The organism is Streptacidiphilus sp. PAMC 29251, from assembly GCF_054208735.2.
The window spans coordinates 9,786,073-9,896,433 of the sequence record NZ_CM135725.2; the positions used below are offsets into that span (position 1 = coordinate 9,786,073).

107 protein-coding genes and 6 pseudogenes (1 of these 113 only partly in view) are annotated in these 110,361 nt (G+C 70.9%); 62 read left to right on the forward strand and 51 right to left on the reverse strand.

What is annotated here, in order from left to right:
• Window positions 1–233: 233 nt before the first annotated feature.
• Window positions 234–1,469: an ISL3 family transposase gene (locus tag ACXKR8_RS46835; protein WP_458274984.1), complete on the forward strand. Its 1,236-nt coding sequence runs from the start codon at window positions 234–236 to the stop codon at window positions 1,467–1,469.
• Window positions 1,470–1,472: 3 nt separating this feature from the next.
• Here ACXKR8_RS46835 and ACXKR8_RS46840 read toward each other — a convergent pair.
• Both ACXKR8_RS46840 and ACXKR8_RS46845 read right to left on the reverse strand, forming a co-directional pair.
• Window positions 1,473–1,691, reverse strand: a pseudogene (locus ACXKR8_RS46840) (aspartate-alanine antiporter-like transporter); the annotation flags it as partial.
• A gap of 236 nt (window positions 1,692–1,927) precedes the next feature.
• Window positions 1,928–2,101, reverse strand: a complete 174-nt coding sequence (locus ACXKR8_RS46845; protein ID WP_462100770.1) for a hypothetical protein — start codon at window positions 2,099–2,101, stop codon at window positions 1,928–1,930.
• On the opposite strand from ACXKR8_RS46845, the pseudogene ACXKR8_RS46850 reads away from it, so the two are divergent.
• The 5 genes and pseudogenes from ACXKR8_RS46850 to ACXKR8_RS46870 all read left to right on the forward strand — a co-directional run.
• A pseudogene (locus ACXKR8_RS46850) lies at window positions 2,091–2,684 on the forward strand (threonine/serine exporter family protein); the annotation flags it as partial. The gene ACXKR8_RS46845 and the pseudogene ACXKR8_RS46850 sit on opposite strands and share 11 nt — an antisense overlap.
• Before the next feature lie 224 nt (window positions 2,685–2,908).
• Complete coding sequence (locus ACXKR8_RS46855) at window positions 2,909–3,244, forward strand: threonine/serine exporter family protein (protein WP_462100771.1); 336 nt, start codon at window positions 2,909–2,911, stop codon at window positions 3,242–3,244.
• A gap of 131 nt (window positions 3,245–3,375) precedes the next feature.
• Window positions 3,376–4,587 (forward strand): FAD-dependent oxidoreductase, encoded by a 1,212-nt coding sequence (locus ACXKR8_RS46860; RefSeq protein ID WP_458270646.1) that lies wholly within the window; start codon window positions 3,376–3,378, stop codon window positions 4,585–4,587.
• 52 nt (window positions 4,588–4,639) lie between these two features.
• Complete coding sequence (locus ACXKR8_RS46865; RefSeq protein ID WP_458270647.1) at window positions 4,640–5,095, forward strand: VOC family protein; 456 nt, start codon at window positions 4,640–4,642, stop codon at window positions 5,093–5,095.
• Between the two features lie 252 nt (window positions 5,096–5,347).
• Window positions 5,348–5,686: a cupin domain-containing protein gene (locus ACXKR8_RS46870; RefSeq protein ID WP_458270648.1), complete on the forward strand. Its 339-nt coding sequence runs from the start codon at window positions 5,348–5,350 to the stop codon at window positions 5,684–5,686.
• 16 nt (window positions 5,687–5,702) lie between these two features.
• On the opposite strand, the gene ACXKR8_RS46875 is transcribed toward ACXKR8_RS46870, so the two are convergent.
• Complete coding sequence (locus ACXKR8_RS46875) at window positions 5,703–6,392, reverse strand: TetR family transcriptional regulator (protein WP_458270649.1); 690 nt, start codon at window positions 6,390–6,392, stop codon at window positions 5,703–5,705.
• Window positions 6,393–6,523: 131 nt separating this feature from the next.
• Between ACXKR8_RS46875 and ACXKR8_RS46880 the strand changes: the two genes are divergently transcribed.
• Window positions 6,524–7,396: a patatin-like phospholipase family protein gene (locus tag ACXKR8_RS46880; protein ID WP_458270650.1), complete on the forward strand. Its 873-nt coding sequence runs from the start codon at window positions 6,524–6,526 to the stop codon at window positions 7,394–7,396.
• Between the two features lie 31 nt (window positions 7,397–7,427).
• On the forward strand, window positions 7,428–7,874 hold the full coding sequence (locus ACXKR8_RS46885; RefSeq protein WP_458270651.1) for an ester cyclase: 447 nt from the start codon (window positions 7,428–7,430) through the stop codon (window positions 7,872–7,874).
• On the opposite strand, the gene ACXKR8_RS46890 is transcribed toward ACXKR8_RS46885, so the two are convergent.
• Window positions 7,871–9,124 (reverse strand): MFS transporter, encoded by a 1,254-nt coding sequence (locus ACXKR8_RS46890; RefSeq protein WP_458270652.1) that lies wholly within the window; start codon window positions 9,122–9,124, stop codon window positions 7,871–7,873. The two genes, ACXKR8_RS46885 and ACXKR8_RS46890, sit on opposite strands and share 4 nt — an antisense overlap.
• 74 nt (window positions 9,125–9,198) lie before the next feature.
• Here ACXKR8_RS46890 and ACXKR8_RS46895 point away from each other — a divergent pair, with 74 nt between their 5' ends.
• The 7 genes from ACXKR8_RS46895 (at window position 9,199) to ACXKR8_RS46925 (ending at window position 13,769) form a co-directional block, all read left to right on the forward strand.
• Window positions 9,199–9,777 carry a CGNR zinc finger domain-containing protein gene (locus ACXKR8_RS46895; RefSeq protein ID WP_458270653.1) on the forward strand — a complete coding sequence of 193 codons (579 nt, stop codon included), beginning with the start codon at window positions 9,199–9,201 and terminating at the stop codon, window positions 9,775–9,777.
• A 126-nt stretch (window positions 9,778–9,903) separates the two neighbouring features.
• The gene (locus ACXKR8_RS46900) at window positions 9,904–10,344 is read left to right on the forward strand and encodes a GNAT family N-acetyltransferase (RefSeq protein WP_462100145.1); all 441 of its coding nucleotides are present in this window, start codon (window positions 9,904–9,906) and stop codon (window positions 10,342–10,344) included.
• A gap of 164 nt (window positions 10,345–10,508) precedes the next feature.
• Complete coding sequence (locus ACXKR8_RS46905; protein ID WP_458270655.1) at window positions 10,509–11,222, forward strand: hypothetical protein; 714 nt, start codon at window positions 10,509–10,511, stop codon at window positions 11,220–11,222.
• 154 nt (window positions 11,223–11,376) lie between these two features.
• Window positions 11,377–11,826 carry a hypothetical protein gene (locus tag ACXKR8_RS46910; protein ID WP_462100146.1) on the forward strand — a complete coding sequence of 150 codons (450 nt, stop codon included), beginning with the start codon at window positions 11,377–11,379 and terminating at the stop codon, window positions 11,824–11,826.
• Window positions 11,826–13,037: a copper resistance CopC family protein gene (locus ACXKR8_RS46915; protein ID WP_462100147.1), complete on the forward strand. Its 1,212-nt coding sequence runs from the start codon at window positions 11,826–11,828 to the stop codon at window positions 13,035–13,037. Before ACXKR8_RS46910 ends, ACXKR8_RS46915 begins: the two co-directional genes overlap by 1 nt.
• On the forward strand, window positions 12,923–13,309 hold the full coding sequence (locus ACXKR8_RS46920) for a CopD family protein (protein WP_462100734.1): 387 nt from the start codon (window positions 12,923–12,925) through the stop codon (window positions 13,307–13,309). The genes ACXKR8_RS46915 and ACXKR8_RS46920 overlap by 115 nt, the downstream gene beginning before the upstream one ends.
• Before the next feature lie 64 nt (window positions 13,310–13,373).
• Window positions 13,374–13,769, forward strand: a complete 396-nt coding sequence (locus ACXKR8_RS46925; protein ID WP_458270658.1) for a DUF3224 domain-containing protein — start codon at window positions 13,374–13,376, stop codon at window positions 13,767–13,769.
• Between the two features lie 513 nt (window positions 13,770–14,282).
• Here ACXKR8_RS46925 and ACXKR8_RS46930 read toward each other — a convergent pair.
• Complete coding sequence (locus ACXKR8_RS46930) at window positions 14,283–14,585, reverse strand: putative quinol monooxygenase (protein WP_458270659.1); 303 nt, start codon at window positions 14,583–14,585, stop codon at window positions 14,283–14,285.
• Between the two features lie 159 nt (window positions 14,586–14,744).
• Here ACXKR8_RS46930 and ACXKR8_RS46935 point away from each other — a divergent pair, with 159 nt between their 5' ends.
• The 5 genes from ACXKR8_RS46935 (at window position 14,745) to ACXKR8_RS46955 (ending at window position 17,325) form a co-directional block, all read left to right on the forward strand.
• On the forward strand, window positions 14,745–14,975 hold the full coding sequence (locus tag ACXKR8_RS46935; RefSeq protein ID WP_458270660.1) for a hypothetical protein: 231 nt from the start codon (window positions 14,745–14,747) through the stop codon (window positions 14,973–14,975).
• Complete coding sequence (locus tag ACXKR8_RS46940) at window positions 14,975–15,232, forward strand: hypothetical protein (protein ID WP_458270661.1); 258 nt, start codon at window positions 14,975–14,977, stop codon at window positions 15,230–15,232. The genes ACXKR8_RS46935 and ACXKR8_RS46940 overlap by 1 nt, the downstream gene beginning before the upstream one ends.
• 194 nt (window positions 15,233–15,426) lie before the next feature.
• Window positions 15,427–16,134, forward strand: a complete 708-nt coding sequence (locus ACXKR8_RS46945) for a peptidylprolyl isomerase (RefSeq protein WP_462100148.1) — start codon at window positions 15,427–15,429, stop codon at window positions 16,132–16,134.
• A 160-nt stretch (window positions 16,135–16,294) separates the two neighbouring features.
• Complete coding sequence (locus tag ACXKR8_RS46950) at window positions 16,295–16,987, forward strand: HAD family hydrolase (protein ID WP_458270663.1); 693 nt, start codon at window positions 16,295–16,297, stop codon at window positions 16,985–16,987.
• 161 nt (window positions 16,988–17,148) lie between these two features.
• Window positions 17,149–17,325, forward strand: a complete 177-nt coding sequence (locus ACXKR8_RS46955; protein WP_458270664.1) for a transposase — start codon at window positions 17,149–17,151, stop codon at window positions 17,323–17,325.
• Between the two features lie 198 nt (window positions 17,326–17,523).
• Here ACXKR8_RS46955 and ACXKR8_RS46960 read toward each other — a convergent pair whose 3' ends face one another.
• On the reverse strand, window positions 17,524–18,159 hold the full coding sequence (locus tag ACXKR8_RS46960) for a hypothetical protein (protein ID WP_462100149.1): 636 nt from the start codon (window positions 18,157–18,159) through the stop codon (window positions 17,524–17,526).
• Window positions 18,160–18,683: 524 nt separating this feature from the next.
• Between ACXKR8_RS46960 and ACXKR8_RS46965 the strand changes: the two genes are divergently transcribed.
• From ACXKR8_RS46965 to ACXKR8_RS46975, 3 genes are all read left to right on the forward strand, one after another.
• Window positions 18,684–19,355, forward strand: coding sequence for a TetR/AcrR family transcriptional regulator (locus tag ACXKR8_RS46965; RefSeq protein WP_458270666.1), 672 nt, complete (start codon window positions 18,684–18,686; stop codon window positions 19,353–19,355).
• Between the two features lie 124 nt (window positions 19,356–19,479).
• Window positions 19,480–19,953, forward strand: a complete 474-nt coding sequence (locus tag ACXKR8_RS46970; RefSeq protein ID WP_458270667.1) for an NUDIX domain-containing protein — start codon at window positions 19,480–19,482, stop codon at window positions 19,951–19,953.
• A 138-nt stretch (window positions 19,954–20,091) separates the two neighbouring features.
• A complete protein-coding gene (locus ACXKR8_RS46975; RefSeq protein WP_458270668.1) occupies window positions 20,092–20,361 on the forward strand; it encodes a hypothetical protein in 270 nt (89 codons plus the stop codon).
• Between the two features lie 61 nt (window positions 20,362–20,422).
• On the opposite strand, the gene ACXKR8_RS46980 is transcribed toward ACXKR8_RS46975, so the two are convergent.
• Window positions 20,423–21,724, reverse strand: coding sequence for an ROK family transcriptional regulator (locus ACXKR8_RS46980; RefSeq protein WP_458270669.1), 1,302 nt, complete (start codon window positions 21,722–21,724; stop codon window positions 20,423–20,425).
• Between the two features lie 167 nt (window positions 21,725–21,891).
• On the opposite strand from ACXKR8_RS46980, the gene ACXKR8_RS46985 reads away from it, so the two are divergent.
• The 4 genes from ACXKR8_RS46985 (at window position 21,892) to ACXKR8_RS47000 (ending at window position 26,229) form a co-directional block, all read left to right on the forward strand.
• A complete protein-coding gene (locus tag ACXKR8_RS46985; RefSeq protein WP_458270670.1) occupies window positions 21,892–23,235 on the forward strand; it encodes an ABC transporter substrate-binding protein in 1,344 nt (447 codons plus the stop codon).
• Between the two features lie 104 nt (window positions 23,236–23,339).
• Window positions 23,340–24,356, forward strand: a complete 1,017-nt coding sequence (locus tag ACXKR8_RS46990) for a carbohydrate ABC transporter permease (RefSeq protein WP_458270671.1) — start codon at window positions 23,340–23,342, stop codon at window positions 24,354–24,356.
• The gene (locus tag ACXKR8_RS46995; RefSeq protein ID WP_458270672.1) at window positions 24,349–25,251 is read left to right on the forward strand and encodes a carbohydrate ABC transporter permease; all 903 of its coding nucleotides are present in this window, start codon (window positions 24,349–24,351) and stop codon (window positions 25,249–25,251) included. The genes ACXKR8_RS46990 and ACXKR8_RS46995 overlap by 8 nt, the downstream gene beginning before the upstream one ends.
• A 66-nt stretch (window positions 25,252–25,317) precedes the next feature.
• Window positions 25,318–26,229, forward strand: coding sequence for an aminoglycoside phosphotransferase family protein (locus ACXKR8_RS47000; protein ID WP_458275259.1), 912 nt, complete (start codon window positions 25,318–25,320; stop codon window positions 26,227–26,229).
• 361 nt (window positions 26,230–26,590) lie between these two features.
• On the opposite strand, the gene ACXKR8_RS47005 is transcribed toward ACXKR8_RS47000, so the two are convergent.
• Window positions 26,591–26,770 carry a hypothetical protein gene (locus tag ACXKR8_RS47005; RefSeq protein WP_458270673.1) on the reverse strand — a complete coding sequence of 60 codons (180 nt, stop codon included), beginning with the start codon at window positions 26,768–26,770 and terminating at the stop codon, window positions 26,591–26,593.
• 58 nt (window positions 26,771–26,828) lie between these two features.
• Here ACXKR8_RS47005 and ACXKR8_RS47010 point away from each other — a divergent pair, with 58 nt between their 5' ends.
• Complete coding sequence (locus ACXKR8_RS47010) at window positions 26,829–27,146, forward strand: hypothetical protein (protein WP_458270674.1); 318 nt, start codon at window positions 26,829–26,831, stop codon at window positions 27,144–27,146.
• Here the strand turns inward: ACXKR8_RS47010 and ACXKR8_RS47015 are convergent, their stop codons facing one another.
• Window positions 27,147–27,590 (reverse strand): MarR family winged helix-turn-helix transcriptional regulator, encoded by a 444-nt coding sequence (locus tag ACXKR8_RS47015; protein WP_458275260.1) that lies wholly within the window; start codon window positions 27,588–27,590, stop codon window positions 27,147–27,149.
• On the opposite strand from ACXKR8_RS47015, the gene ACXKR8_RS47020 reads away from it, so the two are divergent.
• On the forward strand, window positions 27,495–27,770 hold the full coding sequence (locus tag ACXKR8_RS47020) for a cupin domain-containing protein (RefSeq protein ID WP_458275296.1): 276 nt from the start codon (window positions 27,495–27,497) through the stop codon (window positions 27,768–27,770). The genes ACXKR8_RS47015 and ACXKR8_RS47020 overlap by 96 nt on opposite strands.
• Before the next feature lie 42 nt (window positions 27,771–27,812).
• Here ACXKR8_RS47020 and ACXKR8_RS47025 read toward each other — a convergent pair whose 3' ends face one another.
• Window positions 27,813–28,865 carry an aldo/keto reductase gene (locus ACXKR8_RS47025; protein WP_458270675.1) on the reverse strand — a complete coding sequence of 351 codons (1,053 nt, stop codon included), beginning with the start codon at window positions 28,863–28,865 and terminating at the stop codon, window positions 27,813–27,815.
• Window positions 28,866–28,987: 122 nt separating this feature from the next.
• Here ACXKR8_RS47025 and ACXKR8_RS47030 point away from each other — a divergent pair, with 122 nt between their 5' ends.
• Window positions 28,988–29,545 carry a TetR/AcrR family transcriptional regulator gene (locus ACXKR8_RS47030; protein WP_458270676.1) on the forward strand — a complete coding sequence of 186 codons (558 nt, stop codon included), beginning with the start codon at window positions 28,988–28,990 and terminating at the stop codon, window positions 29,543–29,545.
• A gap of 86 nt (window positions 29,546–29,631) precedes the next feature.
• Here the strand turns inward: ACXKR8_RS47030 and ACXKR8_RS47035 are convergent, their stop codons facing one another.
• Window positions 29,632–30,189 carry a GNAT family N-acetyltransferase gene (locus tag ACXKR8_RS47035; RefSeq protein WP_462100150.1) on the reverse strand — a complete coding sequence of 186 codons (558 nt, stop codon included), beginning with the start codon at window positions 30,187–30,189 and terminating at the stop codon, window positions 29,632–29,634.
• Between the two features lie 69 nt (window positions 30,190–30,258).
• Here ACXKR8_RS47035 and ACXKR8_RS47040 point away from each other — a divergent pair, with 69 nt between their 5' ends.
• Window positions 30,259–31,284, forward strand: a complete 1,026-nt coding sequence (locus ACXKR8_RS47040; RefSeq protein WP_458270678.1) for a GNAT family N-acetyltransferase — start codon at window positions 30,259–30,261, stop codon at window positions 31,282–31,284.
• Window positions 31,285–31,302: 18 nt separating this feature from the next.
• Here the strand turns inward: ACXKR8_RS47040 and ACXKR8_RS47045 are convergent, their stop codons facing one another.
• From ACXKR8_RS47045 to ACXKR8_RS47070, 6 genes are all read right to left on the reverse strand, one after another.
• On the reverse strand, window positions 31,303–33,210 hold the full coding sequence (locus tag ACXKR8_RS47045; RefSeq protein WP_458270679.1) for a potassium transporter Kup: 1,908 nt from the start codon (window positions 33,208–33,210) through the stop codon (window positions 31,303–31,305).
• Between the two features lie 108 nt (window positions 33,211–33,318).
• Window positions 33,319–35,439, reverse strand: a complete 2,121-nt coding sequence (locus ACXKR8_RS47050; RefSeq protein ID WP_458270680.1) for a S53 family peptidase — start codon at window positions 35,437–35,439, stop codon at window positions 33,319–33,321.
• A gap of 8 nt (window positions 35,440–35,447) precedes the next feature.
• Window positions 35,448–39,272, reverse strand: a complete 3,825-nt coding sequence (locus tag ACXKR8_RS47055; RefSeq protein WP_458270681.1) for a S8 family serine peptidase — start codon at window positions 39,270–39,272, stop codon at window positions 35,448–35,450.
• A gap of 155 nt (window positions 39,273–39,427) precedes the next feature.
• Window positions 39,428–40,465 (reverse strand): winged helix-turn-helix transcriptional regulator, encoded by a 1,038-nt coding sequence (locus ACXKR8_RS47060; protein ID WP_458270682.1) that lies wholly within the window; start codon window positions 40,463–40,465, stop codon window positions 39,428–39,430.
• A 106-nt stretch (window positions 40,466–40,571) separates the two neighbouring features.
• Window positions 40,572–41,009 (reverse strand): RICIN domain-containing protein, encoded by a 438-nt coding sequence (locus ACXKR8_RS47065; protein ID WP_462100151.1) that lies wholly within the window; start codon window positions 41,007–41,009, stop codon window positions 40,572–40,574.
• Window positions 41,006–42,331, reverse strand: a complete 1,326-nt coding sequence (locus ACXKR8_RS47070; protein WP_462100152.1) for a glycoside hydrolase family 27 protein — start codon at window positions 42,329–42,331, stop codon at window positions 41,006–41,008. Before ACXKR8_RS47070 ends, ACXKR8_RS47065 begins: the two co-directional genes overlap by 4 nt.
• 370 nt (window positions 42,332–42,701) lie before the next feature.
• On the opposite strand from ACXKR8_RS47070, the gene ACXKR8_RS47075 reads away from it, so the two are divergent.
• The 7 genes from ACXKR8_RS47075 to ACXKR8_RS47105 all read left to right on the forward strand — a co-directional run bounded on the left by ACXKR8_RS47075 (window position 42,702) and on the right by ACXKR8_RS47105 (window position 49,771).
• Window positions 42,702–44,555 carry a peptide ABC transporter substrate-binding protein gene (locus ACXKR8_RS47075; protein ID WP_458270684.1) on the forward strand — a complete coding sequence of 618 codons (1,854 nt, stop codon included), beginning with the start codon at window positions 42,702–42,704 and terminating at the stop codon, window positions 44,553–44,555.
• Between the two features lie 10 nt (window positions 44,556–44,565).
• Window positions 44,566–45,666: an ABC transporter permease gene (locus ACXKR8_RS47080; protein ID WP_462100153.1), complete on the forward strand. Its 1,101-nt coding sequence runs from the start codon at window positions 44,566–44,568 to the stop codon at window positions 45,664–45,666.
• On the forward strand, window positions 45,567–46,433 hold the full coding sequence (locus tag ACXKR8_RS47085) for an ABC transporter permease (protein ID WP_462100154.1): 867 nt from the start codon (window positions 45,567–45,569) through the stop codon (window positions 46,431–46,433). The genes ACXKR8_RS47080 and ACXKR8_RS47085 overlap by 100 nt, the downstream gene beginning before the upstream one ends.
• A 48-nt stretch (window positions 46,434–46,481) precedes the next feature.
• Window positions 46,482–47,825: an ABC transporter ATP-binding protein gene (locus ACXKR8_RS47090; RefSeq protein ID WP_462100155.1), complete on the forward strand. Its 1,344-nt coding sequence runs from the start codon at window positions 46,482–46,484 to the stop codon at window positions 47,823–47,825.
• The gene (locus ACXKR8_RS47095) at window positions 47,822–48,562 is read left to right on the forward strand and encodes an oligopeptide/dipeptide ABC transporter ATP-binding protein (RefSeq protein ID WP_462100156.1); all 741 of its coding nucleotides are present in this window, start codon (window positions 47,822–47,824) and stop codon (window positions 48,560–48,562) included. Before ACXKR8_RS47090 ends, ACXKR8_RS47095 begins: the two co-directional genes overlap by 4 nt.
• Window positions 48,563–48,905: 343 nt before the next feature.
• Window positions 48,906–49,610 (forward strand): SAM-dependent methyltransferase, encoded by a 705-nt coding sequence (locus ACXKR8_RS47100; protein ID WP_462100157.1) that lies wholly within the window; start codon window positions 48,906–48,908, stop codon window positions 49,608–49,610.
• 20 nt (window positions 49,611–49,630) lie between these two features.
• Window positions 49,631–49,771 (forward strand): SAM-dependent methyltransferase, encoded by a 141-nt coding sequence (locus ACXKR8_RS47105; protein WP_462100735.1) that lies wholly within the window; start codon window positions 49,631–49,633, stop codon window positions 49,769–49,771.
• Here ACXKR8_RS47105 and ACXKR8_RS47110 read toward each other — a convergent pair.
• The 5 genes and pseudogenes from ACXKR8_RS47110 to ACXKR8_RS47130 all read right to left on the reverse strand — a co-directional run bounded on the left by ACXKR8_RS47110 (window position 49,744) and on the right by ACXKR8_RS47130 (window position 55,200).
• Window positions 49,744–51,966, reverse strand: a complete 2,223-nt coding sequence (locus tag ACXKR8_RS47110) for a SpoIIE family protein phosphatase (protein WP_462100736.1) — start codon at window positions 51,964–51,966, stop codon at window positions 49,744–49,746. The genes ACXKR8_RS47105 and ACXKR8_RS47110 overlap by 28 nt on opposite strands.
• A pseudogene (locus ACXKR8_RS47115) lies at window positions 51,946–52,173 on the reverse strand (PAS domain-containing protein); the annotation flags it as partial. The pseudogene ACXKR8_RS47115 and the gene ACXKR8_RS47110, both read right to left, overlap by 21 nt.
• Window positions 52,174–53,180: 1,007 nt before the next feature.
• Entirely contained in the window at window positions 53,181–53,687 is a 507-nt protein-coding gene (locus ACXKR8_RS47120) for a GyrI-like domain-containing protein (protein WP_458270690.1), read from the reverse strand.
• Window positions 53,688–53,734: 47 nt separating this feature from the next.
• A complete protein-coding gene (locus tag ACXKR8_RS47125; protein WP_458270691.1) occupies window positions 53,735–54,712 on the reverse strand; it encodes a metallophosphoesterase family protein in 978 nt (325 codons plus the stop codon).
• On the reverse strand, window positions 54,709–55,200 hold the full coding sequence (locus ACXKR8_RS47130; RefSeq protein ID WP_462100158.1) for a cupredoxin domain-containing protein: 492 nt from the start codon (window positions 55,198–55,200) through the stop codon (window positions 54,709–54,711). The genes ACXKR8_RS47125 and ACXKR8_RS47130 overlap by 4 nt, the downstream gene beginning before the upstream one ends.
• 268 nt (window positions 55,201–55,468) lie before the next feature.
• On the opposite strand from ACXKR8_RS47130, the gene ACXKR8_RS47135 reads away from it, so the two are divergent.
• Genes ACXKR8_RS47135 through ACXKR8_RS47145 form a run of 3 tightly spaced genes read left to right on the forward strand, consistent with a single transcriptional unit; the run spans window position 55,469 to window position 57,712 of the window.
• Window positions 55,469–56,050, forward strand: a complete 582-nt coding sequence (locus tag ACXKR8_RS47135) for an RNA polymerase sigma factor (RefSeq protein ID WP_458270693.1) — start codon at window positions 55,469–55,471, stop codon at window positions 56,048–56,050.
• Window positions 56,047–56,772: a Rieske (2Fe-2S) protein gene (locus tag ACXKR8_RS47140; protein WP_458270694.1), complete on the forward strand. Its 726-nt coding sequence runs from the start codon at window positions 56,047–56,049 to the stop codon at window positions 56,770–56,772. The genes ACXKR8_RS47135 and ACXKR8_RS47140 overlap by 4 nt, the downstream gene beginning before the upstream one ends.
• A gap of 13 nt (window positions 56,773–56,785) precedes the next feature.
• A complete protein-coding gene (locus ACXKR8_RS47145) occupies window positions 56,786–57,712 on the forward strand; it encodes an oxygenase MpaB family protein (RefSeq protein WP_458270695.1) in 927 nt (308 codons plus the stop codon).
• Window positions 57,713–57,717: 5 nt separating this feature from the next.
• Here the strand turns inward: ACXKR8_RS47145 and ACXKR8_RS47150 are convergent, their stop codons facing one another.
• The gene (locus tag ACXKR8_RS47150) at window positions 57,718–58,539 is read right to left on the reverse strand and encodes a MerR family transcriptional regulator (RefSeq protein WP_458270696.1); all 822 of its coding nucleotides are present in this window, start codon (window positions 58,537–58,539) and stop codon (window positions 57,718–57,720) included.
• 131 nt (window positions 58,540–58,670) lie between these two features.
• Here ACXKR8_RS47150 and ACXKR8_RS47155 point away from each other — a divergent pair, with 131 nt between their 5' ends.
• Window positions 58,671–58,952, forward strand: a complete 282-nt coding sequence (locus ACXKR8_RS47155; RefSeq protein ID WP_462100159.1) for a nuclear transport factor 2 family protein — start codon at window positions 58,671–58,673, stop codon at window positions 58,950–58,952.
• A gap of 176 nt (window positions 58,953–59,128) precedes the next feature.
• Here the strand turns inward: ACXKR8_RS47155 and ACXKR8_RS47160 are convergent, their stop codons facing one another.
• The gene (locus ACXKR8_RS47160; protein WP_458270698.1) at window positions 59,129–60,505 is read right to left on the reverse strand and encodes a Cys-Gln thioester bond-forming surface protein; all 1,377 of its coding nucleotides are present in this window, start codon (window positions 60,503–60,505) and stop codon (window positions 59,129–59,131) included.
• 220 nt (window positions 60,506–60,725) lie between these two features.
• Here ACXKR8_RS47160 and ACXKR8_RS47165 point away from each other — a divergent pair, with 220 nt between their 5' ends.
• From ACXKR8_RS47165 to ACXKR8_RS47190, 6 genes and pseudogenes are all read left to right on the forward strand, one after another.
• Entirely contained in the window at window positions 60,726–61,151 is a 426-nt protein-coding gene (locus ACXKR8_RS47165; RefSeq protein WP_458270699.1) for a hypothetical protein, read from the forward strand.
• 212 nt (window positions 61,152–61,363) lie between these two features.
• A complete protein-coding gene (locus ACXKR8_RS47170) occupies window positions 61,364–61,789 on the forward strand; it encodes an NUDIX domain-containing protein (RefSeq protein WP_462100160.1) in 426 nt (141 codons plus the stop codon).
• Window positions 61,790–61,824: 35 nt separating this feature from the next.
• Window positions 61,825–62,673 carry an inositol monophosphatase family protein gene (locus ACXKR8_RS47175; protein ID WP_458270701.1) on the forward strand — a complete coding sequence of 283 codons (849 nt, stop codon included), beginning with the start codon at window positions 61,825–61,827 and terminating at the stop codon, window positions 62,671–62,673.
• Window positions 62,674–63,224: 551 nt separating this feature from the next.
• On the forward strand, window positions 63,225–63,965 hold the full coding sequence (locus ACXKR8_RS47180) for a GPR1/FUN34/YaaH family transporter (RefSeq protein WP_458270702.1): 741 nt from the start codon (window positions 63,225–63,227) through the stop codon (window positions 63,963–63,965).
• 208 nt (window positions 63,966–64,173) lie between these two features.
• Window positions 64,174–64,392: pseudogene (locus tag ACXKR8_RS47185) on the forward strand (CocE/NonD family hydrolase); the annotation flags it as partial.
• 80 nt (window positions 64,393–64,472) lie between these two features.
• Window positions 64,473–65,774 (forward strand): CocE/NonD family hydrolase C-terminal non-catalytic domain-containing protein, encoded by a 1,302-nt coding sequence (locus tag ACXKR8_RS47190; RefSeq protein WP_462100737.1) that lies wholly within the window; start codon window positions 64,473–64,475, stop codon window positions 65,772–65,774.
• A 23-nt stretch (window positions 65,775–65,797) separates the two neighbouring features.
• Here ACXKR8_RS47190 and ACXKR8_RS47195 read toward each other — a convergent pair whose 3' ends face one another.
• Entirely contained in the window at window positions 65,798–66,616 is an 819-nt protein-coding gene (locus tag ACXKR8_RS47195) for a glycine betaine ABC transporter substrate-binding protein (RefSeq protein WP_458270704.1), read from the reverse strand.
• Between the two features lie 105 nt (window positions 66,617–66,721).
• On the opposite strand from ACXKR8_RS47195, the gene ACXKR8_RS47200 reads away from it, so the two are divergent.
• Window positions 66,722–67,654 carry a LysR family transcriptional regulator gene (locus tag ACXKR8_RS47200; RefSeq protein WP_458270705.1) on the forward strand — a complete coding sequence of 311 codons (933 nt, stop codon included), beginning with the start codon at window positions 66,722–66,724 and terminating at the stop codon, window positions 67,652–67,654.
• A gap of 20 nt (window positions 67,655–67,674) precedes the next feature.
• On the opposite strand, the gene ACXKR8_RS47205 is transcribed toward ACXKR8_RS47200, so the two are convergent.
• The 3 genes from ACXKR8_RS47205 to paaI form a co-directional block, all read right to left on the reverse strand.
• Window positions 67,675–68,037, reverse strand: a complete 363-nt coding sequence (locus ACXKR8_RS47205; RefSeq protein WP_458270706.1) for a VOC family protein — start codon at window positions 68,035–68,037, stop codon at window positions 67,675–67,677.
• An 80-nt stretch (window positions 68,038–68,117) separates the two neighbouring features.
• Window positions 68,118–69,515, reverse strand: a complete 1,398-nt coding sequence (gene paaK / locus ACXKR8_RS47210; RefSeq protein WP_458270707.1) for a phenylacetate--CoA ligase PaaK — start codon at window positions 69,513–69,515, stop codon at window positions 68,118–68,120.
• Complete coding sequence (paaI, locus tag ACXKR8_RS47215; RefSeq protein ID WP_458270708.1) at window positions 69,512–69,946, reverse strand: hydroxyphenylacetyl-CoA thioesterase PaaI; 435 nt, start codon at window positions 69,944–69,946, stop codon at window positions 69,512–69,514. Before paaI ends, paaK begins: the two co-directional genes overlap by 4 nt.
• Window positions 69,947–70,073: 127 nt before the next feature.
• Here paaI and ACXKR8_RS47220 point away from each other — a divergent pair, with 127 nt between their 5' ends.
• From ACXKR8_RS47220 to ACXKR8_RS47230, 3 genes are read left to right on the forward strand one after another with little or no spacing between them, the layout of a single operon-like run.
• Complete coding sequence (locus tag ACXKR8_RS47220; protein WP_458270709.1) at window positions 70,074–71,306, forward strand: thiolase family protein; 1,233 nt, start codon at window positions 70,074–70,076, stop codon at window positions 71,304–71,306.
• On the forward strand, window positions 71,303–72,076 hold the full coding sequence (locus ACXKR8_RS47225) for an enoyl-CoA hydratase/isomerase family protein (protein ID WP_458270710.1): 774 nt from the start codon (window positions 71,303–71,305) through the stop codon (window positions 72,074–72,076). The genes ACXKR8_RS47220 and ACXKR8_RS47225 overlap by 4 nt, the downstream gene beginning before the upstream one ends.
• On the forward strand, window positions 72,073–72,930 hold the full coding sequence (locus ACXKR8_RS47230; protein ID WP_458270711.1) for a 3-hydroxyacyl-CoA dehydrogenase family protein: 858 nt from the start codon (window positions 72,073–72,075) through the stop codon (window positions 72,928–72,930). Before ACXKR8_RS47225 ends, ACXKR8_RS47230 begins: the two co-directional genes overlap by 4 nt.
• 145 nt (window positions 72,931–73,075) lie before the next feature.
• Here the strand turns inward: ACXKR8_RS47230 and ACXKR8_RS47235 are convergent, their stop codons facing one another.
• The gene (locus ACXKR8_RS47235; RefSeq protein WP_458270712.1) at window positions 73,076–73,756 is read right to left on the reverse strand and encodes a hypothetical protein; all 681 of its coding nucleotides are present in this window, start codon (window positions 73,754–73,756) and stop codon (window positions 73,076–73,078) included.
• The gene (locus tag ACXKR8_RS47240) at window positions 73,753–77,124 is read right to left on the reverse strand and encodes a CHAT domain-containing protein (RefSeq protein WP_458270713.1); all 3,372 of its coding nucleotides are present in this window, start codon (window positions 77,122–77,124) and stop codon (window positions 73,753–73,755) included. The genes ACXKR8_RS47235 and ACXKR8_RS47240 overlap by 4 nt, the downstream gene beginning before the upstream one ends.
• 407 nt (window positions 77,125–77,531) lie before the next feature.
• Here ACXKR8_RS47240 and ACXKR8_RS47245 point away from each other — a divergent pair, with 407 nt between their 5' ends.
• A complete protein-coding gene (locus ACXKR8_RS47245) occupies window positions 77,532–78,065 on the forward strand; it encodes a MarR family winged helix-turn-helix transcriptional regulator (protein WP_458270714.1) in 534 nt (177 codons plus the stop codon).
• A 14-nt stretch (window positions 78,066–78,079) separates the two neighbouring features.
• Here the strand turns inward: ACXKR8_RS47245 and ACXKR8_RS47250 are convergent, their stop codons facing one another.
• From ACXKR8_RS47250 to ACXKR8_RS47265, 4 genes and pseudogenes are all read right to left on the reverse strand, one after another.
• Window positions 78,080–79,534: a condensation domain-containing protein gene (locus ACXKR8_RS47250; RefSeq protein ID WP_458270715.1), complete on the reverse strand. Its 1,455-nt coding sequence runs from the start codon at window positions 79,532–79,534 to the stop codon at window positions 78,080–78,082.
• Window positions 79,535–79,644: 110 nt separating this feature from the next.
• Window positions 79,645–81,177, reverse strand: coding sequence for an AMP-binding protein (locus tag ACXKR8_RS47255; RefSeq protein WP_458270716.1), 1,533 nt, complete (start codon window positions 81,175–81,177; stop codon window positions 79,645–79,647).
• A gap of 15 nt (window positions 81,178–81,192) precedes the next feature.
• A complete protein-coding gene (locus ACXKR8_RS47260) occupies window positions 81,193–81,978 on the reverse strand; it encodes a CocE/NonD family hydrolase (RefSeq protein WP_462100738.1) in 786 nt (261 codons plus the stop codon).
• Window positions 81,908–82,882: pseudogene (locus ACXKR8_RS47265) on the reverse strand (CocE/NonD family hydrolase); the annotation flags it as partial. The gene ACXKR8_RS47260 and the pseudogene ACXKR8_RS47265, both read right to left, overlap by 71 nt.
• A 111-nt stretch (window positions 82,883–82,993) precedes the next feature.
• Here ACXKR8_RS47265 and ACXKR8_RS47270 point away from each other — a divergent pair.
• A complete protein-coding gene (locus ACXKR8_RS47270; RefSeq protein ID WP_458270718.1) occupies window positions 82,994–83,692 on the forward strand; it encodes a TetR/AcrR family transcriptional regulator in 699 nt (232 codons plus the stop codon).
• On the opposite strand, the gene ACXKR8_RS47275 is transcribed toward ACXKR8_RS47270, so the two are convergent.
• The 5 genes and pseudogenes from ACXKR8_RS47275 to ACXKR8_RS47295 all read right to left on the reverse strand — a co-directional run bounded on the left by ACXKR8_RS47275 (window position 83,646) and on the right by ACXKR8_RS47295 (window position 90,942).
• Window positions 83,646–84,650 (reverse strand): alpha/beta fold hydrolase, encoded by a 1,005-nt coding sequence (locus ACXKR8_RS47275; protein ID WP_458270719.1) that lies wholly within the window; start codon window positions 84,648–84,650, stop codon window positions 83,646–83,648. The genes ACXKR8_RS47270 and ACXKR8_RS47275 overlap by 47 nt on opposite strands.
• 43 nt (window positions 84,651–84,693) lie before the next feature.
• Window positions 84,694–86,187, reverse strand: coding sequence for an MFS transporter (locus ACXKR8_RS47280; RefSeq protein WP_458270720.1), 1,494 nt, complete (start codon window positions 86,185–86,187; stop codon window positions 84,694–84,696).
• 80 nt (window positions 86,188–86,267) lie between these two features.
• Window positions 86,268–86,833 (reverse strand): annotated as a pseudogene (locus ACXKR8_RS47285) (alpha/beta hydrolase); the annotation flags it as partial.
• Between the two features lie 103 nt (window positions 86,834–86,936).
• Entirely contained in the window at window positions 86,937–89,699 is a 2,763-nt protein-coding gene (locus ACXKR8_RS47290) for a helix-turn-helix transcriptional regulator (RefSeq protein WP_458270721.1), read from the reverse strand.
• A gap of 37 nt (window positions 89,700–89,736) precedes the next feature.
• Window positions 89,737–90,942, reverse strand: coding sequence for an alpha/beta hydrolase fold domain-containing protein (locus ACXKR8_RS47295; protein WP_458270722.1), 1,206 nt, complete (start codon window positions 90,940–90,942; stop codon window positions 89,737–89,739).
• Window positions 90,943–91,119: 177 nt separating this feature from the next.
• Between ACXKR8_RS47295 and ACXKR8_RS47300 the strand changes: the two genes are divergently transcribed.
• Both ACXKR8_RS47300 and egtD read left to right on the forward strand, forming a co-directional pair.
• Window positions 91,120–91,809, forward strand: coding sequence for a TetR/AcrR family transcriptional regulator (locus ACXKR8_RS47300; protein ID WP_458270723.1), 690 nt, complete (start codon window positions 91,120–91,122; stop codon window positions 91,807–91,809).
• Entirely contained in the window at window positions 91,806–92,798 is a 993-nt protein-coding gene (gene egtD / locus ACXKR8_RS47305) for an L-histidine N(alpha)-methyltransferase (RefSeq protein WP_458270724.1), read from the forward strand. The genes ACXKR8_RS47300 and egtD overlap by 4 nt, the downstream gene beginning before the upstream one ends.
• On the opposite strand, the gene ACXKR8_RS47310 is transcribed toward egtD, so the two are convergent.
• From ACXKR8_RS47310 to ACXKR8_RS47325, 4 genes are all read right to left on the reverse strand, one after another.
• Entirely contained in the window at window positions 92,792–95,902 is a 3,111-nt protein-coding gene (locus tag ACXKR8_RS47310) for an nSTAND1 domain-containing NTPase (protein WP_462100161.1), read from the reverse strand. The two genes, egtD and ACXKR8_RS47310, sit on opposite strands and share 7 nt — an antisense overlap.
• Window positions 95,826–97,295, reverse strand: coding sequence for a caspase, EACC1-associated type (locus tag ACXKR8_RS47315; protein WP_462100162.1), 1,470 nt, complete (start codon window positions 97,293–97,295; stop codon window positions 95,826–95,828). Before ACXKR8_RS47315 ends, ACXKR8_RS47310 begins: the two co-directional genes overlap by 77 nt.
• Window positions 97,292–97,696, reverse strand: a complete 405-nt coding sequence (locus tag ACXKR8_RS47320; protein WP_458270726.1) for an effector-associated constant component EACC1 — start codon at window positions 97,694–97,696, stop codon at window positions 97,292–97,294. The genes ACXKR8_RS47315 and ACXKR8_RS47320 overlap by 4 nt, the downstream gene beginning before the upstream one ends.
• A gap of 90 nt (window positions 97,697–97,786) precedes the next feature.
• Window positions 97,787–99,241: an FAD-dependent monooxygenase gene (locus ACXKR8_RS47325; RefSeq protein ID WP_458270727.1), complete on the reverse strand. Its 1,455-nt coding sequence runs from the start codon at window positions 99,239–99,241 to the stop codon at window positions 97,787–97,789.
• A 111-nt stretch (window positions 99,242–99,352) separates the two neighbouring features.
• Here ACXKR8_RS47325 and ACXKR8_RS47330 point away from each other — a divergent pair, with 111 nt between their 5' ends.
• Window positions 99,353–99,955 (forward strand): TetR/AcrR family transcriptional regulator C-terminal domain-containing protein, encoded by a 603-nt coding sequence (locus ACXKR8_RS47330; protein WP_458270728.1) that lies wholly within the window; start codon window positions 99,353–99,355, stop codon window positions 99,953–99,955.
• A gap of 28 nt (window positions 99,956–99,983) precedes the next feature.
• On the opposite strand, the gene ACXKR8_RS47335 is transcribed toward ACXKR8_RS47330, so the two are convergent.
• Window positions 99,984–100,292, reverse strand: a complete 309-nt coding sequence (locus ACXKR8_RS47335; protein WP_458270729.1) for a hypothetical protein — start codon at window positions 100,290–100,292, stop codon at window positions 99,984–99,986.
• Window positions 100,293–100,517: 225 nt separating this feature from the next.
• Here ACXKR8_RS47335 and ACXKR8_RS47340 point away from each other — a divergent pair, with 225 nt between their 5' ends.
• The 3 genes from ACXKR8_RS47340 to ACXKR8_RS47350 all read left to right on the forward strand — a co-directional run bounded on the left by ACXKR8_RS47340 (window position 100,518) and on the right by ACXKR8_RS47350 (window position 105,294).
• On the forward strand, window positions 100,518–102,869 hold the full coding sequence (locus tag ACXKR8_RS47340) for a discoidin domain-containing protein (RefSeq protein WP_458270730.1): 2,352 nt from the start codon (window positions 100,518–100,520) through the stop codon (window positions 102,867–102,869).
• A 472-nt stretch (window positions 102,870–103,341) separates the two neighbouring features.
• Window positions 103,342–104,511: a cytochrome P450 gene (locus ACXKR8_RS47345; protein WP_458270731.1), complete on the forward strand. Its 1,170-nt coding sequence runs from the start codon at window positions 103,342–103,344 to the stop codon at window positions 104,509–104,511.
• 9 nt (window positions 104,512–104,520) lie between these two features.
• Window positions 104,521–105,294, forward strand: a complete 774-nt coding sequence (locus ACXKR8_RS47350) for an isocitrate lyase/PEP mutase family protein (RefSeq protein WP_458270732.1) — start codon at window positions 104,521–104,523, stop codon at window positions 105,292–105,294.
• Between the two features lie 65 nt (window positions 105,295–105,359).
• Here the strand turns inward: ACXKR8_RS47350 and ACXKR8_RS47355 are convergent, their stop codons facing one another.
• From ACXKR8_RS47355 to ACXKR8_RS47365, 3 genes are all read right to left on the reverse strand, one after another.
• Window positions 105,360–105,824, reverse strand: coding sequence for a MarR family transcriptional regulator (locus ACXKR8_RS47355; RefSeq protein ID WP_458270733.1), 465 nt, complete (start codon window positions 105,822–105,824; stop codon window positions 105,360–105,362).
• Window positions 105,821–106,525: an SDR family oxidoreductase gene (locus ACXKR8_RS47360; protein WP_458270734.1), complete on the reverse strand. Its 705-nt coding sequence runs from the start codon at window positions 106,523–106,525 to the stop codon at window positions 105,821–105,823. Before ACXKR8_RS47360 ends, ACXKR8_RS47355 begins: the two co-directional genes overlap by 4 nt.
• A gap of 176 nt (window positions 106,526–106,701) precedes the next feature.
• Window positions 106,702–106,827: a VOC family protein gene (locus ACXKR8_RS47365; protein ID WP_458270735.1), complete on the reverse strand. Its 126-nt coding sequence runs from the start codon at window positions 106,825–106,827 to the stop codon at window positions 106,702–106,704.
• A gap of 79 nt (window positions 106,828–106,906) precedes the next feature.
• Here ACXKR8_RS47365 and ACXKR8_RS47370 point away from each other — a divergent pair, with 79 nt between their 5' ends.
• Window positions 106,907–107,374, forward strand: coding sequence for a MarR family winged helix-turn-helix transcriptional regulator (locus ACXKR8_RS47370; RefSeq protein ID WP_458270736.1), 468 nt, complete (start codon window positions 106,907–106,909; stop codon window positions 107,372–107,374).
• 96 nt (window positions 107,375–107,470) lie between these two features.
• On the forward strand, window positions 107,471–108,007 hold the full coding sequence (locus tag ACXKR8_RS47375) for an NUDIX hydrolase family protein (protein WP_458270737.1): 537 nt from the start codon (window positions 107,471–107,473) through the stop codon (window positions 108,005–108,007).
• 61 nt (window positions 108,008–108,068) lie between these two features.
• On the opposite strand, the gene ACXKR8_RS47380 is transcribed toward ACXKR8_RS47375, so the two are convergent.
• The 4 genes in view from ACXKR8_RS47380 to ACXKR8_RS47395 are tightly spaced (at most 40 nt apart) and all read right to left on the reverse strand, a layout consistent with a single transcriptional unit that may run on beyond the window.
• Entirely contained in the window at window positions 108,069–108,905 is an 837-nt protein-coding gene (locus tag ACXKR8_RS47380) for a DUF427 domain-containing protein (RefSeq protein ID WP_458270738.1), read from the reverse strand.
• A 40-nt stretch (window positions 108,906–108,945) separates the two neighbouring features.
• On the reverse strand, window positions 108,946–109,962 hold the full coding sequence (locus ACXKR8_RS47385; protein WP_458270739.1) for a 2-oxoglutarate and iron-dependent oxygenase domain-containing protein: 1,017 nt from the start codon (window positions 109,960–109,962) through the stop codon (window positions 108,946–108,948).
• Between the two features lie 29 nt (window positions 109,963–109,991).
• Window positions 109,992–110,351: a hypothetical protein gene (locus ACXKR8_RS47390; RefSeq protein ID WP_462100163.1), complete on the reverse strand. Its 360-nt coding sequence runs from the start codon at window positions 110,349–110,351 to the stop codon at window positions 109,992–109,994.
• Window positions 110,279–110,361, reverse strand: partial view of a dipeptide ABC transporter ATP-binding protein gene (locus ACXKR8_RS47395; RefSeq protein ID WP_462100164.1) — the 3' end only. Its footprint extends 2,392 nt past the window's final position; only the last 83 of its 2,475 coding nucleotides appear in the window; its start codon lies off the right edge, out of view — the gene reads right to left on this strand; it ends in the stop codon at window positions 110,279–110,281. Before ACXKR8_RS47395 ends, ACXKR8_RS47390 begins: the two co-directional genes overlap by 73 nt.

A 110,361-nucleotide genomic window follows, 5' to 3' on the forward strand; every position in this document is an offset into this window, starting at 1 on the left:
TTGACTGTCACGTTGGGTGACGATGCCGGGTGTGGTGTGCCCCGGATGCAAGGAGCCCGCAGGGATTGGTGATCATGGTTCTTGTCTAGAGAAACCGATCACGAACACCTGCGGGCTCGAACATCAACGATACCTGTGCCGATACGGACGCGACACTGCTGCTGGGCCTGGAGGGGCTGGGGGTGATCAAGGTGGAGGAGGTCGGGCCGGCTCTCGTCGTGCACGTGGCGACGGTGGACGAGGGTGCGCGGGCATGCCCGGAGTGCGGAGTGCTCTCCACGACGAGGAAGGGCCCACGTCTCACCCGCCCCCGCCAACTTCCTTACGGTGGACGACGTGTGGATCTGCACTGGCACAAGTCCCGTTGGTTCTGCGCGGAACCGCTGTGCCCGCGCGGCTCGTTCACCGAGCAGGTCCGCGAGGTGCCAGCGGGGGCCCGGCTGACCCGCGCGCTGCGGCGCGAGGCCGGACGCGTGGTGGCCGACGACGGCCGCACGGTCGTACAGGCCGGCCGTGACCTGGGCATCTCCTGGCCCACTGCCCAAGCTGCCTTCGAACAGTACGCCGAGCTCGTCCTGCCTGATCAGCCGCCCGTGACCGAGGCCGTCGGCATCGACGAGACCCGCAGGGGCAAGCCGGTCTGGCGGGAGAACCCCGAAACGGGCACATGGGAACTGGTCGCCGACGCCTGGCATATCGGCTTCGTCGACGCGGTCGGCGGCCAGGGCCTGCTCGGGCAGGTCGAGGGCCGCAACGCCGCCTCCGTCGCCGCCTGGCTCACCCTCCAGCCCGAGACCTGGAAACAGCGGGTCAGGTACGTGGCCATCGACCTGTGCGCCACCTTCCGCGCCGCCGTGCGCACCGCCCTGCCCCACGCCCGAATCGTCGTGGACTGCTTCCACGTCGTCCAGCTCGCCCAGCGCCACCTGGCCGACCTGCGCCGCCGCCTCACCTGGAGGCACCACGGCCGCCGCGCCCGCAAGGGCGACCCCGTCTGGAGCGTCCGCAAGCTCCTGCGCCGCAACAAGGAAGACCTCACCACCACAGAACTGGCCACGCTTGCCGACGAGTTGACCGATATGGGTACCTACGGCAAGCAGATCCTCGACGGCTGGCGTGCCAAGGAGCTCCTGCGCGACCTGCTGCGGCTCACCGCCAAGCACGCCCACGTCCTTCCCGACCGCTCCGCGGTCTCCGCCGCCCGCTACCGCTTCCAGGCCTTCTGTGCCGACCGCCCCTACCTGGTCGAACTGGTCACCCTCGCCGAAACCGTCGACCAGTGGTGGCACGGCATCGAGAACTACATCAAAACCGGCATAACGAACGCCGCATCCGAAGGCAACAACCGCGTGATCAAGCTCGAAGCCCGCAAGGCCTACGGCTTCCGAAACCGCCGGAGCCAACGCCTGCGATCACACTGCGCAACCACCCGAAGGGCACGCGGAAAGCTGACGACCCATCAACTTTGATGACCCGGCAATGTAGCCGAGCGAGAAAATGAACAATGCGAACGCGATGTTCTTGACATCCGCGTTGACGCTGACGTGCTGTGCCCCGATGAGCATCGACACGATCAATGTGCCGCAGATGCCGCCCAGCTGGATCGGACCGACCCTGAGCTTTCCGACCAGGTAGCCCAGGGCCAGGCACGCGAATACGGCTAGTACCGCATTCTCACGCAGCAGACTCATCGTCGGGGCTCCTCTCAACCGCACAAGTGGTCATCCCCGAATGAGAGCGCACCTCGGCCGTATTGCCGCCCGCCCCATGCCGACAGGGTGATTTATTCGTTGATACGGAGTAATGCGCGGTCCCTGACGGCTACTCATGGGAGGTCATCGATCCCGAGCGGAGGAATCGATCCCGAGCGGAGGAGCAGCGCCGTGCCCCTGAGCGAGCCCGGCCGCAGCTGGCGCCGCGTCAAGCACTACGCGGGCCGGCACGCCAAGCCCTCCTTCAGCCCGGCGATCACCGTCCCCGGGGCGCAGGACACCAGCCGGGAGTGGATCAGGGAACTCGCCGCCCTGCTCAGCGCCATCGGCACAGAACTGCTCCGGGCCGGGCAGCGGACCTCGGACGTCGAGGCCGACCTGAGGGACATCGCCGCCCGCTACGGGATGCACGCCCGCAGCTTCGTCGTCCCGACCGGCCTGTTCGTCCAGGTGGACCACGCGGCGCGGGAGGGCGGCGGGGAGATCGACTTCGCACCGGTCGCTGGCGGCGATCTGCGGCTCGACCAGGTCCAGGCCCTGCACGACTTGGTGGCCCGGCTGCGCGGCGAGGCCGTCCCCTTCGACCAGGCCCGAGCGGCGCTGGCGAAGGTGCGGGCCATGCCGGAACGCTTCAGCCCGGCCGGCTCGGTGTTCGGCTACGCGCTGCTGACCGTGGGGCTCGGGGCGATGCTGCACGCCACGGCCGGGGCCATGCTCGGCTACCTGGTGCTGGGCACGGCGGTGGGCCTGCTGCGCCTGCTGACCGCGCGCTACTGGCCGGCCGCGGGGCCGATCCTGCCGGTGGCGGCCGCGGTCCTGGCCACGGCGCTGTCGCTGCGCTTCGCGGGCCCGCTGCTGCACGAGGCGCCGCAGAACCTGTTCATCCCGCCGCTGATCGCCTTCCTGCCGGGGTCGGCCCTGACCATGGGGGCGATCGAGCTGGCTGTCGGCGACGTGCTGTCGGGGGTGGCCAGGCTGGCCGGGGCGGTGAACGTGCTGATGCTGCTGGCCCTGGGCATCCTGGTCGCCACCGACGGCGTGAGCGCGTCGCCCGCGGGCCGGTCGGCGCCGGAACTGCTGGGGACTGGGCGGGGTGGTGCGGGGTCCTGCTCCTGGCGGGAGGATTCACGCTCAGCTACTCCGCCCCGTCCCGGACCCTGCTGTGGCTCACCGTCGCCCTGCTGGCGGAACGCGGAGTGCTGGCGGCCGGGGCGGCCCTGGGCGGAACGGCACTGGGCGCGTTCGCGGCCGGGATGCTGCTGCCACCGATCGCCTCCTGGATCCAGCGCCACCACAGCATCCCCGACCAGGTGGTTTTTCTGCCCTGCTTCTGGATGCTCGTCCCCGGGGCGACCGGATTGCGGGGAGTGTCGGAACTGCTCGCGGACCAGGGCACCGGAAGCCTGGCCACCCTGGTCACCACGCTGGTCACGGTCGTCGCCATCGCCCTGGGCATCGTGGTCGGCGCGGGACTGCAGCACCGCACCCGCCTGGAAGTCGCCACCGGCGACGAGACCGTGGACCACGGGTGAGTGCTTCTCGACCGTCGGACACCCCACGTCACTTGCTTGTCCACGGTTAACCCTCTTGCCCAGTAGGTGGTTGAGACACTGGGTCGGCACCCGGGTGGGCCGGTGCGGGGATCGATGGACGCGGAGGCGCGGTGCGGGTGGCTGTGGTGGGGGCCGGGCTCGGCGGGCTGTGTCTGGCGCAGGGCCTGCACCGGGCGGGTTTTGACGTCACCGTCTATGAGCGGGACGGGGCCCTGGCCGGTCGCCGGCAGGGCTATCGGCTGCACATGGACGCGCGGGCCGGGCTGGCCTTGGAGCGGTGCCTGCCGCCGGAGCTGTTCGCGTTGTTCCAGGACACCTGTTGCAGCCCCAGCACGCGCTTCACAGTCGTGAACGAGAAGCTTCGCGAACTGCACCGGGTGACCGGCGATCCCAGCGTCGATCCCTACGCCGCTGCGACGTTGGCCACGTCGGTCAACCGCCGGACGCTGCGCGAGGTGCTGGCCGCCGGGCTGGACGAGCGGATCGTCCACGGTTGCGAACTGACCCGCTATGAGGCGGACGACACCGGCGTGCGGCTGCATTTCGCCGATGGACGCGAGGCCGAGGCAGAACTGCTGGTCGGCGCGGACGGCGTCAACTCGGCAGTGCGTCGCCAGTATCTGCCGCAGGCCGCGGTGGTCGACACCGGCGCGGCGTCCATCTACGGCAAGACCCCGCTGACCGACGAGGTGCTGAAGCTGGTGCCGCCCGCGCTGCTGGAGGGGTTCGTGGCCGTGATCGGCGGCCGGATCGGGATGGCAACCGGCCTGGTCCGACTGCGGCAGCGACCTGAGCGGGCCTCAGCGGTGCTCTCACCGGTTCAGGACTACCTGATGTGGGCGGTGACCGGGCGGACAGGGGATTTCGGCAGGTCGCAAGCCGCGCTGGACGGGCTGGACGCGGCTGGGCTCCATGCCCTCGGTGCGAAGCTGATCAAGTCCTGGCACCCGGACCTGCGCGCGCTGTACGCGATGGCCGACGTCGATGAGACCTTCCTGATCCGGATCCGCACCTCGACGCCGGTGCCCGCCTGGGAACCCAGCCGGGTCACCGTTCTCGGCGACGCCATCCACGCGATGAGCCCGGCCCGCGGTTCCGGCGCGAACACCGCCCTCCAGGACGCCGGACAGCTCTGCCGGGCCCTGACCGAGGCCGGGCCGGGTACCCGCGGCCTCCTCGCCGCCATCGGCGACTACGAGGCGAGGATGCGCGCATACGGCTACGCCGCGGTCGAAGCCTCCAGGCAGGCCGAGGCCGAGACCGGCGCGCGCCACAACACCCTGATCTTCTGGCTCTACCGCCACCTCGTGCGCCGATCCTAGGGCCTGTTTCGAAAGTGGAGCTTCTGTCAGACCTGTCGGGGATCCTCTGAGCATGGAGATGACAATGCAGCTGACGATCGACTGCTCCGATCCGCAGAGAATGGTGGCCTTCTGGGCCGAGGCCCTGGGCTACGTGCCTGAGCCTCCGCCGGGCGGGCACGCCACCTGGCGCGCCTACTGGGCGGACATGGGGGTGCCCGAGGCAGAGTTGCCGCCCGGTGCCGGGGATACTCCGGAGTCGATCACCGATCCTGCGGGACGTGGACCGAGGGTGTGGTTCCAGCACGTTCCGGAGCCGAAGGTCGCCAAGAACCGGTGGCACTTCGACCTGAAGGTCGGTGGGGGCCGTGACGTCCCCCTGGTCGTCCGCACGCAGCGGGTCAAGGCTGCGGTGGAACGGCTGGTCGAAGCCGGTGCCACTGTGCTGCGGATCAAGGATGAGCCGGACATGGGGTTCTACGCTGCCGCCATGCAGGACCCCGAGGGCAACGAATTCGACGTCGCCTGAGAGGCGTTGCGACGGTGCAGGTCACAGCCACTCGTTGATGGCTGCGACCAGCACCGGCGCTTCGTAGCGGACGGCGGATGTGTACACCGTCTCCCACGGCCCGTACCGCTCGGGCAGATCTCCCCGAGCCAAGGGACAAGGGACAAGATCATCGCATGGCCTTGATCCACTTCTGAGACGGACCCTGGAGCGGCATAGGGGTGCTGGTGCCGCCGGCGTGCGGCGGGCCGGGTTGCTGTCTAGGGTTTCGGCATGGAGATCAATTCGCTGGGGCCGTTGGCGGACACCCTGTTGGCTGATGCGCGGGCCACGGGCTCGCACGCAGGGCGCAGCGCCCGGACGCTGTACGGCGGTCACGGCAGCGCCCTGGCCCAGACGATGATCGCCCTTTTGGCGGGCGGCACCCTGTCCGACCACGAGAATCCGGGGCACGCCACGGTGCTGGTGCTGCGCGGGCGGGTGCGGCTGACCGCCGGGGACGCCTTCGGCGAGGGCGAGCCGTACGACCTGCTTTCGGTGCCGGGGGCCGTGCACGGCCTGGAAGCGGTGGAGGACTCGGTCATCCTGCTGACCGTGGCCCGCCCGGTCTGAACCACAGGCCGCAGCCTCAACCGCGCAGGGTGGGCAGGCCTGCGGCGAGGGCGGCCAGGGCGCGGGGGAATCGGATGTTGAAGACGACGGTGCCGTGTTCCAGGTCCGGATCCTGCGCGTAGATCTCCCGCACCTTGGCTGACGGGTGGGCCACCACCCAGACCGCGCCCGCGAGCATGACCGCGGCGTCGAGGAGTTCGCGGCACTCTGCTGCGGTCAGGACGTCCTGGGCGCCCGCTGCCTGCTGGGCGAGTCGGTCGATGAGGGTGGCGGCGGTGCGTTTGAACGTCAGGGCCGCTTCGGCGCTGACCTTGTGCTCCAGGTTGATGAACGCCTGGCTGGCCAGCTCGCAGAACAGCGGCCGCTGCACCAGCGAGGACGCGATCACCCCGGCCAGGTCGTCGACCGGCCCGGCTGCCGCGAGTTCCGTGCCCAACGCGGAGGCCCACTCGTTCCATTGACGGGTAGTCAGTTCGAGGAAGATCTCTTCGCGGGAGCCGAAGTAGTTCAGGACGTTGGACTTGGCGAGCCCGACCGCCTCGCCGAGATCGGTCAACGTGATCGACCGGATGCCGCCGTCGCGGGCGAGTCGTTCGGCGGCGGTCAGGATCGCCTCGTGGCGGTGCGCCTTCGCCGCGGGGGTGCGGGCGCGCCGAAAGGTTGCCTGGGGGACCAGGCCGTTGTTCTCGTCCACAAGCTCGGCCATGCGGATGACATTACCCGTTTCGCCGCCTCCGCTCTAACAGAACTCAGTTCTGTTACTGTGATGAAGGCGGACCGATGCTGTCGGACGCGGACAAGGACGCGAACGCGGGTTCGGCGTGATGGGAGGACGCGGTGACGAAGGTAGGACTCATCCTCGGTGGTGGCGGAGAGGTCGGTATCGCCTGGGAACTGGGCGTCCTGGCCGGCCTGATCGAGCACGCCGGGTTCGATCCGGCGTCGAGCCGGGTGATCGTCGGGACGTCGGCGGGGTCGATGGTCGGCACCGCTGTCGCGCTGGGACACGACATCGTGGCCCTGGCCGAGGAGCAGCGCCGCGGCGAGTACGTTTCGCCGATCCCGGCCGTGCCCCAGCAGGCGGGCGGGGGCGGGACCGGCACGAGTGTGGTGCCGGAGGCGATCGCCCGGCTGCTGATGTCCGGCGAGGGCACGGTGACGCAGCGCAGTGCCGCCATCGGCGCGCTGGCCGTGGCGACCCCTGGTGTGATCGACGAGGCCACTTACCTCGCCGTGGCGGCCGGCCTGGTCGGCACCGACCGGTGGCCGGAGGCGGATCTGCGGATCACCAGTGTCGACTGCGCCTCGGGGCAGACCGTGCTGTGGAGCCGCGCCGACGGAATCGGCCTCGCCCGCGCGGTGGCGTCCTCGTGCGCGGTGCCGGGGTACTTTCCCACCGTCGAGTACCAGGGCCGCCGCTACTGCGACGCGCCGCGCGGCGAGTTCTGTGCGCAACTGGCCCAGGAGACCGGTCTGGACCGGATCCTGTTCATCGGGCCCACGATCCCGATCCTCGGCGGCCTGGACGAAAGCCGTGAGCTGGCGGCGCTCGCCGCCGACGGCCTGCCCGTGGTCCAGGTCACCGGCGGCGACGCGTTCGCCGAGGTCGGCGGTGAGCTGATGGACCCCACCGCGCGGGCCCGCGCCGCCGCCATCGGCCTCGACGACGGCCACGCTGCCGCCGCTGCTGTCACCGCCCTGCTCGCCTGATCCGCGCCGAAGGAAAGTCGAAGGAAATCCGATGAGCACCACCGACACCAATACCGCCGTCGTCGAGCGGTTCCTCGACGAGGTCGTCAACCAGGGCAACCTCGATCTCATCGACGAGCTGTGGGCGCCGGACATGCGCTGGAGCGGCGGCAGCCTCGGCGAGATCGACGGCATCGAGGCATACAAAGCCATGATGCGCGGCAGCGGTGCAGGTCGATTCATCGACCTGCACCTGGTCGTCAAGGACATCTACACCAAGGACGACCAGGTGGTCGTGCAGTTCACCAACAGCGGCCGCCGCACCGGCCGTCTGTTCGGCATCATCCCGTTCACCAGCAAGCACGCGACCTGGAACGGCGTCGGCGTCTACCGCGTCGTCAACGGGAGGATCAGCGACGGCTGGTTCGTCGAGGACGTCGCAGCCATGATGCGCCAGCTCGGCGCGGTTGCCGTCGTCAGCATGCTCACCTCGCGCTAGCCGGCCGGGACGGGTGCCGGCCGGGGAGGGGGCAAGTCGCGGACCGGCTCTGGTCGGCGGACGGTCGGCAGCCGGGCGATCAGGGCCTGGCCGGCGGCGAGGACCACGCAGACGGCCGCCATTGCCGACCACAGGGCGGTCGGTCCTGCGTGCTGCAGGACCTGGGTGCTGACGACCGGCGCGGCGACGCCGGCGAAGCCCCAGCTGAGGCCGTAGACGGCCAGGTAGCGGCCGGTGCCGCCGGGCGGGGCGAGGCCGGCGACGAGGGCGTAGGCCCGTCCCAGGATCAGGAGATCGCCCAGGCTCCAGACAACCGTGGCCGCCAGGGAGGCAGCGAGGGTGTGCGCCGCCGCGTAGCCGGCCAGGCCGAGCGCGAGCAGCAGGTGGCCGAGCGCGAGCGCCGCCGGCGCGGACAGCGCGGAGAGGCGCGGTACGCGGAGCAGGGGCTGCGCGGCGACGATGGTCACGGCGGAGACGGTGAAGAGCACGCCCGCGTCCGCCGGACGCATGCCGCGGCGGGCCAGGGACAGCGGCAGCGCCAGCATGACCTGCAGGTAGACCAGCGCGTATCCGGTGCCGGAGGCGAGCAGCACGAGCAGCGTGCGATCGCGCCACGGCCTGATGACGGCAGCACAGTGGTGGGACGTCCGCTGCCGGGCAGCCCGGTCACTGCGACCGGGACGGTCGCCTGGCAGCGCGACCCGGACGATGACCGCGCACGCCGAGCAGCTCAGCGCGTCGGCGACGAACAGCCAGCGCAGGTCCCACCGGCCCAGGCCGGCCGCGAGCAGACCGGCGCCCATGCCGCCGACGGCCAGGGCGGCGTTCAGCAGGCTGTAGGCACGCACCCGCTCGGCGGGTCCGACGGAGTCGGCGATCATCGCCTGGCTCGGTGGTTCGTACAGCTCGAAGACGAGTCCGAGCAGCACGGCCCAGGTCGCGACCTGCGCCAATGAGCCCGCCGCGGCAATCCCGAGCTGGGCGACGGCGCAGCCGGACAGGCCGAGGACGATGGTGCGACGCCGCCCCATCCGGTCCGCGAGCCGGCCGCCCGCCAGGCGCGACGGGATCGTCGCCAGCCCGAAACCGGCCGCGACCAGCCCGGCGGTCGCCACGCCGGCCCCGAAGTCGGTGCTGATGAGGACGGTGAGGAACGACAGGGAGAAGGCCCCGAGCCGGTTGATCGCCCGGGCGGCGAGCAGCAGCCATACGGTGCGCGGCAGGCGGCCACCGCGCTGCAGGAGTCGCATGGACGCCTCCTTGTCACTGGTGAATCGACTAATGTCAGTGACGAAAGCTAAGCCTGAAAGGGGTAACTGGTCAAGTGCTGTTCGACAGTCACATGGCGGTGCTGCTGGACGCGGCCGTCTCGCTGGTCAATGTGTTGACCGATGGTGAAGCCCGCGGAAAGCCGTTCACCGCACCGCGCGGCTCGGACCTCCCGGCAGCGGTCGATGCCGCGCTGCCCGCCCCGATCGTGGGCCCGCGCATCATCGACCTCCCGCAGGCCGCCCATCTCGCCCGAACGGCGATCGAGTTGCGCCGGGTCTTCGAAGCCGTGGGCGGCGCCCGCCTCGATGACGCGGCCGCGGCGTTGAATGTGCTGCTGCTGGCGAACGGCGCCCGCCCGCAACTGGACCGGGTCGAGGGCGAGCCCTGGCAGGTCCACTTCCATGGCACGGACGACTCCCTCGCGGTGGGCTGGAGCGCCGGTTGTGCGACCGGGCTGGCGATGGTGATCGGCGGCGGGTCGTCCGGCCGCCTCGGCGTCTGCCAGGCGACCCAGTGCGACCGGGTGTACGTCGACACCTCGCGCAACGCCGCCCGCCAGTTCTGCTCGACGGCGTGCCAGAACCGCGCCAAGACCGCCGCCTTCCGCGCCCGCCGAGCCGCGGCGTCGTAACCCCGCCTTCCAGAGACCGCGCGGGGCTTGATCGGTAGGGTTTCGCTATGCCTGAACTGATCGCACCCACCGCCCGTCTGCACGCCGCCTGGCTCGAGGCGCATGACGAATGGGGGCCCGGCTTCCATGAGGACGGATTCGGTCTGGGGCCGTCCGACGAGGTCGACTCACCGGAGGGGTTCGCTGCCTGGCTGGCGCTGCTGGCTGAGGATTCCGACCCGAAAGCGGTGGAGGCCGGCCTGGGTTGCAGCTACCGATGGATCGTCGAGGGCGACCGGGTGCACGGCGGGATCGTGCTGCGGCACGGGCTCAACGACTATGTGCGGCAGTTCGGCCACATCGGCTACGGCAATCCGCCCGTCCTCACGTCGGCGCGGACTGGCCGGCTGGGCGCTGGGCCGGATCCTCGACGAGGCGTGGACGCTCGGGCTGGACCGGGTGCTGATCGTCTGCGAAGCCGACAACCTCGGCTCGATGAAGACGATCGAGCACCGGGGCGGCGTCCTCGAGGGCGTCCAGAACACCGAGCACGGCCCGGTGCGGCGGTACTGGACAACCGCCCAGTGAGCGCCGGCCCCCGCCCAGGCGGCCACGAGCGAAAGGGTCTAGACCTAATGGACTAGACCTGAATGGTTCAACCCCTTGACGTGTTCGGTTCACGCTGCAAACGTGAGGCTGAGTCACTGATGCCGTCACGGCACCCCGTTCGCGATCGAAGGGATCGGTGCACCATGCAAGCAAAATTCACCAAGCGAGGGTTAGGCGCCAGCCTGGCCACCGTCCTCCTCCTGGCCGGCATCGCGGCCTTCGCCGACGGGAGCGCGGCAGTCGCCGACCCGGACACGACCACCGCGGTGAGCGCCGGGCCCGCCAGCTTCACCCAGGCGGTCCCCACCGGACAACCGTCGCAGTACACCCTCCCGCTGGAGCGCTGCGCCAATGGTGTCAACCACCCCGTCAGCGGTACCAACCCCATCCTCAGCGAGCCGCTGACCACGCAGTTCTCCAGCAATGTGGGACTGTCGGAGCATGTGACCTTCAGCGGAAACCAGTACTACGGCAACTGGCAGTTGGTCTTCACCAACACCTCCTCCCAGGTGCTCTCGACGGACTGCGCGGTGCTGGTCTTCCGTGCGCCGTCCGGCTCCGACAACCACGGCTACAGCAGCACCGCGCAGTACGGGCACCCCCAGCAGGACTACCTGGAGGTGCCGCGCGGCGACGGAACGTCCTTCTACATCGCCAGGCTGGACTTCCACGACGTGCCGCTGGCGCAGCGTCAGGTCGCGCCAGGACAGTCCTTCACCTACCTGCTCGGGGGTGTCCCCAGCTCCGCGATCACGCTCACCCAGATCCGTGACTCGCTGAAGTTCACCGCCGACCTCGACCTGAAGGCGAACCTGTCGCTGCTGCTCCACTACGGCACCAACCGGCTGACCAACTAGGTGAGTTGAAACCCCTCCGATCACACTCGGGGCGGGTGGGTGTCGACCGGACGCCCGTCCCGGGGCACCGGCCTCGTACAGCTGCGTCGATCAGGCTGATGCAGGAAGGGAGCGCACGTTGCGCCGCGAACCGTATCGGCGGACGGCTGTCGGGGTGACCGCTCTGCTGCTTGCCGCGACGGCAGCCGCCTGCTCGGCTCCGCCCCGACCCAGCGCCCCCGTCAAGCCGCCGCAGCCCCAGTCGCTGCAGGCCGACTCGGTCGCCTCCGAGGAGTTCGGGCTGCTGGCCGGCGCGGGGTGGGCCCAGGCTTGGGACCTGTGGAGCGACAGCGCCCACCAGGTCATCGCCCGGGCCGACTTCGTCCGGCTGAACACCGAGTGCCGGCCGGTGGTCGGCGTCCCCTATGTGATCGACAAGAGCACCACCCTCGACCAGGCCACGGTACGGGTCGACTGGCACCGCGCCGACTCCCATGGCAGCAACACCCTGGTCTACCGGGCCGGAAGGTGGCAGTTCGTCCCCGACGCCGGCTCGCTGGCGGACTACCGGCTCGGCGTGGACCGACTGGTCCAGCGGCAGCGGGCCGCGGGCTCATGCCACTGATGCCGGTGGGGGTGGCGATGGCGATGGCGGTGCCGCTGCGGCGTCTCGCCGTGGTCTGTGCCCTGGTGCTGGGCGCACTGCTCGCCCTGGCCGCCCCGGCCGCGGCCCATGCGGACCTGGTCTCCTCCTCGCCGTCGAACGGGGTCGTGGTCGCCGCCGAACCGCAGCAGGTGACCCTGGTCTTCTCCGAGCGGGTGACGCTGCGGCTGAGCTCCATCAAGGTGGTCGGTCCCAGCGGTCGCCGGGTCGACAGCGGGGCCCTGCGGACCGCGGGATCCGACGGCGAGACCCTCGCCGTCAACCTCTCGCCCGACCCGGCCCGGGGCACCTTCGTCCTCGACTGGCTGGCCACCGCGGCCGATGACGGGCATGCCACCTCCGGCTCGCTCACCTTCTCGGTGGGCGCGCCGAGTCGCACCGCGGTGGCCAGCGGATTCGGCGCCCCTGACCGGACCACCGACGCGATCCTCGACCTGGCGATCTGGCTGGGCCTGGCCGGGTTGGCGCTGCTGGTCGGTTTCACGGCGATCCGCCTGCACTGCCTGCCCACCGCCCCCGGTGCTCCCGGTGCTGCCGGTGCTCCCGGTGCTCCCGGTGCCGAGGCTGATGTGCCGTCAGTGGCCTTTCTGCGATGGCCGGCCACCCTGGGCTGGACCGCGCTGCTGGTCGGGACCCTGGTCCAGCTCTTCGTCTACGGGCCCTCCACCCAAAGGGAGTCGCCGGCGCACACCTTCGACAGGTCGCTGCTGGCCGCAACGCTCTCCACCCACGAGGGGCACACGCTGGTCGCCCGGATCGTCCTGCTGGCGCTGATCGCGGCGGTCGGCGAGGTGGTCCTCCGAGGGCGTGCCGCAGGCGCCACCGCTGCGGTGGTGCTGACGCTCGCCCTCGCTGCCACCTGGAGCGAGATCAGCCATGCGTCCAGCGGCAGCCTGGTACCGCTGGCGCTGGTGGTGACCACGCTGCATGTCACCGCGATGGCGGTGTGGGCCGGGGGACTGTTCACGATCGTCGTCCTGCTGACCCGGGGAGTGATGCCGACCTGGGGACCACCACCGCGCGCTTCTCCCGCCTCGCCCTGGGCTCGGTGGCGGTCCTGGCCGCCACCGGTCTCTACCAGGCCTTCCGCGAGGTGGGCAGCCTCGCCGCGCTCACCGGCAACGCCTACGGCAAGCTGCTGCTGGTCAAGACGGGGGTGTTCCTGCTGCTGATCGCCGTCGCCGCCGTAAGCCGCACCCGCCTGACCCGACCGGCGGCCGGCCCGTCCCGAGTGGGGGCCGGCCCATCCCGACCGGGGGCGGGCAGCACCGCGGCGCTTCGGCGCTCCGTCCTGCTCGAACTGGTGGGAGTCACGGTCCTGCTGATCGTCACAGTCCTCCTGATCAGCACCGCCCCGGCTCGCGACACACACGGACCCCAGACCACACCGCCCCGCGCCGCCACCGAGTTCGACCCCGCCGCGGGTCCGACGCTCATCGGGTGAGGAGTGTCAGTGCCGTGTGCAAGGCTGCTGACGGTTCAACCCATCAAGATTCGAGGGGTGCGGAATGAGCACGAAGGCGGGCGGAACGTTCGACGTCACATCATTCGAGCCGGAGGTGCTCGACGAGGGCCCGGGTGCCGCGCTGGGTCGGGTGCGGATCACCAAGACCTTCGAGGGCGGCTTGGTCGGCACCAGTACGGTGAGCATGCTGTCGGTGGCCGACATCGAGGGCAGTCCCGTTGCCTATGTCGCCGTGGAGCGATTCACGGGCGAACTCGACGGCCGCAAGGGCTCGTTCGTCCTCCAGCACAGCGCGCCTGGCAGTCATGGTGAGCGACTCGCGATCCGTGTGGTCCACGGAACGGGCTCCGATGACCTGGCGGGGATCACGGGTGCCTTCGAGATCATCCAGTCCGACGACGGCAGCCACTCCTACGTCTTGGAGTACACCCTCGGCTGACGGTGTCAGCCGCTCCGCGTCCCGACCGGGCAGCAGCGACGATGAAGCTCCCCAGTCCTGGCCCACACATCGCGGCTATAGGAGCAACCCAAACCCGAAGGGGGACCCGGTCCGGCTGAAAGGGCGCCACGTTCGCCGCGACCGTTGTCCCGCCGAAGAAGGCCCCGAACGTCAGGAGGCCCATCGGCGGCTCGTCGTCGCTGACCGTCAGCACGAGCAGGAGTTCGCGGCGGCCATGGGCGTCATTGGCCTGTGCCGGGAACGCGAACGTGTCATCGGGATCGACGCCCATCTCCCGGCTCGCACACAGTCCCCGCACCCGTTCGAGGAAAAGCAGCTCGTCCGGCTGAAAGTCATCATCGTCGTAGTCGCTCTCAAACCGCACAGCCGGACCTCGCCTCGCCCGCCGGTGCATCTCCGTGCGAACTTCTCGTAGTTGCCCTGGTGGCCGCTGCGCCCAGCGTTCAGGCGACACGAACCGGACATCAAGTGACGTACCGCCCTCTCGGAGTGTCAAGCCACGGGCTCGGCTCCGAAGAGGATCACGTCGGCCGGACCGGCCCGGAACGCCTTGTTGGCGGCGTCAGCCGCGACCATGTGCGCCGAGGCGTCGTGCGCGTCCAGCGCCTGCTTCGAGGCCCACTCCTCGAACAGTACGAAACGGTCCGGTTCGCGGTCGACGGCGTGCAGGTCATAGCGCAGGCAGCCGGGCTCGGCGCGGACCACCGGTGCCAGCGCGGCGAAAGCGGCGACCTGCTCGGCTCCTCGTCCGGGCTGCGTGGAGATGAGGACGACGGCACGCAGGGTGTTGGGCATGCGGCGAATCTAGCAAGCCCGGACCAAAGGGTTGCGTATTGATAGATCCCGATATATCGTTGAGCTGTCGGTTGAAAGAAGGGCCGACAATCCGTAGCAATGCACAGAGGAGTTCGATCATGAACAGCATGCGAATGAACATCGAGGAGAACGACAGCCGTGGCGGACGTGGTCGCTTTGACCGGGGTCCCGGTCTGCGGCATAGTTTCGGCCCCGAGCGCGGGTCCGGCCCTGAGCGCGGTTTCGGTCCGCAGCCTGGTTTCGGCCCCGAGCGCGGTGAGCGCGGCGAGGGATCGGGCGTCGGCCGAGGTGGCCGTGGTCGCCCCGGTGGGCGCCGCGGTCGCGGTGGTGGACGTGGAGCCGACGGCGCTGGTCGTGCCGCGTTCCTGATGTCGCTGGGGGAGCGGCCGACGCACGGTCGCGAGCTGCGCCAGGAGCCGGAGCACCGCGAGCGCCATGTGCGCCACCAGCGCCATGGGTGCCCCGTGCGCCCCGAGCACCAGACGCTGCGGGACGGCGAGGGCCAGATCGCCATCGCCGCCCGTCAGGTCGCCGCCATCGGCACCCCGGAGCAGAAGGACCAGGCCGCACAGGCCCTGACCGATGCCCGTCGAGCCCTGTACCAGCTGCTCGCCGACAGTGAGTAGGTCCGGCGGCCCCGGCCGACGAAGCGTCACATCCGCGAAGGAGCCCGGCATGCGCCGGGCTCCTTCGTGCGTCAATCCCTGCCACCTCATGACGGGGTGGCAGCTGGACGTCTAGCTCGTCATCGGCTGGGTAAGGCCACTGAGTACATGTCAATCGGTACATGACAATCAGTGGACGACCCGGAGGTTCTTCGATGATGCACAGGCAATGGTTGTCCCTCGCTGCCGCGGCCTCCCTGGTGCTGAGCCTGGCCGGCGCGGCGCAGGCGCACAGCTCCGGGCCCCGGGCGGCGGCGGGCTCGGGTCCGGTTGCCGCCGAGGCCGCACCCGCTCCGGTCGCGTCCGGCTGCGGCTTTGTCGCGGCCGTCCCGGCTGACCGCTTCAAGGGCATCCCGGTCTTCAACGCGCCCAAGGCCGCCCAGCCGTACACCGCGAAGCTGCACACGAGCCAGGGCGTGATCTCCTTTCAGGCGCTGACCGCCCAGGCGCCCTGCACCACCTATTCCTTCCGCTTCCTCGCCTCGCACGCCTACTACGACCGCACCCACTGCCACCGGCTCACCACCAAGGGCATCTACGTCCTCCAGTGCGGTGACCCCACCGGCACCGGCAGTGGCGGACCCGGCTACTCCTTCAACGACGAGAACCTGACCGGCGCCACCTACCCGGCCGGCACGGTGGCGATGGCCAACGCCGGCCCGAACACCAACGGCAGCCAGATCTTCTTCGTCTGGAAGGACACCAAGCTGCCGCCCCTCTACACCCCGTTCGGCCGGGTGACGGGCGGCCTCGACGTCCTGAAGAAGATCGCCGCCGCCGGCGAGGACGACCAGAACGGGTCCGGCGACGGCTTCCCGACGCTCCCGGTCGACATCAGCAAGGTGACCATCAGCCGGCACTGACGAGCGGAGCGATCCTCCGTCCGGCACGCTCCTGGTCCTCCCCCTTTCCCCCTTTTTCGCAGCCCACCCAGGGGGAGGACCGCGCCGGAAATTCCCGGCAGGGCCGTCGCCGCTCCGACTAGGATCTCGCCCGGCAGGCGAAAAGATCTTGGGAGTCTTGATGCGACGCAAGGGGCAGGTGCTCGTCTTCGACGCGGATGACACGCTGTGGGAGAACAATGTGCTGTTCGAGCGGGTCATCGACGACTATCTGAGCTGGCTGGCGCACCCCACGCTCGACCGGCCCCAGCTGCGTGCCGTGCTCGACGACATCCAGGCAGCCAATGCAGTCACCCACGGTTACGGCAGCGCGATGCTGCTGCGCTCCCTCGGCGACTGCTTCGAGAAGCTGCGCGGCGGGCCGGCGAGCCGTCAGGAGCTCGCCGAGATCCAGGAACTGGCCGCTGCCCTGGTCGACCACCGGGTGGAGCTGATCCCGGACGTCGCCGAGACGCTCGCGACCCTCGGGGCCCGGCACACGCTGCTGATGCTGACCAAGGGCGACCCGGACGAACAGCGGCGCAAGATCGACGCCTCGCAGCTGGCACCCCACTTCCAGGCCGTCGACATCGTCAAGGAGAAGGACACCGGGACGTACCGCCGGTTCCTGGCCGCGCACGGGCTCGTCCCGGCCACCAGCTGGATGATCGGCAACTCACCGAAGTCCGACATCCTGCCGGCCCGGCAGGCGGGTATGAACGCGGTCTTCATCCCCAATGACAACACCTGGGTGCTGGAGCACAGCGAGCTGGACCCGGCCGACAGCGGGGTGCTGCACCTGCGCGCCTTCCGCGAGCTCCTCGACCACTTCTGAGATGGTGGAGTGAAAGCCTCTGTCCTGGTTCTTCTTTGAGCCGGAATCAGCTGTAGCTGCTGGGTATATTGGTGGGGTTCATTCGGGTTCGGTGTCACGCGTTTCGGTGACACCGACCGGAATCGGCTGCGTGTCACGGGTCGTGGTGCTGGGATGGTGCGATGAGCGAGACCCGCGGCTACTACACCGACACCACGGACGCGCAGTGGGCGCTGATCGAACCCGTGATCACCGCGTGGAAGGCGGCGCATCCTTCCGTGAGGGGTCATCAGGGGCGCTACGGGATACGCCGGATTGTCGACGTGCTGTTCTACCAGAACCGTTCCGGCTGCCAGTGAACCCTGTTGCCCACGGATTTCCCAACACATCGAAGACATGCGCTCCAAACCCAAACGCCTGGTCAGCCACGGGCTGATCACCGAGACCGAGCCGGGCCTGTTCGCCCTGCACCACCCGTAGCCCCGCCCCGCGCCACCAACCGGCAACCCTGACCCCGCCTCAAAGATAAATCGGACAGAGGCTCAAAGCCCGCCCTGTCAGGAGTCCAGCAGCCCTGGGACGAAGATGTCCTGGCTGGACAGCAGGTGCTTCGAGAGTCCCTGCTCGTGGTGGTAGCGCAGGAAGGTGTCGACGGCCTTGCGGTTCGCCGCCAGGCCGTAGGGCCACCAGTCCTCTCCGAGCAGGTCGCGGTTCTCGGCGAAGAGTTCACTGAACCAGGGGGTCATGACCGCCATGTGCTGCTTCGCGGCGCCCAGGCGGTACTTCTGCGCCGTGACGTCCTTGGCCTGTGTGAAGGCCCGATAGATCGCCTGGACCAGGCCGGGGTGTCGTGCGAGTTCCTTGCGGATCGCGACCACGTGCATCATCGGGAAGATGCCGGTACGTCGGTAGTACGCGCGCTCCACCGTCTTGTAGTCGGGGAACAGGCGCGTGATCTTCGGGGATCCGTCCAAGAACGCCCGAGGGACGTCCACCGACAGGAGTGCGTCGATTTCGCCGGCTTCGAGCATGGCCCCGAGGGTCTGGCCGTCGTCCAGGTGGCGGATGTCCACGCCTGCGGGCACGGGCTGGGGGATCCAGTCGAAGGACGGGATCGAGTGGTCGGTACCGCCGATGACCCAGCGGCACTGGTCTGGACTGACGCCGTAGTCCTCGGCAAGGATGCCCTTCATCCACACGCCCGGGTCGTGGCCGAACAGCGCGAACTCTCCGATGGTGCGGCCGGCCAGGTCCTGCGGCTTCTCGATGTCGGCGGCGGTGTTGACGAAGAGCGCCGAGTGCCGGAAGTTTCGGTTGGGGAAGATCGGCAGCGCCAGGAACGGTGCGTCGTCCAGGTCGAACGTGCGGAGGAAGTACGTCAGTCCCAGTTTCCGCGACGTCGAAGTCGCCCTGCACCATGCGCCGGAAGGTGTCCGATATCAAAGGTGGGGTCTCGAAGGTCGCGTCCACCCCGTCGATGGCCACGGTCCCGTCGATCAGTGCCATGGTGTGCTCGTACGGGTAGGTGCCGACGGTCAGGTCGAGGTTGGGCATGCTTCCACTCCTTCGGTGCCTCGGTGGAAGAGATGTGAGCGCACGTGACCCGCACAACTTCCGTGAATGATGGTTCACTATTAAGCTAGTCATGGGCGGTCGGCAAGTCAACGCGAATCATCGTTCATTTTGCTGGCCTTGGCACTGTAGGGAGAGTGGAACGATGCCCCGGATCACCGAGGCCCGACGTGAGGCGAAGCGTGCCGAGATCGTGGCCGCCGCGCGCCGCTGCTTCTCGCGCGACGGCTTCCACCAGACCTCGATGCCGGACATCGCCCAGGAGGCCGGGGTCTCCGTCGGGGCCTCCTACCGCTACTTCGCCGGCAAGGAGGACATCATCCTGGAGATCGCCGGTGACGCCTTCCGATTGATCTTCGCGCCAGTAGAACGACTGGTCGACGGCACCGCGGACCCCACCGTCGCCGACCTCGTCGCCGCCTCGATCGCCCCCATCGCCAGCGAGGTGGCCATCGACGCAGCGGGACAGCCCGTGCCCGTCGACGAACTCCTGCGCTGTGCCGTCCAGGCCTGGGGGGAACTGCTTCGGAACGAAGGGCTGCGCCAACGGGCCGCCGAGGGCTTCGGGCAGGTCCGCCGACGCATGGCCGACGTGTTCCGCCACGGCCAGGCCGTCGGCACGGTCCCAGCCGATCTCGACCCCGAGCGGGGCACCCGAGTCGTGATGGCTCTCCTGCACGGCTTCGTCCTGCAACGCGTCGCGTTCGGGCTCGACGACACTGACGGATTCACCCGCGACGTGCGGGCAGTCCTGACCGACGCAGGCATCCTCCATCCCTCGCTCTGCACAACGAGTCAGACCACTCCGAGCCGCTGATCAGCAGACCTGACCCCGCCTCAAAGACGAAACGGACAGGGACTCACAACCCGCCCTCTGAGGATTCCGCACTTTCCGAGCACCCCGCACTTCCGAGTGTCCTGAGACCAGGAGGAAGCACCGCATGACCCGCACCCCACCGCGACGCCCGGCCGAGCGGGCCCTGACCGCACCCACCGTGTCCTGCGTCTTCGTCTGCCATGACGGCCAGGGCCGCATTCTGCTGGCCAGGCGCAGTGCCGGCGCCCGGGACGAGCCGGGGGCGTGGGACACCGGCGCCGGGGCGCTGGAGCACGGGGAGTCCTTCGAGGCGGCCGTACGACGCGAGGTCCGCGAGGAGTACGTCGCCGAGGCCGGCACCATCGCCACCTTGGGCGTGCGCAACGTGCTGCGCGGCGACCCGGTGTCGCACTGGGTGGCGGTGCTGTTCGCCGTCGAGGTGGATCCGGCTGCCGTCGCGATCGGCGAGCCCGGGAAGTTCGACGCCCTGGACTGGTTCCCCCTGGACGAGCTGCCCCAGCCGCAGCACTCGCAGCTCGGAGAGACCCTCGCGCTCTTCCGTGCCGCCGGCCGACTGACACCGGCGCCGGCCGACTGACACCGCCGTCGGGTGATTGACGCTGCCATCGGCTGACTGACACTCAGCGGTCCATCGGGGCAAGGCAGTTTGGATTCCTGGGGCGGGGCACGCGAGAGGGTGACGTTCCACTGTTCCCGCAGTCCCCGGAAGTAGGTGTTGGTCATTTCCAAGAACACTGCCCAGACCGGTACGAAGGCCGCTTCGGATGCAGCCAAGACGGTGAATGCCAAGAAGGCGACAAAGGCGACGAAGTCCGCTGCCGCGAGCGCGCTGTCGCAGGCGCCGGCCAGCAAGGGCCAGACCAGTGCGAAGGCCGCCACCGCTGCCGCAAAGACGCTGACCAGCAAGAAGGCCACCAAGGCGGAGAAGTCCGCCGCAGCCAGCGCTTTGGCCCAGACGCCGTCGAGCGGCAGCAAGAAGAAGTGACGCCCCCCGTCGGCGCAACGTGTGCCCCCACCGTCACGCACGGTGGGGGCACACGCGTCGGTCACCGCGTCTCGATGAACCGCCGATCGGCCCTGGCCGCGCTCGGCACGCTGCCGCCGGTGCCCAGGAAGCGGGCGACGGGGAGCGTCGCGGCGCCCCGGGCGACGGCGTCGGGGCCCAGTTCGCAGAGCTTGATGGTGGTCTGCGAGAACGGGTAGTGCAGCGCGTGGTCCCGGGCCACGGCACGGATCTGCGGCAGCAGCCGGGGCCCGAGCAGCAGGCCGCCGGAGCCGCCGATCAGCACCCGCTCCGGATTGAACAGGTTGATCAGATTGCCGATGCCCACGCCGATGTGCAGGGCCGTCGTCTCCAGGACCTCGGCCGCCGCGGGTGACTGCGCGTCGTCCAGGATCTGCAGCAGCATGGCCTCCTCGTCGGCGCCCTCGGTCAGCGCGGTCCCGCCGGCCTCCCGGTAGCGGGCGATGACGGACTCGGCGCTGGTGTAGGCCTCCAGGCAGCCCTTGGCGCCGCAGCGGCACTGCCGGCCGCCGATCTGCGCGGTGATGTGGCCCCATTCGCCGGCGCTGGTGGTGGACCCCCGGTAGGGCACCCCGTCCACCATCACCGACGCCCCGACGCCGGACCCGATCAGCAGGAAGACGCTGTCGGAGGAGTGCCGACCGGCGCCGAACCACATCTCGGCCTGGCCCATGGTGGTCACCCCGTTGTCGATGAACAGCGGCAGGTCGGTGACCTCGCGGAGCAGCGCCGACAGCGGCACCGCGTCCCAGCCGAAGGTCTGGCAGTGCACCACGGAGTCCGGTCGGCCCTGGACGATCCCGGGCACGCCGATGCCGACCCCGAGCAGCTCGCCCGCGGCGCCCGAGGCTGAGCCCAAGCCCAAGCCCGAGCCCGAGCCCGAGCCCGAGCCCAAGCCCGATTCGGAGTCCTCGGCGGCGACTGCGGCGAGCCCGGCGGCGATGCCCGCGACCACCGTCTCCGGTGTGTACTGCCCGGGGGAGAGCCGGATCTCGGCGCGGGCCAGCTCATTGAGGGCCAGGTCGAAGCGCTCGACCCGGACATGGGTCTCGCCGACGTCGACGCCGATCACCTGGAAGCGCGAGGCGTCGATCTCCAGCAGGATCCGCGGCCGTCCGCCCTCCGACTCCACCGCGCCGGCCTCGACCACGAGCCCGTCCTCGATCAGCTCGGCGACCACATTGCTCACCGAGGCACTGCTCAGGCCGGTCGCGCTGCTCAGTTCCTGGCGGCTGCAACGCCCGTGGAAGTAGAGGTGGCGCAGCAGCAGCGATCGGTTCGACCGCCGCAGGTCCCGTACGTTCCGGCCGCCCTGCTCTGCCATGGATCTCCTTCTCGACTGGTCGACTCATCGACTGATCTGCTCACCGGCGTCTGGTGCGGCGTCTGGTGCAACACCCCTTGACGGAGCACTCTTCCACAAGTTAAATCACACCTCGAACTAAGGCTCGAAAAAACTTAGGGCAATGTGCGCACCCTCGAAAGGTTGACATGGGAAAACCCTCGAACCACCGCAGGTACACGCTGGTCGGGCTCGTCGCCGCCACCGCGATGTCCGTCGCCGCCTGCGGCAGCGGAGGCAGTGGTACTGGCAGCAGCGGGGCCAGCGGCGGCAGCAGTCCGCAGACCATCACCTACTGGGCCAGTGACCAGGGCAGTTCCATCGACGACGACGTCAAGGTGCTGACCCCCGAGCTCGACGCCTTCACCAAGCAGACCGGCATCAAGGTGAAGCTGGAGGTCATCGGCTGGAAGGACCTGCAGAACCGGGTCCTCGCCGCCGCGGCCTCGGGTCAGGGCCCGGACGCCCTGAACATCGGCAACACCTGGTCGGCCTCGATCCAGGCCACCGGCGCCTTCCTGCCGATCACCGACGACGTGATGACGCAGCTCGGGGACACCGGACGGTTCCTGCCCGGCGCGCTCGCCGCGACCGGCGCCCCCGGCAAGCCCCCGGTCGCCGTGCCGCTCTACTCGCTGGCGTACGGGCTGTACTACAACAAGGCCCAGTTCGCCGCCGCCGGCATCACCACCCCGCCCGCCACCTGGGAGGACCTGGTCGCCGACGGCAAGAAGCTGACCCATGGCAGCCAGTGGGGCATCACCGTCGAGGGCGCCAGCACCCCGGAGAACGCGCACCACGCCTTTGTGCTCAGCCAGCAGCAGGGCGGCAGCTACTTCGACGCCTCGGGCAAGCCGACCTTCGACACCCCGCAGAACGTCGCGGCGGTCAAGCAGTATGTCGACTTCATCGCGGCCGACAAGATAGCCAACCCCAGCGACGCCGAGTACTCCAACGGCACCGAGGCGGTCCAGGCCTTCGCGAGCGGGAAGGCCGCCATGCTGATGTGGCAGGCGGCCGGCGCCTCCCTCGCCAAGTACGGGATGAACTCCTCCCAGTACGGCGTGGTCCCGATCCCCTTCCCGGCGAGCCCGCCGGCCGGCGGCAAGCACGTCAACTCCATCGTCGCCGGGATCAACATCGGGATCTTCGGCAAGACCAAGCACAAGGACGCGGCGATCCAGTTCGTCAAGTTCATGACCAGCAAGCCCACCCAGATCGCCCTCAACAAGGCCTATGGCTCGCTGCCGTCGGTCACCGACGCCTACACCGATCCCGCGTTCCAGAGTCCGGACGACAAGGTGCTCCAGAGCGTCCTGGCGACCTCCGCCGCCGCGATGCCGCCGATCCCGCAGGAGAGCCAGTTCGAGACCGCGATCGGCGGGGTGATGAAGAACCTCCTCGCCGACGCCGCGAGCGGCAAGGCCATCACCGACCAGCTCGTCGGCGACCAGCTCAAGCAGGCCGAGCAGACCATGCAGGCCGGCGGCTGACCCGGCGGCTCCTTGGACAACCGCCACCCGGGTCGTGCACGGCCCGGGTGGCCCGGCCCACCGCACACCCGCACCACGCCCCGCTCGGAAGGAACCGCCCACAGATGGCCACCGCCACCCGATCCGGCCGAAACCGGCTCAGCCGCAACAGACCAGGCCGGAACCGGCCCGCGGCGCCGCCGCCGTCCGCACCGGGGCGTCGCTCCTGGGCCCGGCTGCGCCGCGTCGGCCTGCCGTACCTGCTGCTGCTCCCGGCCGTCTGCTTCGAGCTCCTGGTCCATGTCATTCCGATGCTGGTCGGCATCTGGATCAGCTTCAAACGGCTCACCCAGTTCTTCATCGGCAACTGGGGCGCGGCGCCGAACGCGGGCCTCGCCAACTACCGCTTCGCGCTGAACTTCGACAACGCGGTGGGGAAGGCGCTGCTGCACTCCTTCGGCGTCACCTGCGCCTTCACCGTGCTGGTGGTCGCCCTGTCCTGGCTGATCGGCACCGGGGCGGCGGTGCTGCTCCAGGACCCGTTCCGGGGCCGCGGACTGCTGCGGACCTACTTCCTGGTCCCCTACGCCCTGCCCGCCTACGCCGCCGCGATCACCTGGGAGTTCATGTTCCAGCGGGACAACGGCCTGGTGAACCGGGTGCTGGTGAACGAACTCCACCTGACCTCGCACGCGCCGTTCTGGCTGATCGGCAACAACAGCTTCTCCGCCCTGGTCGTCACCGCCGTCTGGCGCACCTGGCCGTTCGCCTTCCTGGTGGTCACCGCGGGCCTGCAGAACATCCCGGCCGACCTCTACGAGGCGGCGGCCATCGACGGGGCCGGTATGTGGCAGCGGATCCGTCGGATCACCATGCCGTCGCTGCGGCCGGTGAACCAGGTGCTGGTGCTGGTGCTGTTCCTGTGGAACTTCAACGACTTCAGCACCCCGTACGTGCTGTTCGGCAATGTCGCTCCGCCGCAGGCGAACCTGCTGTCCCTGCAGATCTACGACACCTCGTTCCAGAACTGGAACTTCGGCTCCGGGTCGGCCATGTCGGTCCTGCTGCTGCTGTTCCTGCTCGTGGTGACCGCGGCATACCTGCTGGTCACCGGCCGCGGAAGGAAGACCACCGATGTCTGAGCCCACCCGTCCGTCCGGCACCGGGACCGGCCGGACCCGCGCACCGCGCTCGCCGATGGCGCCGCCGCGCTCGTTCCTGTGGACCCGGCGGATCGTGCTGACGCTGCTGGCGCTGTTCACCGCCGTGCCGCTCTACGTCATGGTCAGCAGCTCGCTCAAGCCGCTGCAGGACGTCCAGTCCGCGTTCCAGTGGATCCCCTCGCGGATCACGCTCAGCCCGTACGTCGACATGTGGAGCACGGTGCCGCTCGGGCACTACTTCCTCAACAGCCTGATCGTGTCCACCTGTTCGACCGCGGTGTCGGTGGTGATCGCGACCTTCGCCGCGTACGCGGTCAGCCGGTTCCGGTTCGCGGGGCGGCGGGTCTTCACCGTGACGGTGCTGTCCACGCAGATGTTCCCCGGGATCCTGTTCCTGCTGCCGCTGTTCCTGATCTACGTCAACATCGGCAACAGCACCGGCATCGAGCTGTCGGGGACCCGGCTGGGGCTGATCATCACCTTTCTGACCTTCACCCTGCCGTTCTCGATCTGGATGCTGGTCGGCTACTTCGACTCGATCCCCAGGGAGTTGGACGAGGCCGCCGAGGTCGACGGCAATGGCCCGATCGGCGCGCTGCTGCGGGTGGTGGTGCCGGCGGCGATGCCCGGCATCGTCACGGTGGCGGTGTACTCGTTCATGACGGCGTGGGGCGAGGTGCTGTTCGCCTCGGTGATGACCGACGACTCGACCAGGACCCTCGCGGTGGGGCTGCGCAACTACGCCTCGCAGAACGATGTGTACTGGAACCAGATCATGGCGGCCTCCCTGGTCGTCAGCGTTCCGGTGGTGCTGGGCTTCCTGCTGCTGCAGCGGTACCTCGTGGCCGGGCTGACAGCGGGGTCGGTGAAGTAGCAGTAGCCCGCGAGGACGAGCGGTATCGGGTTGCGGCTGGAGGCCGGCATGGGCGAGTCTGCCGGTATGCGTATGCACACCAACCAGTTGAACGTGTCGCTCGAAACGGTGCGCGCGTTGGTGGATGACCAGTTCCCAGAGTGGCGGGGCCTCCCCATCAGCACCATCGCCGCACAGGGGACGGTCAATGCCATCTTTCGCATCGGCGATCAGTGCGCCGCCCGGTTCCCGCTGGAGCCGCGCGACGTTGAATCGACGCGTCGTCTGCTGGAGGCCGAGGCGTCAGCAGCACGGGAGTTGGCGGACGGTACGGACGTCCGCACGCCCGAGCCGGTGGCGATCGGCGAACCAGGTGCGGGCTACCCCTTCCCATGGGCGGTGCAGACCTGGCTGCCCGGTGCGGTCGCCACCGAAGCAGATCCCGGTGAATCGGTGCAGTTCGCCCATGACTTGGCCGGCTTCATCCGCGATGTGCGGGCCATCGACACCCGTGGCCGGACCTTCCGTGGGAAGGGCCGGGGAGGCGACCTGACATCCCACGACGCGTGGATGGAGACCTGCTTCCAGCACAGCGAAGGGCTTTTGGAGGTTCCGCGGCTGCGCCGGATGTGGGCGCGCATGCGGAGCCTGCCGGCGGGGGCGTCAGCAGACACCATGACCCACGGCGACCTGATCCCCAGCAATGTCCTGGTGTCCAACGGGACCCTGGCCTTGGCCGGAATTCTTGACGTCGGCGGTCTGGCGCCGGCCGACCCCTCGCTGGATCTCGTGAGCGCATGGCACCTGCTGGAATCCGGACCTCGGCAGACGCTCCGCGAGGACCTCGGATGCGACGACCTCGCCTGGGAACGCGGAAAGGCCTGGGCGTTCGAACAGGCGATGGGGCTGGTCTGGTACTACGTCACAAGCAACCCGCCCATGAGCCGCACGGGCAGCCGCACCCTGCAGCGCCTTCTGGCAGACGAATCGGCGTCGTGACTCGGCGGAGCAGGGAAGGGAGGTGAGTCCGGAGCCGATGTCAGCACGGAGCCGTCCGAACGCATGGAACTCTGGGGCGAGCCCAGCGAGGACGGCCCATGGCGGCGGACGATCGTCCGGCTCCGAAGTTCCCTCCTGGCCACTTCGCCGGGGGAGCAGTCCCGACCGGTCCGAGGGTCAGGCGGGCGGTGAACTGTGACCGACGGTTCGGCGTAGCCGAGGGCCCATGGGCCGGCGGAGTCCCAGAGCGCGGGCGACTCCGGCCCGCCCCACGACGCCGCGAAGTCGCGGACGAACGCCCAGGCTCGTTCCCGGTCGGGGATCCCGCCCGTCAGAGATCGGGCCACGTCGAACATGTCAGTCATACGCGGACCGTTTCCGTCACCTGCGGAACCGTGGACTGCCGCCGGGCCTGTGCGGCGTCGCCGTAGTCCCGCACCGACAGCACCAGCAGCCCGTCGTCCCGCACGACCCGCCGCATCTCGCCCACCGCGCGGCGGACATCGTCCTCGGTCAGCAGGTGCGCCAGAGTTGTCCGCACTCAGCACGACGTCGAAAATCATTGGCCGCGGACGCGGTCGGTGCGGGACCCTGACCGCATGCCTCGACGTCTCATGTTTGTGCAGGTGAAGTCCGGTTACAACACCGACCGTGGTCCCTCCTGGATCGGGTGGGTGGACTTCTCGAAGACCTGGAGCACTGCGTATTTCCAGGGGAGGACCCTGCGCCGGGCAGGCGGAGGCGATGGGAACTTCTACGACGCGCAGACCAGCGAACGGTTCTGGGTCTCCGGGCCGAAGCGGGACCGCACGGACACCCGCTACGGCCCCGCCACCACGGAAATCGAGCCGGAAGCCGTCGCGACCTATCACGCCTTCCTGGAAGGCGCGCCTCTGCCGGGCCGGGAAAACGGCTAGTCAGGTGGTGCCGAACCAGCCGGGGACGTCCAGTCGGAAGATGTCCGGGGGTGTCACGCGACGCAGGTCGCTCTCCAGGGCCCGCAGGCGTTCCAGGCCCAGCGTCTCGGCCCAGCCGGCGCGCAGGTCGTCGAAGATGCGCGCCGATCGCTCCAGGCAGTCGATGCCGTGGGCGGTCAGCTTGAACACTTTGCGCCGGGCGTCCCTGATGTCTGTGCCTCGTTCCAGGTAGCCGAGACGTTCCAAGGTGTCGATGGTCTTGCCCGCGGCTTGTTTGGACACGCCGAGGCGGCGGCCGAGTTCGGTCGCGGTGGTGCCGTCGGGGCCGATCGACTGAAAGACGAAGCCGTGCATCGGGCGGAGCTCTGCATAGCCCTGACGGGCCAGTTCGGCGTGCAGATCGTCGAGGAGGACGCGGAAGCCGAGGAGCAGCCGGAGCGGCAGCTCCGCGGCCGGGAACTGGCTCTGGGGCCCGGGGACACGGTCGTCGTCCCCGCTGGAGAGCTGCGCCGCTTCAGCACCGGCCCGGACGGCGGGTTCGCCGCCATCGTCGCCGGGCCCGCCGACTCCCGGGCCGCGCTGGCCGACGGCTCCGACAGGGGCGTGCCGGGGTGGATCGTCTGACACGGTGACCGCGGGCCGGCGCGGACGTGGCCCAGCTCTACGTCAGCGTTCGTCCTCGGCGGCGGCGGGCTTGATGCCGAAACGGGCGGAGATGCGGGCCAGTTGGGCCGGGTCGGAGATGCCCTGGAAGTCGTCCCTGGGGGTGTAGGGGGCTTCGAGGGTGTCGATCTCGTCGGCGGTCAGCTCGATGGCGAGTGAGGCCACCGCGTCGGCGAGGTGCGTGGCCTTGGTGGCGCCGACGATCGGGGCGGTCACCACGGGCTTGGACCGCAGCCAGGCGAGGGCGATCTGGGCGCGGGAGACGCCGCGGGCGTCAGCCACGGCGCCGACGGCCTCAATGATCCTGCGGTCACTGTCGGCCTGCGAGTAGAGCAGGTCGGCGTAACCGCCGTCGGTGTCGGTGCGGTTGGTCTCCTCGCCCGGCGGCCGGGTGAGGCGGCCGCGGGCGAGCGGGCTCCACGGAATCGTGCCGACGCCCTCGTCCAGGCACAGCGGGAGCATCTCCCGCTCCTCCTCGCGGGCCAGCAGGTTGTAGTGGTCCTGCATCGAGACGTAGCGGGCCCAGCCGTGCTGCTTCTGCAGGTTCAGCGCCTTGGCGAACTCCCAGGCCTTCATCGAGGAGGCGCCGAGGTAGCGGACCTTGCCCGCCTTCACCACGTCGTGCAGCGCCTCCAGCGTCTCCTCCATGGGGGTGGTCGGGTCGTGCCGGTGGATCTGGTAGAGATCGATGTAGTCGGTGCCCAGCCGCCGCAGACTGTGGTCGACCTCGGTGAGGACCGCCTTGCGGGACAGGCCCGATCCATTGGGGCCCGACCGCATGACGTGGCGCAGCTTGGTGGCGATGACGATTTCGTCGCGGTCCGCGAAGTCCTTCAGCGCCCGGCCGGTGATCTCCTCGCTCGACCCCTGCGAGTACATGTTCGCGGTGTCGAAGAAGTTGATGCCCGCGTCCAGCGCCTGCTTGATCATCGGACGGCTGCGCTCCTCGTCGAGCGACCAGGCGGGGTGGCCGCGGTCGGGCTCGCCGAAGGTCATGCAGCCGAGCGCGATGGGGGAGACGTCCAGGCCGGTGGTGCCGAGTTTGACGTAGTGCATGGGGTGCCATCCTCACGGGGCGGTGTTCTCCGATACAATCGGAGAGCTCTCCATTTGAAGGTAACGGAGACCTCTCCGGAACGCAACCGCGCTCCCCCGAGCAGGACAGGACGGAGGCAGAGATGCCAGAGCCGAAACCGGCCGTGATGCGCATCGACGCGCAGAACAACCGTGCCCGCATCCTGGAGGTCGCCCACGAGATGCTGGCCGCGTCCAGCGAGGTCTCGCTCAACTCGATCGCCAAGGCGGCGGGGGTGGGGCCGGGGACGCTGTACCGGCACTTCCCCAACCGGGAGGCGCTGATCCTGGCGCTGTACCGGCACGATGTGCAGCGGCTGGTCGACTCCGCGCCCGAGCTGCTGGCCGGCCAGTCGCCGCTGTCCGCGCTGGGGCACTGGTTCGAGCGCCTGACCTCGTACATTCGGCTCAAGCACGGGCTCGGCGACGCGCTGGACGCGGCGACCAAGGAGGCCGTCAACGACGAGACCTACGGCCCGGTCGTGGGCGCCATCGCGCTGATGCTCGCCGCAGGGGCGGCCGACGGAACGATCCGCCCCGGGCTCGACCCCGCCGACGTCCTGGTCCTGATGAGCTGCCTGTGGCGCACCCCGGACACGGCCGAGGGCCATGAGCAGAGCCGGCGCCTGCTCGCCGCCATCTCCCGCGGGCTGCAGCCCTGAGCGGGCGTCAGAGTGTCACTGTCCGGCGGTGACGCCGACCGCCCGGGGCCGTCGGCGGTGACGCCGACCGCCCGGGGCCGCCGTGGTCAGACCTCCAGGCCGTTGCGGTCGACGGTGTGGCCGTGCGGCCAGTGGGTCAACGGGGCGGCCACGGGGAGCACCAGGGCCGGGCCGTGGTAGACCTCGGGGCGGTGGTTGTTGTCGATCATTCGGGTGACCTGTCCGTCCACCTGCTGCCAACCGCCGCCGCGGTAGAACGGGACGACCTCGGGACGGCAGGTCAGGAAGCCGAAGGGCAGGGCGAGGTCGGCCATCGCCCGGGTGGTGCGGTCGAGCAGCGCGCTGCCGACGCGCCGGCCCTGGAGGTCGGGATCGACCGCGACCAGCCCGACATCGCCGACGAGCAGGCTGGTGTCGGTGTCGGCGACCCGCAGGAAGCGACGGAGCAGTCCGAGATGGGCGACGGGCCGGTCGCCCGCGCTGCCGATGATCCTGGCCTCCGGGCGGGCCCCGGACCAGCTCCGTCCCCGGCTGAACAGCTCGGCGTGCTGGGGGTACACCCTCGCCAGCAACTCGGCGAGGGCCTCATGCCGCTCCAGCGGGATGTCGTTCTCCCAGGTCACAGCCCATGTCAATGGATCCACCCCGTTGTTCTACCAGACGCACGGCGAAAACCGTTTGCGTGCGGGCTGTGCGGTGGTGATCGTGCGGGTATGGATATCCACCGTCTTGATCCGCACGACGAGGTGACCTCCGCGCAGTGGTACGCGGCGCAGAGCATCGGCAGCTCTGCCGGGCTGACCAGCCCCTTTGTGATCGGGGAGCAGGCTGTGCTGACCTCGCTGCGCAGCAACGACGCCAACCCGTACGTCGATCGCCGCGCCCTCGGGGCTTGGGAGGGGGCCGAGTGCCTGGGCACGGCGCAGCTGGAGCTGCCTCGTCGCGACAACACGCATACGGCCTCGATCGAGGTGAGTGTGCTGCCCCGGGTCCGGCATCGGGGCATCGGAGCGGCCCTGTTCGATGCCGCGATCGCCGAGGTCCGGGCCGAGGGTAGGACGGTCGTCGGCAGTACGGTCAACACGGCTGCGGTCAACGCGGTTGCGGACACCCCGCTGCTGGACAGTCCGGGCGGACGTTTCGCCGCGCGCCGCGGATTCACCACCGTGCACACCCAGCGGCGGCTGCTGCTCGAGCTGCCGGTGTCCGAGGCGGGGATTGCCGGGCTGGAGCGGGAGGCGCGGCCGCGGTCCGGCGGCTACCGGGCATCCGGCTGGACGGGGGTGCCGCCGCAGGAGTGGCTGGGGGCCTATGCCGAGATGCAGACGTTGATGGAGTTGGACGTGCCCACCGGCGAGGTGGACCGGGAACCCGTGGTGCACGACGCCGAGCGCGTCCTGGCCTCGCAGCAGCGGCTCCTCGACCAGGGGTACCGCCTGGTCACCAGCCTGGTGCTGGACTCGGCGGACAGCCCGGTCGGCTACAGCACCATGTTCGTGACCGGCGGCCCCGGCGAGGACGTCGTGCAGGACAACACCTTCGTCCTGCGGGCCCACCGGGGGCACCGGTTGTCCACCCTGGCGAAGGCCGCCAACCTGCGGCAGTTGGCGCAGCACTTTCCGCGGTCCCGGCAGGTGCACACCTGGACGGCGAACTCCAACGAGGCCATGCGGTCGGTGAACCAGCGCTTCGGCTTCCGCCCGGTGGAGACCGTGTACGAGGTCGAACTCGCGCTGTGAGGTGGGGCGAGGAGCCTGTCACACCTCGATGTGGGAGCCCATGATGACGGTGCGGTCCTGAGGGAGACCGAAGTACTCGGCGGCGTCGGCGGCGATGTAGGAGGTGGCGATGAACAGGTGCTTGCGCCACCGGGCCATGGTCGGGGCCTGGCCGCTGCGGAGCTCGATCTTCGACAGGAAGTAGGACGCCTGGTCGAGTTGCAACTGCCCCTCGGTGACGGCGGGGTCGAGCAGGGCCAGGGCGGCCGGCACGTCCGGGGTCTCCATGTAGCCGAAGCGGGCGGTGACGTGGATGATGCCGTCCTCGCCGTAGCCGAGGTTGTCGACGGTGACCCGTTGTTCGGCCGGGACGCGGGGCACGGTCTCGGTTTCGATGGAGAGGATCACCACCTGCTCGTGCCGCACGTGGTTGTGCTCGACATTGGCCCGCATGGCCAGCGGCGTGGTCCGCGCGCCCCGGTTCAGGAAGACGGCGGTGCCGGGCACCCGGGCCGCCGGGATCTCCCGGAAGTGCAGCCGGTCGACGAACTGACGCAGCGGGCCCTCGTGCCGTTCCCGCTCCGCGGTGACGATCTGTCGCCCGCGCTGCCAGGTCGTCATGACGGTGAACGCGGTGAATCCGATCAGCAGCGGCAGCCACGCGCCGTGGACGAGCTTGGTCACGTTGGCCGCCACGAACAGCAGGTCCACCGTGAGCAGCAGGGTCGCGCCGACGGCGATCAGCCACACCGGGGTGTTCCAGCGTGAGCGGGCGATGTAGAAGAACAGCAGGGTGGTGATGGTGATGGTGCCGGTGACGGCCATGCCGAAGGCGAAGGCCAGCGCGGCGGAGCTGCGGAAGGCGAAGACCAGGGTGAGCACGGAGACCATCAGCAGCCAGTTGATCCAGGGGACGTAGATCTGGCCCACGGTGGACTCGGAGGTGTGGGTGATGCGCAGCCTGGGCAGATAGCCGAGCTGGGCCGCCTGGGAGGCGACCGAGTACGCGCCGGTGATCACCGCCTGGGAGGCGATCACGGTGGCCGCGGTGGCGAGGATCACCAGCGGCAGTCGACCCCAGCCCGGGGCGAGCAGGAAGAACGGGCTGCTGATGTTGTGCGGGTCGGCGAGGATCAGCGCGCCCTGGCCGAGGTAGCTCAGCACGCAGGCGGGGAAGACCAGGAACAGCCAGGCGCGGGTGATCGAGCGGCGGCCGAAGTGGCCCATGTCGGCGTAGAGCGCCTCCGCGCCGGTGACCGCGAGCACGACCGCGGCCAGGGCGAAGAACGCGGTGCCGAAGTGGCCGACCAGGAAACCGAGGGCGTAGCTCGGCCACAGCGCGCGCAGGATCTGCGGGTGGTCGACGATCCCGTTCACCCCGCAGGCGCCGATGACGGTGAACCAGACGATCATCACGGGGCCGAACAGCCGGCCCACCGCCCCCGAGCCGCGCCGCTGGACCAGGAAGAGCACCACGATGATGGCCGCCGTGCCGGGCACGACCACGCTGTCCAGCGAGGGCTGGACCACTTTCAGGCCCTCCATCGCGGACAGCACCGAGATGGCCGGAGTGATCATGCTGTCGCCGAAGAAGAGCGAGGCGCCGAAGATGCCCAGCGCCGCCAGCACGGCGGTGGTCCGCCGCCCCCGGGAGGAGGCGGACCGTCGCAGCAGGGTGATCAGCGCCATGATGCCGCCCTCACCGTCGTTGTCGGCGCGCATCGCCAGCAGGACGTAGGTGACCAGGACGATGATCACCACCGACCAGAACACCAGCGAGACCACCCCGTAGACGTTCCCGGTGGAGACCGGGACCGGGTGCGGGTCGTTCGGGTCGAACACGGTCTGCAGGGTGTAGATCGGACTGGTGCCGATGTCGCCGAAGACCACCCCGAGAGCGCCGATCATCAGCGCGAGACCCGCGGTTCCGGGCCGGCGATCGGTCATGGTGACTCCTCCGTGGGGGCGTTCTGCCGCTGATCGGTTACCGCGGACGATACCGACCCGCGGTGCGACAGTTCGCGGCAGCGCGCCGTTGCGCGCTGCCGCGGGCTGCTACTCGAAGGAGGTGAGGTAGGCGAGGGTGGGGGAGCCGACGCCGGTGGCGTTGTCGTAGCCCTTCACGGCGTTGAGGGTGGTGTCCTCGCCGAAGGCGACCAGCCCGATGTGCAGGGTGCCGTTGAGGAGGCCGAAGTCGGTCACCGAGTCCAGCGGCGCCTTGTTCTTCGCCGCGGCCCGGTCGACCACGTCGTGGAAGTCCTTGGTTCCGGCGCGCTGGTAGAGGGAGGGGTTGGCGAAGCCGATCGGGGTGCCCCTGCGGGCCTGGATGGCGTCGGCCTGCAGGGCGGAGAACTCGGGTGCGGCCACGCTGGTGCCGCCGTATCCGCCTTCGCTGTAGGGGGCGCCGTCGGACATGCCGACCAGCACCGAGGTGTAGAGGTCGCCGTTCATCGCCACGTCGGGGGTGACCCGCCGGGCCGAGGAGGCCTTGGCGCCGGTCATCAGGGTGCCGGACAGCGACTTGGGGACGACCCCGTTCTGGTACCAGGGCTGGGCGAAGTCCTCGCTGGTGCCGCCGCCTCCGCCGAAGTAGAAGGAGCCGGGCATCGGCGACCAGGCGGTGCCGTCCGGGGTGAGCGAGGAGCGCAGGGTGCCCATGTCGGTCTCGAAGCCGTAGCTGCCGGACTTGTCGGCGGTGCCCAGGGCGGTGCCGCCGACGGCGGTGACCCAGGGGTCGGAGTCGGGGAAGTTCGCCTGGGCCCGGGTGGTGCCGGGGTCGCAGTTGACGCCGGTGGCGGCCGCCGCGGGGGAGGAGTCGCCGCAGTCGCCCGCGGAGAAGTCGAAGCCGACGCCCTCGATGGCGCCCTGCTGGAAGATCTGCTCATAGGCGGCGATCAGGCCCGGGTCCATGTCACCGTTGGCGCCGGAGTGCATGATCTCGCCCCAGGAGCTGGAGACCACGTCGGCCAGGTGCTGGTCCACGACGGTGGCCAGGGCGGCGAGCAGGTCCTGGTCGGAGCAGGAGTTCGCGCCGACGTAGACCACGCCGGCGGCCGGGGCCAGGCCGTGGACCATCTCCACGTCCAGGGCCTCCTCCCCGGCCCAGCCCTCGGGGCCGCCGCAGGCGTCCTGGCTGTTCCACTGCGACTGGTCGACGACCTCGGTGTACTGGCCGGGCTTGAACGCCTTGTCGCCGTGCAGGGTGGCGAACCGGTCGGCGTCCTCGGCCATGGTGGGGGAGCCGTAGGCGTCCACGATCGCGACCGTGGCGCCCTTGCCGGTCAGGCCCGAGGCGGTGATGCCATAGGCCTTGCGCAGCTGAGAGGGCGCCAGCGAGCACTGGTCGTAGGGGGTGTTCGGGGCGTAGGTGGCCGGGCCCAGGCCCTTGGCGACCTTCTGCTGGCCCCAGTACGCGGAACAGGTCGCGGTGGTGGGGAAGGTCGTGCTCCCGGGCTTGGCGCCGGCCGGGTCCAGGCTGCTGCGCACCGAGACGGACTGGGGTTTGGCAGCCGGGGCGGTGCTGCTCAGGCCGGTGACGCCGAGGACGGCGGCGGACACCGAGGCGGGCAGCACGGCGTTGGCGACCGGAGCGTGCTGGAGCCTGCCGTGGACCCGGTACTGGTGGATGCCGGTGCCGAAGGCCTTGGCCTGGGCCGCGGCGGTGCCGGTGGCCTGGAGGTAGTGGGCGGTGGTCGCGGTGACCTTCAGCCCCGCGCCGGTGAGCCAGGCGCGGACCGCGGCGACCTGCTGGGGGGTGGCGCCGAAGCGCTGCTGGGCCTGGGCCGGGCTGAGGAAGGCGTCGTACTGGGGGGTGCCCTGGGTGGAGACGGCCTTGGCGTAGGCAGCCAGTCCGGCCGGGTCCTGACCGGCCAAGTAGACCCGGGCGGTGAGGGAGGTGCCGGCCGGGAGCGCTCCGGCGTCGACCGAGGGGGCGGCCCAGGCCGGGTGGGTGCCGGCCAGGGCGCGGGACTTGTGCTGCGGCGCGGCCTGGGAGGGGGCGGCAGCGCCGAGGGCTCCGGCGGCCAGGGCCAGGGCTGCGGCGGCGGCGCCGAGTATCCGCCCGCGGGTCGCGCGGGAGGGCAGGGTGGCAGTGATGAGGACTCCAGGGGGTGCGGTGGGTCGGGAGGTCGGTGCGGGTCGGCCGGGCAGTGCTGCCCGGCCGACCGGGGGAGCCACCGGGGTGGCTAGCGCAGGCCGTAGGCGCGCAGCACGGTCTGGCTGACGGTGTTGCCTGCCGAGTCCTTGGCGGTGGCGCGCAGCGAGAGGAAGGCAGCGGACCTGGGTGCCTTGAGGGCGGTGGTCCAGCTGCCGTCGGCCTGCTTCTTCAGGGTGGTGGCCACCCAGTCGGAGCCGTCGTTGTAGGAGACCTGCAGGGTGGCGCCGTTGATGGTGCCGCCGCCGGTCACTCCGGCGAGCTGGGAGGCGGCCAGGGTGAGCGTGGTGCTGCGGGGCACGTCCCCGTTGAGGTCGGTGGGGAGGCCGTAGTCGAGCTGGATCAGCGGCAGCAGCACCGTGCTGGTGCCCGAGGTGAAGCCCCATTCGGTGCGTGACGCCGGGGAGTTGGGCAGCACACCGCTCTGGCTGGTCGCCGCGACCAGGCGGTAGGGCAGCGGGTCGCCGCTGGGCAGGTCGACGTTCAGCTGCTGGTAGAGCGTGGAGCCGAGGTTCTTGCTGCCCTGATAGAGCGTCACCGTCTCGTGGAGCTGGTCGCCCTCGCCCCAGAGGTTCTGGTCGAAGCCGTCGTGGCCGGTGCCCGAGTCGCCCCAGCCGGGGACGTTGAGCGACATGAAGTCGTCCTGCCGGTCGGGGAGCCCCTGACTCTCGTTCAGGCGGGGGCGGAACGCGGCCAGGAACCAGTCGCTGCCGGTGCGGGCGCCCTTGACCGCCGGGGTGATCAGCGAGCGCTCCTGGACCGCGGCGTTGTCGGCCTCGTCGTACCAGGAGAACGTGCCGTTGCCGGGGGTGACCCAGTCGGTGCGGGTGGTCCCCAGGGCCTGGAGCGTCTGGAAACCGACGCCGTACTGGTCGAAGTCCTGCATGTCGTAGCGGCCCTCGTCGCCGGTGGCGGTGGTCGGGCCGCCGAAGCGGGAGTCGACCCGGGCCAGGTCGCTCTGCTTGGGGCGGTAGGTCAGATCACCGGCCGGGACGGCGCCGTCATGACGCTCCACCAGGTCGTAGACATAGGGGGAGGAGGGCGTCGAGCCGACGGTCAGCTTCAGCCCGGGACGGGTGGTCGCCGAGATCAGCGAGGCTCCCTCACCCGGCTGCAGGCTCGCCACCTCGATGGGGCTGTTGGCGCTGAAGTCGGCGCTGCCGTACCAGTCGTTCAGGCGCCCGACGTTGTCATTGACCACCAGCAGCAGCTTGGCTCCGGCCTTGGCCGCCGCCGCGGCCTGGGCCGAGTCGACGCCGAACTGGGTGGTGGGGTCGGCCTGCCGGTCGTACGACACCACCACGGCCTTGCCCTTGGCGTTCAGCCCGGCGTAGTCCGCGGTGGTGCCCAGCCCGGCATAGACCACGCCCAGCTGGGTGCGGCCGGCCGGGAGCATGGTGCTGCCGGGCTGGACCAGCAGATCAGGGAAGCTCTCGCTGGGGAACCGGGCCTGGGCGGCGGTGACCGTCAGCAGCGGGGCGGCCTTGCGCCAGCGGGTGTCGAACTGGAAGCTGCCGCTGGTGACCTTGGCCGTGGACTGGGCCCAGACGCTGGTGTAGGCGGGCGGGAGCAGGAAGTTCTCATTGAAGGCGCTGCCGCCCGCGACCCGGTTCCACTCGACCCGGGTCAGCTGGTTCTCCGCGGGTTGCGGCACCACCGAGGAGACCAGGTGGGCCTTGCGGGCGTCCAGGTCGGCCTCCCGGTTCCGGTCAAGTTGCAGCTGCGGCACCGAGAGGACGCCCAGGCCCAGGTCGTCCGGGCCCGCCGCGCCGGGAAGGTCGGCGTACATCAGGACGGAGTACTCGCCCTTGGGCAGCCGAAGGCTCAGCGAACCGCTGGCCGGGATCTCGATCTGGGTGGGGTACTCGTCGCCGGTGCGGTAGACCACCGCGACGCCCGACAGCGGGGCGCTGGTGCGGTCGGTGGCCTTGACGGTGAGGTTGTAGCGCTCGTCCTCGCGGTCGATGCCGACCAGGGTGTGCGCGAGCACCGCGCCGGTGGAGTCGGTGGCCTCCAGTTGGCCGTCGGTGACCCCGGGGCCCGCCGCGGCCGGGTCGCCGGTGACGGTCACCGAAGCGGTGCCGTGCGCGGGGACGGTGACGGTCGGCGCGGACAGGGTGAAGATGCCCGCGGGGGCGGCGCTGCCGTCGGCGTCGGCGGCCTTGACCGCGAGGTCGAGGGTGACCGCGCTGTCGCCGGTGTTGGTGTAGCTGACCGGTTGGGCGGTGGGCTTGGCGCCCGCGTTGGGCCAGGGGTAGTAGCCGGACCAGGCGGTGGCGGAGGCGTCGATGCCGCCCAGCACGGCGGCCTTGGCGTCCACCCGTCCGGCGCCGCCCTGGGTCAGCGCGATGCCGGGGGTCAGCCGGCTGGTGCTGACCAGCGCGTCCTTGAGCTGCTGACCGGTCCAGTCGGGGTGCTGCTCGGCCAGCAGTGCGGCGGCGCCCGCGACATGCGGGGTCGCCATCGAGGTGCCGCTCATGGTCACGTAGGGACCGGAGCCGTCGGTGTACTGCGAGCGGGCGGCCAGGATGTCCACGCCGGGGGCGGTGATCTCGGGCTTGAGGCCGCCGTCGGTCAGCCGCGGGCCCCAGCTGGAGAAGTAGGCGAGCGCGTCGCTGGAGTCGACGGCGCCGACGGTGAGCGCGGAGGTGGCGGCGCCGGGGGCGCCGATCCCTGCCGCGTCGCTGTTGCCGGCGGCGATGACGAACAGTGAGCCGGTGGCGGCGCTCAGGTCGTTGACGGCCTGGCTCAGCGGGTCGGTGCCGTCGCTGGGGTCGGCGGAGCCCAGGCTCATGCTGATGACCCGGGCGTGCTCGGTCTGGGCGGCCCACTGCATCCCGGCGATGACCCAGGACTCGTCGCCGTAGCCGGTGTCGTCCAGGACCTTGCCGACCAGCAGCTTGGCGCCGGGGGCCACGCCCTTCTCCTTGCCGTCGGAGGCGGCGCCGGTGCCGGCGATGGTGGAGGCGGTGTGGGTGCCGTGGCCGACCCGGTCGGTGGTGTCCTCGCCCGGTACGAAGCTCTGCGAGGCGGCGATCTGCCCGGCGAAGTCGGGGTGGCCCGCGTCGACCCCGGTGTCCAGGATGGCGACGTCGACGCCCTTGCCGTCGACGCCCGCGTTCCAGGCGTCGGGGGCGCCGATCTGCGCGGTGCTGTCCGCGAGGGTGGCCTTGACCTTGCCGTCCAGCCAGATCCGGCTGATGCCGGAGCCGAACACCGGGTTGGCCGCGACGGCCTGCTGCCGGGCCTGCGGGCTCAGCGGGGCGACCTTGGCCGACAGCGCCTTCGCCCGGGTCAGCGCGGCCGTGGGCGCGAGCTGCTGCCACAGCCGGGAGGTCTGCGCCAGCGCGGCGGACTCGGCGGCGCCGCCGATCGAGGGCAGCGTCCCGCGGACGGTCAGGCCCGGCAGGGCGGGCGCGGCCTTGGCGGCGGCGCCCGGGGCTCCGTACTGCACGATCAGGGGCAGGCTCGTGCTGCCCGCGTCGTCGTAGCCGTCGGCTATCAGTCCGGTGACGTCGAACAGCCGCTGGTCCAGCACTCCGGCCGCGACATACGGCAGCGCCTCGGTGGGATAGACGTACAGGTCCTTGCCGACGGTCTGGGTCTGCACGCCGCCGGTCAGGTTCTTGGGCCGCACCACCGTCGCCGCCGACTTGCCGTCCGCCAGGGCGGTCACGGTGACCCGGTCGCCGGTGATCAGGGTGACCGTGCGGGGCTTGGCGGCGGCGGAGGCACCGGCTGCGCCGGCGGTGGCGGACGCCGCTGCGGGGTGGTGGGCGGACGGGGTGGTGCCGGCGTGTGCGAGCGTCGGGGTCGCCGCGAGCACTGCCAGGACCGTGCCGACGGTTGTCAGCACAGGTCGACGACGCGTGGGGGATGGCAAGTCGTGCCCTCCGTGGTCTGTGTGGTCAACAGAGAATGAAGGACATTCTTGGGGCAGGTGTGTTTCTCCTGAACACCTCTTACCTGGCGGTTTACCGACATGGCGGTGACCTGCCGGATGACGGTGGATCAGGGTGACGGCGTGTCGGTCCCCTGGCTCATCCATCCGTGCTTCGCCGCGTGCAGGCCGAGCTGGAACCGGCTCTCCACCTGCGCCAGGTCCAGCAGCGCGCGGATCCTGCGTTCCACGGTGCGCAGGGACAGCTCCAGCTGCGCGGCGATCCGCCGGTCGGCCAACCCCAGGCCGAGCAGCGCCAGGATCTCCTGGTCCTGGGCGGTCGGCCCCTGCCGGACCAGGCGCCGGACCTCGGCCCTGACGGACAGTCGAAGCGGCTGGGCGCTGTCCCAGTACCGTTCGAACAGCAGCACCAGGGCCTGCACCAGGGCGGTTCCATGGACCACCAGGGCGTCGCCCGGGTTGTCCTCCTCCTTGAGGGACAGCGGCAGCATGGCGTTGGCCCGGTCGGAGATCAGCAGCCGCATCGGGATCGCCTCGGCCACCCGCACCTGCATGCCGTCGGTCAGGGCCTGGCGGACGTCGTCCAGCATGCCCGGCGCGTCGAGGTGCCGCAGCGCGAGCACGGTACGGAAGGAGACACCCCGGCGCAGTGCGTCGCGCTCCATCGGGTCCGCGGTGCTGCGGTCCACCGCGACCACCGCCTCGGGGGCGAAGATCAGCACCTCGTGCCGGGCGCCTTCCAGGAGCTGGGCGAAGCGGTGCCGGACGCCGACCGGCCCGTAGACCACTTCGACGACGCCGCCGGCCGCCCGGGAGGCGGCACTGCGGAACTGCTCGGCCAGGGCCGCCACACCCGCGCCGGTCTCCTCCAGGGCGGTGCGCTGACGCAGCAGCAGCGGGGCCAGCGCCACCGAGGGCGAGCTGGCCCGGAAGGTGCGGGCCGGGTCACCGGGGCCGTGGCCGGGGAACCCGGGAATGCCCTCGTCGACGACCAGGCCCTGTGCGGTCAGCAGGTCGAGCCGGGTGAGCACGGTGTCCACCGGCAGCCCGGTGCGCTGGGCCAGCGAGGCCGCGGAACTGCCCGGGTCGGCGATCAGGACGACGTACAGCTGCTCCAGTTCCGCCGGTATGCCTAGCGGTTCCAGCACGAGGTCTCCGTCCGCCGGATCCGTTCCATCGCGCCATGATCCCAGACGGCCGGCACCGCGCTGGGGGCGGTACCGGCCGGCCGGGGTTCAGTGCGACGTCATGGCGTCAGGCTTTGGTCCACTTCTGGTTGCTGCCGCCGTTGCAGGTCCAGAGCTCCACGCCGGTGCCGTTGGCGCTGGCGCCGCCGCCCTTGACGTCCAGGCACAGGCCCGACTGGACGCCGGTGATGGTGCCGTTGGCGTTCTGGGTCCACTGCTGGTTGGACTGGCCGTTGCAGGTGTAGAGGTCGACGTTGGTGCCGGACGTGGTGCCCTGGTTGAAGGCGTCCAGGCACAGGCCCAGCGATCGGATCGTGCCGCCGGAGTAGGTCCAACTCTGGTTGGCGCCGTGGTGGCAGTCCCAGACCTCCTGCAGGGTGCCGGGGGTGGCGTTGGAGTTGGGGTCGTCCAGGCAGCGGCCGGAGGCGGTGCTGACCAGTTCGGTGGCGCTGCTGGTCCCGGGCGGGGTCCGCAGCAGTTGGACGGCGCCGGGGCCGAGGTTCACGCTGTAGGTCCCGCTGATGGCGCCGACCGAGGAGCCGTCCACAGGTCGGTGGCGGTCGGCGAGGTGGTGATGCCGGCCGCGGCCAGGTTGACGCTGACGGTCTGGCTGGCGCTGCCCGAGTAGTTGAACAGCCCGATGAGCACGCTGCCGTCCGACTCGGTCTTGCTGTACACCTGCTGGTTGCCGTTGTTGACGATCCGTGAGGCGTCCACGGCGTCCTGGTCCACCGCGAGCACGGCCTTGTTCTTGAGGTAGCCGAGGTCGGTCGCGTCCAGATGGGTCAGGTCGGTGCCGAGGATCAGCGGTGAGGCCCCCATCGCCCACAGGCTCAGTTGCGACTGCCGTTCCGCCGCGGTCAGCCCGTCGTTGGAGCCGTTGCCGACCTCGATCGAGTCGTAGTCGTTGAACCCGCCGGGGCCGCCGTCCGGCTGCCAGGCGGCGACCTGGCCGAAGCGCTGCTGGACGTTGCCCCAGTCGGTCAGCGGGAAGCTGCTGCCGTTCGCGCCGCAGTAGCACTCGACGTCGCCGCCGGTGCGCCAGCCGTTGGAGTACTGCGCCCAGGTGCTCGCGCTGCCGATGGCGAGGTTGTTGGACAGCTCCAGGCGGATCGGACGGCCGGTCTGCTGCAGCGCGGACGACCAGGCCTGGACGTCGCCGACGTCGCCGGTGCCGACCCCGTCGATCTTGACGTAGTCCACGCCCCAGGAGGCGAACTCGTTGGCCCAGGAGTTGATGAACGCCTGCGCACCGGGCTTGCTGTAGTCGATGCCGACCATGCCGCCGCAGTTGTAGTTGCTCTCACCGCTGGTGGTCGCGATGTCGTCGGCGTGGTAACTCGTGCCCTGGATCGGGGTGTTCTGGGCGACGGCCTGCTTGGAGATGCCCGGGGTGACGTAGATCCCGAACTTCAGCCCGTCGCTGTGCACATGGGACGCGACCACGGCGATGCCGTCGGTGCCGCCGGACGCCGGGAACTTGGTGGTGTCGGTGGCCCACCGGCCGTACTGGTCCACGGTGGGGCCCTGGCCGCCCGGGCACTGGTAGTAGAAGTCGTCGATGTTGACGTACTGGTAGCCGGCCGCCGCCAGTCCGCTGCTCTTCATCGCGTCGGCCTGGGCGTCGATCACCGCGGCGGTCGGGGCCTTGCGGACGTAGCTCCAACTGCTCCAGCCCAGCACCGGGGTGAGCCCGACGCCGTTGTTCTGGGCCTGGGCCGCGGGCATCGGCAGCAGCGCCACGGTGATCGCCGCGGTCGCCGCGGTGAGCGCGGCGACCAGCCTCCGTGCCCTTCGGCTGACTGGTCGGGGGATTCCTGAACGCATGGGTGTCTCCGTCCTCGGTGTGCCTGGGTGGGGGGCGTTGCAGACAGGAGGGCGGCCGCCGCGTCCATCTGTGAGGCGTCTGGAACTCAACCCCACCGCTGACACCAAGTCAATATATGTTGCAGGATGAGTGGATTGAGTCTTGGATTTGTTGGATATTTTGGCTTTCCCTGGGCGTCGCGGGGCCCCGGCCGCCGAACATTTCGCAATCCTGCAACATTTGAATCATTGTGAGCGGCCGTCGGCCACTGCTATCAATGAACCATGATCGCGTAGGCGGCGGCCCCGGCCCAGGGGTCGGCGGGGGCATGAACCAGGCGGGCCATGGGTACTCCCATGCCCAAAAGCCTGGCATGGACATGATGAGAAGATGAGGACGACGATGCGTGCTTTCCAACGACTGAGAGTCGCCGCAGGCGCGACCGCCCTGGCCATGGTCGCTGTCGGCTGCAGCGGAGGCGGGGGCGGTGGTCACGGGGCGATCAGCAACGGCGAGAGCGCAAGCACCACCAAGGGCACGGTGAAACAGGGCGGCACGGTGACCATCGCGGAGGTGGGCTCGCAGCCCGACTTCATCTTCCCGCTGGCCCCGGCGACCAACCAGAACGGCTACAACGTCAACCTCACCCAGCCGCTGTGGCCGTACCTGGTGTACGCCGGCAGCGGCGGCGACTCGGTGGTGAACAAGGACAAGAGCCTGTTCAGCTCACTTGTCTACTCGAATGACGACAAGCGGATCACCATCACCCTGAAGAGCTGGAACTGGTCCGACGGCCAGCCGGTCACCAGCCGGGACTTCACCTTTGTCTACAACCTGCTGAAGGCCAACGCCAAGAACTGGAACGCCCACCTGGTCGGACTCTTCCCCGAGGACGTCGCCAAGGTGTCCACCCCGGACGCCCACACCGTGGTGCTGGACCTCACCCAGGCGTACAACCCGGACTTCTACACCGACGACGTGCTCAGCACCATCCCGCTGCTGCCCCAGCACGCCTGGGACAAGACCTCGGCCGACGGCGCGGTCGGCGACAACGACACCACCACCGCCGGCGCCAAGGCGGTCTACGCCTACCTGCAGAAGGAGGGCGCCAAGACCACCGCCTTCACCACCAACCCGCTCTGGCAGGTCGTCGACGGGCCCTGGAAGCTGTCCGAGTTCCGCAGCAACGGCTACTACAGCTATGTGCCCAACGCGGCGTACTCCGGGAGCAAGGCGACCGTCAGCAAGGTCGTCTACACGCCCTTCACCTCGGACACCCCCGAGATCAACGCCCTGCGCTCGGGCAGTTCCCTGGACGTGGCGTCGCTGCCGCTGAACGACATCAAGCAGGCGCAGGCGCTGGAGTCGAGCGGCTACGCGATCGCCAGCGTGCCCATCCCCGGCGTGGCCGAGATCGAGCCCAACCTCTACAACGCCCAGGTCGGGGCCCCGCTCCGGCAGTTGTACGTCCGGCAGGCGCTGGAGTCCCTGATCGACCGCAACCAGATCGTCTCCAAGGTCTACAACGGCTACGCGGACCCCGGCAACGGACCGGTGCCGGTCAAGGCCACCGGGGCCTGGGCCTCGCCGCTGGAGAAGGCGGGCGGACCCTACCCCTACGACCCGGCCAAGGCGACGTCGCTGCTGCAGTCGCACGGCTGGAAGGTCACCCCGGGCGGGACGACCACCTGCGCCAGCCCCGGCACCGGCCCCGCGCAGTGCGGCGAGGGCATCACCGCAGGCCAGGCCCTGACCTTCAGCCTGGTGTACTCCTCCGGCCGGGCCACCACGGACGAGCAGAACGCCGCCATCAAGTCCTCCGAGGCCCAGGCGGGCATCACCATCAACCTGAAGTCGGAGCCGTTCAACACGCTGATCAGCACCATCGGCACCTGCACCGCGGCCTCGCACCCGGCGTCCGGTTGCGGTTGGCAGCTGGCGGAGTTCGGCTACGACCCGTACCCGCTCTACCCCAACGGCACCGGGTTCTTCGACACCGGCGGCTACAACAACTCCGGCGGCTACTCCGACCCGAAGATGGACCAGCTGATCAAGGCCACCGAGTACGGCTCCTCGGCTGCCGCGTTCACCGCCTACGAGGACTATGCGGCCAACCAACTCCCTTGGCTTTGGCTGCCGTTGCGTGAGGGCATCCTGGTCTACCGGAAGAACCTGCAGGGCATCGTCCCGCTGAACCCGTTCTCCGGCGGACAGAACTTCGAAGACTGGGCCTACACCTCATGACGGGCGCCCGGTGACCGCCTACCTCATCCGCCGGACCGGCGAGGCGCTCGTGGTGGTGATCGGCGTCATGATCCTGACGTTCGTCATGATCCACCTCGTTCCCGGCAGCGCCGCCCGGGCCACCCTCGGGACCCGGGCCACCGCCGAGCGGATCGCCGTCTTCAACGCTGCCAACGGCCTGGACCGGCCGTTGGCGGCGCAGTTCGTCAGCTTTGTGAAGCAGACGGCCGAAGGAAACTTCGGCACGTCCTACGCCCTCAACCAGCCGGTGTCCACGCTGATCGCGCAGCGACTGCCGCGCGACGCCGTGCTGCTGGGGCTGTCCACCCTGCTCGCGCTCGCGGTTGCGCTGCCGATGGGGATCTTCCAGGCGGTACGCCGGGGCCGGATCGCCGACCACGTGATGACCGTCGTCTCCTTCGTGCTGTACTCGATGCCGGACTTCTTCTTCGCCCTGCTGCTGATCGCGGTGTTCTCGGTGCAACTGCACCTGCTGCCCTCCGAGGCCCCGCAGGCGGAGTCGGTCGGCGGAATCCTGGCCGACCCGCGCGCCCTGGTGCTGCCGGTGGTCACGCTGACCCTGGTCAGCGTGGCCGGCTTCAGCCGGTACATGCGGTCCTCGGCCATCAGCACCCTGGCCCAGGACTACGTCCAGGTCGCCCGTTCCAAGGGGCTGCCGGAACGACTGGTGCTGAGCCGGCACGTGCTGCGCAACTCGCTGCTGCCGGTGATCACCGTGCTGGGGCTGATGGCTCCGGGCATCGTGGCCGGCGCGGTGATCGCCGAGTCGGTGTTCAAACTACCCCGGCATGGGGCTGCTCTTCTACCAGGCCGCCACCAGCAAGGACTACCCGATCATGCTCGGGTCGACCCTGGTGGTCGGGGTGGCCACCGTCCTCGGCAGCCTGTTCGCCGACATCGCCTACAGCCTCCTCGACCCCCGGATCCGCTATGTCGACGCTTGAGCCCCTCGCTGTCACCGAACCCGAACCCGAACCCGAACCCGAACCCGTGCGGACCGCGACCGCGCCGCGCGGCTCCGGACGGCTGTCGCCGGGCGCGTTCCTCCGCAACCGGCGGGCCCTGGTCGGCCTGGTCATGGTCGCGGTGATCGCCGCGTTCTGCTTCATCGGGCCGCTGATCTACCGGACCGACCAGGTCACCGTGCAACTGGACCTGGCCCAACTCCCGCCCGGCGGCGGGCATCCGCTCGGCACCGACGCCTCCGGGTACGACGTGCTGGGGCGGCTGATGACCGGCGGCCGGTCCTCGCTGGAACTCGGGTTCGCGGTGGCGCTCACCACGACCGTGTTCGGCACCCTCTACGGCGCGATCGCCGGGTATCTCGGCGGCATCGTCGACGCGGTGATGATGCGGATCATCGACACCTTCCTCGCCATCCCCGGCATCGTGCTGCTGCTGATCATGGTCAGTATGTTCACCCCCACCCTCTGGGGCATCGTGCTGCTGCTGTCCCTGCTCTCCTGGCTCGGGGCGGCGCGGCTGGTCCGGGGCGAGGTACTCGGCCTGCGCACCCGGGAGTTCGTCCAGGCGGCGCGGATGATGGGCGGCACCGGGCGGCGGATCGTGCTGCGCCATCTGGTGCCCAACGCGGCCGGGGTGATCATCGTCAGCGGCACCTTCACCATCGCCGACTCGATCCTCACCCTGTCCGCCCTCAGCTTCCTCGGGCTCGGTCTGCCGCCGCCCCACGCCGACTGGGGCACCATGCTCTCGGCCGGGCTCAACTCCCTGTACGACGGCTACTGGTGGCTGGTGTATCCGCCCGCGGTGATCCTGATCACCACGGTGGTGGCGTTCAACCTGATCGGCGACGCCATCCACGACGCCCTGGACGTCCGGCTGCAACAGCGCTGACTTTCATTCCACCTGACTGCCGCAACGGATGATCCGAGGACCACACCCATGCCACCCCTGCTCGAGGTCAGGAACCTCACCACCCACATCACCACCCGCCGCGGGGTGGTCCGGGCCGTGGACGACGTCTCCTTCACCCTGGAGGCCGGCGAGACCCTGGGCCTGGTCGGCGAGTCCGGCTGCGGCAAGTCGATGACCGGTCTCTCGCTGATGGGCCTGCTGCCGCCCGGCGGCGCGCTGGTCGGCGGCTCCTCGGTGCTGCTGGACGGACGCGAGCTGGTCGGGCTGCCCGAACGCGAACTGCGTCAGGTGCGCGGCAATGACATCGCGATGGTCTTCCAGGACCCGATGAGCTCGCTGGACCCCACCAAGACCATCGGCCACCAGGTCGCCGAACCCGTGCTGCTGCACCGCGGCTGCAGCCGGGCCGAGGCGGCCGAACGGGCGGTCGAGATGCTCGGCCTGGTCGGCCTGCCGCACCCCCGCGAACGGCTGAAGGACTACCCGCACCAGCTGTCCGGCGGCCTGCGGCAGCGGGTGCTGATCGCGATGGCCCTGGCCAACGAGCCCCGGGTGCTGATCGCCGACGAACCCACCACCGCCCTGGACGTCACCATCCAGGCGCAGATCCTCGCCCTGCTGGCGGAACTGCGCAGCCGGCTCAGCATGGCGATGATCCTGATCACCCATGACATGGGCGTCACCGCGGGCCACGCGGACCGGGTCAACGTCATGTACGCGGGGCGCATCGCCGAGAGCACCGGCACCGACCGCCTGTTCCAGGGCATGCGCCACCCCTACACCCAGAGCCTGCTGGCCTCCGTGCCGCGGCTGGACCAGGACCCGGCCAGGGAGCTGCCCACCATCCCCGGCATGCCCCCGGACCTCACCGCCCCGCCGGGCGGATGCCGGTTCGCCGAGCGCTGCCGCTACGTCACCGACCGGTGCCGGGACAAGGAACCGGAGCTCACCGGCCCGGACAGCCACCGCTACGCCTGCTGGCATCCGACCGAAGGACCGCTGCCGACCGGGGCCACCGCGGTGGTGCCGCGCCCGGTCATGGCGCCGCGTCCCGCCGAGCCGCCGTTGCCGGTCACCGACCGGCCGCCGCTGCTCGAAGCCCGGGACCTGGTCCGGGAGTTCGCCGTGCGCGGGAACCGGCTGCCCGGCCGCGGCCGTCGCGTGGTGCACGCCCTGTCCGGCGTCTCGCTCACCCTCGGCCCCGGCGAGACCTTCGGCCTGGTCGGCGAGTCGGGCTGCGGCAAGACCACGCTCGGCCGGCTGCTGGTCGGCCTGGACCGGCCCGACGCCGGCACCGTCACCCTGGACGGCACCGACCTCACCGGCTGCGCGGCGGTGAGCTGCGCCGGCGCCGCCGCGACCTGCAGATGATGTTCCAGGACCCGTTCTCCTCGCTCGACCCGCGGATGCGGGTCGGCAGCATCCTGCGCGAACCGCTGCAGATCCAGGGCATCGGCACCGCGCGCCAGCAGAAGGCCCGGGTCGCCGAACTGCTCGCCGAGGTCGGCCTGCCCGAGCGCGGGGCGGAGCTGTACCCGCACGAGTTCTCCGGCGGCCAGCGCCAGCGGATCGGCCTCGCCCGCGCCCTCGCGCTCACCCCGAAGCTGATCGTCGCCGACGAACCGGTCTCCGCGCTGGACGTGTCCGTCCGGGCCCAGGTGCTGAATCTGATGAACCGGCTGCAGGCCGCGCACGGCCTCTCCTACATCGTCATCTCGCACGACCTGGCGGTGGTCCGCTACCTCGCCGATCGGATCGGCGTGATGTACCTGGGCCGGATGGTGGAGGTCGGCAGCGCCGACGACATCCATCTGCGGGCCGCCCACCCCTACACCGCCGGGCTGTTGAAGGCCGTCCCGGTGCCGGATCCGGCCTTGGAGCGGGCCAAGCGCGGCGCCGGGATCAGCGGCGAACTGCCCAGCCCGGTCGACCCGCCCTCGGGCTGCCGCTTCCGCACCCGCTGCCCGCTGGCCCGCGAGCGCTGCGCGGAGGAGGAGCCCGCGCTGCGCCGGTTCGGCACCGGCCACACCGCGGCCTGCCACTTCCCGCTGCTGCCGCCGCTCGCCGACACCCTGGCAGGCGCCGTCGAGGACCGGCGGCAGGGGTAGCGCAGGCCGGGTGTGATCCGCGTGCGGTCGGGTCAGCGGGTGTAGTTCTTGGCGCGGGCGGTGCGGGCCTGGTCGGACCACGGTCCAGAACGTCAGTGCCGCCACGATGCCCGGCACCATGGCGGCGATCGCCATGTCGTTGCGCGCGGTCGCCCCGGCGGGGGCGGTCGGTGCGACCCTGCCCTTGCCGGGAGAAGTCATTCGAGGAACGCGGCACTCCGATTGCCCACCAACTAGCCTGCTGTCAGGCACCGGTTTCTCGATTTCGGCACGCACAGGTTGGGATGCTCCCTATGGTGTGATCACTGCTGAGCGTGGCCTGCTGACGGGGGAGTTGCCGCCGATGACTGGAGATATGTTCTCGGGGGACGCCCTGGGCTCGACGAGCGCCGAGGACTGGGTGCCACCGCCCATCGACACCTCGGTCCCGCACCCGGCCCGGATGTACGACTACTACTTGGGCGGAAAGGACAATTTCCCCGCCGATCGGGAGGCCGCGGAGAAGGTCATCGCCGCGGGCGTGCACGCCCGGGACTTCGCCCGCGCCAACCGGGCCTTCCTCGGCCGCGTGATCCGGTTCCTCGCCGAGCAGGGGATCACCCAGTTCCTCGACATCGGCACCGGCATCCCCGCGGTCGGCAACACCCATGAGGTGGCCCAGCAGACCAACCCGGCGGCCCGGGTCGTCTACGTGGACAACGACCCGATCGTGCTCACCCACGCCCGCGCCCTGATGGCCGGCCACGGGCAGGGCGCCACCACCGTGATCCAGGCCGACCTGCGCGACCCCGCCGCGATCCTGGCCCACCCCAAGGTCCGCGCCGCCATCGACTTCGACAGGCCGGTCGGCCTGATCCTGGTCGCCGTGCTGCACTTCATCCGGGACGAGGAGAACCCCGACGCCATCACCAAGCTGCTGCGCGACGCGCTGCCCTCGGGCAGCTTCCTGGCGATCTCCCACGGCACCGGCGGCGACACCAGGGCCCCGGAGACCGCCAGAGCCTCGGAGCGGATCACCGACGTCTACAAGCGCGCCACCTCGGCCTGACGCTGCGCCCCAAGGACCGCATCGCGCAGTTCTTCGGCGACTTCGAGCTGGTGGACCCGGGCCTGGTCTCGGTGCCCCGGTGGCGGCCGACCGACGAGATCACCGACGACGTCATCTACACCACCACGGCGTTCTACGGCGCGGTCGGCCGCAAGGGCTGACAGCCGCGCGATGTCAGCTGCTCGGGCAGGGGCTGCTCGGTCCAGATGGTCTTGCCGCGCGGGTGGTAGCGCGTGCCCCAGCGGGCGACCAGCTGCGCCGCCATGTAGAGCCCGCGCCCGCCCTCGTCGGTCTCCAGCGCCCGTCGGACGTGCGGGGAGGTGCTGCTGCCGTCGGAGACCTCGCAGATCAGGCTCTGGTCGCGGATCAACCGCAGCTGGATCGGCGGGCAGCCGTAGCGGATCGCATTGGTGACCAGTTCGCTGACGACCAGCTCCGTGGCGAAGGACAGGTCGTCGAGTCCCCATGCGGCCAGCTGCTGGTTGGCCAGGGCGCGGGCCCGGCCGACGTCCTCGGGTGCGGCCGCGATGTCCCAGGTGACATGCCGGTCCGGGGCCAGTCCGTGCACGCGCGCCACCAGCAGCGCCACGTCGTCATGGAGCTGGACCGGGAGCAACTGCTGCAGTACCGCGTCGCAGACGCCGTCCAGGCCTGCGGAGACGAGCCGGGGCTCGGAGAGCACGGTGAGCAGGGCTTCCGAACCAGCGGTGGCGCCGGCGCCCTGCGAGGCCAGCAGGCCTTCGGTGGACAGGACGAGAAGGTCGCCCTCGTCCAGGACCACCTCGCAGCTCCCGAAGGGCGCTCCCCCCAGCCCGAGCGCGGGGCCGCCGCTGGCGTCGAGCAGGGTGGCCCTCCCGTCCGCCCCGACCCGTACGGGTGGCGGGTGGCCGGCCCGGACCACGACGCAGCGGCGGGACAGCGGGTCGAAGACCGCGTAGACGCAGGTGGTCCCCTCGGCCCGATCGGTGGCCCCGGTGGCCCCGGTGGTCCCGGCGTCCTGCTCCTGTTCCGCGGTGAAACGGCTGACCAGGTCGTCCAGCTGGGCGAGCAGCTCCTCGGGGGACAGATCGAGGTCGGCGAGGGTGCGCACGGCGGTGCGGAGCCGTCCCATGGTCACGGCGGAGTGCAGGCCGTGCGACTTCACGTCGCCCACCACCAGGGCCACCCGGGCGCCGGAGAGCGGGATCGCGTCGAACCAGGCGCCCCCCAGCGCGACCGGGTCGCGCGCCGACAGGTACCGCGAGCGCAACTCCGCCGCTCCGAGCACCGGCAGCGCTTGCGGCAGCAGGCTGCGCTGCAGGGCCAGCGCCGTGGTGCGTTCCCGGGTGTACCGCCTGGCGTTGTCGATGCACACGGCGGCCCGCGCCACGATCTCCTCCGCCAGGAGGACGTCGTCCGGCTCGAACGGATGGGCGCGCTTCAGGCGGACGAACACCGCCGCGCCCAGGACCGCGCCCCGGGCGTACATGGGGACGAGCAGCCAGGAGCGCACCCCGTGGTCGAGGCTGAGGGCCGCCCGGGCGGGATCGGCATGCCTCAGTTCGCGGTACAGCTCCGCACCGGTCAGCAGCAGGGACGTGCCGCTGCGGATCGCCCGGGTGAACAGGCTCCCCGGGCCTGAGGCGAACGGGTCGCCGTCCCCGGTGGCGACTCCTGTCTCCAGCGGGCCTCCGGATTGGGTGGTTGTCGCCGCCCGGCGCAGCTCGACGTCCTCGTCGACCGGTCCCGCGGCCGGCTCCTCGCCGCTGAATACCGGCCCGGTCAGGTTGACGTATGCCAGGTCGGCGAGCTGGGGGACGGCGACATCGGTCAGCTCCTGCGCGGTGTGCGCCACGTCCAGGGTGCTGCCGATCCGCCTGCTGGCCTCGTTGACCAGGGCCAGCCGCTCCCGGGCCCGGGCCTGTTCGGAGATGTCGAACACGGCGTGGGTCAGCCCGATCACCGCCCCGGAACGGCTGTGCAGCGGGACGATGGTCTCCGACCAGATGTGGTCCCGATCGGGGTCGTCCGGGATGCGGCCGTGCACCTCGGAGCCGACCAGCGCCCTGCCGGTGTCGAGCACCTGTCGCTGGCGCGCCTCCAGGGCCTCCAGATCCATCAGACCGGCGGGCGCGATCTCCCGCATGGTGCGTCCGTGGAAGTCCCCGGGGAAACCCGTGGCATAGCGCTGGGCCTTGTTCTGTGCCACAAAACGCAACCGGGTGTCGAAGACGTCGATGAGGAAGGGCGACTCGGTGAAGAGCCCGCGCAGCAGTGCGCTGGCGAGGTCGCGGCGGCGGACGTCGTCAGCGGCTTCCGCGCTGATCAGCCATGGCGGACCGGCACCGGCGCTTCCCAGGGACCTGGTCCACAGCACGACCTCCACCCGGTCGCCCTCGCGGTGCCGCAGGGCGACCTCACCCAGGGCGTCCGCCCCCGCACGACAGCGGGCCAGCAGCGGAGCGGCCTCGGCCGGGGCGTCCAGCAGGCGGACGGCGGATCGGCCGCAGACCTCGTCCGCGGTGTGGCCGAGCAGGTACTGCGCCTGCGGACTCCAGCTCCGCACGGTGCCGCGGTGGTCGACGAACGGCGTAGGCGTCGTCCCTCGGGCCGGGCAGGTCGCTGTAGTCCTCCTGGAAGATGTCCTTCCGCATGCGCACCCCCACTCACGGTGCTGCCTGAAATCGTGCTATTTCATCCAATCTAGTCTTCAGTATCGTGGTGGTCGGGGTTTTCCGTCACGGGGGAGGAAGTGTCGTGGGGTACCGGCTCGAAGTGACACCCGAGGTTGAGCAGTGGCTGCACGAACTGTGTGCCGCCGATTCCCCGGACGCACCACTCGTCGGAGCGGCGGTGACCGCGCTGCTCACCTCCGGGACCGGACTCGGCGAACCGCTGGTGGTGACCATGGCGTCGGTGCTGCTGGCGCAGGACCCGGACCCGAGCCTGATGCTCGACCACGCCTACCAGACCCAGCTGGAGCTGCTGCAGCAGGTTCGCCGCGGCATCGCCGACATCTCCACGGGCCGGGCCGGTCCGCCGGAGGAGGAGCAGCGGCTGATCGAGCTCAGTTGGCGGCTGCAGCGGGAGGTGGACCGGTTCCGGACCTCCAAGGAGGTCGCCAAGGCGATGCACGACGCGGGGCGGGTCGCGGTGGAGCTCGACGCGTATCTCGACGCCACGGGCTTGGCCGGGCCGGACTCCGTTGCTGGGCTTGCCGCTGCGCGCGCGGGAATTGACGAGCTGTTGGCCGCGGCCCGGGCGCTGGAGCGGGAGGTCCGCACCGATCCGTTCCTGGCGGCGCGGCTGTTGCCGGCGCCACCCGGGTCGGCTCCGCCGCGGGGCGAGAACCTCCATCTGCTGAGCCCGGGCGGAACCGGCGGCGGCGAGATCCGGATCGTCTTCGCCGTGGTGCCGGAGCCCGAGCCGACCGTGCTGCTGCTTGCGGCCGAGCAGGGGCACGGCGACCTGTGGCTGTGGCACCGGCAGGCCGTTCAGGCCGCCGAACCGGTGCTGGCGGGGCGGTCCCCGGCCGGAGCCGGGCGGCCGGGGCGAAGAGGCCGTCCCGGCTCAGCGTGGGCGCGGGCCCGGTCAGTCGGCCAGGCGGAATTGCAGGTCGGTCTCCCACTTCGTGGTGTCGGGCTGCGCCCTCGGGTCGGTGCGGTAGCTCTCCAGGCGGCAGCCCCAGTGGTCGCCCGCGTCCGTCGTGGTCAGGTCCCAGCGCAGTCCTGAGGCCGCGGCCCAGTCCAGCAGCAGCGCGGTAGCGCCGACGAGCTGGTCCGGGCTGCCGACATGGGTGTACGTCGCGAAGCGGCCTGCGGGCAGCACGCCGGAGATCAGGTCGCCGTCGGCGGCCACCGCACCGGTGACGGGCACCCCCGCCTCGATCTCGAGGTGCTCGGGCATGTCGATGACGTTGTACTTGAGGAACGGCGGCCCGGCCGGCTCGACGCCCAGCGCGGCCAGCCGTCCGAAGACCTCGGGGATGCGGTGGGCGATGGTGTCGACGGTCGCCAGGGAGACGACGGCCCGGACGGCGACGTAGGGCTGCGCGGCGCGGTCGATGATCCGCGGCGGTACGTGTGCGGTGGTAGTCATGTCCGGTGGGACTCCTCGCGGCGGGAAAACTCATCGGCCATTCTTCCTCATAGCAGCCTCTGGTCGGTGACGGCCAGGGCGCCGGCGCCCCGGCGGTAGGTGACGGTGCGGATGCCGAGGGCGGCCTTGAGCCGGCCGGCGGGCAGCGTCTGCGGGGTGGGCGCGGGGCCGTGGCCGGGGGCGGGGAGCGGGTAGGCGGTGGTGGTCGCGGAGTGGAAGGTGACATTGCCTTCGGTCCTGCTGAACAGCTGGTGCACATGGCCGTTGAGGCAGGTGACCGAGGCGAAGCGTTTGAGCAGCGCGAGCACCTGCAGGGCGTCGTCGGTGCTCCAGCCCCACTTGGGATACATGGCGAACAGGGGGATGTGGCTGAACACCACGACGGGGGTGTCCGACGTCAGCCCGGCGACGTCCCTGCGGACGAAGTCGATCTGGTCCGCGCCCAGATGGCCGAGCGCTTCCAGGCTCAGGGTGTTGACCAGGGCGATGACGTGCACGCCGTGGGTGTCGAAGGAGTACCAGCCCTCGCCGGAGGTGCCGGCGCCGAACCGCTGCCGGTAGGCGCGTCCCGCGTCGCCGACCGAGTCGTGCTCGCCGGGGACGGTGAACACCCGCCCGGTCCGCACGGCTCCGAGCATCTGCCGCACCTGGTCGAACTGGGCCGGCGTGGACAGATGGGTGAGGTCCCCGGTGTGCATGACGAAGTCGGGGCGGAACCCCAGGGTGTTGATCTGGTCCAGGGCCTCGCCGAACGAGCTGGTCACATCGGTGTTGGCAGGGCCCTGGAAGCCGATGTGGCTGTCGGAGACCTGCACGAACCGCAGGGCGTTGGGGTCGGCCGCGGCGGCGTTGTCCTTGTCGTGGGCGATATGGCTGACCACCTCGCCGCCGGCCACGGTCAGCACCACGGCGGAGCCGAACCATCCGCTGTGCCGCAGCAGTTGACGCCGACTCATGCCGTGCTCCGTGGCGGCCTCGGGACCGGTGGCGTCCAGCGGGGTGCGGTCGTCGGGGGAGTGGCTCATGCGGTCACCGTCACGGTCGCGGTCATGAAGGGGTGGATGGTGCAGAGGTACGGGTAGGTGCCCGGGGCGGTGAAGCGGTGGGAGTAGCTCTGCCCGGTGGCCAGCGCGGCGGAGTGCAGCGGGCCCCCGGACCCCTGGCTGGTGACGGTGTGGGCGTCGCCGTCCTGGTTGGTCCAGGTGACGGTGGCGCCCACCTTGACGACCAGCGCGGCCGGGGCGAAGGCGAAGCCCTTGATGGCCACGGTGTCTCCGCTCACCGGCACGGCGGGCGGCGCTCCCGTGGTGGCCGCGCCCATGCTCATGCCGGGCATGGCCGAGGCGGACGGGAGCGGGCCGGTGGCGGTGGAGCCGGGGGTCCCGGCCAGCGACTGCCCGGTGCCGGGGGACAGCGCAGTGGCCTGCGCCGCGGGGTGGGAGGGGCTGCCGCAGGCCGCCAGCAGCAGGCCGGTGCTCAGCGCGGCCAGGCCCACCGCGGTCAGGCGCGGCATGCGCGGTCCGGGTCGGTGCGATTGCAGATTCATGGTCTCGTTTCTGACAGTCCGAGCGGGCGCCCCGGGGCCAGGTCTCGACCGGGCGTCCCGCAACTCACGAAAGAGATAAGACCGGGGGTTACACCGCGACGTGACGGTGTAACCCGGGGCGCTATCTCCTTGGTGACAGCAAAAGGCTGTGGGCCCGGGAGAGAGCGGTGGCGTCCTACCATGAGCCATGACCACGTGGATCCAGGCGCGGCTGCCCGCACCGTGGAGGCGTGCGATGTCCGCTGCCCTTCCCGGTGAGAAACCCGGCGCCGGCCGGCCGCGCGACAGCAGGCCCACCATGCTGCCGACGGCCGCCTACCGGGACTGGGACGCGATCTACGCCGACAATGTCGAGCGGATCTACCGGCAGATGTTCGCCAAGGTCGGCAACCGGCCCGACGCCGAGGACCTGACCTCCCAGGTCTTCCTCGACGCGATGGGGCCGCTGCGCGCCACCGCGAGCATCGGGGAGGTCCGCTCCTACCTGCTGGTGACCGCGCGCACGGTGCTGGCCCGGCACTGGCGCACCACCCTGGGCCACCAGGTCACCGAGATCGACGTGGACCAGGTCGACCTGGAGGACCACGCCGTACCCGTGCACACCGCGGACCCCGGCCGGGCCCCGCAGCGGATCACCGCGATCCTGTCCGCGCTGTCCGAACGGCACCGCATGATCCTCACGCTGCGATTCCTGCGCGGCTACTCGCTCAAGGAAGCGGCCTCCGAACTCGGCGTGACCGTCGCCAACGCCAAAGTGATCCAACACCGCGCCCTGCGCAAAGCAGCAGGACTCGACCAGGAAGGGGAAGCGTCATGAAGCGCCCGATCGACCGCTACGTGGACAGCCTGCTGCGCCGACGCCGCCCCAAGCCCTTCGCCCCCAGCGAGGAGGACCTGGCCGTGGCGCGCACCGCCATCGCACTGGCGGCCGCGGGACCGGAGGCCCAGCACCCGCGGGAGGCATTCGTCGAGGACCTGCGCCGACGGCTCGCCGCCGAGGCGGCCCGGGCGTCCCGAGCGGCCCCCGCGGGGCCCGCGCCCGCGCGCCCCGCCGCCCGCCGTTGGGCCATCGGACGCCGCCGGTTTCTCGCCGCCACCGCGGTGACCGCGTCGGCGGCCGCCGGCGCCGCCGGCTACGCCCTGACCCAGTCGGCACCGACCGTCCCGGCCGAGGCCGAACTGACCCCCACCCGGGGGGTCTGGCAGGCCGTGGCCGCGGTCGGCGACCTGCCCGAGGGCGCCGTACTGCCCTTCGACCTGGGCACGGTCACCGGGTTCGTGCGACACACCTCGGGGCGGGTGCAGGCGGTATCGGGGATCTGCACCCACCAGGGGTGCCGGCTGCACCTGGACGCGCCCCGGCAGCAGCTGGCCTGCCCCTGCCACGGAGCGACCTTCGCCCTGAGCGGGGAACCGCTGACCCACCCCCACAGCAGCCACGACCTGCCGGCCCTGCCACGGCTGCCGGTCCGCGTCCATCAGGGCGCCGTCCAGATCTACGCCCCGGCCCGCCCCGCGGCGGGGGACACGGCTCTCTGAAAGGTCAAGGAGGTTGACCATTTCTCATCTGATCAGCAGGCTCGACGAGCTCAGCGGGTTGTCGCTGCGCAGGCGCATCGGCGCCCGGGTGAACGCGACCGTCCACGGCGCGGACCTGCACCTGGCGTCCTATCAGGAACCGCGTGGCGACCTGGGGCTGTTCGGACCCGACAGCGTGGTCTGGCGCGTCCACGGCGACATCCCGGGAATGATCACCGGCGGCCTCGCGGCGCTGCTGCTGCAGTCCCTGCACCCGCTGGCCATCGCCGGAGTCGACCAGCACTCGGACTTCCGCGACAATCCGATCGAGCGGCTCAACCGCACCGCGGGCTTCGTCTCGGTCACCAGTTACGGATCCACCCGGGCCGCCGAGGACGCGCTCGCCCGCGTCCGCAGGGTGCACACCCATGTCCGCGGCACCGCCCCGGACGGCAGGCCGTACTCCGCCGCCGATCCCGCCCTCCTGACCTGGGTGCACACCGCTGAAGCCGTCAGCTTCCTCAGCGGCTACCAGGCCTTCGGCCCCGGCCGCCTCAGCACCGCCGAACAGGACCGCTACCTGGCCGAGGCCGCCACGGTGGCCCAGCGGCTCGGCGCCGAGGACGTCCCCACCTCCCGCGCCGAGGTGCGCGGCTACTTCGCGCGCATCCGCCCGGAACTCGCCGCCACCGACGCGGCCCTGGCGGCCGCGCAGTTCCTGCGCCACTTCGGCGCCACCCCCACCCAGCGGACCGCCACCCGCATCCTGTTCAACGGCTCCGTGGGCCTCCTTCCCCGGTGGGCTGCCCGCGCGCTGGATCTTGAGCGCCCGCCCCCGGCCCGCGGCTGCCTGGACCGCCCCGCCGTCCACGCCCTGGGCGCGGTGCTGCGCTACGGCACCCAACCCTCCGCCATCCTCGACGCCGCCCACACCCGCACCGCGCCCGCGCCCGCCGGGTAGTCGAGTCAGTCCGCGTCGGAGCGGAAGACGGGCCAGCCGATCTCGGTCCGCCACTGGGCGGTGTCAGGTGTGTCCTGGGCCCCGCACAGGTAGTACTCGCGGAGGGGGGCTTCCATGCTGATCTCGTGGCTGGCGGTGTACGCGCCCAGCGCGCCGTAGGTGAGGTCGACGTCGTCCAGTGACCCGCGGTGGCAGGTGACCGCCAGCTCGGCCGGGGGCACGACCAGGGCCACCACGCGGCCGATGTGGCGCGGGGCGCCCTCGACCGGAAGGAAGACCGTGGCCAGGCCCCGGTCGTGGCGGAAGATGTCGCCGTCGTAGAGACCCCCGGCCGGACCGGTCGGCGTCAGCCGCTGGGCGTGGACGGCCGCGTGCAGCTCGCCCAGCGCACCCTGCCACCAGGCGAGGATGTCCTCCCGGTCGACGGTCTGCTGGACGGCCGCCGCCGGCACGGCCGGCACCGTCCGGTGCTCGACGGCGAGCGGCGCCTCCGGGCGTCGCAGCAGATCGCGCAGCGCCCCGACGGCCTGCCGGGTGCGGGCCAGCTCCGCCTCCAGACTGTCCAGGTGTGCCGCGATCAAGGCATAGCGCACGGACGCCTCGGGAGCGGCCAGGACCGCCCTGACGTCGGGAATGGGCATCTCCAGATCCCGCAGCCGACGGATGACCTGCGCCAGCTGGATCTGCTCGTCGCCGTAGTACCGGTACCCGGTGTGCGGGTCGACGGAGCCGGGCTCCAGCAGCCCGACCTGGTGGTAGTGGCGCAGCGTCTTCACGCTCAGATGCGTGGTGCGGGAGAAGTCGCCGATCGTCAGCCGTGTGCCCATGGCACCAGTGTCAACCCTCCCCCTACCGGAGGGACAAACGCCCGTGTACCGGTTGACCCTCCGGTAGCCGGAACGGCGAGCCTGGAACCGTCGCCGACCGGCGGCGCCCGCCGAGCGAGGAGAACCACGCCATGTACGACACCGCTCCCACCGGAGTCCTGGCCGACCACATCAAGGCGGTCAACGCCTTTGACCTGGACGGCATCGTCGCCACCTTCGCGGACGACGCCCTCGTCAACGACGCCCGCCGGGAGTTCTGGGGCATCGACGCGATCCGCGCCTGGGCCGCCAAGGAGATGGTCGGCGACCGGGTCACCCTGCGGGTCACCGAGGTGGCCGAGCACCACGGCGTCACCCTGGTCCGCGCCGCCTACAGCGGCGACTACCCAAGACCGGCCTGCCGGATCCGCTGATCATGACGAACTACTTCACCGTCCGCGAGGGGAGGATCGACAGCCTGTTCGTGATCCGCAACGTCACCGCCGAGGGCTGAACGTGCGAAGGACCCGCCTCCGGAACCGCAGCTGACGCGGTTCCGGAGGCGGGTCCGAACGCTCAGGCCCCAGGGCCTGGGCAGTTCACCCGGGCGTCAGCCCGCGTGGGTGCCGCGCTGCTTGCGGAGGAAGAACACCGCGCCGCCGCCGACGACCACCAGGAGCGCACCGACACCCGCGATGATCGGGGTGCTGCTGCTCGCACCGGTCTCGGCCAGACCGCCGCTCGCGGAGGGCGACGGGGTCGCCACGGCCGAGACGGAGGCAGAGGCCGTGGCCGTGGTCGACGGGGACGGGCTGGCGCTCGTCGTCCCGCCGCCGGTGGGCTGGCACTTCAGCGCGCCGGTGAAGGTCTTGCTGAAGCCGTTCGGGCCGGTCACGGTGACGTTGTAGGTGGCGCCCTCCTTGACCGGGACCAGCACGGTCTCAGTGGCGCCCGCGGCGACGGTGACGGACTTGTCACCGATCTGAGCGGTCCAGGGCTGGTCGCCGCCGTTGGTCACGGTGACGTCCAGGCCGCCCTGCTTGCAGTCCTCGGTGGCGTTGGCCGCCGGGACCGGGCCCTTGGGCGCCCACTGCGCCGTGGCAGCGGCCTTGACCTGCACCGGAGCGGTCCCGGCCAGGATCATCGTCTGGCTGTTGCCCTTCAGCGCCTTGAACGCGCGGCCGACCGGGAGGCTGGTCGTGGTCGAGGCGCTCAGCTGCGCGGTGCCGGCGTCGGCGCCCGCGGGCACTTTCACGTACAGCTTGTCGTTGTTGCCCGCGCTGGTGACGGCCTGGCCGCTGCCGTCGACGAGCTGGACGCCGCTGGGCGCGGTGAACTTGAGGTCGACCGACTTGGCGTTGGTGGTCACCGTGATCGGGCCGAGCTTGTCGCCGCTCTGACCGGCGACCGAGGCAGGCGAGAGGGCCAGCGAGGGGGCGGGCTCGGAGACGTTGGTGGCGTTCTGCTCCAGCCAGCCGGCGACCGCGGTGGTCGTCTTGTCCTTGCTGATGGCGTCGGTCTTGTCGGAGAAGTGCCAGATCGCGATCTGGGTCGCGGCGGCCGCCTCGTCCTGGGTCAGGCTGCCGACACCGGCCTCCTGCGCCAACTGGGACGCGCTGAGCACCGGGTAGCTGTGCTCCAGGATCCACTGGATCTTGCCGCGGTCCGGGTTGTCGGACAGCACCGACTGGTCCCAGCCGGTCTCTCCGTACTTCACGCCGGAGTGCGTGCCGTGGTAGAGGTCGATGCAGTAGACCTCCAGGCTCTGCCCGTCCTCCTTGAGCGCCACCGTCCCGGCGGAGCCCTGTCCCTCGTGGGGGATCTGCACGCTCTGGCCGTGCAGGATGTCGCCGAGGGTGGCGACCGCGCTGCCGTTCTGGTCGGCCGACGCCGCCGTGGCCGTCGTCAGCGCACCCGCCGCGAACGCCCCCGTCGCCAGCAGTGCGGCACCGAGCCGCACCACTCCCCGCCCTGGTATTCCGAACATGTCCTTGCCCTTCCGATGGTTCCAGGGGCAGCACGGCACCGCTCTCGTCCCGCTTGCTGACGCAGCGGCAGATCGTGTGCCCCCTGTGGCAAGGGCATACTAGTGTGATTTACCTGCTCCTATTACCACGGGGTAGAACCTCGATCAGACATGATCGTAAACGGTCCGTACCCCGCCAGGACTGTGCAGGATTTCGGCGCTGAGTGCTTGGATGTCTGCCATGACACCCTCGGTATTCCTCGCTCCTCCGGATCGAGTTCAGCGGCTGGACGTCACCGTCATGCAGCGTTCCACCGTCGACGATCTGACTCATATTCAGCAGCTGTGGCCGTCGTTCGAACGCCTGGTCGGCCTGCGCGGACGCAAGATGTACGCGCAGGCCGATGAACGCCGGAACACCTACACGGTGTGCACCCCGGTCAAGGAGGACGACCTCCCGGACCAGCTGGGCCTGCAGCTGGGCACCCTGTCCGGCGGCTGGTACCTGCGCGGCCGCCTGGTCGGCGAGCCTCCCCAGATCTACGGTCACATCGCCGACGGGATGGCCGAACTCCGAGCCACGACGCCGACCGACGACACCCGCCCCCTGGTCGAGTTCTACCGCCGCCGGGACCAGATCGAACTGTGGCTTCCGATTCGGCCGTGACGGGATTGTCATAGCTCCTTGGCATCATGGCGGATGTGACTGCCATTGATGATTCCGATGCTTCTGACCAGCTGCTTCGAGCCCGGCTGACCGGGTTGCTGGAGCGGGTTGATCCCTGGGACGCGTTGGAGCGCGCGCATCTCGACACGGCGGCGGAGTGGGTCGCGAGCGGGGCTCCGTTGTATCGGACGCGGAAACCCGATGTCCCGCCGATGCACCTGGTCAGCTACTTCGTGGTCGTCGACGCGGCCCGCGCGGAGCTGCTGCTCGTCGCCCACCGCAAGGCGGGGCTGTGGCTGCCCAGCGGCGGGCATGTCGAGCCGGGGGAGGACCCGTGGGACACGGTTCTGCGCGAGTGCGACGAGGAGCTGCGCACCAGGGCCGTCCCGTCGGCGGTCTCCGGGAAGCGCCCGTTCTTTCTGACCGTCACCCGAACACGGGCGCAGGGACAGCACACTGACGTTTCCTTGTGGTACGTCCTGCAGGCCGAGGCAGCCGACATCACCTCCTTCGACGAGGATGAATTCGAAGCGATCAGATGGCTGCCGCTGCGGCAGGTCCTCGCCGAGCCCGCAGCGACACTGGACCCCCATATGCACCGCTTCACCGGCAAACTCATGGCCGCCCTCGCCCCATAGCCGTCCGGCCCGCGGCCGCGGCTATTCTGCACGACGTGATCAACTCATCTGAGGGCCTTGACGATGCCGGGGTGGCGGCAGCCGCCGCACGGGCCGGTGCGGACGTGGTGCGCGAGATGTACGGCAGGCGGCTCGCCCGTATCGACAAGGGCGGCGGGGACTTCGCCACCGCCGCCGACATCGAGGCCGAAAAGGTGATCCTCGGTGTCCTCCGGGCCGCTCGGCCCGACGACGCGGTGCTCGGCGAGGAGGGCGGGCAGCAGGGCGCCGCCGGGGCTCAGCGCCGGTGGCTGGTGGATCCCCTGTGCGGCACGCTGAACTACGCGGTGGGCAGCATGCTGGTGGCCGTCAATGTGGCACTGCGCGACGGGGCCGCGGCCGTGGCCGACCCGTTCAGCGGCGAAGTCTTCCGCACCGATGGTGCGAGCGCCTGGGTGCGGCACCACAACGGGGCCGGCGTGGCAGACGGGGCCGGCGGGGCAGACGGGATCGACGGCGCCGACACGCTGCTGGCGCCCACACCCGCCACCCGCCTCGTGGACGTCAACCTGGATCCGCCGTTCCCCAACGCGCCCGGCTTCCGGGCCGTGGACCTGCTGGCCCACGCCGAATTCGTCGAGCGGTTCCGACCCCGCGTGGTGTCCACCACGCTCGCCCTGGCCTGGGTCGCCGCAGGCAAGCGCGCCGCGTATGTCACCGACGGCGGCGACCTGTCCGGCAGTGTGCACTTCGCCGCCGGCATCGCCCTGTGCCGGGCCGCCGGCTGCGTCGTCACCGGGATCGACGGCGCTCCACTCGGACCGGCCGGCCGCGGGCTCCTCGCGGCCGCCGACGCCGAGACCCACGGCCTGCTGCTGGCGATGATCCGAAGCCAGAACCGGTGACTCAGGCACGCACATGCTTGATCCGCCCGCCACTGGAACGACCAGTACCGGTCGGCCGGTTGCAACTGCACGTCGAAGTGCAGGTGCTTGGCGGACATGCACTGGTCGACCGTCTCCGGTCCGGCGCACCCGGCAGGCGATCCCGCCGGTGCTGGTCCACGGCGAGCTCAGGCTGGACCCGGCCCAGCGCACCGCCACCCGTGCGGGCGCGTGCCTGCCGCTGAGCCCGAAGGAGCTCGCCGTGCTGGAGTACCTGCTGGCCCGTCACCACGACCGTGAAGGCGACGATGAACCGGCTGCGCCCGGGTGCACGGCGGCCTCACCGTCCAGGTCGGCTTTGCGGCGGCTGAGCCCGCGCTTTGAGCCCGCTGAGGGCAAGTCGGCTCTCTTCAGAGAGCGATGACTGAAAGTCTGCACGATCTCTTGACAGCCCCACCTGCCCACTTGAGACTACCGAACATTCGGTCGGCAAGTCGGTCGGAAAACCCATCGGCAATCCCTCGGTCATCCCCCTGGGAGCCTTCGCCGACCCCCGAGAAAGGTGTTTCTCCGTGACCACAGCTCCTGCTCCTGAGACCGTGCACACCCAGCCCAGACCCGACGCCCCCGCCCAGCGGATCGGCCACGCCCAGGCCGTCGGCGCGGCCGGCTTCGCCTGGTGCTCGCTTGCCCTCGGCCTCTCCACGATCGGAGTGTTCAGCGCGGCCAGCGGCTCGATCGTGCTGGCCGGCACGTTCTTCTACGGCGGCATCGTCCAACTGGTGGCCGGCTTCTTCGCGTTGGCGGCCGGCGCCACCTTCGCGGCAGCGTTCCTCACCGCGTACGGCGCCTTCTGGCTGGGCTACACCGCGATCGAGTTCTACGTGGCCCCGCACATCGTCGAGCAGGTGCTCTCCTCGCCTGCGAACAAGGGCAAGGACCCGTCCGTCCTCGCCGCCCAGGCCGGACACTCCGTCATGCAGTCACTGGGACTGTTCCTGCTGGCCTGGCTGGTGGTGACGGTGGTGTTCGCCGTCGCCAGCGCCGGGACCAACGCGGTGACGCTCACCGCCTTCGGACTGCTGACGCTCACCATCGTGCTGCTGCTCACCGCCTACTTCGGCGCCTCCGCCGCCGGGGTGCCGCAGAGCTCGGCGCTGCACGGCGCCGGATACGTCGAGATCGTGCTGGCGTTGGTGGCGTTCTACCTGGTCCTCGCGGAACTGGCCAACGAGACCTTCGGCCGGACCGTCTTCCCGCTCTTCCCCTTCAAGCGCCGCTCACTGGCCACCACCCACGCACAGCTCGCCTAGGGGCATCCAGATGACAAGAACTCCTGCAACGGGCCGGCCCCGCCGCCCGCTCGCCCGGTCGACCGCTCTGGGCGGTGGTGTCGCGCTGCTGCTGCTCGCCGCCGTCCTGGGCCAGTCCACCTCAGCTGCGGCCTCCGTCGCACCGCACAACTGGCAGCCCGAGGCTCCGACCTACGCGGTCGGCGCGCCGGTCCACACCACGGTCACCATGGACGACGGAGTGGTGCTGTCGGTCGAGGTCGTCTACCCCACTGACCCGACCACGGGCGGGCGCGCGACCGGCACCTTCCCGGTGCTGCTGACCCAGAACCCCTATGGTGCCGGGCGGTCCGACCCCACCACCCCCGGCGACTACTTCGTCCAGCGCGGCTACATCTATGTCGCGGCCTCGGTGCGCGGCACCGGCGACTCGGGCGGGCAGGTCGACTGGTTCGGCAGCCGCCAGGGCCAGGACGGCGCCGAGCTGGTCTCCTGGGCCGCCCGCCGACTCGCGGATCCAACGGGCGGATCGGCCTCGACGGCTGCTCCTACCTCGGCGTCGACCAGTGGTTCACGGCAGCCGCCGTGGGCAAGGACTCGGCGCTCAAGGCCATCACCCCGTTCTGCACCGACTCCGACTTCTACAACGACCTCACCGCCGACGGCGGCATACCCACCCCCTTCGTGGCCGGCATCGCCCAGGGCGAACCCCGGGGACCGCAGGACGATCCCACCACCGACCCGCAGTCGGTCACCATCGCCCAGCTGTTCGGCGGCGGCCCCCGCTCCTACGACAACGACTACTGGCAGTCCCTGGACGTCCAGAAGTTCATGCCGCAGATCGTGGCGAACGGGATCCCGGCGCTGACCGAGGCCGGCTGGAACGACCTGTTCCCCGGCGGCAACCTCGGTGACTACGTCGCGGCCCAGAACGCCTACTTCCACCGGCCGTTGACCCAGCCGGTGGCGCCCGGCGCGGCGGTCACCGGCCGTTACCAGGCCATCGTCGGGCCCTGGACGCACGGCGAGAACGTCAATGAGTCGACCCTGCAGGGGATCCGACTGGAGTGGTTCGACACCTGGGTCAAGGGCCGGAACACCGGCATGGCGTCGACCAGCACACCGCTGCACCTCTTCGAGAACGGCGCCGACCACTGGGTCGACACCGCCGCCTGGCCGCCCACCAGCAGCGCGAGCACGTACTACCTCGGCGCCGGCTCCTCCCTCACCCCGGGAAGGCCGAGCAGCACCGGGCAGGACAGCCTGGCCTGGGCCCCGGCGGGCCCGACCAGCACCCTGACCTACACCACGTCGGCGCTCACCAAGCCCGCCGTCCTCGACGGCCCGACCGATGTCACCCTCTACGTACGCTCCACCACGACGGACGTCGAGCTGACCGCGACGCTGAACATCGTCGCTCCCGACGGAACCGTCACCAAGCAGGCGGACGGCGTCCTGCTCGGCAGCCAGCGCCAGCTGAACCCCCAGCTGAGCTGGTACGGACAGGGCCTGACCCTGCTTCAGCCGAGCCACCCGTTCACGCAGGCGAGCCAGCAGCCGGTCACCCCCGGAGAGCTCACCCGCTACGACATCTCGCTGCTGGCGAACTTCACCCGGATCCCCGTCGGCTACAAGCTGCAGATCGTCGTGAACAGCCAGCCGCCCGCGAACTTCCACAGCGCGCTGATCCCCACCCCGCAGGAGACAGCCGCGCTCACCGGGGGCAGCTACACCGTCGAGCACTCCCCGCTGGCGGCCTCGGTCGTCAACCTGCCGCTGACACAGAACGTGTTCGGCACCAGCCCGGTCGACTGGGGCCCGGCTTCCTGACCCCGGCCGGCTACCCGACGACCTCACCCGAGCAGTTCGCCGTGGACCGCCAGATAGCGGTCGGCGGCCTGGAGCGGGGTGAGGCCGTCGGCGTTGATCAGGGTGTCGAGCTCCTCGACGACGTCGTTGCCCAGGTGGAGCCGGTCCAGCCGGGAGACGGTCTCCGGGTGGATGCGTTCGAGTGCCGCCTTGCGGACGACGGGGCTCGCCCCGTCGACGCTGCCCAGCAGCTGCTTGGGGTCGGCGATGGGCCGCAGGCCGTGCAGGCGGTTGAGGTACTGCGGGCGCCAGAGCGGGACGACGAACCACTCGCCGTCGGCGATGCCCTGCTCGACCCGGGCGATGAACCCGCTCTCGGTGCCGGGGGTGAAGGTGTAGCCGTGCTGGTCCAGGCCGTACTCGGTCACCATGCGGGCGGAGAAGCGGCTGATGCCCGCCCCCGGATTGATGCCGTCGATCGTGAGGGTCATCCGCTCGGCCACGTCCGGCCGGGTGAGATCGGCGACCTCGCGGACCGCCTCGGCGGGTACGTAGGGCGGCACGGCCCAGACGCAGTACGGGTGGTAGTGCGGTGACAGCACCCGGACCTGGTCGCGGTAGGCGGACAGGTAGGTGGCATGGCTGGAGGGCAGCCACGCCGAGACAAGAATGTCGACCTCCCCGGCCGCCTGCAACCGGAACAGCTGCTCGTGCGGTGCCTCGACGCTGGTCACCCGGTGGCCGTGGGCCTCCAGGAGGCGGCGGGTGACGGCCGCCGCGGCGCGGTGGAAGGAAAGGGCGATGTTGCCCACGGTGATCGCGGGCCCGGCGGGTGTCGTGATCGGGGCGGGTGTCGTGGTCATGGTGTTTCCTGTCGCGGCGGGAGGGTGCGGGGGTGATCCCATCCTGCGGAGGCCGGAGGTCATGAGTCCAAGGATTGTTTTCTATCAAACCCATACGCTGGACACATGGCAACGCTCCGACAGTTCGAGTACCTCGCCGCCATCGTCGACGAGGGCTCCTTCACCCGCGCCGCCGAGCAGCTGCACATCACCCAGCCCGGGCTGTCGCACCAGTTCCGGGCCCTGGAACGCGAGGTCGGCGGCCCCCTGCTGGAACGCCTGCCCCGCGGCGTACGGCTGACCCCGGCGGGGCGGGCCATGCTTCCGTACGCCCGGGCCGCCCTCGCCGACGCCGGGCGCGCCACCACCGCCGCCCGCCGGGCCGTCGGAGTCGCGACCGGGGAACTGCAGCTGGCCACGCTCTACTCGATCAGCTTCGGCGTCCTGCCCACGGCCCTCGGGATCTGGCGCCGGCAGTACCCGGGCGTACGGGTCCGGCTCTTCGAACACCGCCGCGCGGACGATCTGGCCGCCGCGATGACCGAGGGCCAGGCCGACATCGCCATCGGCCCGCCACCCGCGGACTGGGAGGGCCCCACCCGCCATGTCGGCGCGGAGGAATTCCTGGTGGTGACCCACCACGGCGACCCGGCGGCTGCGGCGGACCATGCCCCACAGGTCCGGCTGGCCGACCTCGCGGACCGCGAATGGGTTCACTTTCCCCCCGACAGCGGGCTGGCCGACATCCTCGACCAGGCGTGCGCCACCGCTGGGTTCCGCCCCCGGGTCGCGGTACGCACCGAGCAGGCCCCCGCGGCGGCCAACTACGCCGCGGCCGGGCTCGGCCCCACCCTCGTCCCCGCCAACACCGTCCCGCCGCACTTCGGCGGCGCGCTGCTGCGCCCCGACCCGCCGGTCAGCCGCACCCTCACCGCCTACACCCGGACCAGCCCCGACCCCATCGCCGCCGCCTTCCTGGAAACCCTCGCCGACCAGGCCCTGCTGATGCCGTCCCACGTCCGCAGACGCCTACGCCCCAGCGCCCGCCGGCGCGGCTGAGCCGCGAACGACTGCCGCTGCTAGGCGGGCAGGTCGAGCTGCCAGGAGACGCCGAAGCGGTCGTTGACCCAGCCGAACCTGGTGCTGAAGCCGTAGGACCCCAGCGGCATCAGCTCCGAGCCCTGCTCGGCGAGGGCCCCGTACAGGCGGTCGATCTCGGCCTCGGTCTCGCACCGCACGTAGAGCGAGACCGCCGGGGTGAAGCCGAAGTCGTGCTGCACATAGCTGTCGATGCACATGAACCGCTGGCCGGCCAGCGAGAAGGTGGCGCGCTGAACCGTGCCCTCCTGCCCCGGTCCCTCGGCGCCGTAGCGGGTGAGGTGGATGACCTCGGCTGCGACGCCGCGGTTGCCATCCTGAAACGGTAGACCGATCCCTCTCACCTCGTCGCGTTCACCACGCCGCGGGCCTGCTGAGGACCTGCGCGCAGCTCAGCCCGCCCGCAGGTCAGCTCGCCCGCGGCTCAGCCCGTGCGCAGGTCGCGGACCCGGCGGATCTTGCCGACCGAGCGCTCGATGGTGTCCGGTTCCACCACCGTCACCTCCACCGAGACGCCGACCCCGTCCTTGATGCCCCGGGCGATCGCGGCCGCCGCCGCGGCCCGTTGGTCCGGGGTGGCGCCCGGCCGGGCTTCGACGGCCACCGACATGTGGTCCATCCGCCCGCGCTGGGTGATCTGCACCTGGAAGTGCGGCGCGACGGCGGGCGTGCCGAGCACGATCTCCTCGATCTGGGTCGGGAAGACGTTCACCCCGCGCAGGATGATCATGTCGTCGCAGCGTCCGGTGACCTTCTCCATCCGGCGGAAGGCAGGCCGCGCGGTGCCCGGAAGCAGCCGGGTCAGGTCGCGGGCGCGGTAGCGGATGACCGGCAGCGCTTGCTTGGTCAGCGAGGTGAAGACCAGCTCGCCGCTCTCGCCCTGGGCCAGCAGTTCGTCGGTGATCGGGTCGACCACCTCGGGGTAGAAGTGGTCCTCCCAGATGTGCAGCCCGTCCTTGGTCTCCACGCACTCCTGCGCCACCCCCGGGCCGATCACCTCGGAGAGCCCGTAGATGTCCACGGCGTGGATGTCGAGCCGCTCCTCGATCTCGCGGCGCATCGCCTCGGTCCACGGCTCGGCGCCGAAGATGCCGACCTTGAGCGAGGTGCTGCGCGGGTCGATGCCCTGCCGCTCGAACTCGTCCAGCAGGGTGAGCATGTAGGAGGGGGTGACCATGATGATCTCGGGCTTGAAGTCCTGGATGATCTGCACCTGACGAGCCGTCATCCCACCGGACGCCGGGATCACCGTGCAGCCCGCCCGCTCCGCGCCGTAGTGCGCGCCGAGGCCGCCGGTGAAGAGGCCGTAGCCGTAGGAGATGTGCACCTTGTGGCCCGGCCGGCCGCCGGCCGCGCGGATCGAGCGGGCGACCACATCGGCCCACATGCTCAGATCGTCCTCGGTGTAGCCGACCACGGTCGGCCGCCCGGTCGTCCCGCTCGACGCGTGGACCCGGCGCACCTGCTCCATCGGCACGGCGAACATCCCGAACGGGTAGGTGTCGCGCAGATCGGCCTTGGTGGTGAACGGGAACCGGGCCAGGTCCTCCAGGCTGCGGCAGTCCTCGGGCCGGACGCCGGCCGCGTCGAACTTGCGGCGGTACAGCTCGACGTTGTCGTACGCGTGGCGCAGCGTCCACTGCAGCCGGGTGAGCTGCAGCGCACGCAGTTCGTCGGGGCTGAGCCGCTCACCGGCGTCCAGCAGGTCGGCGGGCAGCGGCTGGGCCCGCCGGGGCACCAGGGCCGGGCCGGGCGCGGGGGCCGATTCGGTCGCGGGGGCCGGCTGGGGTGCGAGGGCCGTGGTGGTCGGCTCGACGCTCATTCTCTCTCCTTGTTGCCTCTGATGACGCGGCTGCGACCGCGGAACTCCGCGATGACGTCGCTGCCGCGGTGCACGGTCACGTCGTAGATGCCGCTGCGGCCGTAGCGGGTGCGCTCGTGGGCGGTGGCGATGAGCACGTCGCCCTCGTGTGCGGGGGCGACGAAACTGATGTCCGCTCCGGCCGCCACGGTGACGGGGCCGAAGGAGTTGCAGGCGCAGGCGAAGGCAGTGTCCGCGAGCAGGAAGACATAGCCCCCGTGGGCGATGCCATGGCCGTTGACCATGGTGGGAGTGACGGCCATGCGCAGCCGCGCAGACCCGTCAGCTGCCTCCAGGAGTTCCATGCCGAGATTCTGCGAGGCCTTGTCGGCGGCGAACATGAGCTGCGCCGGACCCGGAACGCCCCTGCTGGATTGGGTTTTGTCTTCCATGATGGACCTCGCCTTGTGTACCGACCGAACATTCGGTTAGTTTGCAGCACCGCCAACTAACCAAACACCCGAGCCGCCTGTCAAGGGATGAGGCATGGTTCAGGGCGCTTCCTCAGGAGGAGAACCGATGAGCAGCTATCGGCGCGAGGTCTATCTGGTCGACGGGGCACGGACGCCGCAGGGCCGCTACGGCGGCGCGCTGGCCTCGGTCCGTCCGGACGACCTGGCCGCGCTCGTGGTCGCCGAGGCCGTGCGGCGGGCCGCGGTGCCCGGCGCGGCCGTCGACGAGGTCATCCTGGGCGCCGCCAACCAGGCCGGGGAGGACAACCGCGACGTGGCCCGGATGGCGGTGCTGCTGGCCGGGCTGCCGGAGACGGTGCCCGGCTACACCGTCAACCGGCTCTGCGCCTCCGGGCTGACCGCGCTCGCCAGTGCGGCGCTGGCGATCCGGGGCGGGGAGGCCGAGGTCGTGGTCGCCGGCGGGGTGGAGTCGATGACCCGCGCGCCCTGGGTGCTGGAGAAGCCGGGCACACCCTGGGCCAAGCCGGGCCAGGTCCACGACACCTCGCTGGGCTGGCGGTTCACCAACCCGCGGTTCGCCGAGGCCGACCGGGCGGTGCCCGCCGACTCCGGGCCGCTGACGTCCAAGGTGACCCTGTCGATGGGCGAGACCGCGGAGGAGGTGGCGTCGCTGGACGGCATCACCCGGGCCGAGAGCGACGCCTTCGCCCTGCGCAGCCACCAGCGTGCGGTCGCCGCCCAGCAGGCGGGCCGCTTCGACGCCGAGATCGTGCCGGTCCCGGTCGGCGACGGGGAGGTCCGGGCGGACGAGGGGCCGCGGCCGTCGACCACCCTGGAGCAGCTCGGCCGGCTGCGTACGGTCTTCCGCAGCGGCGGAGTGGTGACGGCCGGCTCGACCTCGCCGCTCTCGGACGGGGCGTCGGCCCTGGTGGTGGCGAGCGCGGAGGCGGTCGAGCGGCACGGGCTGACGCCCCGGGCCCGCATCGTCGCCTCGGCCTCGGCCGGGGTCCAGCCCAATCTGATGGGCCTCGGCCCGGTCCCGGCGACCGAGAAGGCCCTGGACCGGGCCGGCTGGCAGGTCGGCGACCTGGACGCGGTCGAGCTCAACGAGGCGTTCGCGGCCCAGGCGCTGGCGGTGATCTCCCGGCTGAAGCTCGACCCGCAGCGGGTGAACGCGGACGGCGGCGCGCTGGCGCTGGGCCACCCGCTGGGCTCGTCCGGCTCGCGCATCGTGCTGACGCTGCTCGGCCGGCTGGAGCGCGAGGGCGGCCGACGGGGTCTGGCCACGCTCTGCGTGGGCGTCGGCCAGGGCGTGGCGATGCTGGTGGAGCGGGTATGACCGGCGGTACGAACGACAGGACGAGCAGGGACTTCGAGACGCTGCTGGTCGAGGAGCTGGACGACCGGACCGTGGTCACCCTCAACCGGCCCGAGGCCCGCAACGCGATCAGCGGCCGGATGATCGCCGAGCTGCACGAGGTGTGCACCCGGCTGGAGCAGGACCCCAAGCTGCTGCTGCTGAACGGCCGGGGCGGGGTCTTCGCCGGGGGAGCGGACATCGCGGAACTCCTGCGGCGCGGGGCCGATCAGGCGCTCCAGGGCATCAACAGCCGTTTGTTCGAACGGGTGCGGCAGCTGCCGATGCCGACGGTCGCCGCGGTGTCCGGCTGGGCGCTGGGCGGCGGAGCCGAACTCGCCTACGCCTGCGACATCCGCCTCGCCACGCCGGACGCGGTGTTCGGCAACCCGGAGCCGGGGCTGGGGATCCTCGCCGCCGCCGGCGCCTGCTGGCGGCTGTCGGAACTGGTGGGGGAGTCGGTGGCCAAACAGGTCCTGCTGGCCGGACGGAACCTGGACGCCGCCGCGGCGAAGGCGGCGGGCCTGGTCATGGACGTGGTGGAGCCGGACAGCCTGCTGGCGGAGGCGCACGCCCTGCTGGACCGGATGGCGCGTTCCTCCGGGCGGGCGCTGCGGATGACCAAACTGGTCGTGAACGCGCCGGCCGGGGCCCACCCGCTCGCGGACGACCTGGCCCAGGCCGTGCTCTTCGAGGGCGCGGACAAGAAGGACCGGATGACCCGGTTCCTGGAGAAGCGGAGCAGCAGATGACCAAGGCACCCAACGCCGTCGGCGTGATCGGAGCCGGCCGGATGGGCGCGGGCATCGCGCAGTCCTTCGCCGCGTCCGGTTCGGCCGTCACCATCGTCGAGAGCGGCGAGGCCGCCGCGAAGGCGGCCCTGGAGCGGATCGCGAGCGGCCTGGCCCGCGCCGCCGAGCTCGGCAAACTGCGGGACGAGACCGCCGAGGCGGTGCTGGCCCGGATCACCACGGTGCCGTCGGTGGCCCAACTGCCGCACGGCCTCGCCCTGGTGGTCGAGGCGGTGCCCGAGATCGCCGCGCTCAAAGCGCAGCTGCTGGCCGCGGCGGAGCTGGCGGTCGGCCCCGGCACCGTCCTCGCCAGCAACACCAGTTCGCTGTCGGTGACGGAGATGGCCGCCGTCCTGGAGCGCCCGGGCCGGTTCCTCGGCATGCACTTCTTCAACCCGGTCCCCGCCTCGGAGCTGGTGGAGATCGTGGTGACACCGGCCACGGACGCGGAGACCGTGGCGGCAGCACTGGAGTGGACCAGGGCGCTGGGCAAGAAGGACGTCGTCGTCAATGACTCGCCCGGCTTCGCCAGCAGCCGACTGGGCCTGGCGCTGGGCCTGGAAGCCATCCGCATGGTCGAGGAGGGGGTGGCCGCGCCCGAGGCCATCGACGACGCGATGCGGCTCGGCTACAAGCACCCGATGGGCCCGCTGCGGCTCACCGACCTGGTCGGCCTGGACGTCCGACTGGCCATCGCCGAACACCTCCACGCCACCCTCGGCGAACGCTTCGCGCCTCCGGCGCTCCTCCGCGACAAGGTCGCCCGCGGCGAACTGGGCCGCAAGTCTGGCCAGGGCTTCTACACCTGGCAGTGAGCCCGGGCCGCCTCGGCCGAGCGGATGGACGTGGGAGTACGCCGAGGGCAGCGTGAGTTAGGCCGCTGCCCTCGGCGGCGGGGGCGTTCGCACTCCATGCCGGGGTCTGCCAGGTCACTGAAGAATGCGTACAGGCCCTCGACGTTCAGGAGGAGAAGAGGACCTCGCGTTGCCGAGCTGGAAGATTGCCCCTGAACTTCCGCAGTTTTTCGATCTCTGCCTGCAGCCCGATCTGAATGACTGTGGTGGTCGCCGCCGGCACGCGTCCTACCAAGGTCAGAGCATGGGAACCAATCAGATCGACGTCCGCAGTCCGGCGAAAGTACCACTCGGCAGTCGGCTCGCCGTCACCGGCGGCCTTCAGATACCAATTTTCCGATTCATATTCGATCGACCGCTCCGTTTTCAACTCCGCTTCGATGATCGTCGGCAGCAGCTTCACCGTCGGGGACAGGGATACGGTGTGACTGTGCTTCACCCTGGTCGCAACCGCAGACGGCTGCATGGACCACACTGACGCAACCCCGTCACCCTGCGGCGCGAGCCGCACGGCCAGCACAGCGCCCGTCAGCGGCGCACCACCTGGACGGAAGGTGCAACTCAGATGCAGCAGGAAGTAGGCGTGGGTCGCAGCTTCCTGGATGAGATGTCGCCTGAGTCTTTCATCAATACCAGTGGCCTGCGGTGTGAGGTGTTCGACATCAGAATGGCCGATGGTGGACCGTGCCGGGGGATCTCCGCCCAGGGGGTAGGAGCCCAGGACGCGTCGGGGCTCCCAGTCCACGTCGTCGAAGGTCAGGTCTGGCACTGTGAAGATGGATGTCACGCTGCCTCCGATTTCGCTCTGCTGCCAGGTGTGCGCCAGTCACCCAAGAACACGAAGCCGCCCCAATCGCAGTAGTGGGGGAATTGTTGTCGCGTGCGCTGCTGCGCGTCGCGGAATGCGTCCCGCTTCTCCGCTCCCGCAGCGAGTCGTTCGTAGAGTGTGGTGAAGAAGAGGCCGACCGGTTCCGGCTCGACTGGCCACAGCACGGCCACGATCGACCGGCAGCCCGCGATCATCAGGGCGGCGGGGAGCCCCCGCAGGTTGTCGGCCAGGTCGAAACGCCCAAGGGCGCTTTCACAGGCACTGAACGAGGCCAGGTCGACGCTGCGCAGGTCGCTGCGCACGATGTCGTGCGCGAACACTCGGCTTTCGGTCCCGGCTGTGCCGGGTTCCAGATACAGGGACTGGAATGCCGGGGCCACCGCGTCCTGGGACCCGTGGGCTGCGATGTGAAGGTAGCGGGCCTCACCGAGGCGGCTCAGTATTCCATCCCGGGTGGCGTCGTCTCCGGTCAGCGCTTGGGCGCCGAACACCGAAGCGACGGCTCGTGCCTGATCTCCGAGCTCGGGAGCGTCAGCGAAGCCGAACTTGCGGCCGCCGTAGCAGGCCGCGATGGACAGGATCGATTCGGCCGGTGTCCTCGATGCAGGTCTGTCGCGCAGTGACGTGAGCGAAGTGAGGCTGGTGACGACCCACTGCTCGGCGAGCGGGACGCCTTCGTGGTACAGGAGATGGAAGGGCAGATAGTGAAGCGCCCCCTGGGCCCAGATGCACAGATGGTCCTTGCCCTGGGCGTGCCAACGTGGCAGATCCTGCGCGACGTATCCGAGATAGTGGGTGAGATTGCGTTCCAGGACCTGCTCGGCTTCGCGGCTGACGGTGCGGAAATCCGGCTTGTCGAACAACGCATCGCGAAGGGCGGCTACTTCGAAGGCCAATGGATGAAGGTAGAGCTGCTGGTCTCCTCGCGCACCAACAAGGATGCTGCGGATCGGATAGTCCTTGGTCCTGGCAGTGATGCTGCTTGTGACTTCGTCACGGGTGATCGCGGTGGCGGAGATCGCCTCAATCCCGCGTGCCCCGGTCATCTGCAGCAGAGTGATGAGCGCCGTCCGATCGTCGAGCTCCGCTTGGACTTCGGCGAGCATGAGGGGGAGCACCGGTTCGGCAGGCCGGTCGAAGGCCGCCTGTGTCAGTGCGTCGTCGAAATGCCGGCGAAGGTTCCGGAGCCGATCGACCGAGGTCGCCCCGGCGTTCGCCTCACGAGGATGGGCATACGCGGTGAGCAGCGACGACGCTGTGCCGAACGGACTGTCGAGCGCCATGGACGGATCCGGTCCGACGTCCGCCTCCGACGCTGAGATCTCGGCGAGCGTCGGCAGCAGCTCGTCGACCTCCAGCGGCCCGGGGTCGGACAGTGCCGAGGCAAATCGGTTCCCCTTCGCGAGCTGGTGCAGCAGCAGGATCGCTTCCGGTTTTACATGTCGGTTGGGGAACTTGCCAGCGATCAAGCGGTAGACCTCTTGGAGGAGTTCAGTGGCCCGTTCTCCGACCTGGCGTTCCAGCAGTGCCGCATAGGGCAGAAGCTCTGCGGCGAGAACCTGAGCGACCAGCAGATCCCGGTTGGCGCTCCCCGCCATGCGCTCGACGCAGGTCAGCGCCTCGTCGCGGAGGCCCAGAGCGAGGAAAAGCCCTATGGACCGCCCATACCAAGAGTTCGAGGCCAGCAGGCTCCCAGCCTTGCCGAGGTTGTTCGCCTCGCCCCAGCTCAGTGCAGTGCACAGGGCGGTCATCGCTTCGGGTCGATCGCGGGCGATCTCCGGCGCCATGTCCAACGCCTCGGCCAGCAACTCTGCTCCTATCCGCTCGGCATCGGCGGGTAGTGACAAACAGGCGCCATGGATGAGTGCTCCCGCCAATCGCTCCGGCGACCAGTTCCCGGACTTCGCCCGAGCCCTGAGTTGCTCGGCGTGCCGGTTCAGACTCCGGGCCCGGAGCCCGGTGTCACGGCGTCGGCCATCATGTTCGGCGTCGGCCTGAGCGCCGACGGCTCGCGCCTCGGCTAGCAGAAGTCGGTAGTAGAACGCCGGTTCACCATCGCGGACGTACTCGCGCACCGAGTCAATGAGTTCGAGTCGGCGGCCGGGGTCGCGCTCGGATTGCACGGCCCGCAGAACGACGATGAGTGCGCTCCTGCCGTCAAGCTGTCGCAACGACTCCGGTCGGAGTGCCGGCATGGCCGGCGCTGCCGAGGGATCGATTTCTCGCAGCACGGTGAGCACAAACCCGTAGCGTTCCGCGTCCGTGACCGGGTCGATCCAGGCAAGTGCCTGCCGCGCCGTTCGAGCCAGGGCGCGTGCGGACGGCCGCGGTGCACGCCGACCCTTCCACCAGGGTGGACGGGCAAGGCGCTGCCAGAGCATGGCCTGGACGAGTGCCTTCGCGGTCATCGGCCGGATCCAGCTGATGCCGAAGGACAGTGCCTCACGCAGATGGCCGACGGCTTCAGCGACGACCGTGACGGGATCGGGCATGCTGAAGTCGTGATCAATCGCGTCGATCGACCGCATCTGTCGATCAACGCGTGTGCGGTAGGCGTCCCAGAAGTGTTCCAGCGGCAGCCCGTTCGTCACGGCGTCGAGCTGGAACCGCCCGAGCAGTGACAGCGCGGCCGCCAGTTCCTCGTTGTCGCCCGACATCCGAGCCGCTGTGACGCGCGCCGCAGCGATAGCAGCTGCCTCTTGGTAGACCAAGCCGTCCGGAATCCGGGAGAGCAACTCGCCTGCGACCTCCGCGACCGCGCGGACCGCCGATCGGACATAGATCGGACCGTCCGGGTCCGCTGATGCTTGGCACGCGGCCAGCAGCACCAGTGCGGCCTCGTAGGCGAACCGGGCGCCGTCAGTGCGAGCTGTCTCCAGGCATTCGTTCATCAGCGCATCGACATAGCGCTGCGACAGCTGTCCGGCCACTGGCGGTCGGGCAGCGTCGGCCGCTGCCTGCCGGCGGCTCACCTGCCGGCGATCCATCATCGTCCACAGCCGCTCGACCGGCCCTGCCCCAACGGGCCAGCGTTCTCGGCCGCTGCCCCAGTCCTGGGCGATCGCCGTGACGAAGGCCAGCACCCCCTTGCGCTGGTCCGTGTCCGCCCACATCTCGAGGTGCCGAAGGGACTCCGGCCGCAGGATCCTCGGGTGGAACGTGACGAGCAGCATGCGCTGGTCGTCGTCCAGGTCGAGGGCGAGTGCCGCCACTTCGACATCCGAGTTGTGCGACGTTCCGGCCCAGCTCGGCAGCAGCTGGTCGACCAGCAACTTGTCGTCGTTCAACGACACCCCCTGAAGCACGCCGTGCAGTACGGGCAGCATGGTGCGTACGTACCGGCCCAGTTAGTTAACTGTACGTCAGATTGCTTTCGGTGGGCCGGAGTTCTCCCGCATCTGGACGTCCTCGAACGGCACTGGTTGAGGTGGTGACCACTGCTGGGCGGCAGCGGTCAGGGTGGGTCAGAGGGGGTCGGCCTGGCTGCCGACGGCCTTGCGGGGGAGGGCCAGGCACAGCACCGCGCAGGTCAGGTAGGCGCCGACGGCCCAGGGCGCGGCGTGGACGATCGCGGCGGTGAAGCCCTTGCTCGGGACCTGGCCGAAGAAGGCGTTGCCGATGACGGCGATGCCGACCGCGCCGCCGAACTGCTGGGCCTCCTCTCCAGAAGCCCGACGGGATGGGAGTATCTTGGTTGTCGAGCTATTTATATCTTGAATGGAGAGTTACTCGAATGTCAAACGATGTGGGTCCGGTCGAGGTCCGCCTGGGCGCGGCGGTGCAGGCGTACCACGGCGCGGTGGACGACTTCGACCGCGAGCTGGCTCGGCTGATGGGCGTGAACGAGACCGACCTGCGCTGTCTGGAGCTGCTGCTCGGGGCCGAGGAGGTGGCGCCCAGCCGGCTCGCGGCCAAGCTGGGGCTGACCACCGGCAGCGTCACCGCGATGCTCGACCGGCTGGAGAAGCTGGACTACCTCACCCGCACCCCGCACCCCACCGACCGGCGCAAGACCCTGGTCCGGATCACCCCGCAGGCGTTGAAGCGCGCCTTCGGCCTGATGACCCCGTTCCTCGACGACTCCGCGCGCGTGCTCGAACGCTTCAGTCCCGAGCAACGGGAGCTGGTGGTGGACTTTCTGACGGTCACTCGGGAGACCCAGGAGCTCCACATCCAGAGGTTGCGCGACCTGCCCGCGACCGGGCCCAAGCGCTCGGGCGGGCGGCAGGCCCCGGGGCAGCGCGGCACCGCCGGCAGCCGCGCCTAGCGTGGTGGGGTCCGCTACGGCAGAACCCGCACGCCGGCGGGCCGCACCCCGGTCGGCAGCTTCGGGTCGAACGCCGCTCCCACCACCAGCGCCTCCAGGTCCAGCATCAGCGCGTGCACCTGGTCCGCGGACACATGGTGGGTGTCCACCTGGATCTCCAGCTCGACCGTGTCCAGGGCGGCCCCGACCTGGATCATCAGCTTGTCCAGGTAGCGCGGGAACGGCTCGCCCCAGCGCAGGGCGCTCTCGGCCCGCGCGGCTTCCAGTTCCGGCCGGGTCGGCGCCACCGGGCCGGACGACTCCACGCCCATGCCGAGCCGGCGGTCGTTGAACAGGCAGGAGAGTTCGACCGCCTCCGCGCCGCGCTCCCGGTCGACCCGGGCGCGCAGCTCCTCCAGTTGGGCCGGATCGTAGTACGCGTACTTGGAGCAGAGCGCGGAGGCCCGCCGGGTGCGGTCCACCACCTCGTCGAAGGAGGCGTCCGCGACCTCGACCATCAGCAGGCCGTTCACGGACAGCGGATGGGACACGTCGCCCAGGCCCGGCCGGAACCGGTTGCTGACCACCACCTGGATCAGCGCGGGGGTGATCCCGGTCAGCCGGGCCACGGCCACCGCGTAGCCGGCCAGCAGCACCGTGGTGGTCGACCGGCCGACCCGGGCCGCCACCGCCTTCGACGCCAGGTGCAGGGCGCGGGATTCAAAGATCGCCCGCCGGTAGCGCGGCTCGCCCCGGTCCACGTAGGGGCCGAACCGCCGGGGCCCGGCCGCGCGCAGCAGCCGCTCCCAGTGGCGCAGCGAGAGCTCGCTCTGCCGCTGGACCGAGGGCGTGCGCTGCAGCGCCGCCAGTTCCAGCGGCCCCAGCGCCGAGGCCGGGTTCTTCGGCTCCCCGGTGACCGGATCGCGCTCGCCCAACTCCCCGAGCATCAGCGCGATTCCGCTGCCGTCGGTGGCAACGTGCGAGATCGTCACGACCACATGGGTGACCACGCCCCGGCTCCGCACCGCGGCCATCCGGATCGGCCACTCCTCGGCGTGGTCGAACGGCGTCGCCTCCCACCGGGCGGCCAGGTCCCGGGCGACCAGGGCCGGGTCGCCGCCCTCCAGGTCGCCGCCCTCAGGGCCGCCGCCGTCGGGGACGTCGACGATTCCCAGCACGGCCTGGCCCGAGCCGGACACCTCCTGGACCAGGCCGCCGTCCGCCCCGGTCCGGATCCGGGCCCGCAGCGACGCGTAGCGGCACAGGAAGAACCGCAGTTCGCCCGCGAGGTCCCGGACCGTCCTGCCGTCCGTCACGGGCACCGCGCCGCCCATGCTCATCGACGTGCCGGCCTGCTGCATCAGCGTCCAGACCTTGCGCTGACCCCAGGTCAGTTCGCCGACGCCGGCGCCGGGCCCCTCGAACGGCACGACGATCCGGTCCGTCATCCGCGCGCCGCCCAGGATCGTTCCCGACACCGGTTCAGCCATCGACCGTGGTCCCCTCAGAGTGTCTGCCGCTCAGGGACGCCAGGCTCACATGGGACGGGTGGCGGCGCAAGACTCTGAGAAAAGTTAGCAAAAAACTGGATTTTTTCCGGTCAGTGGGTGGGGCGCTCCTGTCCGGTCCAGTAGGGTTCGCGGAGTTTGAACTTCTGCAGCTTCCCGGTGGCGGTGCGCGGGAGGGTGTCGGTGAACTCGATCTGCTTGGGGCACTTGTAGCCGGCCAGCCGGGTGCGGCAGTGGGCGATCAGCTCCTCCGCCGTGACCGCCCCCGGACCCGTCAGCACCACGAGTGCGGTGACCCGCTCGCCCCACTTCTCGTCCGGTGTGCCGATGACGGCGGCCTCGCGGACGGCGGGGTGGGCGCAGAGGGCGTCCTCGACCTCGATCGAGGAGACGTTCTCGCCGCCGGTGATGATGACGTCCTTCTTGCGGTCGGCGATGACGAGGTAGCCGTCCTGGTCGAGGTAGCCGCCGTCGCCGGTGTGGAACAGGCCGCCGGCCTGGGCCGCGGCGGTCTCCTCGGGCTGCTGCCAGTAGCTCTTGAGGGCGTGGTTGGTGCCGGTCAGCACCTCGCCGTCGGTGTCGAGGGCGATCCGGACGCCGAGGGCGGGCGCGCCGGCCCGGCCGAGCCGGCGGGCGCGTTCGGTGGGGGACAGGTCGTCCCACTCGCTGCGGGTGCGGTTGACGGTCAGCAGCGGCGCGGTCTCGGTGAGCCCGTAGATCTGCTGGAACTCCCAGCCGAGCTCCCCGGCGACGCGCTCGATGGTGCGGCTCGGCGGCGGGGCGCCGGCGCAGATGACCCGGACCCGGTCGCGGCCGGGGATCTCGCCGTCCCAGTCGGCGGCGGCGTCGAGGACGGAGTTGAGGACAGCGGGCGCGCAGCACAGGAAGGTCACCCCGTGCTGCTGGATCCGGCGCAGGATCTCCTTGCCGTCGACCTGCCGCAGCACGATGTGCCGGCCGCCCAGGCCGGTGACGGCGTAGGGCATGCCCCAGCCGTTGACGTGGAACATCGGCAGCGTGTGCAGGTAGACGTCGCGGTCGCCGAGCTGCGCGTGCAGCGCGAAGACGGTGGCGTTCAGCCAGAGGCTGCGGTGGGTGAGCTCCACGCCCTTGGGCCGCGCGGTGGTGCCGGAGGTGTAGTTGATGGTCGCCGTCGCGCCCTCGTCGGGCTCGGCCCAGGGGCGCGGCTCGGCGCCCTCCCGGAACAGCTGGTCGTCCTCGCCGAGGACGAAGCGGTGCGGGACGTCGAGACCGTCCAGCAGGTGCGCGCAGGAGGGGTCGGCGTAGACGACCTCGGCGCCGCTGTGGCGGACGATGTACTCGACCTCGGGCGCGGCCAGCCGGAAGTTGACCGGCACCAGCACCCGGCCCCAGCCGGAGACCCCGAAGAACGCGGTCAGCAGCCGGGCGGAGTTCTGCGAGATCACCGCGACCCGGCCGCCCGTGGGCACCCCCAGCTCGTCCAGGCGCGCGGCCTGGGCCCGGGCCAGCGCACCGAGCTGCCGGTACGTCAGTTCGCCCAGGGAGACGGCGGGTTGGTCGGGTTCGTCGACGACCGCGACGCGGTCGGGGTAGACCTGTTCGGCCCGGTCGAGGAAGTCGCGGATGGTGAGGGGGAAGAACACGGCAGCTCCTGCGGCTCAGCGGGGGAGGCCCTGGGACGGGTCGATCGGGAGGGTGAGTGAGGAACCGGTGCAGTGCACGCTGTAGTGGGACGGAACGACGGTGCTGCCGGCGCCGGGCGGGGCGTCGGTGCCCAGGTTGCGAGCGTAGCGGGGATGGGAGCCCCCGGAGAGTTGCAGCCGCAGCGCGTGCCCGGCCGGCACCCGGTGGGCGCAGGGGGTCAGCGTCAACCGCACGGTGGTCGGGCCGTCAGTCGGTCGGTTCGGGTCCAGCCGCTGGAAGACGTCGCTGATGTTGTGCGACACGCCGCGCCGGTCCACCTCGCAGAACCTGACGAAGAGGTCGGTGTGGGGGTTGTCGGTGCTGAGGACGATCTCGACGGTGGGCGCGCCGATCACCTCCAGGTCCGCCGACAGCGGCGGCGAGGTGAAGCTGAGGACGTCGGGCCGGGCCTCCAGCGCGGTGTTGTCGCGCACGCCGGCGTCCCGCGCCATGGTGCGGCCGCCGACGCTGGGGGTGGGGTCGGCGGGGTCGTAGCGGAAGCCGACCACGGCGGCCTTTCCAGTACCAGCGTCGGCCTCGGTGTCGGGGGTCGGTGCGAGCCGTCCGTCGGCCCGGAGCCGGTGGACCTGCGGGGTGGTCGCGGGCGGCCAGGCCGGGAGGTCCCGCCACTGCCCGGCCCCGGTGACGAAGATTCCGCACCGGGGCGGGCGACGTCCCGCCCTCGCCCGCGAGGTGCTGGTCGAACCAGCTGAGGGCCTGTCCGTCGATGACCGGGGAGGCCTTGACCGCGGTGTCCAGATGGGTCCAGGGGCCGATGGTCAGCGCCGGGTCGAGGCCGCGTGCGCTCAGCACCCGGTACTGCTCGAGGGTCTGGTCGAGGAAGAGGTCCTGCCAGCCGCCGATCAGCAGGACCGGGACGTCGATGCGGTGCAGCGCCGCTTCGGCGTTGAGCGGTTCCCAGAACGGGTCGGCGAGGTCGGGGTGCGCCAGCCACGCGCGGAACCAGGGCGCCTTTCCGGCCAGCGCTGCCTCGGCCGCGTCGGCGAGCGGCAGGCCGTCGACCGCCGCCTTGGCGCGCCTGGCTGCGGCGATCACCCCGGGCAGGCTGCGCAGGGGGTTGCCCTGGCCCTGGGCCAGGACGGTGGCGCTCCAGCCGAGGAAGTCGCCCAGGGTGAGCGCGCCGGTCCCGTAGACCGCGCGCCGGAAGTCGTGCGGTCCGACCACCACCACGGCGGCGCGCAGTTCGGGAGGCGGGTCCTGGGCCAGGGCCCACTGGGTCCAGCCGAGGTAGGAGCCGCCGAGGGTGGCCAGCCTGCCGTCGAACCACGGCTGTTCGCGCAGCCAGGCGACGGCGTCCTGGGCGTCGTCGGTCTCCTGGGCCATGGCCCGGAATTCACCGCTCGAACCGGAGGTGCCGCGGACGCTCTGGATGACCACGTGGTAGCCGCGTGCGGCCAGCATCCGGCCGTGGAAGAGGCTCTCGGGAACGCCGCGCCGATAGGGCGTGCGCACCAGCACCGTGCCGCGCGGAGCGGAGGTCAGCGGTTGGTAGTGGTCCGTGAGCAGGTGCGCGCCGTCCCTGGTCGGGACGTGCAGGCCCCGTTCGGCGGTGTAGCGGTTCCGGGCGGCGGGCAGCTTCAGCAGACGGCGCTGCGCGGCGTCCACGGCGCGCGCCACGGACCCTGAGTAGGTGGCTGGCGACATGTGGAGATCCTATCTCCGATACTGCCGCCATGGCCAGGCCCGGTGCGGGCGGGACGCCGCTCTAGGATGAAGCGGAGAGCTATTCGCCGTTTGAACAGATGAGGCACCTCGATGGCAGCACCCCCGGGATCCGGACACCCTCCGCTGCGGCGCGACGCGGAGCTGAACCGCCGCCGGATCATCGCCGCCGCGCACGAGGTGTTCCGTGAGCGCGGCCTCGGGGCCACGCTCGACGACGTGGCCCGACACGCCGGGGTGGGCGTCGGCACCGCCTACCGGCGCTTCGCCAACAAGGAGGAGCTGGTCGACGCGCTGTTCGACGACATGATCGACCGCGTCGCCGAGGTGACCACGGAGGCGCTGGCCGACCCCGACGCCTGGCGCGGGCTGACCACCGCGCTGGAGCGGACCTGCGAGCTGCAGTCGTTCGACCGGGGGCTGCGCGAGGTCATGCTGGGCACCGGCAACGGACCGAAGCGCCAGTCCCGGGTCCAGGAGCGGGTCAAACCCGCGGCGGACGCGCTGCTCGCCCGCGCCAAGGAGCAGGGCATGCTGCGCGAGGACGCGATGCCCTGGGACTTCCCCATGATCCAGCTGATGGTCGCCGCGGTGACCGACCAGACCGGGCACCCCGAGCTGTGGCGGCGCTATCTGCACCTGATCCTGGACGGCCTGCGCGCGCACCCCGCCGTCGCCGACACCCTGCCCATGTCCGACCTCGCCGAGGAGGAGCTGCTCGCCGCCCTCGACGGCGGGCCGCCGGTCAGCCGGCCAGCTGCCGGTCCAGGAAGGCCAGCAGCTCGCCCATGACCTCCTCGGTCGTCCACGGGAGCGCCGCCTCGGGACTGCCGCCCATGAACGCCAGGTCGCCGTGGTCGGCGCCGGTCAGCACATAGCGGGTGCTCGGCACGCCCTTGGCCCGCAGCGCCTGGTGCAGCCGCTGGGTCTGGCTGGGCGAGACCAGGCGGTCCTCGGTCCCGTGGAAGAGCAGGAAGGCGGGGCTGTCGGAACCGGCGCGGACGGCCGGGTCGGCGGCCGCCACCTCGTCGGTGTGCTCCCCGATCGACCGCTCGGTGCCGGGGCCGTAGACATAGGCGGCGAAGGCGTTGCCCGGAAGCCGGTGGGCCAGCCTGGCCTCGGTGTCGAAGTCCTCCCCGATCCTCGACAGGTCGGCGGCGCCGAAGTTGTCGACCACTGCCTGGACCGCGCTGCTCCGGTCCAGGTCGTCCCCGGTCTCGAACTCGGGCGCGCCGTTGGTGGCACCGGTCATCGCGGCGAGGTAGCCGCCGGCCGATTCGCCCCACACGGCGACCCGGGCCGGGTCGATCCCGTACTCGTCGGCATGGGCGCGCAGGTAGCGGATCGCCGCCTTCACGTCCGCGAGGCCGTCGCGGTAGGTGGCGCCGTGCAGGATGGTCCGGTACTGGATGCTGGCCACCACATAGCCGTGCTCGGCCAGGTAGGCCTTCTGGTTCCGCGCCCCCTCCTTGTCGCACATGATGAACCCGCCGCCGGGGATGTAGACGACCAGCGGCTTCCTGCCGCCGTAGTCGGGGGCCAGCAGGTCCAGCTTCAGTTCGATCTTCTGGCCGTCGGTCGAGGGGGTCGCGAAGACGACGTCCTGGTGCTGTTCGAGCGGTGTCCCGCCGATCTGGATCTGCGGTCCGTCCGCGGTGAGGACCGTGCTGGTGCTGTCGTCGCCCCTGGCGATGGTCTTCGCCAGCGGAAAGACCGGTGCGGACAGGTTGTCGCGACTGGGTGCCGTCATGATGCGCCTCTTCTCAGGTGGTGGGATGGTGAGCCTTCGCGTCTCAGCCGACGGGCGTGTCCGACTTCTGGGTGATGGGCCCGCTCCGGAAGAGCAGGGCGCAGGCGACGCAGCCGACCGCGAAGAACACGGCGGCCCAGGTGTAGGCGGTGGAGTAGCTGTCCAGCGCCGACTGGATCTCGACCGCGCGGGTGTGCGGCCTGCCGACCAGGTAGTCGGCCGCCGCACCGGCCGCCAGCGAGCTGAGCACGGCGGTGCCGACGGAGCCGCCGATCTGCTGCATGGTGTTCACATTGGCGGAGCCGACGCCCGCGTCGGCCGGGGCGATGCCCAGGGTGGCCAGGCTCATGCCGGGGGCGAGCACCAGGCCGATGCCCAGGCCGAAGACGACCAGCGGGGGCAGCATGTGGGCGGTGTAGCCGCTGTCGGCGTCCAGGGTGGTGAGCCAGGCCAGGCCGCCGGCGGCGAGGGCCATGCCCGCCGGGACCACGGGCCGGGGGCCGAACCGCGGGACCAGCACGCCGCTGGAGAGGTTGGAGGTGGTCATGATCGCCGCGACCATGGGCAGGATCGCCAGCCCGGTCTTGACCGGGGAGTACCCCAGGGTGTTCTGCAGGTAGTAGGTGAAGAAGAGGTTGACGCCGAAGATGCCCGCGCCCGCGACGAAGACGGCGATGCAGGCGGCCCCCCGGTTGCGGTCGAGCAGGATCCGCAGCGGCAGCAGCGGATGCGGGGAGCGGGTCTGGATCCACACGAACACCGCCAGCAGCGCGACGCCGACCAGCAGGAAGCCCCAGATGCTGACGGAACTCCAGCTGTGCGACTCGGCGTTGGCGAAGCCGTAGACGATCGCGAACAGCCCGGCGGTGACCGCCGCGGCGCCGGGAACGTCGATCCGGACGCTGCGGTTGGCGCGCTCGCGCGGCACCAGCACCATGCTGCCCGCGAAGGCGACCGCGGCGAAGACCAGGTTCACATAGAGGCAGTAGCGCCAGTTGAGGTGCTCGGTGAGCAGCCCGCCGAGCAGCAGGCCGACCCCGCCGCCGACGCCGGCCACCGAGCCGAAGATGCCGAACGCCTTGGCGCGGTCCCTGGGGTCGGTGAAGGTGGTGGTCAGCAGGGACAGCGCGGTCGGCGCCAGCAGAGCGCCGGCCGCGCCCTGCAGGGCGCGGCCGGCGATCAGGACCTCGAAGTTCCAGGCGGCGCCGGCCAGCGCGGAGGCCCCGGCGAAACCGGCCAGGCCGATCAGCAGCGCGGTCTTGCGGCCGATCAGGTCGGCGACCCGGCCGCCGAGCAGCAGCATCCCGCCGAAGGTCAGCGAGTACGCGGTGACCACCCACTGCCGGCTGTCGGTGGAGAAGCCCAGGTCCTGCTGGGCCGACGGCAGGGCGATGTTCACGATGGTGGAGTCCAGCACCACCATCAGCTGGGCGATGGCGATCACCGCGAGGGTCAGCCAGCGGAGGTTGCTGCCGCGCCCGGGGGCTTCGCCGCCCTTGCCCGCCCCTGAGGGGATGTCCTCGACCACGGTTGACATGAGTAGTTCACCAATCTGGAGGTTGTATCTCCGGTTAAGGTGAATCTACCATTACGTGGCCAAATGTTCCGCTTGGGACATCAGCGCGTGGCGGCCTTTTTGACGAGGTCCGCCACCAGGTCGGGCCGCGACACATAGACGGAGTGGCTGCCGGGGACCTCGACGGTCTCGGCCCCGGCCCGCTCGGCCATGGCGCGCTGGGCCGGCGGGGGATCATCCGGTCGTCGGCCGACACCAGGTACCAGGCCGGCTTGGTCCGCCAGGCGGGCTGGGACACCGTGCCGTTGAGGGCGTCGATGCCCCAGGGGACCTGCGAGTCGGCCATGAAGGCCGCCAGCTCGGCGGGGACGTCCGCGGCGAACGAGGCGGCGAACTTGTCCCGGTCCAGGAACAGGAAGCCGTCCCTGGGCGGCAGGATCGGCGGCACCGGGGCCCCGGGCGGGGGATCGGCGATGAGGCTGCTCACCGACTCGCCCTTGTCGGGGGCGAAGGCCGCGATGTAGACGAGGTCGGTCACCTTCTGGTGGTTGCCGGCCTCGGTGATCACCGCGCCGCCGTAGGAGTGGCCGACCAGCACGGTCGGCCCGTCCAGGGCGTCCAGGACCTGGTGGGTGGCGGCGACGTCGCCCTCCAGCGACAGCGTCGGGCCCATGCTCGTCGGACTGCTGAGTGCACCTCGGCAACGATAGGAAGGGTGCTGGGACCTTCGATTCCGTCATATGACGTAGTTCGGGGAATAAGTGGATCTATTACTCGCCCAATTGTTCGAGTGCGTCGCGTAGTGCAGCCCGTGAGGTCACTCCGAGTTTGGGGAAGAGCTGGTAGAGATGGGTGGAGACGGTACGGGGGGAGAGGAACAGCCGTTCAGCGATCTGCTTGTTGGTGAAGCCGGCGGCGGCGAGCTTGGCGATGTGCCATTGCTGCGGCGTCAGAAGGTCACCGGTGACAGGCTTCATGCCCTCCCGGCGGCCGCCGGTGGCGCGCAGTTCCTGGGCTGCTCGATGGGCCCAGGGGAGTGCGCCGAGTCGTTGGAAGGTGTCGGCGGCGGTGGTGAGATGGTGTCGGGCGCGGGCGGGTGCCTTGCCGCGGCGCAGGTGTTCGCCGTAGTAGAGGTGGACGCGGGCCAGGTCGAAGGGCCAGCGTTCGGCCTCGGGGACGGCCAGGGCCTTTTCGAACCAGTCGCTGGCGCCGCTGTCGACCGAGATTGCGGTCGAGGCGAGGAGCAGCAGGGTGAGTCGGGGGGAGATCGCGTCGAGGTCGGCTTTGCGGGCGGCGGCGACGTGGTCCTGTGCCTCGGTGCGGCGGCCGGTGCGGACGGCGGCTTCGGTGAGGTCCAGCAGCAGCCACAGCGCGTGCGGGACGAACGGGGGGAGGCTGCCGGCCGGGGCGATGCTGCCGGCCTGCTGGTAGGCCTCTTCGAAGGCTCCTCGGCCGAGTGCGGCCAGGGTGCGGGCGTGTGCGGCGTAGTGGCGCACGGTGCCGGCGCGGCGGGGTCCGGCCCACTGGTCCATGGCGTCGGTCAGGGCGGTGGTGGCGGCGTAGTCGCCCTGGATCGCGGCCCGGGCGGCGAGCAGGAAGTTTCCTGGCCATGCCAGCATCGGGTAGCCGTGGTCCTGACACAGCGTCAGCCCCTCGCGGGCGACCTGGGTCAGCCGCTCCCACTGCCCGGTGAGCAGGGCGTGGTTGCCGAGCAGGAACAGGGCGTTGATGGCCGGTGCCACGGCCTCGCCGTCGCGTGCGGCGTCGGCGACGCGGGTGAGTGCCTCGGTGCAGCCGCCGAGCCGGTCGACATAGGCGGCTGCGATGCCCACCCGGACGATGTGGACCGGGTCGGCGGCGTCGGCGAGTTCGGTGATGGCCGTGTCGAGCCGGGGCAGTTGGGGCAGGGCGCTGTGGGCCGGGTCGGCGAAGGTCGCCCTGGTGATCGCCAGGATGCCGGGGTCGGCCGTGAACTTCGCCAGGGCGTCGTCCACCGGCTGCCAGGTGTCCGGTCGACCGCTGAAGAAGCAGACCAGCAGCAGTGTGTGCAGTGCCTCGGCCAGGGTGGGGTCCGCCGGGTCGTACGGCGTCTGCGCCAGGGCCACGGCGGAGCAGAGCAGGCGATGGGCGGTGTCGATGTCGCCGGATCCGTTCAGCAGATAGGCGGAGCTCGCCACGGCTGCGACCAGGGGGCCGGGGCCCGGGCCGGGTGCGGCGCGGCGGGCGTGGTCGAGCAGCCGGGGCACCTCGTGCAGGTCTCCGGTGACGGTGGCGCCGAGGTAGGCGGCTTCGGCGAGTCTGCGGGCGCGCTGGGCGTTGTCGGGGCTGAGGTCCGCGGCGCGCAGCAGTGCGGCGATGGCGAGGGTGCCGTCGCCGCGTCGGCTCATGCTGCGGGCGGCCGCTTCCAGCAGCGCCGCCACCTGCTCGTCGGGGAGGACGGTGGCCTGTCCCAGGTGCCAGGCCTGGCGCTCGGGTCGGTGGGTCAGGGGTTGGGCCAGGGTGAGGTGGGCGTGGCGGCGCTGGTCGCTGGTGGACAGGTCGACCACGGCGGAGCGGGTCAGCGGGTGACGGAAGGTGAGCCGTCCGGTGAGGTCGTCGATGCGGATCAGCTGGGCGCGCTCGGCGGGCGCGAGTTGTTTGAGGTCGCATCGGCCGGCCACGGCGGTCTGCAGCAGGTGCAGGTCGCCGGTGCCTTCGAGGGCGGCGAGCAGGAGCAGGTAACGGGTGACCGCGGAGAGGCCGTTGACGCGGGCGGCGAACGCCGCCTGCAGTCGGCCGGTCAGCGGCAGGTGCCCGGGCAGTGCCTCCGCCGCGGTGCGCTGGGAGTCGCTGAGGGAGACCGGGAGTTCGAGCAGCGCCAGCGGATTGCCGCGGGCCTCCGCCATCAGGCGCTGCCGGACCCTGGGGGCCAGGGCCGGGTAATGGGTGGTCAGCAGGGTTTCGGCGGCCCGGTCGTCGAGGGGCCCGAGGGTGTGGACCGGCAGGCCGGTGTGGTCGAAGAAGCTGTCGGCTCCCGGTCGCTCGGCACCCAGCAGGCCGACCCTGGTGCCGATGGGACGGCGGGCCAGCCAGCCCAGGACCAGGGCACTGGTGGGGTCCAGCCACTGCAGGTCGTCGAGGACCAGCAGCAGCGGCCGTTCGCGGGTCGTTCGGGTCAGCAGCGCCAGCAGCGCCCGCGCCACGGCTTCGTGCGCGGGCGCCTGGCCGCCGCTCTGTCCCAGGGCGGCGGCCAGGGCCGCTCGGTGGGCGGGGCTGAGCATGTCGATCCCGCCGAGCACCGGGTGCAGCAGTTGCCGGAGGCCGCTGAAAGCGGTGCGGGCCTCGAACTGCACCGCTGTCGCGTGCAGGACCGGCACGCCGGCGTCCGCCGCCCGGGCGGTGGCCGCCGCCAGCAGCGCGGTCTTGCCCATCCCCGGCTCCCCGGAGACCAGCAGGGTGCCGCCGATGCCGGAGATGCTCCTGAGGAAGGTGTCGATGCGTCGCAGATCGGCGTCACGGCCGATCAGGGCACCATGGGGATCGTCGTCAGCCATCGTCGTCTCCTGCCGCGCTGCCTTGCTCTCGGGTGTATCAGCTGTGGATCTGGTTGCCCAGGAAACCGGTGATGGTGCCCATGACCTTCTGGGTCGACCACGGTATGCCTGCCGTGACGTCGCCGAGGAAGGACATGTCGCCGTGGTTGGCGCCCTTGACCACGTACCTGGTCGCGCTGACGCCCTTGGCCTTGAGGGCGTCGGCGAGGTCGAGCGACTCGCTGGGGGAGATGATGTGGTCGTTGTCGCCCTGCAGCAGGATGAACGGCGCGCTCTTCGCGTTGGCGTAGGTCGCCGGGTTCGCGGCCGCGTCGGCCGCCGCGTCGCCGGTGACGGTCTTCTTGGAACCCGGCCCGAAGACATAGGAGTTGATGAAGCTGCCCGGGGCGTTGTAGGCCTTCTGCGTGGCCGGGTCGAAGTCGTCGGCGAGCTTCGCCAGGTCGCCCGCGCCGAACTCGTCGACCACGGCCTGCACATCGCTGCTCTGGTCGAGGTTGTCGCCGCTGTCGAACTGCTTGTCGCCGTTGGTGGTGCCCGCCATGGCCGCGAGGTACCCGCCCGCGGACTGGCCCCAGACGGCGACCTCGGTGCCGTCGATGCCGTACTGGGCCGCGTGCGCGCGCAGGTAGCGGATGGCAGACTTCACGTCGGTGACGCCGTCCTGGTAGGTCGCGCCGGCGGGGGTGGTGCGGTACTCGATGCTCGCCACCGCGTAGCCCTGGTCGGCGACATAGGTGCGCTGCGCGAGGTTCGCCCCCTTGTCGTCGGTGATGAAACCGCCGCCGGTGATGTACACGACCAGGGGCTTCGTCCCGGAGCCCTTGGGCACCTGGAGGTCCAGCTCGAGGTCGGCCTTCTTCGTGCCGGTGGTCGGCGAGGAGTAGACGACGTCGTCGTAGGTCGACAGGCCGCCCTGCGCGCACTGGATCTGCGGACCGGTCGGGTCGATGACCGTGCTGGTGCTGGTGTCGGTGGCCTTCACCGTCTTGGCGGTGGTGATCGCCGCTCCCGGGGGAGCGCCGGCGGCGCCAGGGGCTCCGGCCGCTCCGGCCGGGGGCGCGCTCGGGGCGGGCTCCTGGGGGCAGGCGCCGAGGGCCGCCGCGGTGGTGGCGGGTGTGGCGGTGGCCGAGGCGGCGTCGGTACTGCTGCCGCCCGAGCCCGAGGAGCACGCGGTGAGGAGCAGCCCCAGCGCGACGGCCCCGGGGATGGTGACGGCGATGGCGCGTCGGCTCCGAACGGGCATGGCTTTCTCCTTGCGAGTGTCAAGTAAGCGGAGATCCCTTGTCCGCTTCGCTGGAGCCTAGCACTAAACGGATAGAACGTATCCACTTGGTTCCCGCCGTGATCACCCCCCCCCAACTGCTGCGCGGCTACCATGAGGTGGCCGTCCCCCCGCGTCCGCTGCCCAGAGAGCGAAGCCATGACCGAAGACAGCCCCCGGCAGCCGCCGCTGCGCAAGGACGCGGAGCGCAATCGCCGGCTGATCCTGACGGCGGCGCGGGAGGTGTTCCACGACTGGGGGGTCGCGGCGACGCTCAATGACGTCGCCCGGCACGCCAACCTGGGTGTGGGCACGGTCTACCGGCGCTTCTCCAACAAGGAGGAGCTCATCGACGCGCTCTTCGAGGACATGGTCGACACCGTCGACCGCTGTCTCGCCGACGCCCTGGCCGAGCAGGACGCCTGGCTGGGGCTGACCCGCTGCCTGTACCGGGTCTGCGAGATCCAGTCCTTCGACCGCGGCCTGCGCGAGGTCATGCTGGGCACCGGGCGCGGCCCGGCCCGGCAGGCGCAGATGCACGGGCGGGTGAAGCCCTCCGTGGAGCGGCTGCTGGCGCGGGCCCAGGAGCAGGGCATGCTCCGTGCCGACGTGGTGCCCTCCGACTTCCCGGTGCTGCAGTTGATGACCGCCGCGGTCAGCGAGTTCGACCCGGGGTCCGACACCTGGCGCCGCTATCTCGCCGTGCTCATCGACGGCCTCCGGGCCCGCCCGGACGTGGGCACCCTCCCGCCCGGCATCGCCGACGAGGAGGACGTCGAGCAGGCCGTCATCGACGTCAGCCTGCGGGACGCGCGCTCCCGCTCCGACCGCAAGGATCCGCACCCATGAACGAGAGCCGCCTCACCGTCGACGACCGGCTGCCTGCCGACTTCTTCACCGCCACGCTGCACCAGGACGTCCGCAGCGGGCTGACCGCCGTGCCGCGGACGCTGCCGGCGAAGTGGCTCTACGACCAGCGCGGCAGCGAGCTGTTCGAGCAGATCACCGGGCTGCCGGACTACTACCCGACCCGGGCCGAGCAGGAGATCCTCACCCACCGGGCCACCGAGATCGCCGCGCTCACCCGGGCCACGACCCTGATCGAGCTGGGCTCCGGCTCCTCCCGCAAGACCCGGCTGCTGCTGGACGCGCTGACCGCGGGCGGGACCCTGCGGCGCTACGCGCCCCTGGACGTCAGCGCGAGCGCGCTGGAGGAGGCGGGCCGGGCGATCTGCCGCGACTACCCCGACCTGGAGGTGACCGCCACGGTGGCCGACTACGAGACCGGCCTCGGCACCGTCGCCTCCGCAGGCTCCACCGAGCCCGGGCCGCGGCTGCTGAGCTTCCTCGGCAGCACCGTCGGCGGCTTCGGCGCCGACGAACGGCTCGCCTTCCACCGCACCCTGGCCCGTGTCCTCGGCGGCGGCGACCAGCTGCTGCTCGGCGCGGACCTGGTGAAGAGCCCGGAGCAGCTGGTCCGGGCCTACGACGACCCGACCGGGGTCAGCGCCGCGTTCAACAAGAACGTCCTGCACGTTCTCAACCGCGAGCTCGGCGCGGACTTCGACCCGGACGCCTTCGATCACGTCGCCCGCTGGAACAGCGGGTCGGATCGCATGGAGATGAGCCTGCGGGCCCGTACCCCGCAGACCGTCGGCATCCCCGGCCTCGGCCTGTCCCTGGACCTCGCCGCGGGCGAGGACATCCGCACCCAACTCGCCCACAAGTTCCGCCGCGACTCCCTCACCGCCGAACTCCACGACTGCGGCCTCACCGTCCGCCACTGGTGGACCGACCCCGCCGACCGCTTCGCCCTGCTGCTGGCGGCCCCTCACTGACCAGGGGGGCAGGGTGGCTGGTACAGCCGGTCGGGCAGGTAGCGCTTCCACTGCTGACGGGTGATCGGATCGCCCACCGCGTTGCAGAGGTCGCTGATGACCGGATCCGGGGTGGTGTCCCACAGGTCCACCCCGGCACTGGCCCTGAGGATGGCGAGCAGGCGGCCGTTCGGGCTGTAGGCGAGGGCGTAGAGGCTGCTGACCGGGGACATCGGCAGATAGGACTCTCGAACCGGGTCGTCGGGATCGCTGAGGTCCCAGATCTCGGGGCGGTCGCCCTCGCTCGCATCCGTGGTGATGTTCTGATCGATCAGCGCCAGGCGGGTTCCGTCGGGGGTGAAGGCGATCGGGCCGCCGTACTCGCCGATGGTCACGCTGACCGGTGCGCCGGTCGGCCGCTGTCCGTCGACATGCCACAGCAGCAGCGTTCCATTGCTCTGGTAGGCCGCGAGGAGCTTGCCGTCCGGCCGGAACGCCAGGTCCGCGGAGTCGACGTCCGGCTTGAGCTGCTGGGTCCACAGGGTGGTGGGGTGGGCGGGGTCGGTGAGGTCCCGGCCCACCAGCCGTACCCCGGTGGTCAGCCAGGAGTCCTTGGGCTTCCCGAGGGGTGCTTCCTCGGTGACGAGCGTCCTGCCGTCCGGGGAGAAGGCGATGCGCGGTGAGGTCGAGGTGAAACTGCCGACCTGGCGCGGGTGCCGCGGGTCCGAGATGTCGAAGAGCCTGACCTTGGGCGTCGATCGGTTGGCGGCGTTCCAGCCGTTCAGGTCCGACACGGCGAGCAGCGGCCGGGTGGGGCTGAAGGCGATCGACTGCACCCCGTCGACCAGTTCGTCGCCGATCGTGGCCAGCGGCGGTCCGGTGGGGTGGGCCGTGTCGCGCAGGCGGACACCGACGTTCTGGGTCTTGGGCTTCGTGCCCGGGTAGACCTCGATGTCGGCGAGGATGCTCCCGTCGGGGCTCAGCGCTATCCCGCTGCCGGTGAACATGTCGGGGGCCGGTGTGGTGGCCAGCAGCCGCTTCTCCCGCCCCGGGGTCACGTCCACCAGGTCGTTGACGCCGAATCCCTGCACCGCGAGCAGCTCGTTCCGGCCGGCCGCCCTGAAGGCCATCTGGCCCCCGGTCCCGGGAGTCAGTGACACGAAGTCGCTGGCTCCGGGCTGAGCGGCGTTGGACAGGTACCAGACCAGGACGCCGCGGTCGGTGGTCTGCAGCAGTCTGCGGCTCTTGCTCGGGTCGAAGACGACGGTGCCGGATTCCGTGGACGAACCCTGGACGGTCATCGAGGTCCCGGACACGATCACGCCGGGATCGGAGTCCGTCGAGTACAGCCAGGCGTGCCAGTCCTCGCCGCAGAGTCCGACGAGCTGGTCGTGGGCCGGGCTGAAGGCCAGGGAGGTCAGGCTGTCGAAGCAGGTGTCCGGTGAGACCGACGAGTCCTCCGGTATGCGCCGGGGCGCGCGCGGGTCGTCGAGCCGCCACAGGCCCAGGGCGTCCCCCGACTTCACCGGGACCGGGGCCGCCAGCAGCAGCCCGGTACGGTCGAAGGCCAACCGGTGCAGTGGACTCGCGAACACCGAACTGCTGGTGTACGGCGACGCGGTGAGGGCGCCGACCTGGTGCGGGTGTCCCGGGTCGGCCACGTTCCAGAGCAGGATCCGGCCGTCCACGCTGAGGCTGGCCAGCAGGCCGCGTCGGGGTGAGACGGCCAGCGAGTCGACCTGCTTGGAGTGCCCCGGGAGCGGCGGCAGAGCGGTCGGCGTGCTGCGGTCGCTGATGTTCCAGACCAGGATCGCGCCGGTGGAGACGCCGCCGAACAGGGTGCTGCCGTCCGTGCTGAGAGCGAGCGCGGTCACCGCGTGGTTCTCGTTCAGCGCGGCGGTCTGCCGTGGGTGGACGGGATCCGAGATGTCCCACAGGCGTACCGTGGCCGTGTTCGGCAGGCGACTGCTGTAGGTGACCGCGCTCAGGGTCCGGCCGTCGTGGCTGACGGCGATCGGGCCGACCGCGTCCGCGCGGATCCGCCCGGAGTTGCTGCCGGCCCGGAGCACGATCGAGTCCCCGGTCGAGATCGCGAGCACCCGTCCGTCCGCACTGTAGGCGAGGTCGTGCGCCGCCTCCTGGGCGTTGATCACGCCAGGGGTGCGCTGGCTGTTCAGCAGCGCGCCGCGGCCGGCGTCGTGGTTGATCTGGTACGCGAGCAGACTGAGTTGTTTGGCCAGGCCCGGCTGCTGGTCGCGCAGGTCCTCGGCCTCGGCCGCGAGATACCGCGCGAGGTTGCGTTGGCGCGCCTGCTCGGCCTGCCGTTGGAACACCACCACACCGACCAGGCCTGCCGTGGCCAGCACCGCCAGTGCGGTGAGGATCGCCACCGCGATCCGGCGTACCCGGGCGCCCCGGCGCTCCTGCCGCCAGGAGGCGCCCATGAACTCGGCGAGGCCGGGATCGAGATCCGCCGTCCGCGCCGGAGTCTGCGCGGCCAGTTCCCGCAGGGTGTTCAGCCGGTTGCCCCGGTAGAGCAGCGAGGGGTCCCGTCCCGAGCGCTGCCAGGCGACGGCGCCGTCGGCGAGCTGCTGGCGGGCGCGCAGCCAGTCACGGTCCGCGTCGACCCAGGTCTGCAGCTCGGGCCATTCGCGCAGCAGGGCCTCATGGCTGATCCGGACCGTGTCGCGCTCCAGCGTGAGCAGACGGGCGTCGGCGAGCTGCTTGATCGCGCCCTGCGCGACCTCGGTGTCGGGCAGGCCGTGCAGGAGCGCGGAACGCCGCACCGGCTGGGCGGTGTCGGCGACGCCTTCGCCCACCCGGACGAGTCGGGGCAGCATCAGCCGGACCGCCTCCCGCCCGTCCTGGTCGAGCTGGTCGTAGACGTTCTCGGCCGTGGTCGCGATGGCTCTGGCGATCCCGCCGGTCGCGCGGTAGCCGGAGACCGTCAGCCGATTTCCGGCGCGGTTCTTCCAGGTCTCCTGCAGCACGTGCGAGAGCAGCGGCAGCGCCGCGGCCGGGTGCTGCCCCTCGGCTGTGCCGCCCAGTTCATGCAGGATGAGGTCGGCGAGCCCGTCGTCGAGCGACCAGCCCGCAGCGGCCGGCCGGTTTCTCGATCGAGGCACGCAGCTCCTCGGCGGTCATCGGCTCGACCAGCAGCTGACGCTCGCTCAGCACAGCGAGCAGGTCGGGCTGGGCGGCGGCCTGGGCGTAGAAGTCCGCCCGCAGGGCGAGGACCACCAGCGCGCCTGGTGCCTGGTCCCCGGTCGGCCGGGCGATGGCGGTCACCGCTCGGAGGAACGCGGTCTGCTCCGACGGGTCCGAGCAGAGGGTGAACAGCTCCTCCAACTGGTCGACGAGCACGATCAGCCGTTCTCCCGGCCGGCCGGCCAGCAGTCGGTCCACCAGGGCGACCGCGCGGTCCGGGTCCTCCCGCAGGGATGCGGCGGCATCGGTGGCCGCGGGGTCGAGCTGTGCGGCCAGACTCCGCAGCGGGCTCTCGCCGGGAGTCAGCCGCCGGCTGGGCCAGCGGGCCGACCCGGGCACGCCGTCGTCCCGCAGTCGGGCCAACAGACCGGCGTTGAGCAGGGACGTCTTCCCGGAGCCGGACGATCCGACCAGAATCAGCGGACCTGGCTGTGTGACGGCCTGCTCCACCGCTGCCCGGAGCCGCTCGGTCATGGCGGCCCGCCCGAAGAACACATCGGCCTCGGCCACCGCGAACGGGTCCAGGCCCGAGTAGGGGCAGCGCCCGGCCGCGGGTGGTTCGGCCTCCTCGGGTGTCGGCGGGTGCGCCGGGTTGAGCGCGATGACCAGCTGTCCGGAGCGGTCGCCGGCCCGCAGTTGCGGCAAGGGCCGCTGCCGGTCGCCCAGCGTGCGGAACAGCGCGTCGTACGCCGCGTCCAGGGTCAGTGCGTGCGGCCCGCGCGGGTCGCCGTCCGTCAGCAGGTCGATGAAGGCGCCGGTGAACGCGGTGTGCTCGGCGTTCTCCGGAGCGTGGGCCAGCTGTTCCGCGGACCCGAGCAGGTAGAGGCCGGGCGCGGGGGACATGGTGAACGCGGGGAGGGTGGGGCCGCCGCCCAGCGACGCGCGCCCGGAGAAGCAGCAGTCGAGGACCACCACGACGGAGGACGCCCTGCTGGCCCGGAGCGCCTGCCGCAGCGAGGAGACGGACAGCGCCTGGTGCTCGGCCATCCCGGGCGTCAGCCGGTCGGTGCCGGCGGCGGCCAGGTAGAGCTCTCCGTCCGGCCCGAGCAGGCCGTGTCCGATGAAGTAGACCAGCAGCACGGTGTCGGCCTGTTGCGCCGCCTCGGCGACGGCGCGGGCCATGGTCTGGGCGTCCGGCGGATCGAGCACCGCGGTCATCCGGTCGGGACGCACCCCGCACCGCTCGATCAGCACGGTCCGCAGGTCGTGGAAACTCCGGGCGACCGAGGGCACCGAGGGCAGCAGGGGACCCCGGTGGGTGGCGGTGCCGATCAGCAGGGCCCGCACACCCGCGCCGGACAGGTCGGTCACGGGAGCCGGCGGTGCTCGGACGGGTCCGTCCGCGGCGGCTCCGGACGCAACAGAGCCGCCATGTGGTCGACCTGCTGCTGCAGGGCGGTGGTGTCCAGGTCGGACACCCGCTTGGCCGTCAGCTCCAGCGAACTGCGGTCCGGAAGCGTCACTTTGATGTGGACGTCGCCGCGGCGGCTGCGCAGCCAGGCGATGAGGCCGGTGGCGAACGCGGTGGCCGCCCCACCCGGGCCGAGAGCCACCGTCAGCGCGTCCAGCACGGGGCCCAGCGTGCCCGGCTCCGGCGGGGTCTCGCTGAGGTCGACACGGCCCCGCAATTGCTGGACCTCGGCCAACCATTCGTACAGGGAGCGGAGTTGATCGCCCGCATCCGGGCACTCCGCTGCTACGACGATGTCCATGATTCCCCCGGTGCGATGCTGCGTCAGATGGTCGAGACTACTGAATTCGCCCGGGAATCGTTGGTGAACGGCCGAGTGCGACCGTATCCGCTACCGAGCAGGGCCGAGCCAGCGGGTGAGCGCGGTGGACAGGGGTTCGTCGGAGTCGGAGGTCCAGGCGACGTATCCGTCCGGGCGGACCAGCAGGCCCTCGGGTCCGTCGCAGCTCCCCACGGTGAGGTCGACCCGGTCGGCCCAGCCGGTCGGCATCGCATCGGCGTCGGCGAGGACCAGCTGGGCCCGGCCGGAGCGGTGACGGGGGGTCAGCAGGACGGGGCCTTCCGCCGTCTTCACGGTCAGCCCGGCGGGGCAGACCCTTCCCACCTCGTCGCGGTCGGATTCCCCCGGGTAGCGGATGTCGTTGCCGCCCATCAGGTCGGTCAGCCAGCGGTTGGCGTCGTCCTGGTCGAGCAGGCGGGTGAACAGCTCGCGCAGGGCGTCGACGTGCGGTCCCGGCCGCATCAGCGCGACCTGGGCGCGGGTGTTGTCCAGGACCCGTGCGGCGACCGGCCGGCGCTCCGCGGTGTAGCTGTCGAGCAGGGCTTCGGGCGCCTTGCCGCAGGCGACCAATGCGAGCTTCCAGCCCAGGTTGGCCGCGTCGCCGAGGCCGAGGTTGAGGCCCTGGCCGCCGAAGGGCGAGTGCACATGCGCGGCGTCGCCCGCGAGCAGCACCCGGCCGGCCCGGTAGCTGTCGGCGAGCCGGGCGTTGTCGGTGAAGCGGGTCAGCGAACCGACGGACCGTACGCCGACCTCGGTCCCGCTGGTGCGCCGCAGCGCTGCTTCGAACTCCTCGCGGGTGGCCGGCGCCTCCCGGTCGGTGGGCGGTCCGTCGAACCCGACGACCAGCAGCCGGCCGGGGAACGGCCCGTTCACCACCATGCCCCCGGGGCAGCGGTTCCAGCCGCGCGGCAGGAAGTCCGGGTCGTCCAGCTCGGCCACCGCCTGGTAGCCGGTGATCACCCCGTCCGTCCCGGGGAACGCGAAGCCGCCCAGTTTGCGCACCACCGAGCGTCCGCCGTCGGCGCCGACCAGCCAGTCCGCGCGCAGCGGGACCACCCCCTCCGGGCCCTCGGCCTCGACGGTCACCCCGTCCGGGTCCTGCTGGTAGGAGCGGACCCGCCAGCCGCGCCGGACCTCGACGCCCAGCTCGGCCGCCCGCTCGCCGAGCACCTGCTCCAGCGTCTGCTGCATCACCGGCAGCATCGGCGACACCTCGTAGGCGCTGGCCCGCAGCGCCCAGATCCCGGCGAAGTGCCCGCGCATCCCGCGGCCGGCCATCGTGCTCTGGAGCTGCTTGGTGTGCTCCGGCAGCAGCGCCTGGATCGGCTCGACCAGCCCGCGCCGCTCCAGCAGTTCCACACCCCGGCCCTGCACCGCTCCGGCCTTGATCCGCTGGTCGATCTCCGCCAGCGGCTCCAGCACCGCCGCCTCGATGCCGTTCAGCTTCAGTTCGCAGGCCAGCATCAGTCCGACCGGACCGGCGCCGGCGATCACGACGACAGACATCCTCATCACTCCTTAACGCTGTTAAGTTCCGCTGCCCACAGCGTGCACTGAACACTGTTAAGCTGTCAAGCGCCGGACCTGGACGGAGTGCGGCGGAAGAGGGGTCCGACGGTGAAACTGGAACGCGACGAGGTCGTCCGCACGGCGGTGCGCCTGCTGGACGAGGTCGGCCTGGACGGCCTGAGCATGCGCCGGCTGGCCAAGGAGCTGAACGTCCAGGCGCCGGCGCTCTACTGGCACTTCAAGAACAAGCAGGAACTCCTCGACCACATGCTGATCGCCATGGCCGGACCCCGGCTGCGGGTGCCCGAGCCCGGGCAGAGCTGGGACGACTGGCTGGTCGAACGCGGCCGGCTGCTGCGCCGGGGCATGCTCGCGCACCGCGACGGCGCCCGGCTGGCGGCGCTGACCCGGCCCACCCCGGATCTGATCCCGGCGATCGAGGTCATGGTCGGCGTGCTGCGCGAGGCCGGGTTCTCGGCCGGGGACGGGCTGCGGATGATCCTGGCCATCAGCAACTTCGTGACCGGCTCGGCGCTGGAGGAGCAGGGCGCGCAGGAGCGGCGGGGGGATACCGAGACCCCGGGCAGCGTGGACCTGGACGCGTTTCCCAACCTCAAGGACGCGATGGAGGCGCTGCGCGACCCGGAGACCATCTTCGAACACGGGCTCAAGGCCCTCGTCGTCGGCTTCCGGGCCGGCCTGGAACCCTGATCCCGGTCCCGGTCCCGGTCCTGGTCCGTCAGAACCGGTGGAAGCAGTCCTCGACGGTCCAGGTGTGGTCCAGTTCCTGACGGAGGGTCTGCAGCGCGGTGATCGCCTGCTGGTTGAACAGCTCCTGCTGCTGCCGCGGCCAGGGGGTCGGGTCCGGCGGGTAGTCCTCGTTGAGGGAGGACTGGTACCACGCGGACAGTCTGGCCAGCTCGTCCCGGGTCGCCGGAGTCACCGGCAGGCGGTCGAGGTCGACGGGGCTTCCGTAAGGGCTTTCGATGTCATCCGGCCACAGCGGCGTGTCGACGCCGTACTCGAAGAAGAACCGCAGACGGGGCATGCGCCCCACCCTCCCATAGCTGCGGCGGCCGCGGTGAGGGCTTGCGCAAGCGGGAGTTGTCGGAGAATTGCAGGATCTGCCTCCATCCTGTCGGGGGTGACACCCTCGATTTGCAGCAATCGGGCCTCTGGGCTTGACGTGATCATGATGCATGAGTTCAATCGGGGCTTGAAGAAAGAAGTGGAGCGTCATCCTCCACGTTCTCCTATGTGAAGGGTGCGACTGTTGGCGCATCACCGCTCCACACACGCGTACATTCCGAGGACCCGGCGCGCGCAGGTCCTGGTCGGTGGTGCGGCCGCGGCCGCCGCCGTCCTCGGCCTGGTCGTGTCCGCGCCGTCGCACCAGGCCGCGGCGGCGCTGGCTCCCACCGGGGTGAGCCAGGCCGCGGTGGTGAAGGCCAGTGCCTCGGGTGCCGCGATACCCGGCATGACCGAGTACGAGGCCGAAGGCGCGCAGGCGAGCACCAACGGCAGACTGATCGGGCCCGACTACACCCAGGGCGACCTGGCCACCGAGGCGTCCGGCCGACAGGCGGTGCAGCTGACCGGGCAGGGCCAGTACGTGCAGTTCAAGCTGACCGCCCCGGCCAACGCGCTGGACCTGCACTACGCCGTCCCGCAGGGCGCCTCGGGCAAGCTGTCGGTCTATGTCAACGGGACCAAGCTCAGCACCGAGCTGTCGCTGACCTCCGCGTACAGCTACATCAGTACCGGCGGTATCGCCGGCAGCAAGACCCATAAGCTCTACGACGACGTCCGGCTGCGGCTGCCCTCCGCGGTGGCCGTCGGAGCGACCGTCAGGTTCCAGGTGGACGCGGGCGACACCGCCCTTCCCTACACCGTCGACGTCGCTGACTTCTTCGACGTCGCCGGCCCCGCGGCGCAGCCGGCCGGCTCCATCTCGGTGGTCGGCGACGGCGCGGACGCCAGCGGCAGCGGCGACTCCACCAATGCCTTCCGTACCGCGATCGCCGCGGCGGCGTCAGCGGGCGTGCCGGTGTGGATACCCCAGGGCACCTTCCGGATCACCTCCGCGCTGCAGGTCAACAAGGCCACCATCGTCGGCGCCGGCAGCTGGTACTCGCAGCTGGCGGCCAATGAGTTCATCAACAACGGCTCGGCGGTCCCCGGCCCGGTCAACCTCAGCGGCTTCGCGATCCTCGGCTCCACGGTCGGCCGCCACGACGACAGCAGTGCCAACGCCATCAACGGATCACTCGGCAACGGCTCCGACGTCGACGGGCTGTGGATCCAGGACACCAACGTCGGCTTCTGGCTCCAGTACGGCAACAGCGGGATCACCGTGCAGAACAGCGTGGTGCTCTCCACGGACGCGGACGGCCTGAACTTCAACGGCAATGCCAGCAACAGCACGGTGAAGAACAACTTCCTGCGGAACACCGGTGACGACGGCCTGGCGCTGTGGTCCATGCCGGCTCCCGACACCGGCATCACCCTCAGCAACAACACCATCGTCCAGCCCTCGCTGGCCAACGGCATCGCCGTCTACGGCGGCTCCAACAACACCGTCACCGGCAACACCATCGCCGACACCAATGCCCTGGGCAGCGGCATCGCGATCTCCAACCAGGCGTTCCTGTCCCCGTTCACCCCGCTGTCGGGTACCACCACGGTCTCCAACAACACCCTGGTCCGGACCGGCGCGCTGAACCCCAACTGGGGCCACGCGATGGGCGCGATCCGCTTCGACTCCTACAACTCGGCCTTCTCCAACGCGACCGTCAACATCAGCGGCAATACCATCGACTACAGCCCGTACGAGGCGTTCGAGATGGTCTCTGGCGGCGGCTCCGGCTACGCCGTCACCGGGCTCAACTTCAGCAACAACACCGTCAACTGGACCGGTACCACGGTGTTCCAGGCCGAGACCACCGGCTCCGCCCAGGTCAGCGGGCTGACCGCGGCCAACGTCAAGGTCGCCGGCACCTACGACTACGGCTACCCCAACAACACCGCGGGCACCTTCGCCGTCAACCAGGGCAGTGGGAACGTGGGCTGGAGCACCTCCCCGGTGCTGACCGCCATCCCGGCGCCGACCTCGCTGCCGCCGACCGGCCCGGCCCCCGGGACCGGTACCCCGCCCACCACCACCCCGCCGACCACGACGCCGCCCACCACGACGCCGCCGACCGGTACCGACCTGGCCCTGCACGCGGCGGTGACCGACACTGGCCACACGCAGAACTACACCGCTGCCAACACCGTCGACGGTGACGCCAACTCCTACTGGGAGAGCGCCGACAACGCCTTCCCGCAGAGCCTGACCGTCGATCTCGGCACGACCCGCACGGTCTCCCGGGTGGTCCTCAAGCTGCCGCCGGCCACCGCCTGGGCCACCCGCACCGAGACCCTCTCGGTGCTCGGCAGCACCAACAACTCCAGCTACACCACCCTGTCCGCCTCCGCGGGCCGGGTCTTCAACCCCGCCACCGGCAACACGGTCACGATCACCCTCCCGGCCGGCACCAGCACCCGCTACCTGCGGCTGACCTTCACCGGCAACACCGGCTGGCCCGCCGGCCAGCTCTCCGAGTTCGAGGCGTACGCCTCCTGACGTCTCCGTCGTGGCCGGACGACGAATCCGTCGTCCGGCTACGGTCGCCCACCTGGCGGGCCCCGGCGGCCGCTATGTCACCGGCACCGCCATCGCCGTGGACGGCGGGTACACCAGCTGAGCTGCGGGCCGGAACGGCATATGCCCTTGCTGCCAACAGGCGTGCGTATACCGACGGCAGCTGGCTAACGTATCGGGAAAGCTGCCGAGGGGGATCGATGGACGAGGGCGAGCAGTCTCTGGGTACCGCGCCGGGCTCCTGCCATCGCTGCCATCGATGGACCTGGTCCGGCACCGTGATCGCGGAGATCCACAGCGACAGCGGGTACGGGGCCACGGTCGTCCGCTGCGGTGCCTGCAGCACTGCGGCCGGTCGTGACACGCCACCGCCGCAGCACCGGCGCAGGTCCTAGTCGCAGGTGCCGCAGCCACTGGGTCGCCAGGCGGCTGTCCCTGCGGGTAGCCTCGATCGATGATCACTGAGGGCTTTCCGCTCGGGGCGGCGGCGACGCTGGCACAGCTCACCGAGGACCCGCATCCGCTGCTGGCCGAGCTGCGGGCCGGGGAACCGGTGTCCTGGCTGCCGGCCCTCGGCGGCTGGCTGGTGACCCGGCGCGATCTGGCGATCGCGGTGATGCGCGACGCCCAGACCTACACGGTGGACGATCCGCGCTTCTCCACGGCGCAGGTGGTGGGCCCGAGCATGCTCTCGCTGGACGGTCCCGAGCACGCCGCCCACCGCGATCCCTTCACCGCGCCGTTCCGGCTGCGCGAGCTGCACGCGGGCTTCGCCGAGCGGATCCAGCAGCAGGCGACGCTGCTGGCGGACGGCCTGCGCCCGCAGGGAACGGCCGAACTGCGCCGCGCCTTCGCCGGGCCGCTGGCCACCGTGGTGATGACCGACATCCTCGGGCTCGCCGGAGACGACACCGCGACCGTTCTCGGCTGGTACGACGGCATCGTCCACGCGGTCAATCAGATCACCGAGGGGCGCCCGGCCGGGCCCGCCGGAGCCATGGCCTACGCCGAGCTGCGGGCGGCGGTCGCGGCCACGGTGCAGGCGGAGGCGGGCGGGCACTCCCTCCTGAGCAGTGCGGGCGGACAGCTGGGGCTGCCGGAGCTGGCCTCCAATGTGGCGGTGCTGCTGTTCGGCGGCATCGAGACCACCGAGGCGATGATCGCCAACGCGCTGCTGCACCTGCTGGACGACCCGGCCCAACTCGCCCTGGTGCGCGCCGACGACACCCTGCTGGACAACGCCGTCGAGGAGTCGCTGCGGCTGGAGCCGGGCGCGGCCGTCGTCGACCGCTACGCCACCCGTGACGCCCGGCTGGGCCCGGCCGAGATCCGGAAAGGGGACCTGGTCACGGTCTCCCTGGCCGGAGCCAATCGCGACCCCGCGGTCTTCACCGACCCCGACGCCTTCGACGTCCACCGGGCCAACTCCCGGCTGCAGTTGGCCTTCGCGCACGGCCCGCACTACTGCCTCGGCGCGCACCTGGCCCGGCTGGAGACCCGGATAGCGCTGCGCACCCTGCTCGACCGGCTGCCTGAGCTACGCCTCGATCCTGAGCGCCCCAGCTCCGTGCGCGGACTGGTCTTCCGCAAGCCCCCGACCCTGCACGCCCTCTGGGAGAAGTAAGGACCTGCCATGACCTTCGCCGACCTGCACCGCCCCGGCGAGACCCCCTTTCTGCTGCCCAATGCCTGGGACGTGCCCTCCGCCCTGGCCTTCGCCGAGGCCGGCTTCCCCGCGGTGGGCACCACCAGCTTCGGCGTGGCCGCGAGTGCCGGACACCCGGACGGCGGGCGAGCGAGCCGGGACGCGACCGCCGCACTCGTCCGCGCCCTGTCCGACCTGCCGGTCCACATCAGCGCCGACATCGAGGACGGATACGCCGACGACCCGGAACAGGTCGCCGCCTACACCGCCACGCTTGGCGCCGACGGGGTCAACATCGAGGACAGCACGGACGAGCAGCTGATCGACCCCGCGGTCCACGCCGCGAAGATCACCGCGGTCAAACGGCGCAGCCCCGGACTCTTCGTCAACGCCAGGATCGACACCTACTGGCTCGGCCAGGACGCCGACCTGCCCTCGACCCTGGCCCGCGCCGAGCAGTACGTGCGGGCCGGCGCCGACGGGATCTTCGTGCCAGGGGCCCGCACCCCGGACGACCTGGCCGCACTGGCCGCCGCGATCCCGGTGCCGCTGAACGTGCTGGTCGTTCCCGACCTCTCGCTGAGCGAGCTCGCGCGGCTCGGCGTGCGCCGGGTCAGCACCGGCTCGCTGCCCTACCGGGCCGCGATCGACGCTGCCGTGCACATCGCCACCGCCGTCCGCGAGGGCCTTCCCGTCCCCACCGCCACCCCCTACCCCGCGATGCAGCAGCGCCTGGCGGAGTACCACGCGGGCTCCCAGTGACGGTCCGCGAGTGGCGGCCGGGTTCCTGGGCGGGTGCCACGGGCTCGATTCGGCTGATGGACAAGCTACTTGTCCGTTGTGGATGCGTCCGCGTCGAGGAGCCGGGTGAGGAGGTCGGTGAGGCGTCCGAGGTCGTCGGGTGGGAGGGTGGCGATGGCCGGGGGTGGGCGCAGCAGGACCGCGTCGGCGGTCGCGATGGCGCGGTGCCCGGCGGCCGTGAGCGTGACCAGCTTGCGGCGCCGGTCGTCGGGGTGCGGTCGGCGTTCGACCAGGCCGTGGGCCTCCAGCTTGTCGACGATCAGGGTCGCGTAGGGGGCGTCGACCTGGTTGGCCGCCGCGAGTTGACTCAGGGTCAGCGGTCCTTCGCGGAGTTGGAAGAGGACTTTGCCTCGGCCGCCGCCGAGCCGGAATCCGAGGGCCTCGGCGAGCTCGCCCCGGCGGTTGTGGGCTTCGACGAAGCGGTGCATCAGGGCCCAGGCCTGCCGGACCGGATCGGCCGATCCCGCTGAGGCGGCCGCGGTCGCGCTCACCACGGCACCGTCCGGCCCAGGTAGTCGACGTAGTGCAGACCGGGGCTGTCCCGGAGGGCGTCGAGCGTCCTCACGACGTTCGGGATGCTCTCGTCGATGCCGAGCATGGCGTCCGAGCCACCGAGCTCGGTGCGTACCCAGCCGGGAGACATCAGGACCAGGGTCCGGGGCTCGCCGACATGCCGTGCCGCGTAGCTGCGCAGGAAGGTGTTGAGCGCGGCCTTGCTGCCGCGGTACACCTCGTGGCCGCCGCGCTCGTTGTTGGCGACGCTGCCCTGGCCCGAGGACATCACGGCGATGGTGCCGGCGGGCTCGACGAGGTCCTGCAGCGTCTCGATGACCCGCAGCGGGCTCAGTGCGTTGGTGACCATGACCCGGGTGAACTCCTCGGTCGAGGTCTCCGCCACGGTGGTTTCCGGCTGGCTGGTGACGCCGGCGTTGACGAAGAGCAGATCGAACCTACGGTTCGCCAGGCGGGTGTGCAGCGCTGTGATCTCCGCGGGCTCGGTGATGTCGACGGTCTCGATCTCGATCCGTCCGGGGTGGGCGTCGGCGAGGTCGTGCAGCGGGGTCCGGGCCGTGCCGCGGACGGTGGCCGTGACGTGGCGGCCGTCCTGGGCCCATTCCTGGGCCAGGGCCAGGCCCAGACCACGGGACGCGCCGATCAGCAGCACCCGCCTGCCAGAATCAATGATAGTCATAACAATAATTGTGTGGTGTATAACTAAAACCGTCAAGCCGGGCGCGCGATACCCCGTTGACCGCTCCTGCCGCCGTCGGGATCAGGCTCCGCTGTTGCCGCTGAGCTGGTCGTGGAAGGCCTGGGTGTCGGAGGTGGAGAACCACAGCGCGACGCCGAGGCCTGGACGCCCGGCGTTCAGGTCGGTGGGGGCGAGGCGGGGGTGCGGCGCAGGCCGAGGTTCTTCTCGCAGAACTCGGCGGCCGCCTCCAGGTCACGGACCTGGAGGGCGATGAAATCGGGGCCATCGATGCTGACGGACATGGGTGTTCTCCTCGAATCAATGTCAGGACTTTGACATACCGACGTTGGACCCCCGCCCCTGAGGTGTCAAAATACTGACATGAAGGACAGCTTTCGCCCGAAGGTCGAACCGCCCCACCCTGCCGGGGACGTACTCGACCATGTGGGCTACCGCCTCAAACGCGCCCATGCCGCCCTGCGCGGTGCCATGGACCAGGCCCTGCGCGGGCACGGTCTGACCGTGCCGCAGTACGCCTGTCTGGAGGTCCTCGCCGCACGCCCCGGCCTGTCGAACGCCGACCTCGCCCGCGCCACCTTCGTCACCCGCCAGTCCATGAACGTCGTCCTGCGCGGCCTCCAGGGCGAGGGACTGCTCGCCCGTCCCGCCACCGCCGTGACCGGCCGCGCCCGGCCCACGACTCTCACCGACGAGGGGCTGCGCCGTCTGAACGCGGCGCAGAAGGCCGTCTACGCGGTAGAGGCCCGCATGATCGAAGCCATCCCCGCCGACCGGCTGAGCGCGCTCCTCGAGGACTTCGACCGGATTGCGCAGGCACTCACGGACTGACCGCCGCCCCCGGCCGTGGTCGTCGGCCGTCCTCAGGTACCCCACCAGCGGCGATGGCACCTTGAGCCCCACCGGGTATGCACGTACGATCAGCAAATGTCAGACATAGCGGAAACCACGCCGGGATGGCTCGCCTCCGACGAACTTGAGCTGGCGCGCCGCCGGATGCCGATCCTCTACGTCGAAGCCGTGCCGGTCCGGGTCGACGACAGCGGGGAAGTGACGCACATCGGGCTTCTGCTGCGGATCGGGTCGGACGGGACGGTCAGCCGGGCCCTCGTCTCCGGCCGGGTGCTGCACCATGAGCGGGTGCGCGACGCCCTGCTGCGGCATCTGGAGAAGGACCTCGGCTCGATGGCCCTGCCCCGGGTCCCGGCCTCGCTGCAGCCCTTCACCGTCGCCGAGTACTTCCCGACGCAGGGGATCACCCCGTTCCACGACCCCCGCCAGCACGCGGTTTCCCTGGCCTACATCGTCCCGGTGAGCGGGGACTGCCGGCCCCGGCAGGACGCCCTCGACCTGGTGTGGTTCAGCCCGCAGGAGGCCTCGTCCCCGGCGGTCCAGCAGGAGATGCCGGGCGGCCAGGGCGTCCTGCTCAAGCAGGCGCTGGCCCACGCCGGCTGCCTGACCTGACCTGACGAGGCGACGTGATCACGGCAGACCGCAGGCCGGTCTGCCGTGATCTGTCGCGCCGTCAGTGTCCGGACGTCAGGTTCTTGGTGAAGCCGGTGACCGGCCGTTCCTGGCGCTCGCCGTCCACGGTGATGTCCACGGCCTCGTTGTAGAAGGCGATGTGGCCGCGGACGGTCTGCGCCGCGGGGATGGGGTCCGGGTAGCTCCAGGCGATGTTCGGCGGAGTGCCGCCGTCCGCGCCGTCGGCGGTGGTCAGGGACCAGTACTCGGCGGTGCCCTTGTAGGGGCAGGCGGTCCGCAGCTCGGTGGGGGTGAAGAGGTCGAGCCGGACGTCCTCGCGGGGGATGTAGTAGCGGGTCGGCAGCCGGGTCTCGAAGAGCAGCACGGGCTGACGGGTGTCGGCGACCAGCACGCCGTTGATCTCGACCTGGATGTGGCGGGAACTCTGCAGGGCGTCCACGCGCTTGTAGGGGTCGCGCGGGTGGACGAAGATCTCCTCCTCTTCCTCGAACCAGTGGTCCAGGCCGCGGCCGACCCGCTGGAACCACTCGAAGGCGATGTAGTCGGCGAGGTCCTCGCCCGGGAAGGTCCAGGCGGCGTTGGCCACGGTGGTGCCGTCGTCCAGGACCAGGTCGTAGAAGACCTCCGAGCCCGAGTGCCGGCCGGTGTCAGGCTCGGCCGCCGGGCGGAGCAGGCCCGCGCGGACGTCCGCGCGGGGGAACGCATACAGCGGCACGGCCTGGCCGGGCTCCCAGACCAGGACGGGCCGGCCGCTGTCGACGACGGTGGTGTCGCCCTTGGTGCCGCGGACCCGGCGGGCGCTGGGCTCCCAGGTGATGGCGTCCTCCGGCACCGGGTGGCGGCGGACGACGGGGGTGGTTGCTTCCGCGGTGCTCACGGAGTGCTCCTCAGGTCGGTGGAGAGAACGGGAAGGGATGTCACTGGGCGAGCTCGGCCACGTACGGGCGGCTCTCGCGCCAGGCCGCCTGCTGGTCCGGACGGCCGAAGACCTGGAGGTACTCCTCCACGTGCCGCGAGGCCAGCTCCCAGACCGAGACCGGCTCGTAGTCCGAGTCCTCCGGGTCGGCGAACGGCGGCAGCGGCTCGACCACGGTGTCCAGGCTCGGATAGACGAAGACGGCGGAGGAGCGGCGGGTGACCGAGCCGCCGGAGACCACCCGGTGCCGGCCGGGACGGGCCCGTCCCTCGGTCCAGTTGGTGAGCAGGGTCCCGCTGAAGACCTGGAGCGCCCCCGGCAGGATCGGCACGGACTGCCAGGTCCCGTCCGGGCGCTGGCCCTGCAGGCCCGCGTAGTCGCCCTCCTGGTGCAGCACGGTGACCGCCGAGCCGTCTGCGTGCTCCAGCAGCAGCAGCTTCTCCGCGTCGGCGTCGGTGCCGGTGTGGGTCCAGGTGGGGTAGTCGTTGACGACGAAGGTGGAGTAGCCGTCGTCGCCGACCGGGAAGGTGTCCGCCGGGACGCCGAGCACCCGGGCGTAGAGGGCCAGCACCCGGCGGCCGACGACCACCAGCGCGTCGCGGTAGCGGAACGCGGCCTCGCGCAGACCGGGCTCCTGCGGCGGCCATACGTTGACGTGCGTGTACAGGTCCGCCTGCGCCGGGGTCAGCCCGGCCGCGACGGCGTCCTCGGCGGTGTCGTACTGGCCGATGTTGATGCGCTCCAGCTCCAGTCGGCCGAAGTCGTCGGGCCACTGCCGCCAGCCGCGGTAGGGGTGGCCGGTGGGGCTGGCCAGCTTCGCCTTCTCCTGGTGCGGCAGCGCCAGCACCCGGCCGACGCCGAGGTGGAACTCGTCGATCACCTGCTGCGGGACGCCGTGGTTCACGTACTGGATGATGCCCACCTGTTCGAGCGCCGCACGGACGGTGGCGAGCAGTTCCTCGGGCGCGTCCTCGCTCAGGGCGGCCTGCAGGTCGATCACGGGGATGTTCACGGACATGGTGGATCTCCTCAGGTAGGAAGAAAGAATCAGGGCAGGAGTTCGCGCAGCACGGCGGCGAGGGCGGCCGGGTCCGAACCGGCGCTGACGGTCTCGCCGTTCGGGACCTCGGCGCGGAAGCGGTCGGTCAGGGCCGCGTCCAGCGCGGTGCCGCCCTCGGTGCGGACCAGGACCGGGTCGGGCGCGGCGGCCAATTGCTGCCAGAGGGTGTCGTCGTCCGCCTCGGTCCAGCTGTCGTCCGGCCAGGTGGGCGTGAGCGAACCGGGGAGGGTGTCCAGCAGGACCAGCCGGCCGAGCACGCCGGGGGCCTTGGCGGTCACCGCGACCGCCGCGAGCGCGCCGAGGCCGCGGCCGACCACCGGGACGCCGGGCGGGGCGAAGGAGTGCACCGCCTGGCCG

Excerpts from the sequence above, each read along its gene's own strand:
- ACXKR8_RS46845 (WP_462100770.1), bottom strand. The coding sequence starts at position 2,101 with ATGTCCCTCAGGTCGGCCTCGACGTCCGAGGTCCGCTGCCCGGCCCGG.
- ACXKR8_RS46865 (WP_458270647.1), top strand. The coding sequence starts at position 4,640 with ATGGAGATGACAATGCAGCTGACGATCGACTGCTCCGATCCGCAGAGA.
- ACXKR8_RS46870 (WP_458270648.1), top strand. The coding sequence starts at position 5,348 with ATGGAGATCAATTCGCTGGGGCCGTTGGCGGACACCCTGTTGGCTGAT.
- ACXKR8_RS46875 (WP_458270649.1), bottom strand. The coding sequence starts at position 6,392 with ATGGCCGAGCTTGTGGACGAGAACAACGGCCTGGTCCCCCAGGCAACC.
- ACXKR8_RS46885 (WP_458270651.1), top strand. The coding sequence starts at position 7,428 with ATGAGCACCACCGACACCAATACCGCCGTCGTCGAGCGGTTCCTCGAC.
- ACXKR8_RS46890 (WP_458270652.1), bottom strand. The coding sequence starts at position 9,124 with ATGCGACTCCTGCAGCGCGGTGGCCGCCTGCCGCGCACCGTATGGCTG.
- ACXKR8_RS46900 (WP_462100145.1), top strand. The coding sequence starts at position 9,904 with ATGAGGACGGATTCGGTCTGGGGCCGTCCGACGAGGTCGACTCACCGG.
- ACXKR8_RS46905 (WP_458270655.1), top strand. The coding sequence starts at position 10,509 with ATGCAAGCAAAATTCACCAAGCGAGGGTTAGGCGCCAGCCTGGCCACC.
- ACXKR8_RS46915 (WP_462100147.1), top strand. The coding sequence starts at position 11,826 with ATGCCGGTGGGGGTGGCGATGGCGATGGCGGTGCCGCTGCGGCGTCTC.
- ACXKR8_RS46925 (WP_458270658.1), top strand. The coding sequence starts at position 13,374 with ATGAGCACGAAGGCGGGCGGAACGTTCGACGTCACATCATTCGAGCCG.
- ACXKR8_RS46930 (WP_458270659.1), bottom strand. The coding sequence starts at position 14,585 with ATGCCCAACACCCTGCGTGCCGTCGTCCTCATCTCCACGCAGCCCGGA.
- ACXKR8_RS46940 (WP_458270661.1), top strand. The coding sequence starts at position 14,975 with ATGTCGCTGGGGGAGCGGCCGACGCACGGTCGCGAGCTGCGCCAGGAG.
- ACXKR8_RS46945 (WP_462100148.1), top strand. The coding sequence starts at position 15,427 with ATGATGCACAGGCAATGGTTGTCCCTCGCTGCCGCGGCCTCCCTGGTG.
- ACXKR8_RS46950 (WP_458270663.1), top strand. The coding sequence starts at position 16,295 with ATGCGACGCAAGGGGCAGGTGCTCGTCTTCGACGCGGATGACACGCTG.
- ACXKR8_RS46955 (WP_458270664.1), top strand. The coding sequence starts at position 17,149 with ATGAGCGAGACCCGCGGCTACTACACCGACACCACGGACGCGCAGTGG.
- ACXKR8_RS46960 (WP_462100149.1), bottom strand. The coding sequence starts at position 18,159 with ATGAAGGGCATCCTTGCCGAGGACTACGGCGTCAGTCCAGACCAGTGC.
- ACXKR8_RS46965 (WP_458270666.1), top strand. The coding sequence starts at position 18,684 with ATGCCCCGGATCACCGAGGCCCGACGTGAGGCGAAGCGTGCCGAGATC.
- ACXKR8_RS46970 (WP_458270667.1), top strand. The coding sequence starts at position 19,480 with ATGACCCGCACCCCACCGCGACGCCCGGCCGAGCGGGCCCTGACCGCA.
- ACXKR8_RS46980 (WP_458270669.1), bottom strand. The coding sequence starts at position 21,724 with ATGGCAGAGCAGGGCGGCCGGAACGTACGGGACCTGCGGCGGTCGAAC.
- ACXKR8_RS46985 (WP_458270670.1), top strand. The coding sequence starts at position 21,892 with ATGGGAAAACCCTCGAACCACCGCAGGTACACGCTGGTCGGGCTCGTC.
- ACXKR8_RS46990 (WP_458270671.1), top strand. The coding sequence starts at position 23,340 with ATGGCCACCGCCACCCGATCCGGCCGAAACCGGCTCAGCCGCAACAGA.
- ACXKR8_RS46995 (WP_458270672.1), top strand. The coding sequence starts at position 24,349 with ATGTCTGAGCCCACCCGTCCGTCCGGCACCGGGACCGGCCGGACCCGC.
- ACXKR8_RS47000 (WP_458275259.1), top strand. The coding sequence starts at position 25,318 with ATGCGTATGCACACCAACCAGTTGAACGTGTCGCTCGAAACGGTGCGC.
- ACXKR8_RS47010 (WP_458270674.1), top strand. The coding sequence starts at position 26,829 with ATGCCTCGACGTCTCATGTTTGTGCAGGTGAAGTCCGGTTACAACACC.
- ACXKR8_RS47025 (WP_458270675.1), bottom strand. The coding sequence starts at position 28,865 with ATGCACTACGTCAAACTCGGCACCACCGGCCTGGACGTCTCCCCCATC.
- ACXKR8_RS47030 (WP_458270676.1), top strand. The coding sequence starts at position 28,988 with ATGCCAGAGCCGAAACCGGCCGTGATGCGCATCGACGCGCAGAACAAC.
- ACXKR8_RS47040 (WP_458270678.1), top strand. The coding sequence starts at position 30,259 with ATGGATATCCACCGTCTTGATCCGCACGACGAGGTGACCTCCGCGCAG.
- ACXKR8_RS47045 (WP_458270679.1), bottom strand. The coding sequence starts at position 33,210 with ATGACCGATCGCCGGCCCGGAACCGCGGGTCTCGCGCTGATGATCGGC.
- ACXKR8_RS47070 (WP_462100152.1), bottom strand. The coding sequence starts at position 42,331 with ATGCGTTCAGGAATCCCCCGACCAGTCAGCCGAAGGGCACGGAGGCTG.
- ACXKR8_RS47075 (WP_458270684.1), top strand. The coding sequence starts at position 42,702 with ATGAGGACGACGATGCGTGCTTTCCAACGACTGAGAGTCGCCGCAGGC.
- ACXKR8_RS47090 (WP_462100155.1), top strand. The coding sequence starts at position 46,482 with ATGCCACCCCTGCTCGAGGTCAGGAACCTCACCACCCACATCACCACC.
- ACXKR8_RS47095 (WP_462100156.1), top strand. The coding sequence starts at position 47,822 with ATGATGTTCCAGGACCCGTTCTCCTCGCTCGACCCGCGGATGCGGGTC.
- ACXKR8_RS47100 (WP_462100157.1), top strand. The coding sequence starts at position 48,906 with ATGACTGGAGATATGTTCTCGGGGGACGCCCTGGGCTCGACGAGCGCC.
- ACXKR8_RS47120 (WP_458270690.1), bottom strand. The coding sequence starts at position 53,687 with ATGACTACCACCGCACACGTACCGCCGCGGATCATCGACCGCGCCGCG.
- ACXKR8_RS47125 (WP_458270691.1), bottom strand. The coding sequence starts at position 54,712 with ATGAGCCACTCCCCCGACGACCGCACCCCGCTGGACGCCACCGGTCCC.
- ACXKR8_RS47130 (WP_462100158.1), bottom strand. The coding sequence starts at position 55,200 with ATGCCGCGCCTGACCGCGGTGGGCCTGGCCGCGCTGAGCACCGGCCTG.
- ACXKR8_RS47135 (WP_458270693.1), top strand. The coding sequence starts at position 55,469 with ATGTCCGCTGCCCTTCCCGGTGAGAAACCCGGCGCCGGCCGGCCGCGC.
- ACXKR8_RS47140 (WP_458270694.1), top strand. The coding sequence starts at position 56,047 with ATGAAGCGCCCGATCGACCGCTACGTGGACAGCCTGCTGCGCCGACGC.
- ACXKR8_RS47150 (WP_458270696.1), bottom strand. The coding sequence starts at position 58,539 with ATGGGCACACGGCTGACGATCGGCGACTTCTCCCGCACCACGCATCTG.
- ACXKR8_RS47155 (WP_462100159.1), top strand. The coding sequence starts at position 58,671 with ATGTACGACACCGCTCCCACCGGAGTCCTGGCCGACCACATCAAGGCG.
- ACXKR8_RS47160 (WP_458270698.1), bottom strand. The coding sequence starts at position 60,505 with ATGTTCGGAATACCAGGGCGGGGAGTGGTGCGGCTCGGTGCCGCACTG.
- ACXKR8_RS47165 (WP_458270699.1), top strand. The coding sequence starts at position 60,726 with ATGACACCCTCGGTATTCCTCGCTCCTCCGGATCGAGTTCAGCGGCTG.
- ACXKR8_RS47170 (WP_462100160.1), top strand. The coding sequence starts at position 61,364 with ATGCACCTGGTCAGCTACTTCGTGGTCGTCGACGCGGCCCGCGCGGAG.
- ACXKR8_RS47195 (WP_458270704.1), bottom strand. The coding sequence starts at position 66,616 with ATGACCACGACACCCGCCCCGATCACGACACCCGCCGGGCCCGCGATC.
- ACXKR8_RS47200 (WP_458270705.1), top strand. The coding sequence starts at position 66,722 with ATGGCAACGCTCCGACAGTTCGAGTACCTCGCCGCCATCGTCGACGAG.
- paaK (WP_458270707.1), bottom strand. The coding sequence starts at position 69,515 with ATGAGCGTCGAGCCGACCACCACGGCCCTCGCACCCCAGCCGGCCCCC.
- paaI (WP_458270708.1), bottom strand. The coding sequence starts at position 69,946 with ATGGAAGACAAAACCCAATCCAGCAGGGGCGTTCCGGGTCCGGCGCAG.
- ACXKR8_RS47220 (WP_458270709.1), top strand. The coding sequence starts at position 70,074 with ATGAGCAGCTATCGGCGCGAGGTCTATCTGGTCGACGGGGCACGGACG.
- ACXKR8_RS47225 (WP_458270710.1), top strand. The coding sequence starts at position 71,303 with ATGACCGGCGGTACGAACGACAGGACGAGCAGGGACTTCGAGACGCTG.
- ACXKR8_RS47230 (WP_458270711.1), top strand. The coding sequence starts at position 72,073 with ATGACCAAGGCACCCAACGCCGTCGGCGTGATCGGAGCCGGCCGGATG.
- ACXKR8_RS47240 (WP_458270713.1), bottom strand. The coding sequence starts at position 77,124 with ATGCTGCCCGTACTGCACGGCGTGCTTCAGGGGGTGTCGTTGAACGAC.
- ACXKR8_RS47245 (WP_458270714.1), top strand. The coding sequence starts at position 77,532 with ATGTCAAACGATGTGGGTCCGGTCGAGGTCCGCCTGGGCGCGGCGGTG.
- ACXKR8_RS47250 (WP_458270715.1), bottom strand. The coding sequence starts at position 79,534 with ATGGCTGAACCGGTGTCGGGAACGATCCTGGGCGGCGCGCGGATGACG.
- ACXKR8_RS47270 (WP_458270718.1), top strand. The coding sequence starts at position 82,994 with ATGGCAGCACCCCCGGGATCCGGACACCCTCCGCTGCGGCGCGACGCG.
- ACXKR8_RS47275 (WP_458270719.1), bottom strand. The coding sequence starts at position 84,650 with ATGACGGCACCCAGTCGCGACAACCTGTCCGCACCGGTCTTTCCGCTG.
- ACXKR8_RS47280 (WP_458270720.1), bottom strand. The coding sequence starts at position 86,187 with ATGTCAACCGTGGTCGAGGACATCCCCTCAGGGGCGGGCAAGGGCGGC.
- ACXKR8_RS47290 (WP_458270721.1), bottom strand. The coding sequence starts at position 89,699 with ATGGCTGACGACGATCCCCATGGTGCCCTGATCGGCCGTGACGCCGAT.
- ACXKR8_RS47295 (WP_458270722.1), bottom strand. The coding sequence starts at position 90,942 with ATGCCCGTTCGGAGCCGACGCGCCATCGCCGTCACCATCCCCGGGGCC.
- ACXKR8_RS47300 (WP_458270723.1), top strand. The coding sequence starts at position 91,120 with ATGACCGAAGACAGCCCCCGGCAGCCGCCGCTGCGCAAGGACGCGGAG.
- egtD (WP_458270724.1), top strand. The coding sequence starts at position 91,806 with ATGAACGAGAGCCGCCTCACCGTCGACGACCGGCTGCCTGCCGACTTC.
- ACXKR8_RS47320 (WP_458270726.1), bottom strand. The coding sequence starts at position 97,696 with ATGGACATCGTCGTAGCAGCGGAGTGCCCGGATGCGGGCGATCAACTC.
- ACXKR8_RS47325 (WP_458270727.1), bottom strand. The coding sequence starts at position 99,241 with ATGTCTGTCGTCGTGATCGCCGGCGCCGGTCCGGTCGGACTGATGCTG.
- ACXKR8_RS47335 (WP_458270729.1), bottom strand. The coding sequence starts at position 100,292 with ATGCCCCGTCTGCGGTTCTTCTTCGAGTACGGCGTCGACACGCCGCTG.
- ACXKR8_RS47345 (WP_458270731.1), top strand. The coding sequence starts at position 103,342 with ATGATCACTGAGGGCTTTCCGCTCGGGGCGGCGGCGACGCTGGCACAG.
- ACXKR8_RS47350 (WP_458270732.1), top strand. The coding sequence starts at position 104,521 with ATGACCTTCGCCGACCTGCACCGCCCCGGCGAGACCCCCTTTCTGCTG.
- ACXKR8_RS47360 (WP_458270734.1), bottom strand. The coding sequence starts at position 106,525 with ATGACTATCATTGATTCTGGCAGGCGGGTGCTGCTGATCGGCGCGTCC.
- ACXKR8_RS47365 (WP_458270735.1), bottom strand. The coding sequence starts at position 106,827 with ATGTCCGTCAGCATCGATGGCCCCGATTTCATCGCCCTCCAGGTCCGT.
- ACXKR8_RS47370 (WP_458270736.1), top strand. The coding sequence starts at position 106,907 with ATGAAGGACAGCTTTCGCCCGAAGGTCGAACCGCCCCACCCTGCCGGG.
- ACXKR8_RS47375 (WP_458270737.1), top strand. The coding sequence starts at position 107,471 with ATGTCAGACATAGCGGAAACCACGCCGGGATGGCTCGCCTCCGACGAA.
- ACXKR8_RS47385 (WP_458270739.1), bottom strand. The coding sequence starts at position 109,962 with ATGTCCGTGAACATCCCCGTGATCGACCTGCAGGCCGCCCTGAGCGAG.